The sequence below is a fragment of the Acetobacterium paludosum genome, assembly GCF_008086595.1.
Taxonomy (GTDB): Bacteria; Bacillota; Clostridia; order Eubacteriales; family Eubacteriaceae; genus Acetobacterium; species Acetobacterium paludosum.
In genome coordinates this window covers 115,344-230,686 of sequence record NZ_RXYA01000001.1, presented here as the reverse complement: position 1 = coordinate 230,686, position 115,343 = coordinate 115,344, and the positions used below count along the sequence as shown (strand labels likewise).

The 115,343-nt window shown below is 40.7% G+C and carries 111 protein-coding genes, 5 tRNA genes and 3 riboswitches (2 of these 119 cut by a window edge); of the genes, 15 read left to right on the top strand and 101 right to left on the bottom strand.

Going from position 1 to position 115,343, the window contains the following annotated elements; genetic code table 11:
* Positions 1-817, top strand: the 3' portion of a protein-coding gene (locus FZC41_RS01130; protein ID WP_148565539.1) for a linear amide C-N hydrolase. It extends 167 nt beyond the left edge of the window; the window shows 817 of its 984 coding nt (coding positions 168-984); the start codon falls outside the window, past its left edge; it ends in the stop codon at positions 815-817.
* A gap of 125 nt (positions 818-942) precedes the next feature.
* On the opposite strand, the gene FZC41_RS01125 is transcribed toward FZC41_RS01130, so the two are convergent.
* The 15 genes from FZC41_RS01125 to FZC41_RS17165 form a co-directional block, all read right to left on the bottom strand.
* Positions 943-1,443 carry a leucine-rich repeat domain-containing protein gene (locus FZC41_RS01125; RefSeq protein WP_148565538.1) on the bottom strand — a complete coding sequence of 167 codons (501 nt, stop codon included), beginning with the start codon at positions 1,441-1,443 and terminating at the stop codon, positions 943-945.
* Between the two features lie 22 nt (positions 1,444-1,465).
* Positions 1,466-2,920, bottom strand: coding sequence for an MFS transporter (locus FZC41_RS01120; protein WP_148565537.1), 1,455 nt, complete (start codon positions 2,918-2,920; stop codon positions 1,466-1,468).
* Positions 2,921-2,950: 30 nt separating this feature from the next.
* Positions 2,951-3,388: a MarR family winged helix-turn-helix transcriptional regulator gene (locus FZC41_RS01115; RefSeq protein WP_148565536.1), complete on the bottom strand. Its 438-nt coding sequence runs from the start codon at positions 3,386-3,388 to the stop codon at positions 2,951-2,953.
* 353 nt (positions 3,389-3,741) lie between these two features.
* Positions 3,742-4,269, bottom strand: coding sequence for a DUF2284 domain-containing protein (locus FZC41_RS01110; RefSeq protein WP_148565535.1), 528 nt, complete (start codon positions 4,267-4,269; stop codon positions 3,742-3,744).
* 114 nt (positions 4,270-4,383) lie between these two features.
* Positions 4,384-5,187, bottom strand: a complete 804-nt coding sequence (locus FZC41_RS01105; protein WP_148565534.1) for a dihydropteroate synthase — start codon at positions 5,185-5,187, stop codon at positions 4,384-4,386.
* A 15-nt stretch (positions 5,188-5,202) separates the two neighbouring features.
* On the bottom strand, positions 5,203-6,357 hold the full coding sequence (locus FZC41_RS01100; RefSeq protein ID WP_148565533.1) for a uroporphyrinogen decarboxylase family protein: 1,155 nt from the start codon (positions 6,355-6,357) through the stop codon (positions 5,203-5,205).
* 1 nt (position 6,358) lies between these two features.
* A complete protein-coding gene (locus FZC41_RS01095; protein ID WP_148565532.1) occupies positions 6,359-6,976 on the bottom strand; it encodes a cobalamin B12-binding domain-containing protein in 618 nt (205 codons plus the stop codon).
* Positions 6,977-7,291: 315 nt separating this feature from the next.
* The gene (locus tag FZC41_RS01090; RefSeq protein WP_148565531.1) at positions 7,292-7,774 is read right to left on the bottom strand and encodes a hypothetical protein; all 483 of its coding nucleotides are present in this window, start codon (positions 7,772-7,774) and stop codon (positions 7,292-7,294) included.
* A gap of 22 nt (positions 7,775-7,796) precedes the next feature.
* Positions 7,797-8,387 (bottom strand): CobW family GTP-binding protein, encoded by a 591-nt coding sequence (locus tag FZC41_RS01085; RefSeq protein ID WP_148565530.1) that lies wholly within the window; start codon positions 8,385-8,387, stop codon positions 7,797-7,799.
* A gap of 126 nt (positions 8,388-8,513) precedes the next feature.
* Positions 8,514-9,239 (bottom strand): GntR family transcriptional regulator, encoded by a 726-nt coding sequence (locus tag FZC41_RS01080; RefSeq protein ID WP_148565529.1) that lies wholly within the window; start codon positions 9,237-9,239, stop codon positions 8,514-8,516.
* Complete coding sequence (locus FZC41_RS01075) at positions 9,232-9,891, bottom strand: cobalamin B12-binding domain-containing protein (RefSeq protein WP_148565528.1); 660 nt, start codon at positions 9,889-9,891, stop codon at positions 9,232-9,234. The genes FZC41_RS01080 and FZC41_RS01075 overlap by 8 nt, the downstream gene beginning before the upstream one ends.
* Before the next feature lie 182 nt (positions 9,892-10,073).
* Entirely contained in the window at positions 10,074-11,084 is a 1,011-nt protein-coding gene (locus FZC41_RS01070; protein ID WP_148565527.1) for a DUF3089 domain-containing protein, read from the bottom strand.
* A 51-nt stretch (positions 11,085-11,135) separates the two neighbouring features.
* The gene (locus FZC41_RS01065; RefSeq protein WP_148565526.1) at positions 11,136-12,401 is read right to left on the bottom strand and encodes a hypothetical protein; all 1,266 of its coding nucleotides are present in this window, start codon (positions 12,399-12,401) and stop codon (positions 11,136-11,138) included.
* Positions 12,391-13,776, bottom strand: coding sequence for a sensor domain-containing diguanylate cyclase (locus FZC41_RS01060; protein WP_148565525.1), 1,386 nt, complete (start codon positions 13,774-13,776; stop codon positions 12,391-12,393). Before FZC41_RS01060 ends, FZC41_RS01065 begins: the two co-directional genes overlap by 11 nt.
* A gap of 674 nt (positions 13,777-14,450) precedes the next feature.
* Positions 14,451-14,600 carry a hypothetical protein gene (locus FZC41_RS17165; protein WP_170253793.1) on the bottom strand — a complete coding sequence of 50 codons (150 nt, stop codon included), beginning with the start codon at positions 14,598-14,600 and terminating at the stop codon, positions 14,451-14,453.
* Positions 14,601-14,999: 399 nt separating this feature from the next.
* On the opposite strand from FZC41_RS17165, the gene FZC41_RS01055 reads away from it, so the two are divergent.
* Positions 15,000-15,233 (top strand): helix-turn-helix transcriptional regulator, encoded by a 234-nt coding sequence (locus FZC41_RS01055; RefSeq protein ID WP_148565524.1) that lies wholly within the window; start codon positions 15,000-15,002, stop codon positions 15,231-15,233.
* Entirely contained in the window at positions 15,211-15,564 is a 354-nt protein-coding gene (locus FZC41_RS01050) for a hypothetical protein (protein WP_207725011.1), read from the top strand. The genes FZC41_RS01055 and FZC41_RS01050 overlap by 23 nt, the downstream gene beginning before the upstream one ends.
* Before the next feature lie 190 nt (positions 15,565-15,754).
* On the opposite strand, the gene guaA is transcribed toward FZC41_RS01050, so the two are convergent.
* The 10 genes from guaA to FZC41_RS01000 all read right to left on the bottom strand — a co-directional run bounded on the left by guaA (position 15,755) and on the right by FZC41_RS01000 (position 25,652).
* Positions 15,755-17,287 (bottom strand): glutamine-hydrolyzing GMP synthase, encoded by a 1,533-nt coding sequence (gene guaA, locus FZC41_RS01045; RefSeq protein ID WP_170253804.1) that lies wholly within the window; start codon positions 17,285-17,287, stop codon positions 15,755-15,757.
* Between the two features lie 24 nt (positions 17,288-17,311).
* Positions 17,312-18,769: an IMP dehydrogenase gene (guaB, locus tag FZC41_RS01040; protein ID WP_148565522.1), complete on the bottom strand. Its 1,458-nt coding sequence runs from the start codon at positions 18,767-18,769 to the stop codon at positions 17,312-17,314.
* 186 nt (positions 18,770-18,955) lie between these two features.
* Positions 18,956-20,281 (bottom strand): dihydrolipoamide acetyltransferase family protein, encoded by a 1,326-nt coding sequence (locus FZC41_RS01035; RefSeq protein WP_148565521.1) that lies wholly within the window; start codon positions 20,279-20,281, stop codon positions 18,956-18,958.
* A gap of 14 nt (positions 20,282-20,295) precedes the next feature.
* Positions 20,296-21,282: a pyruvate dehydrogenase complex E1 component subunit beta gene (locus FZC41_RS01030; protein ID WP_148565720.1), complete on the bottom strand. Its 987-nt coding sequence runs from the start codon at positions 21,280-21,282 to the stop codon at positions 20,296-20,298.
* Between the two features lie 25 nt (positions 21,283-21,307).
* Positions 21,308-22,270 (bottom strand): thiamine pyrophosphate-dependent dehydrogenase E1 component subunit alpha, encoded by a 963-nt coding sequence (locus tag FZC41_RS01025; RefSeq protein ID WP_243136619.1) that lies wholly within the window; start codon positions 22,268-22,270, stop codon positions 21,308-21,310.
* A 271-nt stretch (positions 22,271-22,541) separates the two neighbouring features.
* The gene (gene ispD, locus FZC41_RS01020; protein ID WP_148565519.1) at positions 22,542-23,255 is read right to left on the bottom strand and encodes a 2-C-methyl-D-erythritol 4-phosphate cytidylyltransferase; all 714 of its coding nucleotides are present in this window, start codon (positions 23,253-23,255) and stop codon (positions 22,542-22,544) included.
* Between the two features lies 1 nt (position 23,256).
* Positions 23,257-23,718, bottom strand: coding sequence for a tRNA (adenosine(37)-N6)-threonylcarbamoyltransferase complex ATPase subunit type 1 TsaE (tsaE, locus tag FZC41_RS01015; protein ID WP_148565518.1), 462 nt, complete (start codon positions 23,716-23,718; stop codon positions 23,257-23,259).
* Complete coding sequence (locus tag FZC41_RS01010; RefSeq protein ID WP_148565517.1) at positions 23,718-24,050, bottom strand: PspC domain-containing protein; 333 nt, start codon at positions 24,048-24,050, stop codon at positions 23,718-23,720. The genes tsaE and FZC41_RS01010 overlap by 1 nt, the downstream gene beginning before the upstream one ends.
* Positions 24,051-24,094: 44 nt before the next feature.
* Entirely contained in the window at positions 24,095-25,312 is a 1,218-nt protein-coding gene (locus FZC41_RS01005) for a pyridoxal phosphate-dependent aminotransferase (protein WP_148565516.1), read from the bottom strand.
* Positions 25,313-25,367: 55 nt separating this feature from the next.
* A complete protein-coding gene (locus FZC41_RS01000) occupies positions 25,368-25,652 on the bottom strand; it encodes a YerC/YecD family TrpR-related protein (protein WP_148565515.1) in 285 nt (94 codons plus the stop codon).
* Positions 25,653-25,794: 142 nt separating this feature from the next.
* On the opposite strand from FZC41_RS01000, the gene cysS reads away from it, so the two are divergent.
* A complete protein-coding gene (gene cysS, locus FZC41_RS00995) occupies positions 25,795-27,192 on the top strand; it encodes a cysteine--tRNA ligase (protein WP_148565514.1) in 1,398 nt (465 codons plus the stop codon).
* Positions 27,177-27,632, top strand: coding sequence for a Mini-ribonuclease 3 (locus FZC41_RS00990; protein ID WP_148565513.1), 456 nt, complete (start codon positions 27,177-27,179; stop codon positions 27,630-27,632). The genes cysS and FZC41_RS00990 overlap by 16 nt, the downstream gene beginning before the upstream one ends.
* Before the next feature lie 57 nt (positions 27,633-27,689).
* On the opposite strand, the gene FZC41_RS00985 is transcribed toward FZC41_RS00990, so the two are convergent.
* Positions 27,690-29,084 carry an MATE family efflux transporter gene (locus tag FZC41_RS00985; protein ID WP_243136618.1) on the bottom strand — a complete coding sequence of 465 codons (1,395 nt, stop codon included), beginning with the start codon at positions 29,082-29,084 and terminating at the stop codon, positions 27,690-27,692.
* Between the two features lie 180 nt (positions 29,085-29,264).
* Complete coding sequence (locus FZC41_RS00980; protein ID WP_148565512.1) at positions 29,265-30,947, bottom strand: DEAD/DEAH box helicase; 1,683 nt, start codon at positions 30,945-30,947, stop codon at positions 29,265-29,267.
* Between the two features lie 253 nt (positions 30,948-31,200).
* On the opposite strand from FZC41_RS00980, the gene FZC41_RS00975 reads away from it, so the two are divergent.
* Positions 31,201-31,611: a helix-turn-helix domain-containing protein gene (locus FZC41_RS00975; protein WP_148565511.1), complete on the top strand. Its 411-nt coding sequence runs from the start codon at positions 31,201-31,203 to the stop codon at positions 31,609-31,611.
* Between the two features lie 41 nt (positions 31,612-31,652).
* On the opposite strand, the gene FZC41_RS00970 is transcribed toward FZC41_RS00975, so the two are convergent.
* The 3 genes from FZC41_RS00970 to trhA all read right to left on the bottom strand — a co-directional run bounded on the left by FZC41_RS00970 (position 31,653) and on the right by trhA (position 36,393).
* Positions 31,653-33,605 (bottom strand): NAD(+) synthase, encoded by a 1,953-nt coding sequence (locus FZC41_RS00970; protein WP_148565510.1) that lies wholly within the window; start codon positions 33,603-33,605, stop codon positions 31,653-31,655.
* 355 nt (positions 33,606-33,960) lie between these two features.
* Positions 33,961-35,565: a CTP synthase gene (locus FZC41_RS00965; RefSeq protein WP_148565509.1), complete on the bottom strand. Its 1,605-nt coding sequence runs from the start codon at positions 35,563-35,565 to the stop codon at positions 33,961-33,963.
* A gap of 183 nt (positions 35,566-35,748) precedes the next feature.
* On the bottom strand, positions 35,749-36,393 hold the full coding sequence (gene trhA / locus FZC41_RS00960) for a PAQR family membrane homeostasis protein TrhA (protein ID WP_186855119.1): 645 nt from the start codon (positions 36,391-36,393) through the stop codon (positions 35,749-35,751).
* A gap of 150 nt (positions 36,394-36,543) precedes the next feature.
* On the opposite strand from trhA, the gene FZC41_RS00955 reads away from it, so the two are divergent.
* Positions 36,544-37,128: a DUF1836 domain-containing protein gene (locus tag FZC41_RS00955; protein WP_148565508.1), complete on the top strand. Its 585-nt coding sequence runs from the start codon at positions 36,544-36,546 to the stop codon at positions 37,126-37,128.
* Between the two features lie 4 nt (positions 37,129-37,132).
* On the opposite strand, the gene FZC41_RS00950 is transcribed toward FZC41_RS00955, so the two are convergent.
* On the bottom strand, positions 37,133-37,804 hold the full coding sequence (locus FZC41_RS00950; RefSeq protein ID WP_148565507.1) for a DUF1638 domain-containing protein: 672 nt from the start codon (positions 37,802-37,804) through the stop codon (positions 37,133-37,135).
* Positions 37,805-38,006: 202 nt separating this feature from the next.
* On the opposite strand from FZC41_RS00950, the gene FZC41_RS00945 reads away from it, so the two are divergent.
* Both FZC41_RS00945 and FZC41_RS00940 read left to right on the top strand, forming a co-directional pair.
* A complete protein-coding gene (locus tag FZC41_RS00945) occupies positions 38,007-38,579 on the top strand; it encodes a 5-formyltetrahydrofolate cyclo-ligase (RefSeq protein WP_148565506.1) in 573 nt (190 codons plus the stop codon).
* Between the two features lie 5 nt (positions 38,580-38,584).
* Positions 38,585-39,883, top strand: a complete 1,299-nt coding sequence (locus tag FZC41_RS00940; RefSeq protein ID WP_148565505.1) for a bifunctional folylpolyglutamate synthase/dihydrofolate synthase — start codon at positions 38,585-38,587, stop codon at positions 39,881-39,883.
* A 175-nt stretch (positions 39,884-40,058) separates the two neighbouring features.
* Here FZC41_RS00940 and dusB read toward each other — a convergent pair whose 3' ends face one another.
* From dusB to purR, 24 genes are all read right to left on the bottom strand, one after another.
* On the bottom strand, positions 40,059-41,063 hold the full coding sequence (gene dusB / locus FZC41_RS00935) for a tRNA dihydrouridine synthase DusB (RefSeq protein WP_148565504.1): 1,005 nt from the start codon (positions 41,061-41,063) through the stop codon (positions 40,059-40,061).
* Between the two features lie 9 nt (positions 41,064-41,072).
* Positions 41,073-41,843, bottom strand: a complete 771-nt coding sequence (locus tag FZC41_RS00930) for a type III pantothenate kinase (RefSeq protein ID WP_148565503.1) — start codon at positions 41,841-41,843, stop codon at positions 41,073-41,075.
* A gap of 9 nt (positions 41,844-41,852) precedes the next feature.
* Positions 41,853-42,254: a thioesterase family protein gene (locus FZC41_RS00925; protein ID WP_148565502.1), complete on the bottom strand. Its 402-nt coding sequence runs from the start codon at positions 42,252-42,254 to the stop codon at positions 41,853-41,855.
* Positions 42,255-42,456: 202 nt separating this feature from the next.
* Complete coding sequence (gene ftsH / locus FZC41_RS00920) at positions 42,457-44,301, bottom strand: ATP-dependent zinc metalloprotease FtsH (protein ID WP_420797204.1); 1,845 nt, start codon at positions 44,299-44,301, stop codon at positions 42,457-42,459.
* Positions 44,302-44,349: 48 nt separating this feature from the next.
* Positions 44,350-44,889 (bottom strand): hypoxanthine phosphoribosyltransferase, encoded by a 540-nt coding sequence (gene hpt, locus FZC41_RS00915; protein WP_243135742.1) that lies wholly within the window; start codon positions 44,887-44,889, stop codon positions 44,350-44,352.
* A 9-nt stretch (positions 44,890-44,898) separates the two neighbouring features.
* The gene (gene tilS / locus FZC41_RS00910) at positions 44,899-46,308 is read right to left on the bottom strand and encodes a tRNA lysidine(34) synthetase TilS (protein WP_148565501.1); all 1,410 of its coding nucleotides are present in this window, start codon (positions 46,306-46,308) and stop codon (positions 44,899-44,901) included.
* A 39-nt stretch (positions 46,309-46,347) separates the two neighbouring features.
* Positions 46,348-46,423: transfer RNA gene (locus FZC41_RS00905), tRNA-Val, on the bottom strand.
* 63 nt (positions 46,424-46,486) lie between these two features.
* Positions 46,487-46,561: transfer RNA gene (locus FZC41_RS00900), tRNA-Glu, on the bottom strand.
* Between the two features lie 27 nt (positions 46,562-46,588).
* Positions 46,589-46,665 (bottom strand) — tRNA-Met (locus FZC41_RS00895).
* 21 nt (positions 46,666-46,686) lie between these two features.
* Positions 46,687-46,763: transfer RNA gene (locus FZC41_RS00890), tRNA-Met, on the bottom strand.
* Between the two features lie 25 nt (positions 46,764-46,788).
* Positions 46,789-46,876 (bottom strand) — tRNA-Leu (locus FZC41_RS00885).
* 100 nt (positions 46,877-46,976) lie between these two features.
* The gene (locus FZC41_RS00880) at positions 46,977-47,942 is read right to left on the bottom strand and encodes a Ppx/GppA phosphatase family protein (protein ID WP_243136617.1); all 966 of its coding nucleotides are present in this window, start codon (positions 47,940-47,942) and stop codon (positions 46,977-46,979) included.
* A gap of 29 nt (positions 47,943-47,971) precedes the next feature.
* A complete protein-coding gene (locus tag FZC41_RS00875; RefSeq protein WP_148565500.1) occupies positions 47,972-48,265 on the bottom strand; it encodes an FtsB family cell division protein in 294 nt (97 codons plus the stop codon).
* Between the two features lie 29 nt (positions 48,266-48,294).
* Positions 48,295-48,534, bottom strand: coding sequence for an RNA-binding S4 domain-containing protein (locus FZC41_RS00870; protein ID WP_148565499.1), 240 nt, complete (start codon positions 48,532-48,534; stop codon positions 48,295-48,297).
* A 96-nt stretch (positions 48,535-48,630) separates the two neighbouring features.
* On the bottom strand, positions 48,631-48,930 hold the full coding sequence (locus FZC41_RS00865; protein ID WP_311135680.1) for an HU family DNA-binding protein: 300 nt from the start codon (positions 48,928-48,930) through the stop codon (positions 48,631-48,633).
* Between the two features lie 91 nt (positions 48,931-49,021).
* Positions 49,022-50,500 carry a bifunctional methyltransferase/pyrophosphohydrolase YabN gene (gene yabN / locus FZC41_RS00860; RefSeq protein ID WP_148565497.1) on the bottom strand — a complete coding sequence of 493 codons (1,479 nt, stop codon included), beginning with the start codon at positions 50,498-50,500 and terminating at the stop codon, positions 49,022-49,024.
* A 21-nt stretch (positions 50,501-50,521) separates the two neighbouring features.
* The gene (locus tag FZC41_RS00855) at positions 50,522-52,159 is read right to left on the bottom strand and encodes a putative polysaccharide biosynthesis protein (RefSeq protein WP_148565496.1); all 1,638 of its coding nucleotides are present in this window, start codon (positions 52,157-52,159) and stop codon (positions 50,522-50,524) included.
* A gap of 216 nt (positions 52,160-52,375) precedes the next feature.
* A complete protein-coding gene (locus FZC41_RS00850; protein ID WP_148565495.1) occupies positions 52,376-53,869 on the bottom strand; it encodes a SurA N-terminal domain-containing protein in 1,494 nt (497 codons plus the stop codon).
* A gap of 63 nt (positions 53,870-53,932) precedes the next feature.
* The gene (mfd, locus tag FZC41_RS00845; RefSeq protein WP_148565494.1) at positions 53,933-57,364 is read right to left on the bottom strand and encodes a transcription-repair coupling factor; all 3,432 of its coding nucleotides are present in this window, start codon (positions 57,362-57,364) and stop codon (positions 53,933-53,935) included.
* Between the two features lie 94 nt (positions 57,365-57,458).
* Complete coding sequence (gene pth, locus FZC41_RS00840; RefSeq protein ID WP_148565493.1) at positions 57,459-58,055, bottom strand: aminoacyl-tRNA hydrolase; 597 nt, start codon at positions 58,053-58,055, stop codon at positions 57,459-57,461.
* A 10-nt stretch (positions 58,056-58,065) separates the two neighbouring features.
* Entirely contained in the window at positions 58,066-59,025 is a 960-nt protein-coding gene (locus FZC41_RS00835; RefSeq protein ID WP_148565714.1) for a ribose-phosphate diphosphokinase, read from the bottom strand.
* A 53-nt stretch (positions 59,026-59,078) separates the two neighbouring features.
* On the bottom strand, positions 59,079-60,440 hold the full coding sequence (gene glmU, locus FZC41_RS00830) for a bifunctional UDP-N-acetylglucosamine diphosphorylase/glucosamine-1-phosphate N-acetyltransferase GlmU (RefSeq protein WP_148565492.1): 1,362 nt from the start codon (positions 60,438-60,440) through the stop codon (positions 59,079-59,081).
* Positions 60,441-60,515: 75 nt separating this feature from the next.
* Positions 60,516-60,839 carry a septation regulator SpoVG gene (gene spoVG, locus FZC41_RS00825; RefSeq protein WP_148565491.1) on the bottom strand — a complete coding sequence of 108 codons (324 nt, stop codon included), beginning with the start codon at positions 60,837-60,839 and terminating at the stop codon, positions 60,516-60,518.
* A 350-nt stretch (positions 60,840-61,189) separates the two neighbouring features.
* The gene (gene purR / locus FZC41_RS00820) at positions 61,190-61,996 is read right to left on the bottom strand and encodes a pur operon repressor (protein ID WP_148565490.1); all 807 of its coding nucleotides are present in this window, start codon (positions 61,994-61,996) and stop codon (positions 61,190-61,192) included.
* Positions 61,997-62,261: 265 nt separating this feature from the next.
* Here purR and murC point away from each other — a divergent pair, with 265 nt between their 5' ends.
* From murC to FZC41_RS00795, 5 genes are all read left to right on the top strand, one after another.
* On the top strand, positions 62,262-63,680 hold the full coding sequence (murC, locus tag FZC41_RS00815; protein WP_148565489.1) for a UDP-N-acetylmuramate--L-alanine ligase: 1,419 nt from the start codon (positions 62,262-62,264) through the stop codon (positions 63,678-63,680).
* 61 nt (positions 63,681-63,741) lie between these two features.
* Positions 63,742-64,026 (top strand): DUF4190 domain-containing protein, encoded by a 285-nt coding sequence (locus FZC41_RS00810; RefSeq protein WP_148565488.1) that lies wholly within the window; start codon positions 63,742-63,744, stop codon positions 64,024-64,026.
* Between the two features lie 84 nt (positions 64,027-64,110).
* The gene (locus FZC41_RS00805) at positions 64,111-64,881 is read left to right on the top strand and encodes a prolipoprotein diacylglyceryl transferase (protein ID WP_148565487.1); all 771 of its coding nucleotides are present in this window, start codon (positions 64,111-64,113) and stop codon (positions 64,879-64,881) included.
* 60 nt (positions 64,882-64,941) lie between these two features.
* Positions 64,942-65,805 carry a DUF4190 domain-containing protein gene (locus tag FZC41_RS00800; protein WP_148565486.1) on the top strand — a complete coding sequence of 288 codons (864 nt, stop codon included), beginning with the start codon at positions 64,942-64,944 and terminating at the stop codon, positions 65,803-65,805.
* 51 nt (positions 65,806-65,856) lie between these two features.
* Complete coding sequence (locus FZC41_RS00795; protein ID WP_148565485.1) at positions 65,857-67,182, top strand: patatin-like phospholipase family protein; 1,326 nt, start codon at positions 65,857-65,859, stop codon at positions 67,180-67,182.
* 29 nt (positions 67,183-67,211) lie between these two features.
* On the opposite strand, the gene FZC41_RS00790 is transcribed toward FZC41_RS00795, so the two are convergent.
* Positions 67,212-67,712, bottom strand: coding sequence for an SEC-C metal-binding domain-containing protein (locus tag FZC41_RS00790; RefSeq protein ID WP_148565484.1), 501 nt, complete (start codon positions 67,710-67,712; stop codon positions 67,212-67,214).
* Between the two features lie 155 nt (positions 67,713-67,867).
* Here FZC41_RS00790 and FZC41_RS00785 point away from each other — a divergent pair, with 155 nt between their 5' ends.
* A complete protein-coding gene (locus FZC41_RS00785; protein ID WP_148565483.1) occupies positions 67,868-68,926 on the top strand; it encodes a sensor histidine kinase in 1,059 nt (352 codons plus the stop codon).
* Positions 68,927-68,933: 7 nt separating this feature from the next.
* On the opposite strand, the gene FZC41_RS00780 is transcribed toward FZC41_RS00785, so the two are convergent.
* The 45 genes from FZC41_RS00780 to FZC41_RS00560 all read right to left on the bottom strand — a co-directional run.
* Positions 68,934-69,635 (bottom strand): DNA alkylation repair protein, encoded by a 702-nt coding sequence (locus tag FZC41_RS00780; RefSeq protein ID WP_148565713.1) that lies wholly within the window; start codon positions 69,633-69,635, stop codon positions 68,934-68,936.
* 34 nt (positions 69,636-69,669) lie between these two features.
* Positions 69,670-70,221 (bottom strand): bifunctional adenosylcobinamide kinase/adenosylcobinamide-phosphate guanylyltransferase, encoded by a 552-nt coding sequence (gene cobU / locus FZC41_RS00775; RefSeq protein WP_148565482.1) that lies wholly within the window; start codon positions 70,219-70,221, stop codon positions 69,670-69,672.
* 1 nt (position 70,222) lies between these two features.
* On the bottom strand, positions 70,223-71,266 hold the full coding sequence (locus FZC41_RS00770) for a pyridoxal phosphate-dependent aminotransferase (RefSeq protein WP_148565481.1): 1,044 nt from the start codon (positions 71,264-71,266) through the stop codon (positions 70,223-70,225).
* Between the two features lie 35 nt (positions 71,267-71,301).
* Positions 71,302-72,315, bottom strand: a complete 1,014-nt coding sequence (gene cbiB, locus FZC41_RS00765; protein WP_243167639.1) for an adenosylcobinamide-phosphate synthase CbiB — start codon at positions 72,313-72,315, stop codon at positions 71,302-71,304.
* A 4-nt stretch (positions 72,316-72,319) separates the two neighbouring features.
* The gene (locus tag FZC41_RS00760; protein ID WP_148565480.1) at positions 72,320-73,813 is read right to left on the bottom strand and encodes a cobyric acid synthase; all 1,494 of its coding nucleotides are present in this window, start codon (positions 73,811-73,813) and stop codon (positions 72,320-72,322) included.
* Between the two features lie 22 nt (positions 73,814-73,835).
* On the bottom strand, positions 73,836-74,612 hold the full coding sequence (gene cobK / locus FZC41_RS00755; protein WP_148565479.1) for a precorrin-6A reductase: 777 nt from the start codon (positions 74,610-74,612) through the stop codon (positions 73,836-73,838).
* Complete coding sequence (gene cobJ, locus FZC41_RS00750; protein WP_148565478.1) at positions 74,609-75,346, bottom strand: precorrin-3B C(17)-methyltransferase; 738 nt, start codon at positions 75,344-75,346, stop codon at positions 74,609-74,611. Before cobJ ends, cobK begins: the two co-directional genes overlap by 4 nt.
* 41 nt (positions 75,347-75,387) lie before the next feature.
* Complete coding sequence (locus tag FZC41_RS00745) at positions 75,388-76,458, bottom strand: cobalt-precorrin 5A hydrolase (protein ID WP_148565477.1); 1,071 nt, start codon at positions 76,456-76,458, stop codon at positions 75,388-75,390.
* Positions 76,459-76,462: 4 nt separating this feature from the next.
* Positions 76,463-77,221 (bottom strand): precorrin-4 C(11)-methyltransferase, encoded by a 759-nt coding sequence (cobM, locus tag FZC41_RS00740; protein WP_148565476.1) that lies wholly within the window; start codon positions 77,219-77,221, stop codon positions 76,463-76,465.
* Positions 77,222-77,251: 30 nt separating this feature from the next.
* A complete protein-coding gene (locus FZC41_RS00735; RefSeq protein WP_148565475.1) occupies positions 77,252-78,043 on the bottom strand; it encodes a sirohydrochlorin cobaltochelatase in 792 nt (263 codons plus the stop codon).
* Between the two features lie 26 nt (positions 78,044-78,069).
* On the bottom strand, positions 78,070-79,359 hold the full coding sequence (hemL, locus tag FZC41_RS00730) for a glutamate-1-semialdehyde 2,1-aminomutase (RefSeq protein WP_148565474.1): 1,290 nt from the start codon (positions 79,357-79,359) through the stop codon (positions 78,070-78,072).
* A 147-nt stretch (positions 79,360-79,506) separates the two neighbouring features.
* Positions 79,507-80,472, bottom strand: a complete 966-nt coding sequence (gene hemB / locus FZC41_RS00725) for a porphobilinogen synthase (RefSeq protein ID WP_148565473.1) — start codon at positions 80,470-80,472, stop codon at positions 79,507-79,509.
* An 18-nt stretch (positions 80,473-80,490) separates the two neighbouring features.
* Entirely contained in the window at positions 80,491-82,908 is a 2,418-nt protein-coding gene (gene hemC, locus FZC41_RS00720) for a hydroxymethylbilane synthase (RefSeq protein ID WP_148565472.1), read from the bottom strand.
* Positions 82,908-83,546, bottom strand: a complete 639-nt coding sequence (locus tag FZC41_RS00715) for a precorrin-2 dehydrogenase/sirohydrochlorin ferrochelatase family protein (protein ID WP_148565471.1) — start codon at positions 83,544-83,546, stop codon at positions 82,908-82,910. Before FZC41_RS00715 ends, hemC begins: the two co-directional genes overlap by 1 nt.
* The gene (hemA, locus tag FZC41_RS00710) at positions 83,543-84,811 is read right to left on the bottom strand and encodes a glutamyl-tRNA reductase (RefSeq protein WP_148565470.1); all 1,269 of its coding nucleotides are present in this window, start codon (positions 84,809-84,811) and stop codon (positions 83,543-83,545) included. The genes FZC41_RS00715 and hemA overlap by 4 nt, the downstream gene beginning before the upstream one ends.
* Before the next feature lie 38 nt (positions 84,812-84,849).
* Entirely contained in the window at positions 84,850-85,743 is an 894-nt protein-coding gene (gene cbiQ, locus FZC41_RS00705; RefSeq protein WP_420797203.1) for a cobalt ECF transporter T component CbiQ, read from the bottom strand.
* Between the two features lie 44 nt (positions 85,744-85,787).
* Positions 85,788-86,621 carry an energy-coupling factor ABC transporter ATP-binding protein gene (locus FZC41_RS00700; protein ID WP_148565469.1) on the bottom strand — a complete coding sequence of 278 codons (834 nt, stop codon included), beginning with the start codon at positions 86,619-86,621 and terminating at the stop codon, positions 85,788-85,790.
* A gap of 250 nt (positions 86,622-86,871) precedes the next feature.
* Complete coding sequence (locus tag FZC41_RS00695; RefSeq protein WP_148565468.1) at positions 86,872-87,222, bottom strand: energy-coupling factor ABC transporter substrate-binding protein; 351 nt, start codon at positions 87,220-87,222, stop codon at positions 86,872-86,874.
* Positions 87,206-87,973 (bottom strand): energy-coupling factor ABC transporter permease, encoded by a 768-nt coding sequence (locus FZC41_RS00690; protein ID WP_148565467.1) that lies wholly within the window; start codon positions 87,971-87,973, stop codon positions 87,206-87,208. The genes FZC41_RS00695 and FZC41_RS00690 overlap by 17 nt, the downstream gene beginning before the upstream one ends.
* A 270-nt stretch (positions 87,974-88,243) precedes the next feature.
* Positions 88,244-88,424: riboswitch (cobalamin riboswitch) on the bottom strand.
* 117 nt (positions 88,425-88,541) lie between these two features.
* Positions 88,542-90,263, bottom strand: coding sequence for a bifunctional lysylphosphatidylglycerol flippase/synthetase MprF (locus FZC41_RS00685; RefSeq protein WP_148565466.1), 1,722 nt, complete (start codon positions 90,261-90,263; stop codon positions 88,542-88,544).
* Between the two features lie 212 nt (positions 90,264-90,475).
* On the bottom strand, positions 90,476-92,461 hold the full coding sequence (locus tag FZC41_RS00680) for an ABC transporter permease (protein ID WP_148565465.1): 1,986 nt from the start codon (positions 92,459-92,461) through the stop codon (positions 90,476-90,478).
* Positions 92,454-93,221, bottom strand: coding sequence for an ABC transporter ATP-binding protein (locus FZC41_RS00675; RefSeq protein WP_148565464.1), 768 nt, complete (start codon positions 93,219-93,221; stop codon positions 92,454-92,456). The genes FZC41_RS00680 and FZC41_RS00675 overlap by 8 nt, the downstream gene beginning before the upstream one ends.
* A 103-nt stretch (positions 93,222-93,324) precedes the next feature.
* On the bottom strand, positions 93,325-94,341 hold the full coding sequence (locus FZC41_RS00670; protein WP_148565463.1) for a sensor histidine kinase: 1,017 nt from the start codon (positions 94,339-94,341) through the stop codon (positions 93,325-93,327).
* Position 94,342: 1 nt separating this feature from the next.
* The gene (locus FZC41_RS00665; RefSeq protein WP_207725010.1) at positions 94,343-95,038 is read right to left on the bottom strand and encodes a response regulator transcription factor; all 696 of its coding nucleotides are present in this window, start codon (positions 95,036-95,038) and stop codon (positions 94,343-94,345) included.
* A 79-nt stretch (positions 95,039-95,117) separates the two neighbouring features.
* Positions 95,118-95,831, bottom strand: coding sequence for a type 1 glutamine amidotransferase (locus tag FZC41_RS00660; RefSeq protein WP_148565462.1), 714 nt, complete (start codon positions 95,829-95,831; stop codon positions 95,118-95,120).
* Positions 95,832-96,269: 438 nt separating this feature from the next.
* Positions 96,270-96,458: riboswitch (cobalamin riboswitch) on the bottom strand.
* A gap of 157 nt (positions 96,459-96,615) precedes the next feature.
* Positions 96,616-96,954 (bottom strand): DUF4213 domain-containing protein, encoded by a 339-nt coding sequence (locus FZC41_RS00655; RefSeq protein WP_148565461.1) that lies wholly within the window; start codon positions 96,952-96,954, stop codon positions 96,616-96,618.
* Positions 96,955-96,971: 17 nt separating this feature from the next.
* Positions 96,972-97,520: an FmdE family protein gene (locus FZC41_RS00650; RefSeq protein WP_148565460.1), complete on the bottom strand. Its 549-nt coding sequence runs from the start codon at positions 97,518-97,520 to the stop codon at positions 96,972-96,974.
* 304 nt (positions 97,521-97,824) lie between these two features.
* Complete coding sequence (cbiT, locus tag FZC41_RS00645; protein WP_148565459.1) at positions 97,825-98,415, bottom strand: precorrin-6Y C5,15-methyltransferase (decarboxylating) subunit CbiT; 591 nt, start codon at positions 98,413-98,415, stop codon at positions 97,825-97,827.
* Entirely contained in the window at positions 98,408-99,034 is a 627-nt protein-coding gene (gene cbiE, locus FZC41_RS00640; RefSeq protein WP_148565458.1) for a precorrin-6y C5,15-methyltransferase (decarboxylating) subunit CbiE, read from the bottom strand. The genes cbiT and cbiE overlap by 8 nt, the downstream gene beginning before the upstream one ends.
* Positions 99,022-100,167: a cobalt-precorrin-5B (C(1))-methyltransferase CbiD gene (gene cbiD, locus FZC41_RS00635; protein ID WP_148565457.1), complete on the bottom strand. Its 1,146-nt coding sequence runs from the start codon at positions 100,165-100,167 to the stop codon at positions 99,022-99,024. The genes cbiE and cbiD overlap by 13 nt, the downstream gene beginning before the upstream one ends.
* A 13-nt stretch (positions 100,168-100,180) precedes the next feature.
* Positions 100,181-100,909: a precorrin-2 C(20)-methyltransferase gene (cobI, locus tag FZC41_RS00630; protein WP_148565456.1), complete on the bottom strand. Its 729-nt coding sequence runs from the start codon at positions 100,907-100,909 to the stop codon at positions 100,181-100,183.
* A 4-nt stretch (positions 100,910-100,913) separates the two neighbouring features.
* On the bottom strand, positions 100,914-101,543 hold the full coding sequence (locus FZC41_RS00625) for a precorrin-8X methylmutase (RefSeq protein WP_148565455.1): 630 nt from the start codon (positions 101,541-101,543) through the stop codon (positions 100,914-100,916).
* A 35-nt stretch (positions 101,544-101,578) separates the two neighbouring features.
* Entirely contained in the window at positions 101,579-102,463 is an 885-nt protein-coding gene (locus tag FZC41_RS00620) for a GHMP family kinase ATP-binding protein (protein WP_148565454.1), read from the bottom strand.
* Positions 102,460-103,830, bottom strand: coding sequence for a cobyrinic acid a,c-diamide synthase CobB (locus FZC41_RS00615; RefSeq protein WP_243136616.1), 1,371 nt, complete (start codon positions 103,828-103,830; stop codon positions 102,460-102,462). Before FZC41_RS00615 ends, FZC41_RS00620 begins: the two co-directional genes overlap by 4 nt.
* Before the next feature lie 45 nt (positions 103,831-103,875).
* On the bottom strand, positions 103,876-105,159 hold the full coding sequence (locus tag FZC41_RS00610) for a heme ABC transporter ATP-binding protein (RefSeq protein ID WP_148565453.1): 1,284 nt from the start codon (positions 105,157-105,159) through the stop codon (positions 103,876-103,878).
* A 1-nt stretch (position 105,160) separates the two neighbouring features.
* Positions 105,161-106,192: a FecCD family ABC transporter permease gene (locus tag FZC41_RS00605; RefSeq protein ID WP_148565452.1), complete on the bottom strand. Its 1,032-nt coding sequence runs from the start codon at positions 106,190-106,192 to the stop codon at positions 105,161-105,163.
* A 99-nt stretch (positions 106,193-106,291) separates the two neighbouring features.
* Positions 106,292-107,248, bottom strand: coding sequence for an ABC transporter substrate-binding protein (locus tag FZC41_RS00600; RefSeq protein WP_243136615.1), 957 nt, complete (start codon positions 107,246-107,248; stop codon positions 106,292-106,294).
* 117 nt (positions 107,249-107,365) lie between these two features.
* Positions 107,366-107,559: riboswitch (cobalamin riboswitch) on the bottom strand.
* Positions 107,560-107,563: 4 nt separating this feature from the next.
* Positions 107,564-108,376, bottom strand: coding sequence for a sugar phosphate isomerase/epimerase family protein (locus tag FZC41_RS00595; RefSeq protein WP_243136614.1), 813 nt, complete (start codon positions 108,374-108,376; stop codon positions 107,564-107,566).
* A gap of 30 nt (positions 108,377-108,406) precedes the next feature.
* Complete coding sequence (locus tag FZC41_RS00590) at positions 108,407-109,375, bottom strand: glycosyltransferase (protein WP_148565451.1); 969 nt, start codon at positions 109,373-109,375, stop codon at positions 108,407-108,409.
* Positions 109,368-110,492 (bottom strand): FAD-dependent oxidoreductase, encoded by a 1,125-nt coding sequence (locus FZC41_RS00585; RefSeq protein ID WP_148565450.1) that lies wholly within the window; start codon positions 110,490-110,492, stop codon positions 109,368-109,370. Before FZC41_RS00585 ends, FZC41_RS00590 begins: the two co-directional genes overlap by 8 nt.
* Position 110,493: 1 nt before the next feature.
* Positions 110,494-111,606, bottom strand: a complete 1,113-nt coding sequence (locus FZC41_RS00580; protein WP_148565449.1) for a DegT/DnrJ/EryC1/StrS family aminotransferase — start codon at positions 111,604-111,606, stop codon at positions 110,494-110,496.
* Between the two features lie 17 nt (positions 111,607-111,623).
* A complete protein-coding gene (locus FZC41_RS00575; protein ID WP_148565448.1) occupies positions 111,624-112,361 on the bottom strand; it encodes a glycosyltransferase in 738 nt (245 codons plus the stop codon).
* Entirely contained in the window at positions 112,358-113,395 is a 1,038-nt protein-coding gene (mtnA, locus tag FZC41_RS00570) for an S-methyl-5-thioribose-1-phosphate isomerase (protein ID WP_148565447.1), read from the bottom strand. The genes FZC41_RS00575 and mtnA overlap by 4 nt, the downstream gene beginning before the upstream one ends.
* Positions 113,396-113,397: 2 nt before the next feature.
* Positions 113,398-114,153 (bottom strand): MTAP family purine nucleoside phosphorylase, encoded by a 756-nt coding sequence (locus FZC41_RS00565; RefSeq protein WP_148565446.1) that lies wholly within the window; start codon positions 114,151-114,153, stop codon positions 113,398-113,400.
* Positions 114,154-114,224: 71 nt separating this feature from the next.
* A protein-coding gene (locus tag FZC41_RS00560) for a DUF2284 domain-containing protein (protein WP_148565445.1) crosses the window boundary here: on the bottom strand, positions 114,225-115,343 show its 3' portion. Its footprint extends 288 nt past the window's final position; 1,119 of the gene's 1,407 nt are visible here — the last part of the coding sequence; its start codon lies beyond the right edge, outside the window; its stop codon occupies positions 114,225-114,227.

Below are 115,343 nucleotides of genomic sequence, written 5' to 3'. Positions count from 1 at the left end.
CATTGGCCAGCAACAGGAAACTTGCACTTTTACTGATGGAGTGAATGAAGTGGGACTCGCCTGTGCCACGTTGTATTTTCCCGGCTATGCCGAGTATAGTGAAGGGATTATATCTGATAAAACCAACCTTGCATCCTATGAGGTCGTGGGATGGCTTTTATCTAATTTTTCAACCATCGATGAAGTTAAAGAAGCTATTTCCCAATTAAATGTTGTCAATACGCCAGCTACACTTTTTGGAATTGTTACCCCGCTTCACTGGATTGTAACCGACAAAAACGGCAATACCATTGTCATTGAGCCCATGAAGAGTGGCCTCGTCATTCACGATAATCCTCTTGGGGTAATGTCCAATAGTCCTGATTTTAATTGGCATTTGACCAATATTCGCAATTACATTGGCATTAATCCCTGTAAAATAGAACCACTAAAATTAAATGGTCTCACCTTTTCACCATTTGGCAATGGTGCAAGGGCAATTGGTTTACCTGGTGATTATACGCCGCCATCACGATTTATGCGCGTACTTTTTGGAAAAGAGGCCATCAATAAATTAGATAATGAAGATGAAGGCGTTAAAGCAGCCTTTCATATTTTAGCATCAGTTGATATTCCAAAAGGAAGCGTCATCACCGATGAGGGTGTTGATTATACTCAATACACCGCCTGTATGGTTTGCAACACCGGTACTTATTACGTGAAAACCTACGATAATAACCAAATAACCCGGGCATGTCTTTTTGATGAAGATTTAGATGCTTCAGAACTTAAGGTTTGGAAAATTCCGCAAACACAGCAATACGGTCGTTTAGCATAAAGAGCAAAGTCATTTTTGCTGTTCCATTTTCTTTATTTCTTCAACTTTGCGTTCCCCTCCGCTCAAAAAATAAGTGGCTATGACTGTCCTTGAACCAGACTTATCTCATAACCACTTAATCTCATTTATTTTCGATGAAGCACTACATTCGGGCAGCCTTCAAACGCTTTATCACTGATTTCTTTAATCGTTGACGGCAAATATACGTCTGTTAAATTAGCACAGTCTTTAAATGCCCAAGGCAGGATTTTCCTGGTGCCTTCATTAATCCTGACCTCAGTCAGCTGATTACATTGATTAAAGGTGAAGGAAGCGATCCGTTCTACACTTCCCGGAATTTCAATTTCCTCGATGCCACAACGGGTCATCGCATATTGCCAAAAATCTTTAAGGTTCGCAGGCAGTTTCACTTCCTTCAGGTTTTCACACCCATCAAATAAGAATCCGCCGATTTCAATGATTGAATCCGGAAATTCCACCCGCACCAATTCTTTATGTCCTTTAAACAGATCATCCGCAACAATCAGAATGTCTCTATCCGTTGGAATAATGGCTTCCTCGCCCTCCCCTTCACAACTCATCAGGCACATACCAAAATCTTGGGTTTTATAATAATATTCGTACATCTCTTATTCTCCTTTTCTAACGTTACTTTTTATATTCTTTAATCACACTGGCATCTTCCAAGCGGTCTTTTTTGTTAAATAATCTGTAGGCCGTTAAAACGGCACCAATCATACAAATAACAGCGGCAACAATATAAACAATGCTCATGCCGTATACAAAAGCATCGTTTCTACCGACAACGAAATCCGTTACCGAATAGCCAATCTTATCACTCATTCGGTTGTACAACAAGGTGGTAGACAGGGCGATACCGCAGATCATTCCCAGATTTCGTATCAACGCATTGGTGCTCCCGGCAATCCCCAGTTTATCCTTTGGCACCGTAGACATGATCAGCGAATTATTGGGTGATTGAAACAAGCCATTTCCAACCGATAAAACTGCGATATAAATCACAATGATTGACAGGGAAGAATGCTCATTTAATGTTGACATGAACAGCAAAGCCAGACTTGTGATCAACAATCCAGCAAACGTCAAAATTTCCGACCCATTTTTATCAGATAAATGGCCGCTGAATGGCGCCACCACCGCCAAAACAATTGGCGATATCATTAGGATTAGCCCAGCAAAAGAGGGTGAATATACCAACACATCCTGTAAATAGAACGGCTGGATAATATTGGTACAAAAGATGGCGACAAAAGATAAAAATCCACAAAACAGACTCAATGAAAATAATTTATTCTTAAAAATTTCCAGGTCCAGCAACGGTTCAGCCTTCTTCTTTTCCACTAAAACAAAGGCAATAAAGGCAATAATAGAAATTATAAAACCAAATAAAATCATCGGCTGATTGAATCCAATTTCCTGTCCTTTACCAATGGCGGCAAACAAAGGAACGATGGCAAGCATAAACAGTAGCGCTCCCGCAATGTCCAATTTTCCAGCAGCCGTTCGGTTGCTTTTTGGAAGTAACTTAAGCGCTAAAAAAAACATGACGATACCGACTGGAACATTGATTAAAAAGATGTATTCCCAACTAAAAGCATCGACGATGAATCCTCCCAACGGCGGGCCGATTAAAGCACCTAACGCCACAAACGTACCGGTTGTTCCAAGGGCTTTTCCTCTTTCATTTGCGGGGAATACGGCTGTGATAATTCCCTGATTATTCGCCATGCAGCCGGAGGCGCCGATTGCTTGTATGGTTCTGGCTAAAACCAGAATGGGAAGTGAACTGGTGATACCACAAAATAAAGACCCCAATGTGAATAGGACGAGCCCAAACTTGAAAACGCGCACCTTGCCCAGAATATCCCCCAACCTTCCAAATACCAAAATTGTCGCTGCAATGGCAATTAAATAACTGGTTACGACCAATTGAATACCCGATGATGTGACATCTAAAACTTTTGACATGTCTGGTAATGCGACATTTACGATGCTGCTATCGAGTGTAGCCATAAACGTAACCATCACGACGACAAATAAAATAAGCCACCTGTTTTTGTAATTACTAATTTCCTGATCCATTTTTTCTCCTTGTTTTTAATTGACAATGTCTTATATGTTGAGTTCTCTCATATTAGTTAGAAGCTTTTGTAACGATTTGACGGTGTTGATCTTCTCTTCATCATTCATCCCTTTTGTCATCAATTGAACCAATTGATGAATTTCATCCAGAATATTTTCAATGACAACATTGGCTTTTTCAGTTAAATAAATATTATTGGCGCGATGATCGGTCTCATCTTTATTTCTTTCCAAATAACCAAGTTTGATCAGTTTTGTGACGGTTCGCGTTGTCATTGCCTTATCATAACCCAATTTTTCACTGATCTTATTTTGATTGATGCCGTCCTGGTGCTTTAACATGAGTAAATACGGGTACGAACCACTGCTTAATTCATATTTCTTCAGAACCTTATCCAAATACACTTGTGTGGTTCTAAAAATCTTATTATTCAGCTTAAGCAAATGCATAATTTCTTCTTGTTGCAAAATGGATCCTCCCTAAATTTCTAATTTTTTGTTACATCCGTTGAAATTGAATGGGTTCTCAATTGACTTGTCAACTAAATTATAGTCCGCTTTGATTGACAAGTCAACTAAATTGTTGATTTTTTTTCGTTTGTTTATCATTTTTTTCATAATATTTTCCGCAAAAAATAAAAACAAGTGGTTATGATTGCCCCAAAATGAGACGGTTATCATAACCACTTACTAATTTCTAGTTTCAATAATATTTCCTTTTAGATATTATATCTATTCGGTCAGCGTGTTACAACTTCATTGTAACACTGCAACCACACTAATGTTTTAGTTTTTCCTTCTCAATGCTCTTATCCTATTCTTTAATTGTTATAGATAAGCAAACCAAAGTAAGTCACGTTATTATCTCCGCTATTATAGGTCATTCCATAATCACGACTTAATCGAACCACATCGATTCCTGCCGCCTCTAGGGAAGGGATTGCATCATCTGGGAATCGACAGGGTTCATCTGTTAGAATTGCACACTTTTGACAAAGAGAACAGGTTCCGGCTGAAAAAAAGAGACAATCTATTTTTTTTGATTTTATTTCATTTCTGATTTTTTGAATTTCATTTCGAAATTCAACTCCTGACTCAACCATCCGCTGATAATCATATTTGTTTTTTAACGCATATACTTTTGAGAAAAGCAAGCCCTTTTTATATTTTCGTATTATTTTACGATATTCTTGCAAGCCTCCCACTGCAGGAGGACACATATGGTTTTTACCATAGAAACCGCAATAATTATCGGCACAGCGATCTCTGATTTCCTGGGTGATCTGAATCAAATCGACATCAATATCCATTATTTCAGAAAATTCACCTGATTCAAGTAATTCTTTCATTTATCTGCTCCCCCGATTAATCATTTTTCGATTGATTCTGCCTGAATTTCTGATCTAGACATAGCCCTCAACCTGACATTTGTCAAGAAAAGGGCTATTCTAGTCAATGCAGAATCACTTCTTTGTAAAATCTATTTTTGCAGCAACCGTATATTTCCGGCAAAACCGATCTCTGCCAAGAAGCATTTCTGTGGCTTTTAGAGATTCTATCAGAGGTACATTCTCGGGATTAACAACAGCTGAATCCATGCCGGCCTCAACAGCCAGGGTTAAAAACGTTCGATTGACTAATGCTCTGTTTGGCAAGCCAAACGAAATATTGCTTAATCCACCGGTAATATGGGCTTCCGGATAATTTTTACGAATGCTCCGGATCGATTCAAAAGCGATCAGTCCGGCTGTTTGATCCGTGGCAACCGCCATGATTAATGGATCAATAAAAACTTTACTGTCTGCGATCCCGGCATTTCTTGTCGCTTGAAAAATCCGTTTCAATACCGTCATTCGCTCATCCACTGTTTTCGGCATTCCGGATTGTGACTCATCCATTGCTAGTGCAATCACATTGCAGTCTCTTTCCTTTATGAATGGAATAAAACTTTTCAATCGTTCCGGATCTCCGTTAATTGAATTGATCATGGGTGTTGCCTTTACCGCACGAATCGCTTCTTTTATGACTTCAGGTGTTGAACTGTCAATGCAGATAGGCATATCGGTAACAGACTGCACCACCTCAAGCAACCACAGCATATCCTCTTTCTCCCGTGATGGATCGGTGCCAGCATTGATATCCAGATAATTCGCACCTGCCTGATCCTGTTCAAGAGCCGTTTTTTTAATGAAGTCAACATCCCGGTTGATGATGGCCTCCTGGATGGCTTTTCTGGTGCCATTTATTTTTTCTCCGATAAATATCATCGTATCTCCTTAGACTTATTTCCAGTCGTTGGTTGCTTTAAACATGGCAACCATATTTTCGTGTTTGGTGTTGCCCGGTGCATCGCATCCTGCTGTAACAAACAGCCCTTTGGGTCCCAAATCATCAATTAATTTTGTCACATAATCCCGTACTTCTTCGGGTGTTCCGGTTGCCAATAGCGGTGCCGGCACATCTCCCATTAAACAATAGTTTTCTCCCAGTTTTTTACGAGCTTCGCGCATATCGGTCATGCCGTCAAGATTGAGGATAATTGATTTTTCAGGGAATTCAGCAAAACGTCCAATATCACGATTCCAGCATTGATCTAAATGGAAGGTGGGATTTTTTCCGTAGGATAACATCTGATCACCAGAAGCTTTTATATATGGCCAAACCAGCCGATCCCAAATTTTCGGGGATAACATGGCCGAAGCGGTTCGCCAGCCGCCTATCCAGCCACTGACAATTGAGCGATCGTCTTTTGCAGCTTCCAGAGTTTTTTGAGCTGAAGCTTTGTTTGCCTCAAAAATAACATCTGATGCTTCAACTAATTTATCCGGTATTTTATAGCAATCCATATAAAAAGCACTCATTGAACGGACGCCGCAGAGAATTTCAAAGGGTATATTAGCCGGCAAGATATCCGGTGAATTGATACTCACAATTCCCAACTCTCGTCCTTTATCTCTGATCGCATTCACATTTCTGCCATAAACCTGCATGGTTTTGCCAAAATATTCCATATCGATGACCTTGGGAAGAAGTGAGTTAAACCAGGTTTCATATCCCTGATTGATCAGAACATCATACTCATCTTTTTCCATAATTTTGGTTTCCAAAACCTGCCATAGCGATGTATCTGACAACTCAATACCGGGTCTCTGAATTTTTGATAACCAAAGCAGAGTCAGATAGGAGACCATGTTAAATCCCATCGGATCGTTGTCAATGCATCCAATCGGACCCGCTTCTTCACTTAACCGCATGACATAATCATATTGAGCATAGGCTCCTTTAACAGGATCAGCAATATATTCAGCCAGTGTCATTTCCATTTGAATAGGGGCCGGTGCAATCCCCATATAACAAGGAACAGGTCGTTCGTTCTCACAATGAATCGTCTGATAAACAGTCTCTAAATTAGCATTAAACTTATCATAAGTGCCCATTTTATAACATCTCCTTACATATTCTTACTGCTGACTGAGCATCTTGGCCAAATGTATCCGCACCCGTATAATTTACAACTGATTCATCGGTGGGTCCCCCACCAATAACAATTTTCACCTGATCTCTTAAGCCCGCTTCACTAACCGCTTCGATGGTGTTCTTGATTGAATCATAACAAGTCGTTAATAAACAAGATAACGCCAAAATCGGAGCACCAGATTCTTTTAGCGCCTTCACAAACACTTCCGGTTTGGCATCTACGCCTACATCAATGACCTCAAACCCACCAGATTTCAGCATAACATAGACCAGATCTTTTCCGATATCGTGGATATCGCCTTCAACTGTTCCCAAAACAACTTTAGCCAGAACATCTCCGGTTTTTCCATCTAAATAGGGAACCAGCATCTCGCCGACTTCCTTGAACATTTCGCCAGACATCATTAAATCAGATACAAAGTAATCTCCGCTTGAGAATTTCTCTCCAACCATGACCATTCCCGCTTCACACTCTTTAAGAATACCAACGGGATCTGTTCCTGCCACTAGTTCTTTTTGAACAACTTCCATTAACTCATCCATTTCAAGATTCGCTAATAATTCACTAATTTTAGTCATTTCTTCATCCTCCATGTTTTTCTTTTGATTACTTTTTTATTTTATCTTCTGTTTCGCACATCTATACCGAGGAGAAAATCATCAAAACCGAGGAATATTTATATTTTTTTAAAATAAATGAAAAGGATCTTATCATTTATTCGAATTTGTGTTAAAATTTTGATGAGGTCTCCTTCAACTTTCCTTTTGTACTTTTCTGTGGCCCGTAACGCCTGTACTATTGGAATTTTCAGGAGTCTCTTTTTATGTTTTATGCATCTTTATCACCTCCAAATTTATTTTCATAATACCAATGTTTTCATTGATTACTATCGCTTAATGATTGTGTCCACATGTTTCATCATGATGATGTTCATGACAGACGAAGCATGTTTCGTTTTCATCTTCTTCTGTTTTCGGCTCACTGGGTAAAGTCTCTTTATAATCCGTCATTAACCCATACACACTGCAGGTTCTCTCTAACGCCATATGAAAGCACTGAATATTTTTATTTTTTAATAGCTCACTAATAATAGAATTAAAAGTCAAACCCGCTTCCAGACTGTTTCCTTCTGTGTTAACAATTTCGCAATTAGTTGGCCGATCCCGGCTAACACAACTTAACTTAATAAAGCTGTTATCTTCCAATTCAATCAGAACTTTAATATGGCCAATGACCGCTTTTTCTGCTTTTCCTAATTGTTCAACATAGTTCTTAATAAAAAAGCATCCTATTTCGCGCCATTTTTCATTCGAAAGCTTTTTTCGCGAAATTAATTTTGTGTTGATCGCCAGTGCTTCAAATGTATTCTGATACATACGCTCATCTCCATTCAGGCTTTTAAATAAGCTCTCTAATCTGTTTTTCTTCAAGTTCATTTACATTTATTTTTAATATCATAACTTCTTCGTTATATTTTCTAATGACCTTTTCCGATTCATCTATTTCTTCCGCAGTAGCTATATCAATTTTATTGATTACCGTAACATCAGCCAAAGGAATGGCTGATTGAAGATAGGGTTCCAGTACTTCTTCAAACATACAGATCCGGGTTGGATCCATAATAAACACATTTTTTACCTTTTCATCAGGAAAACCGCTATGTTTTATTGGCTGGTACAATGCTGACGGATCAGCGACACCTGAAGGCTCCATCAGAATATAATCGATTTCATAATTGTCCAGAAGTTGATGTATCGTATCTTCTAAACTGATGGCCAATGTGCAGCAAATACACCCCCCGAATATTTCCCAGACGTCATACCCCATTTTTTTCATCTGTAAATTATCGATACCTATTTCGCCAACCTCATTAACAATAATCGCACAGCGTTTTTTATCTTGTGATAACTTCCGGGCTATTTTTAATAGCAATGATGTCTTTCCAGACCCAAGGAATCCTGTAAAAAGCAACAATTTTGGATCATTCATTTTCTATCTCCCCTAATATTCTTCAGCATATACGTACAAGTCTGTATGGATATAATATACGCTTATGTAAACGTTTTGTCAATAGCTTAAATAAAAAAAAGACCAAGCTTTAATTTTCACTTGATCTTAAAAGATTCTCTTATCGACAGAATCTTTCGGCGTAGCTGCCTTTATTGCTAAATACTTCGGACTCACATAAAACCAGCTAACCTGTAAGATTTCATGTGACGCACCATTTTTAATCGTTTCAATTATTTCAAAGATCGGTTCATTTTGATTTATATTAAGACGTTCACTCATTTCTTTTGTTGGCATTGTTACCGAAATATTAATTGTTTTATCTAAAACAAAAGCCAGTTTTTCTTCAATTGGTTTTAGATAGTTCGCAAATTTCAACATATCTTCGATAACAGGCTGATTTTGCACATAAGGCAAATAGATTACTTCCATCGCTATTTCCTTATCATCCGAACACAAAATTCGAGTTGCTTCCACCACTTTTTGATTTTCATCCATATTTAAGATTCGATCAATCTGCTTTGTGGGAAACTTCACTTTAACCGACAGTAATTTCACCCGATCGATATGGGTATTTAAGCCATCGTATTTGTTAAATTTAAATTGAAAAATATCAACCTCTGGTTTACAAACAAAGTTTCCTTTTCCCGGCACTGAATAAATATAACCTTCGTTGGATAAGAGGGATAAGCTTTTTCGAATGGTCATTCGGCCAACTGAATATTCTTTCATAAGTGAACTTTCTGAATTAAGCATATCGCCCGGTTTAAGTCGGCCCTTGATGATTTTTTCCTTTAAACTGGCTACAATAGCGAGATATAAAACATCACTCATTTACTTCGTTTCTCCCTTTATATTTTTCCCGAAGAAACGCTTCACAGTAATTTACGCCTTCGTAAAAATTATTGGTCATAAAATCAATTTGAGGGATTCTGATATAATCATTATCCACACTGGCGCCGCCTAAAATAAATCGACGATTTTCAAGAAGATTTTCCCTTTGCAGTGCAACGCCCAATTCTTCCACATATGAAATTGAATTAACCATAACGCAGCTTACTGCAATAATATCTGGGTCATTTCGTTTGACCGCATCGATAAATTTTTCTACTCTGACATCGACTCCCAAATCAATAACCTTGATTCCCTTATTTTCAAGCGCATCTATCATTAAATCTTTTCCAATGTCATGAATATCATCATAGATTGTTCCCATGACCACCGTTCCCAATGTATTTTGAGGCTCCTGGTTTCCCTGATATAAATTGGCCTCGGCAAAAATATTCTTTGCCATCATCCCAGAGACGATAAGATCCGCTATGAAGCACTGCTCATTTTCATACTTTTTTCCTATTTCCGCCAAACCTGCCATAACTCTTTCAAACAAAACTTTATAGTCTATTCCGTTATGAATTAATTCACTGGCGAAAGCTTCCGCTTCATCCACCTTTAGGTCAGCAATGAGTTCTATCAATTTATCCTTCATTTTCCACCTCAACCCTTACGTACATATCTGTATATCTTCAGTATAGCACATTCAATTACCTAATTATAGAATATTCTTCAGATATTATTCTCAAAAAACGAAAACAAACGATTAAAAAAGCTGAGAATTCTCAGCTTTTTAATCGATGTTTCACAACCTCAAATCAGCGTCTGTAAACTATTTTACTTTGTGCCATTTATTTCAAAATACTTATTGGTGCGATTCTCCGCATTTTCCCGGAGATTAAAATAATAGAATGGATAGTCAAAGGTATGATATACGCCTTTTCCAAACGTTGCACTTCCCGGCGATAATAAATCAACATTCGCCGTGCTGCAAATCAACACCCCTTTTGCTAAATTAATCTGGGCATCCGCAAAATTCATCACCGGCTCAATTTTTCCTTCAGCATTTAAAACCGCAGAGCCATCACGATTTAGCGCAATGGAACCTAAGTTTTCAGCTGCCGTTGCCAGCGTTTCATCGCGCTTCCAATTGATTGGATTGATAACAAGAGCACCTTCCGTAACAACCGGATTACCCGGAGGTAGAACAGTTTCTGCTTCTGTATTGTAAGAAACGATAACTCCGGTATCATCGGGGCCTTCGGCAAATTTCAAATGCGGATTAGCGGTAAGATAATCATTTGTAACGGTAAAACCAATGACATAGGCTACCACCATTCGCTTGTAAACATCCGGATGATCTTTCAAATATCCTGACAATAGATTGCTCATTACATCCGCCCCTTGTGAATGACCGACTAAAATAAAAGGACGTCCATTATTATAATGTTTAATGTAGTAATCAAAAGCTGCTGTGGCATCCGTAGTGGGTATTCCGGCAATGGTTTCTTCCCGATCAACTGGTGATAAATTGTCCTGTCTGTAGTAGGGGGCATAAATATTCCCAACGGTTTCAAAAGCAGTGGCCTGTCTGCCATAGGCTATTTTTGCATTTTGAACCATCCCGGCATCATCGATTGTACTAATGCTTGGATTTGTCTGATCAGCCGGTGAATATGTTGTGGGATAAAGATAAAACACATCCACCTCTTTGTCCGTAGTGGTAGGTAAGTTCATCCAATTCTCGGTTTTCGAATAATCGGTTACATCCTTCTTATTGCCACATGCCGTTAATAACATGCTGAGGCTAAGAATGGCAACCGCCAAAGCAATCTTTTTCCTTTTCATTTCCTGTTCCTCCCCATTATTCATCATTATTCAGTTTTTACCCATGATTGATTATTTATAACATAAAGTCAGCTCTTTGTTAAGTAAAGAGAAAAAGTCTGCAATTTTATTACGATCCTCCTGGTTACCGTATAAATTACAAGTAAATGTTATTTTATCAGCAAAGCTACTCAGTGCCAATTGAAAATAGGGACGGTATTTAACTGAACCAAACATGAATGCATTATTAATTGATGCACCTTTAAAGTTCAATAAATTTGAATCCAATACGCCGATATTGGTCATACAAATCAAGGGGTTTTTAAAGCCACGTTTAGTAATTTTATAGCCGATTTTATCGCTAAAGATATTCGAAAGTAAATCAAGTTTCACAAACCCATTCAAGCCAATGTTTTTTGCTTTCTTAATACTCATCATCTGATTAATCTTTATTACCGTATCATAAAAATTTTCTCCCTGAACAAAATTTAAATCTGTAATAACAGTGGAAGATAGATTGGAAAGGGCCATAAAATCGTTGTTCTTCAAGTTTCTGCGCATATCGACCATGATTGGGATATTGAGTGGTTCAGTATTTGCAATTAACATTCTATAAAGAACTCGATAATATGCCGCAAGAACAATATCATTCACGGTAACCTTATTGATTTTACAGTATTTTCTAATTTCAGCAAATTGATTCTGTGATATTTCATGGGTAAGAAAAAACGGAGTAACATTTTTTTCTTTACTCATCGGAAATTTATAACAGCTATTTTGGTTACTGTCCTTACGTTGAAATAAAAGCGCCTTTAATCGATCCATAAAACTAAATTCAGCAATAATTTTTTTGAAGCCACGATCCCCATTAATCACAAATTCAGGAAAATAATCAAAATTTTCAAGCAGCTCAGAATAAAAATTGCTCAGCAGATATAGAATTTGCTTAAAACCGGCAGCATCGCAAATCATATGATTCATAACAATTGCAAGAGAATCTTCATTTGCTGTAAATATGCACGCTTTTATCTGAGGACCGGTCATTTCGTTTATCTTTTCTGTAATAAAGCTGTTAAAGTCGCCTTCATTATCAACGAGAATAAAATTCCCTTTGACTTGTAAATAGTCAACACTTTCCCAGTAAAAGCTTCCGTTTTCCTCTCTATATACACTAGACAAAATAGGAACAACTTTTAACAATAACCGCATTGCCTGCTCCATAGCGCGTGTATTAAGTTTATCTTCAAATCTTATTACACCATGGAGGGTATGGTCATTAAATTTATTTACCGCCGATAAATATTGAAATTTATCAAAAACTTCAGCCTTAAAATTCATGAATTTCTTCTCGATTCTTTTTTTTCAGCTTATTAGCATACATCTTTTTATCCGCTGCATTAATCACATCGTTGACACTTAATTTATTATTTTCTGTTAATTCTATTATTCCGTAGCTAAAAGCATGTTGATAAGTTTTTTCGCTTTTCTTATCATATTCTTTCAATTCATCGTTGATTCGCATGATTGCTTTTTCAACATCCAATTGAAAACAGCCCGGAAAAATGACAAGAAATTCATCGCCGCCTATCCGGCTAATTGTATCAATCTTTCGTAAAGTTGATTTAATAATTGTTGTAATACAATTAATTAAATTGTCTCCCTCTTCATGACCAAAGGTATCGTTTACCATCTTGAGGCCATCAATATCAAGAAAGCAGATAGATAAAGGTGATCCTGACCTATGTTCAAAAGCCAGTTCTTTTTCCAATATCATCAGTCCTGTTCTACGGTTTGAAACCCCTGTCATTGGATCAGTAAAAGCATAATATTCGAGCTTTTCATTCTGCCTTTTTAATATTTGGTCCATTTTTTGTCTTTCAGTTATGTCATTGAATAAAATTACTGTTCCTCTATATTTTTCGCTAACATCCAACATTTTTTTGAATTTTATCAAATATGTTTTTTGGCCCTCTTTTGTTTCAATTGTTTTTTCAAGTAAAACTTCTTTTTCATTTAAATCAGTAAATTTATTGAGTTCGTCAATTAGCCCACCCAACTCCTTTTCATTATTGATATTTCGGTAATATTTCATTCCCGAGACAACAACATCAAAGAAAACTTCCGCGGCTTTATAATTAATGTTTTCAATATTGTTATCCTCATCAACAAGAATGATCGGATCATAAATACTTTCGAAAATTGTGAGGTATTTATTTTTTTCATTTGTCATGGCTCTGTTCAATTCCTGAAGCTCTTCTAACTCATGTTTTTCTGATAATCCAGACCATTCTATTGCAAAGCCCATTTCCACTTGATCAAAATACCGTTTGATATACAGAGAACAATATCTTTTTTCTTCTGGTAAAAAGTTGCTCTCAAAAATCAAATCTTCATATGCCTGTTGATAATATTTCATAAAACCCAGAAACATGCCTAATGTAACCCCTCGTGATCGATGTTTTTGTGCTTCAATTATGCCAAATTCAGCAACTTCACTTTTTGTAAAATCATCATCCGGTCCCATCTCCGGTATATCATTCTTTTCAATGACTTTTACTAATGCTTTCGATAGACCTGCTATTGACATTCGCCATGCTTCTTTTAATGTTGACGTATATTTTGTATAATTTCTTTCTTTTCCGTATTTCAAAGCTTTTTCCATAAGAATATCTTCATTATCTAGAATAATTCTTTTGAATTTTTCCATATCCATTTCTTTAACCTCTCCTTCTTTGAAGAATCACTTAAATCATTTTCTCGCAATAAGAGAAAACAACATTGTTATAAACATTGCTGATAAAATCGAGTGTTATTCGAATTCGTTAAATACTCGGTTAAATATTATTCCTCAACGAAGAATCTGGTTGAATCAAAATTATATTTTGATACTCACATTTGAGTAATATTTAATCATTTAAATCGAGTTTTGGCAAACTGTTTTTTTGAGAACGTTCTTCTTTAAGTACCATTCTATTTTAATTAATTTTTTTGCCGTTTGCTTTCCAGCCGTTTTTCATATCATCTTCCAAAAAATAAAAAATGGTTATGATTGTCTCAATACGAGACTTGAATCATAACCTAGCAAATCTATTCCGTGTAACCTATATTTCTATAAAATTATTACAAGAAACTGTCACTCCTTATAAATAAAGAATTACAGCGTATTTCAAAATTTAAATTAACTAGAACATATTTACTAAATATATTTTAAGCCCTTTTTCGTTGCTACTCAGGACTTTCAGCTCTTCTTCATAAAATAACCTCCAAACTGATTTTACGCTACATCAGTTTGGAGGTTGACACGAATTTTGAAACGGTCTCGGTCTATCGTAATTTTCCCTTCTCTCAAATAAATAAGTAGCTATGATTGTTCAAAAATCAGGTTTTTTAAATCTCTTTGTTTTCTTTGTCTTCGATGGTTCTCAAAGATTTCCGAAGGACATCCTTCACCTGATCCTCTTTATTTGTGGGAATCGTTATGATTTCTTCTAAGTCTTCAATTATTATTCTAATTTTATCTTCTTTACTGATTTTCATTTTATCACTTCCTTTCAATCACTAAATGATATCATATCCCTAGCGAATTGTGTTATATTTGGCAACGTTGTTTTCAATTGTTAGATATTCCGGGTTTGTTTTAAAGGATTCTTGCAGAAAAGCCGAATAACAATGCCCCTCACTGCTATGTGAATATCCCATTTAAATAGTTGCGCGCTTTCCGATATTTCAAAGCACGTTTTTCCAGAACCAATTCAATATTCTTACCACCTACGTTGTTGTTTTTTACCAGTGTTATGTAAATAATCACAATAAAAGTTCTCCAACAATTAATTCAATGGACAAGCTGCAAATGGCAACTTCGCTTTGCATAATGCAAAGCACACTTGACGTCCAATTTCTTCTATGCTATGCTCAAATTAATGAAGAGGTATTTTCTTGAATGATAATATAAAGTTAAAAAATCGATTAAAAGTTTCACGTGCTGAAATTAATATCTCACAAGAACAACTTGCAAAATTGGCTGGTGTATCTAGACCAACAATAGGTTCCATTGAAACTGGTCAATACTGTCCAACAACTAAACTTTCTTTAATTCTTTCAAAATGCTTACAGAAAAAAGTTGAGGACTTATTCTATCTTAAGGAAGATGATAATAATAAAAAACAATAAACAAGGAAAAGATATCCCTATGTATGGTGTTGTTGATGAAAGAACCAAAGCTGTAGTATATCAAGGTGACGCATATACAGGACGTTTTATGTTGTTTGCAGTACTAATTGATGTTTTCATTCGAGGATTAAATCTAAATATTCCATTTTTAGATTCAAATTGGGATTTGATGCTTATCGTAATTATCGGAAGTATTATCTCTACTGTTTATCAAATCAAAAACAGAGTTATTTTCAACTCTCAATCTAAAACTAAAAGCCTTCTTTTCCTTATGGTTTTTATAAGTCTTTGTGCTCTAATTTCCTTTATGATTGCAAACGTCAAATATTGATTGTTCAGTTTCTTCCATTAGAATATTCATTATGTTGTAATTTAGTTTGAATGGTGTGACTGACTTGAATAACAGCTGCTTCCATAATAATCAAATAAATGTTTGCACCTAAACTAAACTCAATTGGCAAAAAATAAACACTTTTCTAACCATTGCAATCTAGTTAGAAAAGTGTTTTGTTGTATTTCCTTTATTCCCACTCGATCGTACTCGGTGGCTTGCTCGTAATATCATAAACAATACGATTCACATGTTTAACCTCGTTAACAATCCGGTTCGAGATGCTTTCCAGCACGTCAAAAGGGATTCTGGCCCAGTCTGAGGTCATTCCATCAACTGAGGTAACCGCTCTTAATCCAATGGTATAATCGTAGGTCCGTTCATCGCCCATAACACCAACGCTTCGGTTTCCCGGGAGTACGGCAAAGTATTGCCAGATTTTTTCGTTCAAATCGGCTTTGGCAATTTCATCCCGGAAGACATAATCGGCTTCTTTTAAAATATTCAGCTTTTCTTTGGTCACATCGCCAATGATCCGAATGGCCAGTCCCGGTCCCGGAAAAGGCTGACGCCAGACCAAATCATGATCCAGGCCCAGTTCTTCACCAACGGCTCGGACCTCGTCTTTGAATAGATTTCTCAGCGGTTCGATGAGTTCAAAATCCACATCGTCTGGCAGTCCGCCGACGTTGTGATGACTCTTGATCACAGCGGCATTTTTAGTGCCGCTTTCAATAACATCCGGATAAATGGTTCCCTGGAGCAGAAAATCAATATCATTAAGCTTACTTGATTCTTCCTCGAACACCCGGATAAATTCTTCTCCAATGATTTTTCTTTTTTTCTCCGGATCGCTGACGCCTGCCAATTTCTCAAGGAATCGATCTTCGCAATTCACGCGGATAAAGTTCATATTGAAACGATTTTTGAAAATCGTTTCGACCTGATCCCCTTCATCTTTTCTTAGCAAGCCATGATCAACAAAAATACAGGTGAGCTTATCACCAATGGCTTTGTATACCAGGGTGGCCGCAACCGATGAATCAACGCCGCCGCTGAGTGCACAGAGAACCCGTCGATCTCCCACCTGTTCTTTTATCGCTTCGATCTGTTCCTGGGCAAAGTTTTCCATAGTCCAGAGTCCCTGACATCCGCAAATATCATAAACAAAATTGTTTAAAACTTCTTTTCCGTATTGGGTATGTTCAACTTCCGGATGAAACTGAACGGCATAGAGCTTTCGTTTCTGACATTCCAAGGCTCCGGTAGGACACGTTTCGGTGGTCGCCGTAATGGTAAATCCTGCTGGAATTTCTTTGATATAATTGGTATGACTCATCCAACAGGTTGACTGATTGGGAATATCTTTAAAAAGAAGGCTGGTTTCGTTTATGGTGAGTGCTTTCTTTCCATATTCTCTTATATCTGCGCCTTCAGTATGCCCTTTTAGTTGTTCAACCATTAACTGAGCTCCGTAGCAAATTCCTAGAATCGGAATGCCGAGTTCATAAATTCTGGGATCACATTCAGGTGCACCCGGTTCGTGGACACTCGACGGTCCACCTGTGAAAATAATGCCCTTGGGATTTTTTGCCAGAATTGCTTCCGGGGTTATATCGTAAGGAACCACTTCAGAGTAAACTCTGGCTTCTCGAACTCGTCTGGCAATAAGCTGATTGTACTGTGCTCCAAAATCTACAATGAGAATAACTTCACTGTGCACTTGCTTTTTTTTCATAAATACTCCTTAAACTTGAGCGCTATTATAATTTGGTGATTCTTTAGTAATCGATATATCATGGGGATGACTTTCAATCAGTCCGGCACTGGTAATCTTAACGAATTGTGATTTTTCCCGCAAATCTTTGATGGTAGCAGCGCCGCAATATCCCATCCCGGAACGCAATCCGCCAACTAATTGAAAGACGGTATCAGCAAGACTGCCTTTATAAGGCACCTTACCTTCAACCCCTTCAGGCACCAATTTCTTTGCACCTTCCTGGAAGTATCGATCAGAACTGCCGTCTTTCATCGCCCCAAGAGACCCCATACCACGGTAGGTTTTAAAGGATCTGCCTTGATAAATGATGGTTTCTCCCGGACTTTCATCGGTACCGGCAAACAGACTGCCAATCATAACCACGTCGGCACCTGCACCAATCGCTTTTACAACATCGCCTGAATATTTTATCCCGCCATCGGCAATAACCGGAATGCCATACTCATTAGCAACCTCAACAACGTCTATAATAGCCGTAATTTGAGGCACACCAATCCCGGCAACCACACGGGTTGTACAGATGGAACCAGGTCCAATCCCGACTTTGAGAGCATCCACGCCTGCTTCAATAAGATCTTTGGCCGCTGCTCCAGTGGCAATATTTCCAACAATCAGTTGCAGATCCGGGAATTTATTTTTAATTTGTTTAACGGTTCTGACAACCCCGGCGGAATGCCCGTGAGCCGTATCAACAACAATGACATCAACTTGCGCATTGACGAGTGCCTCCACTCGTTCAAAGGTGTTACCGGTAACGCCAACCGCACCGCCAACCAGCAAGCGTCCGCGAGAATCCTTTGCGGCATCTGGATATTTAATGCTCTTTTCGATATCCTTAATGGTGATCAGACCTTTAAGATTGTTGTCTTCATCCACGATTGGAAGTTTTTCAATTTTGTATTGTTTTAAAATGGCTTCAGCTTTTTCGAGGGTCGTACCTTCTTCAGCTGTTATCAGTTTATCTTTCGTCATGGCATCTTTGATCTTCTTTGTGGGGTCATTTTCAAAGCGCAAATCCCGGTTTGTAATAATCCCGACCAGTTTACCTTCTACCGTGATGGGAACTCCGGAAATCCGATAGCGGGCCATCAGCTCCAATGCATCGCCAATGCAGTGCTCAGGCGATAGGTAAAACGGATCGACAATGACACCATTTTCTGAGCGTTTAACTTGGTCTATCTCAAACGCCTGCGCTTTAATCGTCATGTTCTTATGAATAATTCCGATTCCGCCTTCTCTGGCCATGGCTATCGCCAATCGTGCTTCTGTGACGGTGTCCATTCCTGCACTCATAATGGGAATATTTAATGAAATCTTCTTTGTAAGTCGGGTGCCGGTGTTTACATCACTTGGTAGCACTTCTGATTTTGCAGGGATCAACAGGACATCATCAAATGTGATTCCTTCTTTTAATATTTTCTCCAAACTATGTAACTCCTTTCAAATTCAAACTTTCGTTTAGATGCAAAAAAAGCAGACAATTGGCCATGCTTTTCATCTGCTTCGCGTATCTTTCAGTAATCTTATATTATGTTTTTAGTCTAACACAACTGGCTTAAATGTGACAATGATTATTTTTCTGGTAACGTTATCTTTTCTGAATTCTTCATTCTAAAACAGTAACAGTGATGGATTTTCCATATCCGCTTTAACATCCTGCAAAAATTTTGCACCCGCCATCCCGTCGGCTACGCGGCGATCAAGATTCAGGCTGATTTTCATTACCGATCGGATTACGGCCTCGCCCTGATGCACCCGCACCCGTTGAACCACCTCGCCGACACTGAGAATAGCGCCGTTGGGTTGATTGATAATGGCGCTGAACTCCAGGATGCCATACATGCCAAGATTCGAAATCGTGAACGTACTGCCTTCCAGATTTTCCGGAGTGTAATACTTATTCTTAACTGACTTTAACGTTTCGCCACGTCGCTTCACCATTTCAACAAAACTCATATCCTGAGCATTTTTAATCACCGGAATAATCATTTCGTCATCCGTATCAACAGCAAATCCCAAATTCGCGTAAGCATGAGGAATGATCTCATCATTTTCAAAACTGCTGTTAATAATTGGCTGTTTCATTAATGCCCGGGCCGTTGCCATTAACAGGAAATCGGTATAGGTACAACGAAAGTGAGCCTGCGATTCAATTTTCTTTGAGATCTTCTTTCTGAGATCTTTGACTTCCGTCATATCTATTTCGGTGGTAAGCGTAATAACGGCCGTTTCTAAATTGCTTCTAACCATTCGCTCGGCGATATCCTTCCGTTTTTCAGTAAGGATCGTTTTATTTTCCGATTGCTGTTCATTTTTTTCAGGAGCAGTTTTTTCGAAAGACGTTTTTTCAAGAGAACTCAGGGGCACCGATTTTACAATAATCTCTTCTCGTAAAGGTTCAACCTCACCTTCCACGAATGGGACAAAATCCAGTTTCGGATTTGGCATCATTTCGGATTTATTATTCCTGGCTGCTGGTTTCATAGCTACTGGTTTCTTGATTTTAGTTTCCCTCTTTTCAGATTTTTCCTCTTTTATCTCTTCCTTTATCGGATCTGAAAATACATTTTCAGGATTCCCGATGATTTCTTCCAATGCGGTGCCGATGACCGCCGTTTCCGGGGAACTGTAGCCTGAATGGCCGGGAGAGAAAACCACCATCCTTTTGACATCTTCGATTTGAATCCGCCCATTCGGTCCCGAACCCGGGATCGTTTGAATATTGATCTGATGTTCTCTTGCCACTCGTCGGGCAGCCGGCGTCGCCCTTGCTTTTTCCAATCTCGGATCCGGTTCCGGTTTTAGCTCTATTTCATCCTGGATTTCTTCCTGGGCTTTCTCCTGACTTGAATCTGGCAGTAATTCTTTTGCTGATTTTTCGGCAATAATTTCTGAACTACTTGATTTTTCAATCGGTGATATTACTTCTTTTTCCATAATATTCTTACTCCCTATTCCCGATTAAGCAGGCGATATACCCCATGAACAAAATCATTTCTTTGTGGTACCACGGCTGCCTCTAATTCTTTGTTATAGGGAATCGGAACGTCTAATCCGCCGAGTCGAATAATCGGTGCATTAAGATAGTCGAAAGCTTCACTTTCAACAACTCTAGCCACAATTTCTCCGCCAACTCCACCTGTTTTTGATGCTTCATGGGCCACGATTAAACGCCCTGTTTTGATCACCGATTCGACAATCGGCTTCATATCCATGGGATAAAGGGTGACCGGATTTATGATTTCAACTTCAATCCCTTCTTCCGCCAAAAACTCAGCAGCCTCAATGGCTTTGTGAAGTAGTGTCCCATAAGTGACAATCGTCACATCCTTGCCCGGCCGTTCAACAAACGTTTTTCCGATCTCAATTGTAAACTCATCATCCACCGGAACCAAGCCCTCCATTTTATAAAGCATCTTATGCTCGATAAAACAGACGGGGTTATTATCCCGAATAGCCGCTTTGATCAAACCTTTTGCCTGGGCCGGTGTGGACGGTGTTACCACCTTTAATCCCGGGACATGGCACAACCAGGCTTCCAGACTCTGCGAGTGCTGAGCCCCAGCCCCGCTTCCTGAACCTGCCGGTAACCGCAAAACCATGGGAACCGCTGCTTGTCCCCCAAACATATAATGCATCTTAGCGCCCTGGTTGACCAAAGCATCCATGCCCAGGGTGATGAAGTCCATAAACATCATTTCACAAACCGGTCTTAATCCGGTTGCTGCTGCCCCAACGGCAGTACCAACAATTGCGGCTTCCGTTATCGGGGTATCCATAACTCGCGCTTCTCCAAACTCATCAAGCATACCTTCGGATAAACCAAAAGCCCCGCCATAAAGACCAATATCCTCACCTAAAAAGATGACATCATCATCTCGACGCATTTCTTCGGTCATACCCAACCGGATCGCGTCGCGATAAGTCATTTTTTTCATTTCATTTATTTCCATTGCTAACCCCTCACGCATATATGTCTTCTAAAACTGTTGTAATTTCAGGTTCTGGACTTTCCATTGCAAATTCTACCGCATGTTCAATGGAGGTTTTCGCTTCATCTTCGATGGTTTGAATTTGCTTATCCGTAAAGACTCGATTTTCGTGGAGATAATTTACGAATCTGAGCAGCGGATCTTTTTTCTGCCATTTCTGAACCTCTTCTTTGTTTCGATACACCTGGGCATCACTGCTCGAATGGCCATTGTAACGATACGTTTTTGCTTCAACCAGCACCGGTCCTCGACCAGCCCTAGCATAGCGCAAAGATTTTGTCATGACATCGTAAATCTCCAGAAAATCAGTTCCATCAATTGTCAGTCCGGGAATATTATAACTTGCACTTCGATCTGAAATATTCTCAATATTCATATGTTTTGAGACCGGCATCGACATCCCGTAAAGGTTGTTTTCAATCAAAAAGACAATCGGCAGTTTCCAAACCGATGCAAGATTCAGGGCTTCGTGAAAACTGCCTTCATTTGTGGCACCGTCACCAGCAAAACACAAAACAACTTTTCCCGTTTTTTTATATTTCTGGGTCAATGCCGCACCGCACGATAAGGTGAATCCCCCTCCAACAATACCATTGGCACCAATGTTTCCGTTTTCCACATCAGCAATATGCAGAGAGCCACCCTTGCCCTTACAATAACCGGTAGCTTTTCCCAGCAGCTCTGCCATCATCATGTTAACATCCAGGCCAAAACCAATCGCCTGAGAATGTCCGCGATGGGTCAAAGATGCTAAATCTCCTTTTTCAAGCGCTAAACAGGAAACAACACCGGTTGCTTCTTCCCCTTTTGAAAGGTAGGTTGTTTCATAAATAAGTCCTTTTTCAAAAAGATCCTCAACTTTTTCTTCAAAAAATCGGGCCTGGTTCATTTTATAATACATTCTTAATAGAATCTCTTCTGATAATTCAATCATGGTTTCCTCCATATTTTCACAATCTGTTCAAAATGGTGAATCATTTTTATTTATTAGTGATTGTTGACAGGGTAAAATACAAAACCTAATCTTAACGTGTAATGCCAGCCATAAAACTTAGATTTGTCAATTTTCTGAGGTAACTAACCTAGGTTCATTATAGCTTTTTTTTTCCAATAAATAAAGAATGAAGCCAAAACTATGTCAAATAATGACTATTTTAGACTCATTCTTTTATTTGTTTAATAAACTCTTAATTTTTCCGGTCTGATCAGTCATCTTTTTGAAATCGTTTGAAGATGGCTTCTGCAATGATTAAGTCTTCCGGTGTGGTAATTTTGATATTTGTGTAATGCCCGATCACAATTTTCACCGGGCAATTAAGGTGTTCAACCAGAAAAGCATCGTCTGTTCCTTCGATGCCTAATTCAATGGCTCTTTCATGAGCTTCTTTTAACAGCGTATATTCAAAAGTCTGAGGTGTTTGTATTTCCACCAGATAATCTCTGTTTGGGGTGTATTCCACAAAGCTTTCCGCGTTAATCACTTTGATGGTGTTCTTCGCTGGAACCCCTACCACCGTTGCCTTGTATTTCATCGTGTCATGAATACTCTTAACAATAACCGACTCTTCTATCATCGGTCTGGCGCCATCATGAGTCATGACAATATCGGTTTGGGGATTGACCGCCAGCAGCCCATTATAAACCGATTTCTGTCTGGTTGTTCCGCCTTCAACCAGCTTGATTTTCGTATAATGATAGGGTTTCAAAACCTCCTGCCGGCAAATTTCAAACTCGTCTTTATTAATAACGACGATAATTTCATCAATCAGCGGACATTTCTCAAAAACATCCAAGGTGTAGGCTAAAATTGGTTTGCCATTGATTGTCAAATACGGCTTGTTCATCGTCGCGTTCATCCGGCGCCCCTGACCTGCCGCCGGAATGATGACGCTGGTAAAAAGTCTTTCCTTATTTGCCATCTCAGCAGTCACTTAAAAGTTGTTCTATTTTAACATCACTTGTCACTAAAATAATTTCTCTTTCATCTGGAGAATGAAAATCGGATTTTAAGGTAATCTCCAGCTTGTGTTCAAACGAATCATCCAGCAGCAAATCCGGCCACTCCAGAATAAGGGTTCCCTCCTGATTGAGGTAATCTTCAAAGCCCATTTCATAAAGTTCTCCGCCATCTTGAAGACGGTACAAATCGAAATGAAAAACCCGGGGCGGATCTCCATACTCATTTACAATAGTATAGGTTGGACTTGTGACTTCGTCATCGATTCCCATTCCCTTAACAAAGCCTTTGGCAAAAACCGTTTTTCCAGCGCCCATTTCACCGCGTAAAAAAATAACCAGGGGGAAGCTGAGTGCTTCCCCCAAATGTTTCCCAAAATCATAGGTTTCCTGGCTTGATTTTGTTTTAATTGTTTTGGTTAGCATTACTGTTGATCCTTTTCTGATGGTTCATCACTAAAATCCTCTGCATCCTCAACATTAGCTTCATCGTTGTCGTTGTCATCAATTATTTCGTACTCAACTTCAACCACATTCTGTTCTTCAATCCGTTGTTTATCCGGGAGCAGAATAGCAAGAAGAACATAAATAACAATACTGAAAATGCCAGCCATAAAGGTAAAAATAAACGGCAGCACCGGCAGAATAAACAGGATCCTGAATATCCATGGGGAAACATGACAATAGTCACCAATTCCCGCACAAACACCGGCGATAATTCCACTTTCTTTATTTCTCATCAAACGCTTTTTTTTCATATTTCTTCCTATCTATCAAACTTTTCTTTCTATAAAAATGATTCCTATTTCTGTTTATAAGAGGCTAGAAATCTTTCCAGTCGATCCATTGTTTCGGTTAACTGTTCCGGATGCGGTAAAAAGACAATTCTAAAATGATCCTGATTGGGCCAATTAAACCCTGATCCCTGAACCATCAGTACCCGCTCTTCTTTTAAGAAATCCACGGCAAATTGGGTATCGCTGGTAATGTTGAATTTTGCAATATCTATTTTAGGGAAGGTATAAAAGCCGGCTTCCGGCTTGGTACAGGACAAACCCGGAATGGCATTGACCCGTTCGTAGACAATCTTTCGCTGTTCATAAAGACGTCCGCCGGGCTTAAGCAGGGCTTGCATGCTTTGATACCCTCCCAGCGCGGTCTGAATCACATGCTGTCCCGGCACATTGGAACACAACCGCATATTTGAAAGCATTTTTATCCCTTCGATATAATCTTTGGCGATTTCTTTGTTCCCCGTTAATATCATCCAGCCGACTCTAAATCCAGGAATGCGGTGGGATTTTGATAGACTATTGAGGGTAACAACCAGGACTTCATCCGTCAGCGTTGCCAAGGGTATATGGACTGCTTCATCATAAAGAATGCGATCATAGACTTCATCGGCAAAGATGATCAAATCATTTTCAACTGCCAGTTTGACAATCCCTTCCAAAATTTCTTTGGGATAAAGAGCCCCGGTGGGATTGTTGGGGTTGATCACGATAATGCCTTTGGTGTTTGAGGTGATTTTGCTTTTCATATCTTCAAGATCCGGATACCATTTTGATTCTTCATCACACGTATAATAAACGGCGGTTCCTCCCGAGATGTTGACCGCAGCCGACCACAACGGATAATCCGGACAGGGCACCAATACTTCATCTCCGTTGTTCAAAAGCGCTTGCATACAAAACAGAATCAGCTCACTGGCCCCATTTCCCAAAAACACATCATCCACGGTTAAATCCATGATTCCCTTGGTCTGATAATAATGAACCACGGCCTTACGGGCAGAAAAAATCCCCTGGGAATTGGAATATCCTTCGGCATCTTTAACGTTATATTTCAAGTCATTAATAATTTCATCCGGTGCCATTAAATTAAAGGGGGCGGTATTCCCGGTATTGAGCATAATAATGTCAATGCCTGCCCGTTCCATACGGTCCGCCTCGTCAACCACCGGTCCTCTAATATCATAACAAACGTTGTCCAACTTCTTCGACTTCTTTACAGCTTTCATCACTACACTCAACTCCTTCAATATTAAATTTAAAATAAGATTACTTCAATACACACTATTTTTCAATGTTTTTCATTTTTTCAATGACATTCCGATAACCCTTTCCGTGTTTTAAACAACGGTTTACCCGGCTAATCGTGGCCGAACTTGCCCCGGTAATTTTTTCCACATCAATAAAAGTTTTTCCCTGAGACAATAAATAGGCGATCTCAAAGCGATGCGCCATATCTTCAATTTCTTTGATGGTGCAGAGATCCTCAAAGAGCAGATTGCATTCTTCTTCAGTTTCAAGAGCTAATATTGCCTGTGTCAAAACATGTCTCTTTGTCTTTTCTTCCATGGAACATCCTCTTCATTTCCTAATCATTAAAGAAATTTTCTTCCTAAAAAATTTTATCCATTGACACTTAATCTTATCTTTAGTGTATAATGTATTATCATAACACAATCAAGTTAAGAAATGAAATGAAAGGTTAAAATTTATGAAATTATATAATACCCTAACCCAGAAAAAAGAAACGTTTATTCCTATAGAGGCGGGAAAGGTGCGAATGTACGCCTGCGGCCCAACCGTATATAATTATTTTCATATTGGCAATGCCCGTCCCTTTATCGTATTTGATGTGCTTCGCCGCTTTTTAGAATATACCGGCTATGAGGTGACCTTTATTCAAAACTTTACCGATGTTGACGATAAAATTATCAATCGCAGCCATGAAGAAGGCATCACCCCTAAAGAAGTTTCAGAAAAATATATTCATGAATATTTTGTGGATGCCGATGCTCTCGGCATCCATCGAGCATCGGCCCATCCTAAAGTCAGCGAGCACATCCCTGAAATCATCGACATGATCAAAACTCTTGAAGAAAAAGGACTCGCCTACAATATTGACGGCAATGTCTACTATCATGTCGATCAGTTTAAAGAATACGGAAAACTATCAAAGCAATCCATTGATGATTTGAAATCGGGTGCCCGCATTGATATCAACGATGAAAAGAAAAGCCCCCTGGATTTTGCCCTTTGGAAGAAGAAAAAAACAGGCGAGCCGTACTGGGAAAGCCCCTGGGGCCAGGGCCGGCCGGGCTGGCATATTGAATGTTCAGCCATGTCAAAAAAACTTTTGGGTGAAACCATTGATATCCATGGAGGCGGTCAGGATCTGATTTTTCCCCACCATGAAAATGAAATTGCTCAATCAGAGGGTTCCTGTGGCAAACCATTTGCCAACTATTGGGTGCATAATGGCTATATCAATATTGACAATGAAAAAATGTCAAAATCCAAAGGTAATTTTTTCACGGTCCGGGATATTGCCAAAACCTTTGACCTGGAAGCAGTGAGAATGTTTTTATTGATGGCCCACTATCGAAGCCCCGTCAATTTCAGCGAACCTTTGTTACAACAGGCCGCTACGGCTCTTGAACGGCTCTATACCGCTAAATATCAAATGGTTTTCCTTTTGGAAAAGGCCGCCAATGACACCGCTTCTGAAAATGAAAAAGTTTGGATCGCCGCTCTGGATCAATACAAAAAAGCCTTTATCCAGGCCATGGAAGATGACATCAATACGGCCGATGCCATTTCCGTTATTTTTGAATTGGTCCGAGATCTCAACTCTTCGCTTGATGAGCATTCGTCGAAGCCAGCCCTTCTTGCCGGAAAAACGATTTTTAGGGAGCTCACCGACGTTTTGGGACTTGCGGTTAAGGATAAAGAAACAAATCTTGATACTGAAGTTGCAGCGCTGATCAAACAGCGTCAGACCGCCAGAAAAGCCAAAGATTTTAAAAGATCGGATGAAATCAGAGATGAACTTCTAGCCAGGGGAATTGTCCTGGAAGATACGCGTGAGGGTGTTAAATGGAAAAAAGCCTGACCGACCTGGAAACAATAAAATCAGCCCTGGATAAATCATTTACCAAAGCCCAGGCATCGGCCCTGAACCCTTTGGCTCTGGCTTATATTGGTGATGGTATTTATTCGGATGCGATTCGAAAATACCTAATCGGATGCGGCCACCAGAATGTGAATTTCATGACGAAAACCTCGGTAAAATATGTTCGCGCCAGTGCCCAGTCATTGGTCATTCATGCCCTTATCCCGGAACTGACTGAAGCGGAACACCGGATCGTTAAACGTGGCCGGAACACCAGCTCCCAGGTTCCGAAAAATGCCAAAGCGTCTGATTATCGTTACGCCACCGGTTTTGAGGCCCTAATCGGCTACCTTTATCTCAGCAGCGAAACCGATCGTCTCGATGCTCTGATTATCCAAAGCATTGAACTCGTTAATCAGCAGCTGGCTGCTAAAAAATAAAAGATCGCTTAAAAGAGCATGCTCTTTTAAGCGATCTTTTTATTGCTCTTTTCTTATTTATGAAATCGCAGCCACTGGATCCCAGGTACTGAATATCGTCCTTTTATAATATCGATACATATGAGACGCATAAGTCAAGCATACAATTTCTGAAATAATAAAACCATACCATACCAGATCCAACCCGCCGATACGAGCTAACAAATATGAAACCGGCAAAAGGAAAATCATTTGACGGATAAAGGATGCAATCATACTCACATGAGCCTTGCCGATGGCCTGAAAGCTGGTGCCGATCATGATGGACACACCCGCAACCGGAAACGCCAGACTGACCGTTCTGAGGCAATGAATACCAATCGTCATCATCTCTTCCGAAGGATTAAAGGCTGACATAATTTGAACCGGGAAAACCCAAAAAACCAGTGTTCCTAAACACATAAAGACCAGCGCAATGGTTGCTGCCACCTTAAGGGTTTCCCGATACCGTTTTTCATTTTTCGCTCCGAAATTAAATCCAAAAATAGGCATCGCACCTTGTGCCAACCCGAATATTGGCATAAAAACGAAGGACTGAACCTTGAAATAAATACCAAAAACAGCCACTGCCGACATCCCAAAAGTTGCCAGAATCAGATTATAACAGGTTATCATAACGGATGCCAAACCTTGCATGATAGCCGATGGCAAACCAACCTTTAAGATAACCTTGATAATGCTTCCATCATAATGAAATGATCTGAAATCCAATTTCAACAAATTGTTTTTGCCTTTAAAAACAACGAAAAGCATATAAATCATTCCAATAATCTGTCCAACTACCGTTGCAATCGCAGAACCTCTTACCCCTAAGGCTGGGAATCCAATCAAGCCAAAAACAAGAATCGGATTGAGAATAATATTTAATACCGCCCCGATGATTTGTCCAATCATCGGTTTAATCATATCGCCACAACCCTGGAGCATCGCAAAAGCAGCCTGGGTAATGATGCTTCCAAAACTTAACATCGTAACAATTAAAAGATAATCCCGCCCCTGAGAAATAATCAGTTCGTTATCCGTAAACAAACCGATAAACGTTTCTGAAATAAAAAAGCCGAGAACCACGATGACTAGTGATAAAATAATGGCAATAATAAATCCGTGTTCGGCTACATTTGCAGCTTCATCATTTTTTTTCTCACCCAAACGTCTTGAAATTGCCGAGTTGATCCCGACTCCCATTCCGACGCAACAGGAAATAATGATCATTTGGACTGGAAAGGCAAGGGAAACTGCGGTCAAGGCTTCTTCCCCCACTTGGGCGACAAAGATGCTGTCTACTACATTGTACATGGCTTGAATAAGCATGGAAATAATTGCCGGTAATGACATTAAAAAAAGCAGCCGGGGAATGGGAACGACTCCCAGCTTATTTTCTTTTTTAACTTGAGGGTCTTTCATTTGACTCATTAAGCCTCCTAAATATTTATTGAGACCACATAGAAAGTAAAAAGACAAACTTATTTAAGGAAGACATTCTTCTGTTTGTATCCCTCACAGCGAACAGGGAAACCCTGTTCGGCATGGTGGACACGCGACAATAAGAAATGAGCCTTAACTAAAGTTTGTCTGCAATCTAATTAATCTAATTTATTTCTTCTTTTTGGATATTTCTACTTTAACCTTACGGTCTTTGATTATTTTACCGTTTAATTTTTTTTCAACTTTTTTGGCCAGTTCTTCATCGACATCGACAAATGTAAATTTATCGTACATATCAATGTTGCCAACCGAAGAGGATGAAATACCGCATTCTCCACAGATAGCACCTAAGATATCACGTTTCTGAGCCTTGTCTTTTTCGCCTACGCTGATAAACAGACGCTTCGTTTTTTCAGGACCCGATCGGTGAGAACCACCTTCTCGGGATCCGCCTTCACGACGAACACGACCGTCTCTGCTGTCACGTCCATCTCTTCGTGGACTGCTATCAGAACGTCTTGGACGTCTTTCCACTGCATTAAGATCTTCGGCTTCGGATAATGGCAATTGTGACTGAAGCAATACAGCCGCAATGGTTTCTGGCGTGTAGCCTTTTTCCTTAAGGTCCTCAACTATTTTAACATAAACATCTAAGGTCCCTTTATTGCCATTGCCTTTTTCAGCGCGTATTGTAAATCGTTCATGGAAATGAGCGATCTTAATATCATTGATGACTTCGCTGGTTGGAATCAGGCCACGTTCAATGCTTTTCTTCGTGTAGTCCGTAATTTTCTTGAGTCTGAATTGGTCACGAGATCTGGCAAGAGTTAACGATATTCCGCTTTTCCCGGCCCGGCCGGTTCGACCAATACGATGCACATAATACTCTTCATTGTCCGGCACATCATAATTGAATACAATATCAACATCATCAACGTCGATTCCTCGGGCCGCCACATCAGTCGCAACCAGGATTTCAATTTGTCCTCGGCTGAACTGCTTCAAAACTGCCATACGGGACATCTGCCTCATATCACCATGGATTTTATCCACCGAGTAACCCAGTTTTTTCAAATCGTCAGTGATGTCATCGACATATTTTTTGGTGTTACAAAAAATCAGTGATCGTTTTGGTTTATACACTTCTAAAAGTCGAGTCAATGCCTCAAACTTATTATGGTCACTAATATTGAAGTATTTTTGTTCAATGCCTGGGGCAACCATGTTTTTAGGCGATATTTCAATCAGGGTTGGATTCTTTAAATATTTTTCAGCAATTTTTAAAATCGGTTTTGGCATTGTTGCTGAAAACAATGCGGTTTGGATATCATGTGCTATTTCATCAAGAATTAATTCAATATCCTCTCTGAATCCCATGTTTAACATTTCGTCTGCTTCATCCAAAATAACCATTGATATATCATTAAGTTTTAATGTTTTTCGTCGCATATGGTCCATTACACGTCCTGGTGTACCAACGACAATTTGTACTCCGGATTTAAGATCTCTAAGTTGTGCTTCAATCGAAGCTCCCCCATAAATAGGTAAAACCTTGACACCTTTTTGGAATTTTAGAACTTTTTTAAATTCGTCTGAGACCTGTACCGCCAACTCTCGGGTTGGGCAAAGAACTAAAACTTGTACTTTTTTTATAGTAGGGTCAAGCTTTGTAATGGCTGGAATAGCAAACGCAACAGTTTTTCCTGTTCCTGTCTGTGATTTTCCAATGAGGTCTCCTCCCATCATTAATTTCGGTATCGCTTGCTCTTGGATTTCGCTCATGTCTACAAAGCCCATTGCTTCGATGCCTTGCAGTAGTTGTTCATTAATCTCTAATTCTGTAAATTTCATTTAGTATCCTTTCTCGAATATATAACGTCTAATTATACATCAAATAAAACAAAAGAACAAGCAATGCTTTGTTATACTTAAGGAATAATGATTCTGATTCATATTGGATTTTAATTAGTTTCTCGTTTGGCACATTCAAATAAAAATACTATTCATCAGATAGACACATGGTGTATACTCTGCTTAAGAAACAATCTCAATAAGATTGACTTGTTTTTTATCTGAAAACTATAATTATTATTGGAGGAAGTCAATGTCAACTTTCGGAACACGATTAAAACGACTGCGTATTAACAGAGATATGACCCAGCAGGATTTTGCTGAGCATTTTGATTTAAACAAAAGTTCAATCTCTAAGTATGAGAAGGATAAAAACCTTCCTGAAAATCAATTGCTTGTTGAAATTGCAGATTATTTCGATGTATCGGTTGATTATCTTCTTTGCCGCACCGACAATCCCACATCATTAAACGATGCCAAGCTTAAATCTGAAGGCTCTTTGAATTCGACAGAGCAACTAACAAAACCGATGGAGATGAAAGATCTGCTGGGACTTTTCGGTTATGCCATGGTAAGTGCCGAAGGGAAAAAGGAAATTTTAGATTTCATCAATTTCAAACATGAAGTTCTGGTTCAGCATTATTCAAAAAAAGAAACGGAATAGACGTTTAGAAGAGACTGTTGTAAAACAGCCTCTTTTTTTTGCTAATTTTTGATTGTTGTCTCCATTTTTTTTAAACTCCCCAGCCATTGGGTTACACTGGCATCGGAAGGCATGCGCCAATCTCCTCGGGGTGAAAAGGATACTGATCCAACCTTCGGACCATCCGGCGAACACGATCGTTTAAACTGCTGGCTGAAAAAACGTTGATAAAAATTTTTCAACCATTTAAAAATAATTTTTTTCTCATAAACGTCTTCAAATGCTTTACCGGCTAAAAAATACACTTTTTCGGGTGAAAATCCATATCTCACTACTTGAAAAATGAAAAAGTCGTGCAGCTCATAGGGACCGACCGTTTCTTCCGTTTTTTGGGCAATTTTGCCGTTCTCATCCGGCGGCAACAGTTCCGGCGAAACCGGCGTATCCAATACATCATATAATATTTTTTGAATTTCATTTTCTTTAGAGTGCTCGGCTACCCATTCCACCAAATAGCGAATGAGCGTTTTAGGAACACTGGCATTCACATTGTACATTGACATGTGATCGCCATTATAGGTTGCCCAGCCAAGAGCCAACTCCGAGAGATCTCCCGTCCCAATGACAATTCCACCTAATTTGTTTGATAAATCCATCAGAATTTGAGTTCGTTCTCTGGCCTGAGCATTTTCGTAAGTAACATTGTGTAATGTTATCGGCTGTCCAATATCTTTAAAATGAGCTTTGCAAGCCTCCACAATGGAAATTTCATGAAAAGTTGCTCCCAGCCCCTTAATTAAGGCAACCGCATTATCGTAAGTTCGATCGGTGGTTCCAAAACCCGGCATGGTTACCGCATGAATTTTTTCTCTGGAAATATTAAATCGATCACAGATACTGACACATACCAGCAGTGCCATCGTGGAATCCAGGCCGCCTGATATCCCCACGATCATGGGGGCATTTCCAATATGCTTTAGACGACTGGCTAATCCCATGGTTTGGATATTAAATATTTCTTCGCATCGTTCACTGCGACGATTTGGATCTCTGGGAACAAAGGGATGAGGATTGACGTCACCCTCAAAATCATCTGTTTCTTGCGTTTCGAAGATGATGCAGCGGTAAGGTTTCGCTTTAATTAAATCCATTGAATCTAAAAGGGTATGTTGTGATTGGCGGTCGTGGATTAACGACTCAATATCAATTTCTGCCACTAAAATTTCATTTCCGAGATTGAATTTTGGCAGTTCTTTAAGTAACACGCCCTTCTCGCAAATGATGGCATTTCCGCCGAAAACCAAATCGCTTGTCGATTCTCCGAATCCAGCCGACGTATACAAATAAGCTAGATTACATCGGCCCGACTGCGAACGAATTAATTCACGTCGATAGTCACTTTTTCCGACAATTTCATTGCTGGCTGATGGATTTAATATAACTGTTGCACCTGCTAAGGCATGAAAACTTCCGGGCGGAATCGGCATCCATAAATCCTCGCAAATTTCTATTCCAATTACAAATTCTTCCATCTGCGCATTTTTAAACAGCAAGTCTGTACCAATTGGAACGGTCTGTGAACCAATGGTGATTTCCCTTTGCACGAGTGCTTTTGAAGAAGCAAACCAACGTTTTTCATAAAATTCCTGATGATTGGGAATATAGGTCTTAGGAACAATTCCCAATATTCTGCCATCATTAACGGCTGCCGAACAATTGTATAAACTGCCGGCGATGACTAATGGCAGCCCCACCACAATGAGTATTTTTTTTCCGTCTGACCACCGGCATAAATCATCCAAAGCGTTTAGCGCATTTTTTTGAAGCTCCCGTTGGAAAAACAAATCACCGCAGGTATAACCGGTGAGGCAAAGCTCGGGAAACAGCAAAACCTCAATGCCTTGATTAAAGGCCGTTGTTGCCAATGAAATTATTTCCCCAACATTATATTCACAATCTGCCAATTTTAATTTAGGAACAGCACAAGCTGTTCGGACAAAACCATATTTATGCATTTGTTTCACCTTTTATTTTTTATTTCTCATTAAATATCAATCAATGTCTTTCATTATATCCCCATTTATGATTCATGACAATCTTATTTTATTTTCCACAGCCTGTGCTTAATTCTTGTTTTTTTATACACAATTTTGTGTTCCTATATTTCGCCCATACTTTGGCTCTATTGGTTCTTTTGAAACCTTTTAAACCGATTTATCAACAGTATCCACAGGTAAAGTGCGAGTTGTCCACAATATTCCCCGCTTTTTATCAACAGAATTAAAGTTATCCACAGTTTATCTTACTTATACATCTTGTGTTTTTGGCCATAAAAAAAATCAAGATCTAGGATCTTGATTTTTTTGTTCGTTATTTTTTTGCTGCTAAGGCTGCTTTGATAAAGCTTTTGAACAGTGGATGTGGCTTATTTGGGCGTGATTTGAACTCTGGATGTGCCTGGGTTGCAACAAACCAAGGGTGATCTTTAATTTCTATCATTTCAACAAGAACCCGATCAGGTGACATTCCAGAGAAAACAAGGCCTTTTTCACTAAGAATCTCAAGATATTCATCATTCACTTCATAACGATGTCGATGTCGCTCATTGATGTTTTTCTCTCCATAGGCTTCCAAGGCCTTCGAGCCTTCCAACAGTTCACAGGGATAAGATCCCAGGCGCATAGTTCCACCCATATTGATAACCTTTTTTTGCTCTTCCATCAGATTAATCACCGGATAAGGCGTTTCTGGATCCAGTTCAATACTATGAGCCCCTTTAAGCCCTGCCACATTTCTGGCAAACTCAACAACTGCAAGTTGAAGCCCTAAACAAAGACCTAAAAAAGGAATCTTATTTTCACGGGCGTACTGGATTGCATGAATCTTACCTTCCACACCGCGATGACCGAAGCCCCCCGGCACAAGAATACCGTCTAAATCCTTTAACATTCGGGCAACATTTTCTTCATTGATGTCTTCTGAATGAATCCATTTTATGACCACCTCAGAATTATTGCCAATACCGCCGTGGCGCAATGCTTCTGCAACAGACAGGTAGGCGTCATGCAGCTCGACATATTTTCCAACTAAGCCAATGGTAACTTTATTTTCAAGGCTTTTTGCTTTTTTAACCAAATCTTTCCATTCTCTTAAATCCGGTTCACCGCACTCGATATGCAATTTTTCACAAACCAATTGTGCCAAACCTTCTTTTTCAAGGATTAATGGTACTTCGTACAGTTCAGCAGCATCAATATTGGTAACCACCGATTTTTTATCCACATTACAGAAGAGGGATATCTTTCCTTTTAAGCTGTCATCCACTTCCTTTTCAGATCGAAGAACGATAATATCCGGTTGAATCCCAATACTACGCAGTTCTTTTACCGAATGTTGGGTCGGTTTCGTTTTTAGTTCTCCAGCCATTTTGAGGTAAGGCAACAGAGTCACATGAATATACAATACATTCTCAGCTCCCAGATCTCCCTGAAACTGACGAATAGCCTCCAGGTATGGAAGACTTTCAATGTCCCCAACGGTTCCACCAATTTCAGTAATAACCACATCCGGATGGCTATACTCCGTTACGCGGAGAATGCCATCTTTAATTTCGTCCGTAATGTGTGGGATTACTTGAACCGTTCCGCCCAGATAATCACCGCGACGTTCTTTGGAAATAACATTCCAATATACTTTTCCTGTCGTTACATTGCTGAACTTGGAAAGATTTTCATCGGTAAAACGTTCATAGTGTCCCAAATCCAAATCGGTTTCAGCCCCGTCATCAGTAACGAATACTTCCCCATGCTGATAGGGACTCATAGTTCCCGGATCAAAATTCAAATAGGGATCGAATTTTTGAATGGATACCTTAAGCCCTCTTGCTTTAAGCAGTCGTCCCAATGAGGCACTTGTAATACCCTTTCCAAGAGAAGATACTACACCACCCGTGACAAAAATATACTTTGTTTGCATTAATTCCATGCTCCTTTTTCTTTTACATTTTCTTTATTCCACAATAAAAAATCACCACAAAAAATTGAGTTTTTTTTTTGCAGTGATGCAATTAATAACACTATTCTATTCTAACTTTATATAAAATCACAATAAGAATTTGCTTACATAATTAAATTACTCATTGATTATAGCATTTTTTTTCTAAAGAATAAAGAAAAAAACGCAAATAAAATGACAAAGCGATCCTAAAATTACAAAAATATGAAATAATTCATGAAATCCAAAGTCTTTTGACAAATTCGGCTTTTTCATGGCGTAGATAACCCCGCCAACCGTGTACATCACGCCACCCCCAATTAGCAGTAAAAAGCCAGCGAGAGAAAGGGCATAATAAAGAGGCACTAACACAAATAATGCAAACCATCCCAGAAAAATATATAAAGCCGTCCCTAGCCAGCGAGGCATTTGAATCCAGGCCACTTTGAGTACAATCCCAAGGATCGCCACGCCCCAAATTGCGATCATCATTACCATCCGCATGGTCCCGGTCAGACAAAGCAGACAAAATGGTGTGTAGCTGCCTGCGATGAGAATAAAAACCATGGAATGATCCAGTTTTCTTAAACGCAGGACCTTCTCCTCACTGCCAAGGGAGGCATGGTAGGTAAAACTTGTAAAATATAAACAGATCAGTCCGAGACCAAAAGCAAGAACTGAAGCCACGGTCAGCGGAGTCACATTATTTTCTGCTATAATCAGCCAAAACATGGCAATAACGCCTATCACTGATAGTATTCCCCCGATAAGATGGGTTAAAGCATTAATTGGATCACGAAATCGATTCATAATACATCCTTTCATACATAGTTTCAATAACCATGTAATATTATTTTTTAAATATATCATATATGCGCAATAACTGTCAAATGAATTTGCCTATTGTTTTTTTTGTATTATTCGTTTATTATAATAAGAAACGCTTACAAAGGAGCTCTTATGAACGAACAATCGTTAAAGACTGCAATAACAGAACTTGAACTGACAAAACATATGGAACTCAGCAGTATTCCAAACATCAGCTTATATATGGATCAGCTTACCACCCTTTTTGATCAAAACCTTTCCCATAAAAAACGTCATCCGGAAGACAAACTTCTCACCAAGACAATGATCAATAATTATACTAAAAACAAGCTTCTAAAACCTGCTGAAAAAAAGAAATATACCCGGGATCATATTATTCTCATGGTGTTGCTCTATGAACTAAAGCAAATTTCCAGCATGGATGACATCGAAGCCCTTTTCTCAATGATCCCGGCTCAGGAAGACCCGCAATATCTTGACGCCTTGTATCAAACTTATTTAGACTGTGATGATCAACTTCTCGCAGACTTTCCCGCCGAGGTGCAGTCTATTTTTTCCGCTGTCAAAGAAAAAACCACCCCTTCAATTTCTGGAGAGTGGCTAAATGAAGAAGATATTGAAAAAACGAATACCCTTCTCACGGCGCTTTTACTTTTTCAAACAGGGGTTCATTATAAACGGCTTGGCGAAAAAATAATCGATGAATTGCTCAAATAAATGCTTATGCTTTTCTTACGGCAACTCCGTCAAAATCATCTTTACTGGTTGGACGCCCTGGCGAAACCACGCAAAATTCGTCATCCCATTGTCCCAAAACGAGTTTTTCTAAAGGTGAAATATTTCCCTGACTAATGACCACCTCTAGTCCAATCAATTTTCCAATATCATTAACCCGTGGCAGAGCCTCTTTAACATCATAGGCACCGGTATCAATCAGCATCAGATTCTTGTAATTCTTAAACATAATGTTCGTAACCATTTTTGCGCGTTTTTCGCCATATTTTTTAAGGTTATGTTCGTATTCTTTATCTAAAGATTTATCACCCCGCAGCCATCCCTGAGTTAAAAAATATGTGTTCGTCCGGATCCGCTCAAGGTTACCTTTTTCACTCAAGAGAATATCAATACAATCTCCGTACCTGGGTATGATGATCGTCGCCTTTTCACTTTTTAAACCTAAAAGTCCATTGCCACAGTTGCCATAAGCGAACAAAAGCTCATCATAATACCCTTCGGCCTTGTTTATTTCTACCTGTAGCGCATCTCTTAATCGCTCTGGAGAGTCATGAAGATTATTTGGCATCCAAACGGTCTCCATCTCGATACCCTGCTTTTTCATTGCCAATTCAACCTCATCACGTATGGTTTCACAAACGATTAATAGTCTTTTCATATAAATTTTGCACCTTTTTCTGTTAGCTTTTTCGAAAGCATTAATAAAGAAATTTTTTTCTTCTATAACATCAAGTATAACCATCTTTTCTTTGTTTTCAAGACAATATTATGATAAAATTTCCTCTTGATATTTTTTTTCCATGCAGAACTTTGTGTTATAATGGCATCGTCAATAAATCTATAGTACGAGGAGAATAAAAATGGATAAAACATTATTTCGAAAAGAAATATTAACGCGGCGAAAAGAAATTTATTCCGCCGATACCGATACCAAAATCATCAATAATTTTTTAGCCAGCGATCTTTATAAAAATGCTGACTGGATCATGGCTTATGTCAGTTTTGGAACAGAAATCTATACGCATGATTTTATAAAAAAAGCCCTGGCTGATGGCAAACACATCGTGGTGCCCATTTGCAATCCTGATCACACCCTCACCTTATCAGAAATTGTTAACTTTCCCGCAGATCTGGAAGAAGGCCATTACGGCATCTTGGAAGTGCGTAAAGATTGCTTACGGATTGTCGATGCCAAACAACTTGATCTGGTTATGGTCCCGGGTTGTGCCTTCAGCCCCTGCGGACACCGGATGGGTTTTGGCGGCGGTTATTATGACCGGTTTTTAGAAACCATCAACGATGATTGTGTTACTGTTGCGCTCATTCGGGAAGATTTTATTTTCGATGAAATTCCCATGGAAGAGCATGATAAAAGCGTCAACTACATGGTTACTGAGAAATGTCAGACCTGTTGTGCCACTCAGGAGGACTAATAAAAATGAACATAACCGAAGCCATCAACTACATCGAAGGTACGCACAAGTTCGGCACCCGACTGGGACTTGAAAGCATGAAAAATCTGCTTAATGAAATGGGCAATCCTCAGGACAAACTTAAATTTATCCACGTTGCCGGTACAAACGGAAAAGGTTCCACGTCAGCCATGATTGCCGCCACATTAAAAAACGCCGGTTACAAGACTGGTCTTTTTACTTCACCTTTTCTGGAAAATTTTAACGAACGCATACAGCTGAATAATGTGCCCATCGATGACGAAAGTCTCGTTGCTGCCACCAGCTTTGTAAAAGAACGAATCGAAGTCCTGCTTACCCAGGGCGAACCCCATCCAACGGAATTTGAAATGGTCACTGCGGTCGGACTCCAGTATTTTTATGAAAAACGCGCCGACATCGTGGTGCTTGAAGTCGGCTTGGGAGGACGCCTTGATGCCACCAATATTATTAAAGATCCGGTTGCCGTCGTCATCATGAGCATCAGTTTGGATCACACCGATTATCTCGGTGAAACCGTCGCTGAAGTCGCCTTCGAAAAAGCTTCTATTATTAAGGAAGGCTCCGATGTGGTTGTTTATCCTCAGGATCCTGAAGCATTAAAGGTCATTCTTGATTTCGCCAAATCAAAAAATGCATCCGTGATACTGGCAGATCCTAAGGACATTTCCATTGAAAGTTTTGACGGCCATTCCCAAACCTTGAAATATCTGGGCGACCATTTGGATCTGGATACTTTTCAGCTAAAACTATTAGGCAGTCATCAATCCCTTAATTGCCTTACTGCTCTTGAAGTGATTGCGTTGCTGATTAAAAAGGGTTATCACATCAATTCCGATCATATTAAAACGGCATTATCCGCGGTTACTTTCCCCGGACGTTTCGAAATATTTTTAGAATCCCCGGTTGTCCTTATTGATGGTGCGCATAACAGCAATGGGATTCAAGCCTTTGTAAAAAACATGAACCGATACTTCCCCGGAAAAACAATCAACCTGTATTTCGGAATGCTGGCAGATAAGGATATTGAAGTCTCCTTGTCATTCTTGGTTCCCATTGCCACCACCATTCATACCCTGACGCCCAACAGCGATCGAGCGATGCCGGCAGAAACAATGGCGGCCCTCATTCATGATAGCTACAGAAAAACCGTTGATTTTTATGATACCATGGATGCGGCCGTCAAAAGCATCGACCTGACTAAAAAAGATGAAGTCAATGTTTTTGTCGGTTCTCTCTATATGATCGGAGAAGCCCGAACTTTGATTCGCAAGAATTTAATGTAATCAAAAAAAGACAAACCTAAATGGTTTGTCAGAGGTTGTCAACAAAATCGTCCTGGAGATAATTGCAAATCGTTGTCTGCTGCAAGCTCGTACAGGTTAGCGCCTGTTCGCCATGATGCAGACAACGGATATTATGATTCTCTCCAGGACTTGCTTTTTGTCTTTGTTGCTACGATTAGTCGCGTTCTATTGCGCCGTTTAGTAGCGCAATCACGGTATCCTTATCAGCCGCTCTAAACAGCTCATTCCTTAATACAGTCGCGTGCTTAAGCCCTTTGGTGTAGGCCGCCAGATGCTTTCGCATTTCTCGAAGACCGGCTTCTTCATTTTTCAAAAGACATAATAACTCAATATGTTTCAATGCCACTTTGATTTTTTCCTGGGGTGTCGGTTTTTCAGCTTCTTCACCGGTTTTTAAATACTGATTTATTTCTCGAAATACAAACGGATTGCCAATGGCCGCTCGGCCAATCATTAATCCATCCGCTCCGGTCATTTCAATCGCTTTTTTTGCCGCTTCTCCGCTATTGACATCGCCGTTTAAGATGATGGGTATCCCGGCATTTTTCTTCACTTCGCCGATAATATTCCAATTGGCTCTCCCGGAATAATAGGCTTCTCGAGTTCTTCCATGAATGGTCAGAGCGGCGGCACCGGCTGCTTCAATACCTTCGGCAATTTCTCGAATATTGATGGATTCATCATCCCAGCCGATCCTTGTTTTTACAATCAGCGGTTTTTGGGAAGCCACCGCCAAAGCTTTTACCACTTTAAATAATAACTCCGGTGTTTTCAGCAAAGCTGATCCCTCTCCATTTTTCGTTATTTTCGGGGCAGGACAGCCGGCATTAAAATCTAAAAAGGTATAGTCTGTTGCATTAATATAATTTTCAACTACTTCACTTAAAATATCCGGTTCAGACCCAAATATTTGTATACCGGCAGGTGTTTCCTCCTTAGCGGTGATCATCAGCTCGGCGGTCTTATGATCTTTATAATAAAGACCCTTCCCGCTGATCATCTCGGTAAAAGTTACACCGGCTCCAAATCGTTTTGAAATCAATCGAAAGGGTAGATTGGTATAGCCTGCCAAAGGTGCCAGAAAAAGAGGGTTTGTTATTGAAATATCGCCAATTTTAAATTCTGCATGCATCATTTTCGTCGAAAATTCTTCCTTCATCTTTCATCCTTAACGTATATTTTTGTCATGAATGATCTTTAATCCTTTAAGGGAAAGCTGGGGATCATAAACATCGATCATATCTGTTTCCTGATAAAACAGCCGACCATATCCGCCAGTTGCTACCACCTTCATATTTTTCAGCCCGGTTTCCTTCTTAAATTGCTTAATAATATATTCTACCTGTCCGATATATCCATAAACCAGGCCCGCCTGCATGCTGGTGACGGTATCTTTGGCCAATATTGAAGCTGGTTTTTTTATTTCAATATTTGGTAATTTTGCTGCGCTTTTCCATAAAGCGTCAATTGAAATCTGAATTCCCGGTGAAGTCACTCCAGCCGAAAAAACACCCTCGGCGGTAATATAGTCAAAGGTGGTGGCCGTTCCAAAATCAATCACGAGAACGGGGCCGCCATAAATATTATAAGCAGCCACTGCATCGACAACACGATCCGCGCCAATTTCTGATGGGTCAGCGGTATTAATCGGCATACCTGTTTTTATTCCTGGTCCCACCACCATTGATTCCAGACCAATGAATTTCTTAATGCCATTATTCAAAGAATACATTATATTGGGTACAACAGAAGCTACGATAACACTGCTTATTTTATCAAGTGAGACCCTGGAATTTGAAAAAAACGATTGAATCAAGACCCCATATTCATCGGATGTTCTGGGCGTTTTTGTAACAAAACGCCAGGAACAAAGAATTTCATCTCGCTGAAGCACTGCTAATTCTGTATTCGTATTTCCAACATCAATAGCTAAAATCATTTTTTCCTCCTAAAGGTTCACTTTAATCTTTTTCATCACTTTTTTCATAAATCGGCTCTTGTCAACTATTACGCGTTGGTGGTTCGCTTCCCCTATTTTTTCTATTTTATCCCATGCTTCAATTTCGAAATTTAACGCTCTTTTTTCCTGGCTTACCAGCGTCGCTTTAACCTTAATTTCCATTCCCACAGGAGAAGCCGCTATGTGTTTTAAATTAATCTGAACCCCAACCGTTGTATTTTCTTCGGACAGCGTCAGTCCTGATCCTTCGAATGCGGTATTCTCCATCCAGGCTACCAACCGTGGTGTGGCCAGTACTGCTTCACCACCACTGCCTAACGCTAAGGCCGTATCATCTTCATTGACAAAGAATTTTTTTTCATAGCAGGTTCCTATTTTAATTTCTTCCATATTTTGAATTCCCTCCAACTATTTTAAATTTGATGGTATCTTATTTATTATCCTAAAGAAAGCCATTATAACATAACGGCTGGGTGGGTAGACAATCAGTTTGCTCAGAAATTATACCGACAACTGATTGACAATTGTCGGTATAGCCACGCATTAACAGTCTGAAAGCCGTTATAAAATAACGGCTTTCAGATAACACTGTTTATTCGATTTGAGCATCCACTTCAATTTTCACAATTTTTTCATCATCTTTTTTTTCTTCAAACAATGCTCTGAACTCTTCGCCTGTTACTGTTTTGTCTCGTAAAAGCCGAGTTGCAATTTCCTCAAGTTTATCACGTTGTGTTTCAAGGATTGAGCAAGCACGTTCATAGGCATTTTCGACAATCGTTCGAATTTCTTTATCAATGACTGATGCAACCTCTTCACTGTAGTTACGAGAGCGTCCCAAATCACGACCTAAGAATACTTCGCCGCTATCTGGATGACCAAATGTCATCGGGCCAAGATGTTCGCTCATTCCCCATTCAGTGACCATGCTTCTGGCGATGCCGGTAGCGCGCTCAATATCATTGCTAGCTCCAGTACAAATATCATCCAGAGCAATCTTCTCAGCTGCTCGCCCGCCAAGCAGACCGCAGATCATTTCCAATAGCTTATTTTTGCTCATATGCTGACTATCATCATCCGGCAGTGACAGGGTGTAGCCTGCCGCCATACCACGAGGAATAATTGAAATTTCATGAACCGAATCACAATGTGGCAAAAGATGCATCACGATGGCATGCCCTGCTTCATGATACGCGGTAATGTGCAAATCGTCCTCGTTCACTACCTTGCTTTTCTTTTCAGGGCCGGCAATGACACGCTTGATTGCTTCTTCCAACTCCATCATGGTAATGAGTTTGTTATTGTGTCTCGCTGTTAAAATCGCTGCTTCATTCATCAGGTTTTCCAAATCTGCCCCGGTAAATCCTGGCGTCCCTTTTGCAATGACGCCTAAATCAACTTCAGGTGCCAATGGTTTATTCTTTTTATGGACATTAAGAATTTCTTCCCGTCCCTTAACATCTGGAACTCCGACTGTAATCTGTCGGTCGAAACGACCTGGACGCAGCAAGGCTGGATCGAGAATATCGGGTCGATTAGTTGCAGCAATAATAATGATTCCTTCATTGACCCCAAATCCGTCCATTTCAACAAGCAATTGGTTAAGGGTTTGCTCTCTTTCATCATGTCCGCCGCCAAGACCCGCGCCACGATGACGACCCACTGCATCAATTTCATCAATAAAAATAATACAGGGTGCATTTTTTTTTGCATTTTCAAAAAGATCTCTAACTCGGGAAGCCCCGACACCAACAAACATTTCCACAAAATCAGAACCACTAATTGTGAAAAACGGAACCGCTGCTTCTCCGGCAACTGCTCGAGCCAACAAGGTTTTCCCGGTCCCCGGAGGGCCCACTAAAAGGATTCCCTTCGGTATCCGTGCTCCCAGTTTCCGATAACGATCAGGGGCTTTTAAGAAATCGACAACTTCTTCAAGTTCCTCTTTTTCTTCATCAGCACCAGCCACATCTTTAAATGTAACCTTTGTCTCGCCTTCAACGTGAAGTTTTGCCCGACTCTTTCCAAAGGACATAACTTTACCGCCACCGCCGCCAGCCTGTTGGCTAAAGACCAGAAAAAAGACGACCATTAATACAATCAGCACCACTGAAGGTATTAACGAGATCCACCAGGAATCCTGTTGCTTTGTAATTGTTACTTTTATGTCATTTTGTAAAATATACGAGGATACTTGTTCATCAATAACATATTGCGGCACCACTGCTTCAAATTTTTCTCCACTTCGCAGGACACCCGTCACATTGGAATTGTTTATTTCAATTTCTGCTACCTGATTATTATTAAGCTCAGTCAGCAGTTCACTGTAAACAACGGTTTTAACCTCATCTTTCATGGGGTTTAAAAAGGTTACCGCGACAATAATGACTACTAAAATCACTAAATAGAATCCAATCATCTTAAGGTATTTATTCAAAACGCATCACTCCTCTCTAAATATAATAGTTGACTTCTTTTTTTGAAATTATTTTTCATATATTTCTTTTTTTAAAATCCCGATATAAGGCAAATTGCGATATTTTTGGGCATAATCCAATCCATAACCGACGACAAACTCATTGGGAATTTGAAATCCGATATAATCAGCAACAACCAGCTGCTCCCGACGGTGTGGTTTATCAAGAAGGGAACATACCTTAACATCTTTTGCCCCTAAACCTTCAAAACGGTTCAGTAGAAATTTCAATGTGTTTCCAGTATCGACAATGTCTTCAACCAATAAGATATGACGTCCCTGAACCTCCATGGAAAGATCTCCCTTTAGTTCAATTTCACCAGAACTCTGTGCCTCACAGCCATAACTGGATGCTTTTAAAAATTCAATCTCAATTGGAATGCTTATTCTACGAATTAAATCCGAGAAAAAAACTGAACTTCCTTTTAAGACACAAACAAGAATAGGATACTTTCCTTGATAATCTTTTGTAATTTGTTTACCAAGTTCACTGACGCGTTTTTCGATTGCTTTTTCATCCACCAAAATTCCCTGAATATCGGATATCACACTTTTCTCCTAACATAAGGTCACATTCACCTTTAATATATTTTTTGTATTGAAATCTGCTAAACAGCGTCCATTGATAGCATAACCAATAATCCACAGTACTTCGGAATTCATTGCTAAAAGAGGAATTCCATCTCGCAAATTTCGATCAATCTTCTTGTCGATAAAATATTTCTTGATCGTTTTTTTTCCTGAAATACCGGTTGGATAAAAAAAATCCCCAGACTTTCGACTGCGCAAATATATGTTGTCATTCATTTTATCATAATCAAAATATTTTTCACTATGATTTTCCAATTCTTTTGAAAAAAAAGACATTTTTTTTCTAAACTCATCTTGCGTCATAATTTTTGACTCCAGGATTATCCCTTCCTTGGAAAATATCCAGGTTTTACCGGGAATAATTAGCTTCGGAGATATGACGGCTTGATTCATATCTTTTTGCCTATTTGTCACCATCACGCGATCATAACGCCGCATCAGCAGAATGTCATGAGGAAAATGAATTTCCCATGTCGTTTTGTCAGTTTTTAGCAGATGATAAAACGCAGTGATGTGATTGTACTCAATTTCCTTTAAACTACCCTTAAATTCAAAAATTAAACGGCGTAATATTTCTTTTTGAACCACCGGCTCTTCGCAAAGCCACAATTCACGGTCAAGATACACCACGTCATCTTTTCGGGAAACCAACTGTTTCTGAACTCGATCAACATATTTTTCAAAAAACGCCTCATACTCATTCGCGATTTTTGTAAACTCATTAAAATGAATTTCCGCCTTGGGGTTGATCTCCAAGATCATCGGCATAATATCTAAACGTATTTTGTTACGGGTATAATCTTTTTGAAAGTTGGTTGCATCGGTACGATAGGCTAAATGATTTTTCTCGCAATACGCAACAATTTCCTTTTTCTCCAAGCATAAAAATGGACGGATATAAAAATTATTTCGGCTCGATTTAATCCCTGAAACGCCTTTTACGCCGGTTCCGCGAATAAGCCGCATGAGCATGGTTTCCGCCTGGTCGTTGATATGATGCCCCAAGGCAATACGATTGTACCCATTTTCCTGCGCCACCGTTCGAAAAAAATCATACCGTTCGTTTCTTCCGGCTTCTTCAATCGAAATTTTTTCATTCACAGCTATTTCCGGAATATTCCGTTGTCTCGAATAAAATGGAATCGCTTTCTCTTGGCAAAAATTTCTGACAAACTCTTCATCCGCATCGGCTGCTTCACCACGAAGACCATGGTGAAGATGGGCTACACCGATGGAAACATTAAATACCTCTTTGTATTTATCCAAAAAATATAATAAAGCCAGCGAATCAGCTCCACCGGATACGCCGATGAGAATATGATCGCCAGCCTCTAAAATTCCCTCTTCTTCAATATAATTATTTACTTTTTTCTCCATGGACTCACCACTTCAGTAAAATTCTCTTGAAATAAAAAATGGTGGTCGCTACAGGGCTCGAACCTGTGACCCCCTGCTTGTAAGGCAGGTGCTCTCCCAGCTGAGCTAAGCGACCACGCTAAAATGTTAAACTGGATTACTTCTTTATGATTCTAATACAAATCCACTGCAATTTTAGTGGTGACCCCTAGGGGACTCGGACCCCTGTTACCGCCGTGAAAGGGCGGTGTCTTAACCACTTGACCAAGGGGCCATTTATTTATATTTGAAAATTTTTCTATGGTAGCGGCGAACGGAGTCGAACCGCTGACACCGCGGGTATGAACCGCGTGCTCTAGCCAACTGAGCTACGCCGCCATGAAAAGTAATTTTTTTAATTGGTTGCGGGAGCAGGATTTGAACCTACGACCTCCGGGTTATGAGCCCGACGAGCTACCAAACTGCTCCATCCCGCGATGATTAAATTAAACGAAAATTAAGTGGTGCCGAGGACCGGAATCGAACCGGTACGATCGAAGGGATCGCAGGATTTTAAGTCCTGTGCGTCTGCCAGTTCCGCCACCCCGGCATATTTTTCTTTTTTTTCGCTTGTTCCCTCGTTCAAGGGACAAGTGTTATTATACTCCCACAAAAATGCAAAGTCAAGCTTTTTAAAATTATTTTTTTATTTATTTCATTTTCATGACAAAATGGCGGTATGCGGCGCCTTCAAGATTGTCATAATCACAGACTGTGAAACTGTTTTCTCCGGTGATTTTAAAAATATTTAACAATAATAATGCGCCGGCAAGAATAATGTCAGCTCTTTTCGCCTCTAGTCCTACAATATTTTGTCGTTCTTGGATGGTTTTACCGGACAAATTGTCAATCATGACTTCCAGCTCGTCTTTGGTAATCGTGCTCTTATGAACCTTCTCACTGTCATAGATCTTTAGTTCCTGCTTAATGGTTGAAAGACTTGTGGCGGTACCGCCAATGCCGATCAGTTTATATGGTTTTGTCGGCAGAAAATCTTTAGTTCTTTTTACAAATTCCGAATAAATCCGTTCATTCATTTGTTCCAATTCCTGAACAGTCGGTGGATCGGAAAATAAATATTCTTCGGTACATCGGACACAGCCTAAATTTAGACTCATCATTTTTTTTATTTCATTATTTTCTCCATAAATAAATTCTGTGCTTCCTCCGCCAATATCAAAAATAAGTATTTTGTCATCAAAACATTGGGAAACGCCGACAAATCCAAGTTCAGCTTCAGCCTCTCCTGAGATAACCTCAATATTAAGTCCCAGCTTTTCTCTTATATAGGCGGTGTAATTTTCGGTGTTTTCAGCATCCCGCATGGCGCTGGTACCGAATAGATAAAAATCTGTCACATGATAATCTTCGGCAATGGTCTTAAATTCTTCCAGCGCTTCGAAATTTCGCTTTTCCGCATCTGGATGTAATCGGCCGGTCTGGTTCACACCTTGTCCCATTCTTGTATATCGAACTGACTTATTTACGCGAATCAGTTTGCCTTCGCAATTTCTAAAAATAAGCATTCTCGTAGAATTAGTTCCAATATCAATAACTGCCAAATGTTGTTTTTCATTTATCTGTTTTTTTTTCGTATTTTTAGTATCACTATTCAACCGTTAGCCCATCACTTTCTGAAGCTTCTTTACTGTGTATCCACAATTATGATCGTTTCATCTGGATAGTATAAACCCAGATATTTGCGCGCAAAATACTCAACATAAAATTTGCTGCCCATTTGTTTAACCTGTACATCTAATTGATTGCTTCGAACTTTTTCATCTTCAATTTGTTGTGCAATTTGGGTTTTTTGTTGTTCTAGCTCATATAGCGTCGCCGCATTGCTGGCAAAAAGATATATTGTAAAACCCACTATGCATACGATGATCAGTATCCTTAGAAGACGTTTTTGAATAACTCTTTTTGTTTTTTCGTTCATATTCCATTCTCCATTTTAATTGCAGCCATTTATAATTCCCGATACATATCGGCAGCGCGTTCCTTAGGAGCATGTTCTAATATCTCCAAAACTTCCACCTTCTGCTCGCCATCTCCATAACGGATGGTAATAATATCTCCTGGCGACACCTGATCTCCCGGTTTCGCAACTTTACCGTTAATGGAAACGCGTCCGCCATCACAGGCATCTTTACCAACAGTCCTTCGTTTAATTATCCTTGCATTCTTTAAAAATTTATCAATTCTCATGCGTGCCTCTATTATTTTTCCCTAAATCAAAAAACTTCGTCGTTTTCACGAAAAAAACAAAAAGCCAGAGCAAGGCCCTGGCTTCTGTATCATTACTTACTTGTTGTTCTTATTGTTAACTTCATCTTTAAAGCCTTTGCCTGCTTTAAAGCCAGGGGCTTTAGAGGCTGCTATTTCGATGGGTTCTTTTGTTCGCGGATTAAGACCTGTGCGAGCCGCACGTTCTCTTACCTCAAAAGTTCCAAATCCAACCAATGATACCTTGTCTCCATTTTTCAAGGTTTCAACAACAGTGTCTAGAAAAGCACCTAGGGCCTTCTCTGAATCTTTTTTTGATAAACCTGACTTTTCTGCCATTTGGGCAATTAATTCTGATTTGTTCATTTTTTCCTCCATCTGATAGTTTCCAGTATTCTATGTGATATATTATAAGCTCGTTCATACGTAAAACACAAGTATTTTTTGCTTTTTTCGACTTTTTCCACTCTCAAAGCCCTTTTACCCGGTTCCAAATAGCATCCAATTGATCAAAATTATAGTTTTTTAAGGTTTTTTTCTCTTGACTTGCGATTATTTCCATTTTTTCAAAGCGATGAATAAATTTTTGCGTCGCATTTCTTAAGACAATCTCCGGCTGAATTCTAAGCAGCCGAGCTACATTTACGATAGAAAAAAGCAAATCTCCCAGTTCTTCTTCAATATTTTCTTGCTGATTTTCCTCTAGCGCTTCTCGCAATTCTTCCATTTCTTCATCAACTTTTTCCAATGCCAGGGATGCCGTTTCCCAATCGAATCCGATTTTCGCCGCTTTTTTCTGAACCTTATATGCCTCCATTAGCGCGGGGAATGTTTTCGGCATACTTTTCATTTCTGAAGAAATTTTATGGCTATCCGCTTCTCCCGAAAGATCCGTTTCTCCTTTTTCCAAGCGTTTAATGGCATCCCAGTTTGTTTCAACTTCGTCAGGATCAAATTCCATTTTATCCATAAAAACATGGGGATGTCTTCTGATCATTTTTTGATTAATTCCACTAATCACCTGATTCATCGAAAAGCGATTTTTTTCACTGGCAATTTCGGCATGAAAGACGATTTGAAATAGCACATCACCTAATTCTTCAGCTAAATTATCCCAGTCTTCATTGTCGATGGCTTCTAAAACTTCGTAACTTTCCTCAAGAAGGTAACTTTTTAAACTTTCATGTGTTTGAGCCCGATCCCAGGAACATCCTTCCTCGCTTCGCAGGGTTTTCATCATCTCAAGGGTCCCGTTAAATCCCAAATAAGCGTCTTTTTCCGCTGGTATATAAAGGCTGGTGAGATGATTGATGGCATCCATTCGATCCAGCTCATAAAGGCAGATTTTCTGGGCTATTTCCTTACCCGGAATTCCCGAATTTATTAGCAGAATCACCTTTTTTTCCGGATCATACTGTTCCATTAATCCAAGCTTCAACTCGGAAGCGATATGATTATCATACACCTGCGTCACCAAAACACCCTTCTGAGGGTCTGGAGGACTCTTGATGCAATCAAAGGCATCTAAAATTTCAATTCCCTGAATAGGATCCTCTTCAAGAGCATTCATGGTTACATCTACAAAACTAACTCCGGGATAAATACGATAATCAATTCCCTGAATTTTTGCTGTTTCAATCAGTTTTACCACTGTTTTTTCCCCAAACAGAGGATTTCCCGGAACCGCATAAACAATATTTTCACCGGTTTTCACCACTGACAAAAGTTCATTAACGATCTTATTATAAACAGCCTCAAAAGAATCTTCAGTTTCATAATAATGGTCAAAACTTTCATAAACAATTTCTTCTTCCCGAATAAAATCCATCACCGGATGAATTTCTGTTCTGAAGAAATTTCGATTTTTATTTTTTAGTAATTTTAATGTTTCCAGTGTCATATGACCTGGATTTCCGGGGCCTAAGCCCACAATATCAATTTGTGACATCTCTAAAACATCCTTTCTTAATCATCTCCGGTTATGAATATGATTGTTTTTTCTTCCCGGGATAAGCCCGTTAATACGATTGTACACAACCAGCAATTTCTGACTTCCAGGAAGGTATAAAATTTCCTCTTCTGTAATTCCATTTATTAAAATCATAATAACAGAATAAACCAGCGCCCCAACAATCAGAGCAACTAAGATCCCCATAAATCTGCCTAAAATCAATGCTACTCCCGTATAGGCCAAATGTGTTATAAATCCCATGATAACAGCCGCGAACAATGGCTTAATGAGCATATGGAAAAAGTCAATTTTTACTCCAGTAAAGCGTTTTACTGAAAGAAAGTTTGCCACGGTTAAATAACCAAAGGTTATCATACTGCTGATAACGATGCCCTGGATGTTAAACGCCGGAATAGAAAGAAATATCCACCCGGTAATAAAACGAATGATGATGGCCACGCCCAGGTTAATAAGGGGTATCCGAAAGCGATCAATGGACTGAAGGACACTCTGAAAGGTATTCGACAGCATCATGAAAATAGTTGCATAGGAAAAAGTGCTCAAAATGGCTCCGCCATAAGGAGCCCCCGGGAAAAGCAAGTCAAATATTCCATATGAAAGCACCGATAAACCAATACAGCAAGGAAATGCCAGTAATAAAATAATGCGAATAGACAACATTATCTTCTGATTCACTTCTTTACGGTCACGACGAACAAATGATTCGGAAATCGTCGGGATCATGGCCACTGCCAACGTTCCGCTTAAAATCAACGGGATGTTAATGAGCTGTTCGGCATTAGTGAAATCTCCAAACATCATGGTGGCAGTCACTTCATTAAAACCCGCTACCCCTAAACGTGAAACATAAATAAATGAGTCAATGGTTGAAAACAGTGAAACTAAAGCTGATGTTAATGTAACTGGAATAGAAATGATAACCAATCTTTTAAAAAGCCATCGATTGGAACGCTGTCGCCTTCTTGTTCGCGTTTTTAAAAGACGTTTGTTTTTTGTTGCAAAACTATGATAAAGATAGCTTAAAAAGGCGGTGGCGACAATTCCTCCTGCCGTGGCTCCAAATACGGCTCCTCCGACCCCCAGACCGATACCAAAATTGCTGACTAAAAACCAACATAAAATCACACCTAAGAAGACGCGGATAATCTGTTCGACAATTTGTGAAATAGCTGTTGGCGTCATAATTTGAAAACCTTGAAAAAAGCCTCTGTAAGCAGAGCAAATGGATATAAAGAAAGGTGATAAGGCAATCGCTACAATTGCCGGGTAACTTTCCGATGTCCAGTGTGCCGTTTTAACAATCCATTCGGCGCCAAAAAATAAGAACAATGTCGAAGCACCGCCTAATACTACCAGTGCCATCATTGAAAGTTTAAACACCCGATGAGCCGTTGCATACTCCTTCTTGGCTATATTTTCAGAAACCATTTTTGAGATTGCCAACGGAAAACCAACCGTTGATACCATTAATAATAAATTATATATATTGGTGACATTTCCATAGATTCCATTCCCATAACTTCCAACCAATTGATACAATGGAATTTTAAAAAAAAGGCCCAGCAGCCTAGATAAGATACCTGCTGCCGCTAAAATAGTAGCGCCTTTTAAATAACTTGATTTTTTCTCAGACATAAATAAACCTCTTTATTTTTTTCTGCACAACCCGATGATTGACCTTTGTCTTTGCAGATTTTTTTATTATATCCTTTTCGCTGTAACAGCGCAATGAAAAAGCACTGAATATCAGTGCTGGGATAAGTGCTTTTAGACTGTCGACAAAATGCAAAAGCAAGTCCTGGAGACAATCGTAAATCATTGTCTGCAGGACGAGTTTATCAATGTGCTTATTTAAATTCTTTTTTCATAAACTTTTACGTTTAAATCTGTTTTAAGCTGATTAACATAGGCATCTGCCGGTGATATGATGTCATAGATAGTGATTTTTGTTTTAGCAACAAGTTTATCCTTAAGTTTCGTGTATTCATCTGTGACCTTTTCACTTTTAAGTGCTGCTGTTATTTCGTCTTTTTTATCTTCCATTGATGCAACTGTACCTTGTGTTTTGCCGTAGACAAAAATAACATGGTAGCCGTAACTTGATTTTACCGGCTCACTAACTGTGTTGACATCCATATTAAAGGCAGCATTCGAAAACTCTGCTACCATCGAGCCATAAGTAAATGCGCCTAAATCTGAAGCATCCTGAACGCCATCTGTGCCCTTGTATTTTGCCATAATTGCATCAAATTCTTCTGATGTTTTGACATCTTTTGCTTCTGCATAAATCTGATCTGCCAGTGCCTGGTCGGTGGTTAAAATATGTTTTGCTGAAACCGTACTGGTATCATACGACTTCTTATTATCATCGTAATACGTTTGAATCTCCTTGTCTGTCACTTTTATGGAGTCTTTCAAACTTGCCTGGATGGCCATGACAGTCGCTGAAGCGGTGGCCTCCTGTTTTTCAAAGTCGCGGAACTGAGCGACGGTGAGATATTTTGCATCCAGAAATGACTGTAAATTGGCATCTCCTGAGAGCATATAATTCAAGAAAGCATCCTGAGTCGTGATGTAATTATCAATATCAGCTTGATTTGGAGTGATATTGTTTTCCTCTGCATATTTCATCATGGCTTTTTGTTCCGCAATCGTATTAAAAATCGTCTGGTTGGTCGTCTTCATTGTTGCCGCATCCGTTGCCAAAGCTTTCTGAGTCTGATAATAGGTTGTTAATTCTTCATTGGCCAAACGATAGTTATAAATATCTTTTTTTACATCATCATCACCAATTTTTCCAACGACAGTATTCAACTCTTTGCTGGGATCAGCTTTCAAAGCATTGGCATAATTTGTTTCCTGAGTGCTTGAATAGCTGTAATCGATCAGAAAATCCTTCATAAAAGCTTCAAAGGAAGTTGCGTCGGTGTTGTAAGCGGCCAGCTCAGAAGCATATTTATCATCGCCAAGCGATGTTTTTAAACTGCTTATCATGCTATCTGCATTGGCAGAGATCGTGGCTTCATCAATCGTGACGCCATCCTTTTTCGCCTGAGCAGTCAAGGTGTTGACCCGAACCAGATCATTCAAAATATCCGTTCTTAACGTCTTCAAGTCAGCGCCAGTCGGAAAAGTCTTGCTGCTTGCATCATAATACATTTGATAATAGGCCATATAGTTATTAAAGCTTTCTTTCAATATTGGTGTTCCATCAACTTCCGCTACCACCTGCTTTTTATCCTTTTCAGGATCCACTTTAACTAAGCTGCATCCGCTAGCCAGTATACCGATGAGGACAACCCCAATCAGCAGCAGGGATACGCTTCTAAATCTTTTCTTTTCCATGTAATTCTCCTTAATATTATTAATAATCTTGGACAGTTTAACATAAAACAACAGCTTTTTACCTTAATTCTTTGCTGCCGCAGCAATTGAAAGAAATTTGCCAAGCTCACTTAAATAGGTCTGATCCTTTTCGTGTTTTAATAAGATCTTCCAGCGTACCTGGTCCCTTTTTCCGGCATTGAATTTTATATTATATTTTTCAAAAAGCTGTTTTATTAATTCCGGATCCGGAATTGGGATATCCCGGTTATTGTTGAAAGTGAATAAAACACTATTTCCTCTTTCCCGGATTTCAGTTATTCCCAGCGATTTTCCTAAGTGTTTAATCATCGCCAGGGCCATAAGATTGTAGACTCCATCGGGAATTTCTCCAAAGCGGTCTAACAGTTCATCTTCCAAGTCCTCATAATCTTCTGCCGATTTAACATAGGATAATTTTTTATAGATATCATACTTAAGCTCTTCATCCGAAATAAAATTCTCTGGAATATAGCTGCTGACATTTAAATTGATAATGAGTTCGCTGACCGGGTACTCTGGTTCATTGCCTAAACGCTCATTGACGGCTTCATCCAGAATCCGACAATAAAGTTCATAACCAATGGTTGCAAGGTTGCCTGATTGAGCTGATCCCAAAATATTTCCAGCTCCCCTGATTTCTAAATCACGAAGAGCAATTTTAAATCCCGAACCAAAAGCCGTAAAATCCTTGATTGCTTTTAAACGCTTCTGAGACAGTTCTGAAAGCACCTTGGGTCGATGGGTCACATACGTATAGCCTTGAACATCAGACCGGCCAACCCGGCCGCGCAATTGATACAATTGTGAAAGGCCCATATAATCTCCATTATCGATAATAAGGGTGTTGGCGTTCTTAATATCCAATCCCGACTCGATAATCGTGGTTGTCACCAGGACATCATAATTATACTCGAGAAAGTCCACCATAATGTCTTCCAGTTCAGATCCCGTCATCCGTCCATGAGCCACCACAATTCGAGCTTCCGGGACTAATTTTTGAATTTTTCTGGCCACTTCAAAAATATCATGAATTCGGTTATGGACAAAGTATACCTGTCCCTTTCTCCCCAGTTCCCTTTCAATGGCATCTTTAACAATGGCCTCATTAAATTCCATCACATAGGTTAAAACCGGCCGCCGTCCGGCTGGCGGTTCATCGATGACACTCATATCCCTTACCCCGATCATTGACATGTGCAGGGTTCTGGGAATGGGTGTCGCACTCAGGGTTAGGACATCAACATTTTCTTTTAGTTGCTTAATGCGTTCTTTATGCCCCACTCCGAAACGTTGTTCCTCGTCAACCACAAGTAAGCCCAGATCCTTGAACTTCACATCTTTTGATAAAAGACGATGGGTTCCGATAACCAAATCAATTTGACCCACCGCCAATTCCTTGATGGTCTTCTCCTGTTCCGTTTTTGTTCTAAAACGACTGAGGACTCCAACATTCACCGGATACTTTTTAAATCGATCCATGACGGTTTGATAATGCTGTTGCGCCAGAATGGTTGTCGGTACTAAAAAAGCCACTTGTTTGCCTTCCATAACCGCCTTGAAAACAGCTCGAAGCGCTACCTCGGTTTTTCCGTAGCCCACGTCTCCGCAAAGCAAACGATCCATGGGACGGGTCGATTCCATATCGGCCTTGATTTCTTCCACGGCCTGAAGCTGGTCATTGGTTTCCTCATGCGGAAAAGACTCCTCAAACTCCCTTTGCCAACTGGAATCAGGGCCAAAGGCATATCCCGTCAGGCTTTGTCTTTTGGCATACAAAACAATCAATTCATCTGCCATCTCTGCGACAGCCGCCTTTACCCGGGATTTTGACTTACTCCAGTCATTGGTTCCCAGTTGATTAATCTTAGGTTTCTTCTCGCCAGTGCCCACGTAAACCTGAATAGCATCCATTTGGTCCACCGGGCAATAAAAGCGGGCATCATTGGCATATTCAATGACCATCAGATCTTTGATGGTTTCATCAATTTTCAATTGCTCAATGCCGCGGTAAATTCCAATCCCATGGGTATCATGAACCACAAAATCGCCCTGGTTCAGTTGCGTAAACGAATCTATTTTTCGGCCTTTTTTCCGTCGACGCTTCTTATCCCGGCCGGATTTCTTTATTATTTCACTTTGATTGATACAAACCAATTCCTCTTCAGGGAGTTCAAATCCACCGCTTATTTCCCCGATTGATAGCTGAATGCCGGGTAAAACATCATTGGTAAAGCGATAAATCTCTGCCTCTGCGAATAATTGTTTTAGTTTTTCCAAACCCGCTGCATCCCGAGCCCGTAAATGAATGATTGCATCCTTATCCAGCTGTTTTTTTATGAATTCAATAAACAGTGGCAGCTGCCCTAAAAATGAGTCATTGTCTTTCACCCCCATGTCCAGAGATATTCCTTTTTTCCCCCGGGATGCAAATAAATGGTATTTTAATTGGGTTTGTTTTTCCAACAATTTTTCAATTTTCGAAAACGAATAAAATTTATTCTTTTCTTCCGGAAACATCAAGTAATCCCGCATCAAAATTTCAAGATCGCTTTGTAACTTTTTTTGAAAAATTCCCTGGGCTTCTTTTATCCGGGGCGGTTCATCCCAAATAACAAGACACTCTGCCAAATAATCCAGCAGCGACGCATCGGTTTTCGCAAAAGAAAATAAGGTTTCATCATGTCCAGTTGGATCCTCGTTAATCCGTTCAATCAACCCGATATATTCAATATTTTCATGATAACTTTTTTTAATTTGTTTTAACGCCTTTTTTCGTTCATCCTCTTTAAGAATAATTTCCCGTCCCGGAAATATTGTTACTTCTTCAAGGTTATGCGTCGACAATTGCGTCTCCGGATCAAAACTTCGAATTGACTCAACGGTATCCCCAAAGAAATCAATCCGATAGGCTTGAACCCCGGTTGGCGGAAAAACATCAATAATCCCACCGCGGCGAGCAACCTGTCCCTTTGCTTCAACTTGAGAAACGGCTTCATATCCCAACTCAAAAAGACGGTTTGTTAATTCCACCGGATCACAAGTATCCTCCAAAGACAAGGAAAAGCCCAGTGCTTCAAATTCTTTCCGGGGCATCAATTTTTTCAAAAGTGTTTCGGCCCCCACTACCACGACAAATTTTTCGTCGGACAGTATTTTTTCAAACACTTTCAATCGTTGCTGACTAATCTCGCGGCTGTGAACATCAGCAAAATAATCATGGATGGGTTCCATGGGAAAATAAAGCACTTTTTGCGGCAGAATTGTTTCCAACTCCTGAGTCACTTTTTGGGCCTGATAGTCCGTTGCTGTTACATAAAGAATCCGCTCACTGGCATGGTGAAAAACCTGGCCGGTAAGAACTTCTTTAAAACCACCATTCATATTGGAAAGATTAATTATTTCTCCGTCAGACAGGTGATTGATGATTGTTTGTATTTTTTCTACCTTCATAAGGTTTTGATAAAGTAATTCCATTTGTCACTTCTCTCATTCATAAAACACGGATAGCCCAGGTTTCTCAACCCGGGCCCATGACTGTTCTATATCTTTTACGCGCTCTTCATTATTTTCAATTTTCCAAATGATCCGTTTCTTCTTTTTTTCTTCGGACGTTGACCTGATTCATTGCCAGGTCAACTCCGTCCTTTACAAAATAGTCAATCCCTTTAACCGCTTCCATCACGGCACTTTCCATTAATGGGATTTCGCTTTTTGCAAAATGCCCTAACACAAAATGAACTAAATCGGCGCCTTCTTTTGGTCTGCCGGTACCAATCCGAATTCTCGGAAAATCCTGACTTCCCAAACTCTGGATAATGGAACGCATGCCATTATGGGTTCCGGCACTGCCCCGCTGCCTTATTCGCACATCCCCAATTGCCAAATCAATATCGTCGTAAATTATAAGCAGATTTTCTAAAGGCACTTGATAGAAATTCACCAGACCGGCGATACAAAGCCCGCTGTTATTCATGAATGTCGTCGGTTTGGCCAGCAGGATCTTTTCTCCAAACTCGCGATAAACACCGGTAAGACCATTCTGTTCTTTCTTTTTTACTGATATACCTTTTTTTTCACTGAGATAATCAATGACTTCAAAACCAATATTATGTCGGGTCCCATCATATTCTTTGCCAATGTTTCCCAATCCCGCAATCAGATACATGGTTTTTATCCTAAGCGTATCTTCCCACAAAAAGCTTACTTAAAGAACGTCCAAAATGTACATAATCAATGGCACGGCCAAAAAGAGTTCCGGTGGATAGAATTTTGATTTTTTCAATCTGTTTTTCCTTTGGAATAACCAGGGTATTCAGGGTTACTAATTCTTCAATGGCTGAATCCTGGATCCGCTGAATAGCCGGGCCCGAAAACACGCCATGGCTGCAAGCGGCAAATACGGAATTAGCACCAAGTTCAACCAAGGCATTGGCCCCACTTGTTATAGTCCCTGCAGTGTCAATCATATCATCGATTAAGATACAATTTTTCCCTTTAACATCCCCGATAACATTCATAACCGCTGTTTCATTAGGACGGGGACGTTCTTTATCAATAATCGCAAATGAACAATTTAAGGATCTGGCCAATTTTCGTGAACGCTTAACACTTCCTGCATCCGGTGATACGACTACCATATTCTCCAAATTTTTGTCTCGGTAGTATTCTGTAATCAGTCCACTCCCTGACAAATGATCCAATGGAATATCGAAGAATCCCTGAATTTGGTTTGAGTGAAGATCCATGGTGATAACGCGATCGGCTCCCGCCGTTGTCAAAAGATTGGCCACTAATTTTGCCGTAATCGGATCTCTTGATTTTGCCTTGCGATCCTGTCTGGCATACCCATAATAAGGCATTACCGCATTAATTCGCCCGGCCGAAGCACGCTTCATCGAATCAATCAGAATTAGCAATTCCATTAAATTTTCGTTAACAGGGGTTCCGGTCGATTGAATAATAAAGACATCCGCACCACGAACCGATTCATTAACATTGATTGAAATTTCGCCGTCACTGAATCTGACAACCTCAGCATTACATAATTGTATCTCCAGATACTCGGCAATTTCCTTGGCCAGTGCAAGATTTGAGTTTCCGGCAATAATCTTAATTCCACTATACTTTCCATCCATACGTTTCATACCTCTTCTTAATTTTCTCTTTTTCTATATTTTTTTTATGGTGTCTACTTATTTTTTAAATAGCCAACCTTATTAACCTGTCTGGCTCTGGCGATCGCCAGGCTTTCTTCCGGGACATCATCAGTAATGGTCGATCCGGCCGCGATGTATGCCCCTTCTTTGACGGTTACGGGAGCAATGAGGTTGGTGTTGCACCCCACGAAAGCGCCCTTTTCAACAACCGTTCGGTATTTTTTCTTTCCGTCATAGTTCACAAAAACAGTTCCGCAGCCAAGGTTCACATTCTCACCCACGTCACCATCTCCAATATAGGTTAAATGCGCGGCTTTTGCGCCGTCCGCCATGGTGGAATTTTTAACTTCTACAAAATCTCCAACCTTGCAATGTTTGCCGATATGACTGCCGGGACGAATATAGGCATAAGGACCAACGTTTGTATCATCATCCACATCGCTATCCAAAATAGTGGCGTGCTGAATCGACACGCTGTTTCCGATTTTTGCATTCACCAAACGGCTGTTTGCGCCAATTGTACAATCCCTGCCAATAGCGGTCTCACCCTCAAGGATTACCCCGGGATATAGAATGGTGTCTTGACCCACTATCGATTGACTGCTGATATAGGTGGTTGCCGGATCAATCATGGTCACACCAGAATCCATCAGTTTTCGATTAATCCGCCTTCGCATAACAGCTTCAGCCTCAGCAAGTTGACTTTTCGAATTAATTGCCTGAATGTCTTCATAATCCGGAGTCGTATAAGTCCCGGCAGTTTTTCCCATTTTTCTCATAATTTCGATAATGTCAGTTAGATAATATTCACCCTGAACATTATCTGTTTGGAGCTCTTTAAGTGCAAAAATAAGCGTTTGAGCATCAAAACAATACATCCCTGAATTGATTTCCTTTACTTTTTTTTCTTCCGGCGAGGCATCCTTTTCTTCCACAATTTTAATCAGCTCAGCTGCTGAATTTTTTATCATCCGACCATAACCGGTTGGCTCATCAAATTCTGCTGTTAAAACCGTAACACTGTAGCCATTTGTTTCATGCACCAACATGAGACTTTTGATTGTTTCCGGTCTAATTAAGGGAGCGTCTCCTACCAGCACGATTAGATTCCCCTGGAATTCATCAAAAAACGGCAGTGCTTGTAAAACAGCATGTCCGGTACCCAACTGTTCTTTTTGAAGGATTGTCTCGATTTCGGAAGGCAGGCTCTCCTTGACTGTCTCGGCCTGATAACCGACAATCACTCCAATATCATTGATTCCAGACTCTTTGCTTGCCTCGACCACATAATCCAAAATATTTTTTCCGCATACCTGATGCAATACCTTTGGCTTTTGTGAGTGCATCCGTGTTCCCTGGCCGGCCGCTAAGATTATTGTTTTTGATTTGTTCATTTTTGGCCTCCAAATATAAATTAATAGTTAACAACAAAAAAAGGGAAGCACACCCTCCCTTTTTTATTTTAACTTTTATTCTTCTTCGTAATCTACTTCTAGTTCAACTTCTGCTTCTTCTTCATTGGTTTTCTGGTTATCCTCTGCTATGGCCTTTTCGTAAGCACGCAGGACGCATTCCTGCATTTCACGACGGGTACCCATATTTATGGGATGTGCAATGTCTTTAAACTCGCCATCCGGTGTTTTCCGGCTGGGCATCGCAATAAAAAATCCGCTTTGCCCCTCAATTACCTTAATATCATGAACAACGAATTGATCATCAAAAGTAACCGAGACAATCGCTCTCATTTTACCATCTGGATACGTTTTCCGTACTCTTACGTCTGTTATTTCCATCTCGTAAGCTCCCCCTTTGAAATAAAGTCACATGTCTAATTTCACACCTATATACTACCACAAATTCAACAATATTAAAACAAAAACCTTAACTTTTTTCCATATCCTACCATTCTTAAAAAGGGTTTAAAAAGAATGACGAATTTTTGCATCTTAATTTCTAAAGACGAAATACCAATTTTTGTTTTTTTATTATAAAAGCGTGATTTGATCAGGTTTGCAGACATCACATTGGAACGAATTCACTCTGTTTATTTCATAACTGCATTTATCTGGTTGTATGGCTGATCAGAAATAATTATGTTGTCATTGGCATTCAGATTTTCCGCGATTTTAATTCAAATCATTTTTCAAGATTCTGAATACAGCGAAACGCCTATTCCAGTTCCTTCGGTATCCTCATCATCCATCCAAATCAGCGGTTTAAAATGATCCACAAGTTTTTCAAAGGGAAATCGGGTGACAAATATAACACAGATTCCCATCACTTCGGCACCAACCTCTTCCATCAGATTAGCCATTCCCTTCGCCGTTCCACCGCCTTTCATGAAATCATCGATAATCAAGACTTTCTTGTGAGTCAAATCAATACGTCTGCTTAAATACATTGTTTTTATTTTATTGGATGACCCTGAAATATAATTGACACTGGTCGTTGCCCCTTCAGTCACACGGTTTGATCGTCTGATAATGCCCATTGGTACATTCAGATAATGCGCTGTTTCCAGAGCAGCTGGAATTCCCTTTGTTTCTGTTGTTATAACATATTCAATGTCCTTATCGCCATATTTGGAAGCAATAATGCGTCCAATATTTTTTGAATAGCGTGGGTTTGAAAGAATATCACTGTAATATAAAAATCCACCCTGGATTTTTCGGGAAGGTTCTTGAAGCATTTCAGCAATCTCTTTAAGAATCGCTTCTTCTTCGGTTTTCGTTACCATGGGATGGTAAACAACTCCCCCTGATGCGCCAGAATAAGTCTCAACACAGCCTGATCCCGACATCTCAATCGCACTTTTCACAATAGCGACATCCTCACAGACACTTGATTTCCCGACTTCTAATAAATCGGTAAAATAACTATAACTAAACACCTTACTGGGATGGTCTGACAATACTTTTGTAATGATACTAATTCTTTCATTTTTCTTCATTTCTCACCTATGATGATTATTTCTTAAAATCCGAACATTTTTCTCAATATTCATAATTTTATTCGTATTTCAATAAAAGCGCAAGTTTTTTTTAATCTTTACTCAAGTCAAACACCTGTGTTATAATTTTTCGTAAAGTGTTTTTCTGGCTATTGGAATGGTATTTTTGATTATTTTATACCCATTCATTGAGAATAAATGTACACTTTAAGATTTATCATTAAGAAATAATTAAGATTTTACCATAAATAAAGGAGCTGATTATTTGAAATCTCAACTTGAAAAAAAATTCAATCGACCAATTAATAAATTATTCTTTATTGGAATTGGTGGAAGCAGTATGAGCGGTCTCGCCTCTATGTCTTTATCTCAGGGTTTTTCTATTGAAGGTTCTGATATGATAACCTCGTCTTATGTTGAAAAATTAGAGAGTCTGGGCATTAAGGTACACATCGGACACAATTATGAAAACATCCCGGCTGACACAGATTGTGTTGTTTACTCTGCCGCTATCCATGAGGATAACCCGGATATGATTAAAGCTACCGATTTGAACATTCCCAAAATTGAACGCTCGAATTTTTTAGGGCTTTTTTCCCATATTTTCAACAAAACCATTGCCATTTCCGGTACCCACGGCAAGACGACCACCTCATCCATGATCGCATGCATGCTGCAATATGCTGAATTGAGACCAAGTTTAAGCATCGGTGGAAAACTTGACGAATTCGGGGGAAACGCAATCATCGACTCGAAGGAATATTTTGTCGTTGAAGCCTGTGAATATGTGGATAGCTTTCTGACAACTTCCCACTCCATTGGGGTTATTACGAATATTGAAGAGGATCATCTGGACTATTTTAAAAATGGCCTTCCTCAAATCAAGGAATCCTTTCATAAATTCGGAAGCATTTTACCCGCTGATGGTCTTATGATCGCCTATGGCGATTCTCAGGATGTATTGGATGTTGTAAAAGGTTTACGCTGTCCAGTTGTCACCTATGGTTTAAATCCCCGGAATGACTGGCATCCTGAAAATATTCAATACGACAAGGTGGGCAAACCAAACTTTGATGTTTATAAAGGTAAATCCTTTTATGGTCATTATGAACTGATGATTCCCGGCGAACACAATGTCCTGGACGCTCTGGCCGCTATTATCTGCGGTGACTTCCTGGTCATTCCCGTTGAAACGTCTATCGCTGCCATGGCTCGCTTTCATGGTGCCAAACGCCGGTTTGAATTCCGTGGTGAAGTCAATGGAATCAATGTCTTTGAAGACTATGCTCATCATCCTACTGAGTTAAAGGTCGTGATCGATGCTGCTCTGAACTATGTTCATAATAAGCTTTGGGTCGTATTTCAGCCCCACACCTACTCCCGAACCTACTCCTTCTTTGATGACTTCGTCGATGCTTTTGCAAAAGCTGATTATGTCATTCTCAATGATATTTATTCAGATCGTGAAGGCAATGATTGGAACATTCATTCAGAAGATCTTCAAAAAGCCATTGAGGAAAAATACCATATTCCAACCGTAACCATTTCGGATTTCAAGGATATCGTTGACTATCTCACCAGCCATTTGTGTGAAAATGATCTAGTCCTCGTTGCCGGTTCACAAACCATTAATCACGTTGCTTTTGACCTCGTTGACAAGTTAAAAGAAATGCATAATTCTTGACATTTTTTCCTAATTAGTGTATTCTGAAGCCAAGTTATATTATTTTTTAGGAGGCTATTTTATGGAGCAGTATAGCAACAAAGCCACAGCTTCCCTCGTACTGGGAATCATCTCTTTGGTTTGTATCTGGTTTGGCTATTCGGCACTGGTCGGTGTTGTCTGCGCGATTGTCGGTTTGGTTTTTGGAATTCAAATTCGCAAGGCATCTCAAGAAGAAGGCTTTACCCCAAGTGGTATGGCTACAGCTGGTTTAGTTCTCAATATTATCGGCCTATCATTATGCGCAGTTGCTTTTATTGCGTGTGTGGCTTGTGTTGGTTGTATAAGTACTGCCGCTTATCTATAAAACGCACCAAGGATAGACGATTTCAATCGTCTATTTTTTTTATCATCATGCCTCATATCATTGGCTGGTAATGGAAGGAGTCTTATGTATCCCATTATTCACATCTTAAACTACACTATCCCAACTTTTGGTATTTTATTTCTTATTGGCACTGGGTCCGGATTTTTAGTTGCTATTTTTACCGCTAAAAAGTATGATATTCCCACCATGGATGCGATGTTTTTTGGTCTTTTTGCAATCATTGGTGGTATTTTAGGCGCAAAAATTCTCTATCTTCTTGTCGAACTTCCCAGTTTCATTACCAACCCCGAAACAGCTTTGATTAAACTAACCACCGGGGGCGCCGTTTTCTATGGCGGGCTTATTGGCGGTATCCTGGGCGGATTTCTTTACACTCATATTTATCATCTTCATGCCATCAAATATTTTGACATAGCCGTCCCCTGTCTCGCTCTCGCCCAAGCTTTCGGACGGATTGGCTGCTTTTTCAACGGCTGCTGTTATGGCATTCCCTACGAAGGATTTGGGGCTGTATATTATCCCGTTGGATCCTATCCACCATCCGGCATCGGTCTTTTTCCCTCTCAATTAACCGAGTCGCTATTTCTTTTTATCTTAACGCCGGTTCTCATCATCTTCTTATCAAAAAGTGAAACGCCCGGCTTTACCACCGGTTTCTACCTCGTGTCTTACGGCATTTTCCGGTTTATTAACGAGTTTTTTCGTTCAGATCCCAGAGGATCAATTTTATTCCTTTCAACATCCCAGGTACTCAGCCTTTTTGTTATTACTCTCGGGTTTCTGTTTATATTTAAAATACCTCAGCGACTTTATGAATATCATCTGAAAGATTAGTTAATTTAATGGGTTTGGGGTATAATTACTGTAATTAAAATTAATTTAGGAGGTTTTGTTATGAATGATTTTGAATATCTTTTTGAAGATGCCACACCCTATGCTTCCCAATCAGATAACTTTTGGGCCATTATGCCAATTGTTATGTCTATTCTCGGTGTAATTCTGGTTATTGCCCTGATCCTAGGTATCACCTGTTATGTCTTTAATGCCATTGGTCTGTATTCTATGGCCAGAAAAAGAAACTTGGACCATGCCTGGTTGGCCTGGATTCCCATTGCCAGTAATTACCTCAAGGGTTCTCTTATTAATGATGATGTCTCCATCGGTTCATGGCATATTCCTTTCGCCAAAATATTTTTGCCATTGATCGGATTTGCGGTATCTTTGGTCATGTCAATTCTTGGGCTTATTCCATATATTGGTGTTTTCTTTGGCCTTGTTTTATCTTTGGCCGTTGGCTTTTATTATTACACTGCCCAGTTCTGGCTTTTTAGCATCTATGACAAAGACCATCGTGTGGTTTATCTGGTACTAAGCATTATTTTCCCTTTCTTAGGCCCAATTTTTACATTTGTCATTCGAAATAGGGATGCTGTGGATGAACGGCACCCTGAGGAAATTGTTGAAGTCAACTATGATTCTAAATCTATTATCGCATTGAGTCTGGGTATTTATTCTATTGTCAGTTTCTTCACACTGATGGGAACTGGTTTAATATCAGGTGCTGTTGGTATTATTTTTGGAATCATTGCCATGAAAGAGCTGAAATCACAAAACAAACCAACCGGAATGGCATTGGCTGGATTGATCTGCTCAATTGTCGGCATTGCTTTCACGATTCTTATTTTGTTCGCCTGTGTGGTTTGCATTGGTGTGGGAGCTACTGGTATATTTGGCGGTCTTCTAAACAACATCCATTAAACAAATCCAGCTCATCGTTAACATTTTTTAGCATAGCGAGGTAAATGCAACATGTCTCAATTAAAATATGGTCTGGTTCTTAGTGGCGGTGGTGCGAAAGGCGCCTTTGAAATGGGTGTATGGAAAGCGCTCAGAGAATGCGATTATTCTCTGGGAGCCGTTATTGGCACCTCAGTAGGTGCCTTGAACGCCGCCGTGATTGCGCAGGATGATTTTGATATTGCCATGGAATTTTGGTCAAATCTCACAGTTAACCAGGTTTTAGATCTTAATCAGGAAATAACCAATACCTACGTAAATGAATGGTCAAAAGGAAATTTTGATGCATTTCGAAACAGCTTTTTAAACATTCTTTTTTCTGATGGTTTGGATATTACCCCCTTGCGAAACAGCCTCAACCATTTGATCTCCGAAGATGCCATTCGAAAATCACCCATTCGTTTGGGTTTGGTTACTGTCGATCTGACCAGTCTCACACCAAAACAATTAATGATCGAAGATATCCCTGAAGGGCAGCTCATCGATTATTTACTTGCCAGTTCGGCTCTTCCGGTTTTCCAAAAACAGGAGATTGACGGAAGAACCTATCTTGATGGCGGTTTTTTTGACAATGTTCCGATAAATTTTATGATTGAGCAGAATTTCAAAAAAATCATCTCTGTTGAATTTCCAGCGATTGGAATGCGCAAATGGGTCCGGGAGAAAAATGTTGAAATCATTACTGTCAACAACTCTCAGTTATTAGGCGGAACCTTGGATTTCGATTCTGCTAGAATTCAACAAAATATTCAACTGGGTTATTTAGATGCACTGAAAGTTTTTGATGCGGTAGAGGGAAAATACTTTTATTTAAGCACTCAAAAAAACAATGCAATTTACAAAAAATTTCAAGTCCAATTAGGCCTGCCGCTTTCCAATCCCAGGCAGCATAAAAAAATGCTGTCATTACTTAATTTGCCAAAAGATTCTGATCAAACTCAAGTATTGGCTTCGTTGGAAAACTTATTGAAAAAAACTTCATATAAGAATCATCCCTTACCCCTTTCGCTGCTTGAGATTGCAGGCAAAAACTTAGGGGTGCCCCAATTAGAAAACTATCCCATTGATTATTTCTTTCAGGCTCTTTTAAAACGGCTAAACCAGCTTTTAAAGGAAAATCTCACATTGCTTGAAAATCCTGGAATTATTAAAACCTTTTTAACGCCCAACAGCAATAAATTTATTCTGTTTAACTTCATTACCTTCTATATCGTTTTTTTAAGCATCCGAGGTGATTTAAGTCATGAAAACGAATCGGCTTTTTTAAGTAAATTCACTCCTGAAGTATCACTTTCGATGATCACCATTCTTTATATTCATGAAACGCTTAACCAATAAAAAAAGAGCTTTCGCTCTTTTTTTATTGGTTAACGTCCGCAACATTTTTTATATTTTTTCCCGGAACCGCAAGGACATGGATCATTTCGACCGACCTTGATCTCGTTGACGACTGTTTTTGAACGTTTATATTCTTTTGTCAGCACGTCCCGTTCTTCTTCGCTAAAAATATTATTCCATTCTTCTAAGGTATACAGCCATTCTGCCGGAACTCCCAGCATGTTTTTGTAAAGCTTCGAGAAATCAACATCCAGCTTTATTTCAGTATCCAATTCTACAGCCTCAAGATCAATTGGCGTCACCAGGCTCTCGCTGATGCCATCGATAAAACCCATATATTGAGCCGGAACCATATTACTTTCTTTAGCAAGGTCTTCCACCTTACCTTCAATCGTTTTGGTTTTACTTCCTAATATCTTTTGATACAGGACTTTTTCATCAGAACAATATTTTTCCCAAAACACATTTTGTTCCTCTTCGTTACTGCAATTCTCTTCTATATAATTTTTCCATTCTTCATATAAGCTCATTCAATTTCTCCTCATCATAATCTATTTATCATTATATCGTAAATTCACTCAGAGTAAAACAACTTTCTTTATTTAAGGAGATTTAATCCTGCAGTTGATTTAAATATGATTCCAGTTTACAATAATTGTATTAGAATATTTTGAGAGGAATACCCATGAAAAACAACAAGCAAAGCAAAACAAATGAAACTAAAAATTTAAAAGCTGCCTCCTATAAAGGATTAAGTTCTGTCTTCCTTAAATATTTAGTCCTCGCTTTTTTGGGAGCTGTCGGATTAAATCTTATATTAACACTGATCATCATCCCATTTTTCAGTACTTCTGGTTTATGGTTAACGATTCTATTAAACCTAATCCCTAGTTTTTTTATAATCATTATTTTTACCGTGTTTTTCAGTAAAAAAATAAGTTATATCAAAGAAATCCGAAATGAAACGCAAATGCTTAAAGCAGAAATTTTTGAAGGCTCTGTTTCCATTCAGGGGAAGGATGAATTGACCGCGATCGCCGAAAACATCAACATCCTACATCAGTTATATGAAAGAAAAAGCAAAGCTGAAAATCTTGTTAAATTGGAGAACCACCATATCATCACCTCTGTTTCCAATAAAATTCATTCGCCGCTAACCGGAGTGATCGGTTACCTTGAACGGATTCAAAATGAAAAAGATCACAATTTCATGAAAAAGGAAGCTTATTTGAATACCGCCTTGAAAAAAGCCTACCTGATGAAGAATTTCATTGATGAACTTTTTGAGCATGCTTTTACTGATGATGGCAAAGGATACTATCAATTCAAAATATACAATGGAAAGCCCCTTCTCAATCGAATTATTGACACCACCACCCAAGCATTGGAAGAAGGTGGATTCAATGTCGTTCTTGAAAACTGTCTCGATCAGGATTTTTCGTTGTGGGTTGACCTGGAACAGATTCAACGCATTTTTGACAATCTGGTTTCGAACGTCATTAAATATGCCGATCCTGATAAACCGGTGGATTTTGGATTAATTCTCAATAAAAATGAATTATGTATTGTTCAGCGAAATAAAACCATCTCTGACTCTGATACTTCCGGAAAAACCGTCATTGAAACTGATGGTTCCAGCTTGGATTCCTGCAAAAAAATCATTGCGCGTCATCAAGGCCGAATCGATTATTATCAACTCAATCAAATGTTTAAGGTTGAACTAACCCTTCCGATTCACCAGTAGCAACGAATCAATTGCAATTCTTTCTTTTCAAACCGCGAATCATTGTTTTGGTATCTGAATCGATTCGTCTCGACTCGGTGATCTTCTGCAATGCCTTATTAAAGGTAAAAGCATCGAGCTTGTTGTTGTGCAAATAATCCCGAGTTTCATTGGGATAATGAATATAGAAAGTCGAAATAGCCCAGGCTACTGCCATTTTCACATAATAATCCTCGTGGTTTAAATCATCAAAAATAGCAAAGGCGGATTTTATATAACCCGGTTTGACAAAATAGGAATTGATCATAACCACCCCGAAGCGGATTTCATAAGTCCGCCTTGACTGGAAAAATGGCTGCAAAAACTGCCATACTTCTTTTTCATTCTTCTTGGTGAATTTCAGACCGGTGATAAAACTGTCACAGGTCGACCAGTTATTTATCTTCGGCATGAAATCGGCAATCAATGAAAAGCGTCTGTCTAAAGAAACATCCACTAACCCAATCACGATTCCCTGTAACATCACCTCTTCAAAATACTCATCTTCGGCCGTGTTCAAATAGTTTTCCCAGTCTTTTTTTATTATCTCTTTAGCCAGTTTTCGAAGCACTGGCAATCTCACGCCAATCACATTATCAGTGCCCGGCAGCAATGAACGCGAAAACTTCTGATACTGTTCATCGCGCAAATCTAAAAGCTCTTTTTTTACACTTGCTCCAGTTATTTCCATCATTTTGTCCTCTACTAAAGCTATCCAGATATTTCTATTTCAATTTCATGGGAATTCCGGAAACTGTGAAATAAACTTCATCGGCACGACTGGCCACCAACTGATTCATCCGCCCGGCAATATCCCTGAAATAACTTCCCAGTTTATAGGATGGCACCAAACCCAATCCAACCTCGTTGGACACCATAATCAGAGTTTTATCCTTGCATACATCCAAAAGTCTTTCTACTTCGCACTTGATGGACGCTTCAACTTCTGACACCGTATCCATGGTACAGGTATCATAGTCTACCTGAAAATCCAGCATATTATTGGTGGCCATCACGGTGAGACAATCAAAAAGCACCACATCCGTTTTTTGAAATGCCGGATTATCCTTCAGGGTTTCAAAATTATTATATTGTTCAATCGTACCCCAATTCTCCGGACGCTGAGCCTGGTGTTTGGCAATACGGTCCTTCATACCATCATCAAAGGCAATGGCGGTGGCAATATAAACCACTGGTTTTGACAACTCCTTTGCCAAATGTTCCGCATAACTGCTCTTGCCACTCCGGGCACCCCCGGTAATAAATATTAAGCTCATTCTAAGCTCTCCAATCTTTAAGAAATATCAACAGTCGGTTATTTTCTTCGCTCTTCTTAATGGCAATCCGAAAATATGACTCATCCAAACCGACAAAGTCCTCACAGGTTCGAATCGACATGCCTTCTGATTCGATCGCACTTTTCAATTCTGATGCGGTTGCCTTAAGAATGCGGCAGAGATGAAAATCCGTTCCACTTTGATAAACTTTTATCGTTCCTATTTTTTTTAGTTCCTCATAAATACGCTGCCGTTCCTGTTCAATGTACGCCTTTGTTTGTTTGGCATAGTCAATTTCATCATATACAGCGGTTGCTGCAATCAGCCCCAATCCATTAATGGTCCATGGTTCTTTAAAGCTCTCCATTTTTTTTATTACGGCTGGATTCCCGACGCCATACCCGATTCTAAGACCCGGTAACGCATAAAATTTAGTCAGGGATTTTAATATAAATACCGGATAATCCGTATTTTTAACCAATGTAAGTCCGCCACTTTCATTGGAAAAATCCATAAACGATTCATCCAAAAACCAGGTGATTGTTTGCGCCGATTTTTCAATGAGTTTTGTAATAAACTCAATTGAATAAACACGACCAGTGGGGTTGTTGGGGTTGCATAAAAAAACCGCCTGAGGTTTCGTTTTTTCGATGATCTTTTCCAATTCAACAGGATCAATCGAAAAATCATCTTCTTCCTTCAATACATAATAGTCAACGTCCCAACCGTACAGCTTTAAAGCACGCTCATATTCATTAAAAGTTGGCTGAATAATTAAAGCTTTCCCCGGTCCATTGCTTCGTGAAAATAAATAGATCAGTTCAATGGCGCCATTTCCGAGAATCACATTCTCCGGAAACACGCCCAAATCCTGAGAAATCTTCATGATTGCCGATCTTCCTGTTATTTCAGGGTATTTCACGAGCTGATCGATTCCATCAATGAGTTTTTTCTTAATTATTTCGGGAATCCCCAAAGGGTTGATGTTTACGCTAAAATCAACCATCTCGATGTTTTTTCCGATATATCCGCCATGTTTGTTCATTTTATACTCCCAATTATTATAATCAACCTGCTTTGTTAAAATGAAAATATGAGCACTGCTGCGATGATACTGATAATCATAACCACAACTTCACTCCCATACATAATTGTGATGGTTTCTCTAATATCCAGTGTTTCCAAAGGTGTTTTGGCTTCTCCAATTGTTGGTTTTTTTAAAATTTCTCCAAAATATTGATTGGTTCCACCCAATTGAATGCCTAAAAGCCCGGCCACGACTGACTCCGGGTGTGCCGAGTTGGGACTCTTATGATTTAAACGATCCCGTTTAAAGATGCGACATCCGTCTTTAAACGGATAACCTAAAAACATACCCGCAATCAGCATAAAAAAGCTTCCCATTCGGGCCGGAATAAAATTGATGATATCATCAAATTTTGCCGAAGCATAGCCAAAATCTTTATAGGGTTCCTGAATATATCCAACCATGGAATCCAGCGTATTGGTCGCTTTATACAGCATCACCAGCATTACCGGATTAAGCCAGGGAACGGGAAGCAGTGCTCCGAGCAGCAGGTAGAAAAGCGGTGCCAAAACACCATCAATCGTATTTTCTGCGGTGGTTTCCACAGTAGCGCGGATAATTTCTTTTTCTTTGAGTTCGGTGGTATCCCGCCCCACCAGGTATCCTACCTGAATACGAGAAACTTCGATATCTCCGCCTTTTAAGGCATTCATTACTTTTTCCACTTCAGTTGCCAGGGTTTTTGCTGCCAGAGAAGTAACGATAAGATATAAGTTGAAAATGATATATAGAAAGATATTGATCTTATAACATATCCATTGCAGCGTAAAAACAATGATCCCGGTTAATGCGAGCACCAAAAACAAAAGCAAAAAACCTTTTGCTTTTCGATGTTTGCCACGATTTAATTTCTTGTTTAAAAAGCTGATGGTTTTCCCCATTCCAACAATGGGATGCGGCAGCCAGGATGGATCGCCAATTAACCAATCCAGGACAACCCCAAATAGTATGAGCAAAAACCAAAAGCCGCCCCCTAAACCCAGGGGAAGTCCTTCAATTAAATTCAATTTTCTATTTCTCCAATATTTCCATTATTTTTTTCATGTTCAGATTGGTTTCCACTGTTTCCGCCAGAAGATCGTACTGTTCTTCCTTAAAAGCCTTGAAATCGAAAGCAACCGGCCCGGCTTCCAAATTCTTTTTAGCACGGATTGCCTCAATAATTTTTTCTCTGAAATCATCATTATCGAAAATACCATGAAGATAAGTCCCCATAACGGTTCCATCCTCAGCAATGACACCGTCGACAGTACCGTCTTCCAGGATTGCAAAGCTTTTTGAATTACCCAAAGCTTCACTTTCCCCCATATGAATTTCATAACCTTCCACAATCATATCAAGCAATTCCATTCCCATGAACTTTCCCTGAACTTTTCCGGTTGTCCGAACCGTACGTTTTTCTTCGCCAATGGTGGTCACGATATTTAATAATCCCAATCCTTCGATGCTTCCCTTGTTTGACTCGATGCCGAGCGGATCGCGAATTTCTTTGCCGAGCAGCTGATAACCGCCACAGATTCCGACAATGGGGACTCCACAATCGTGCATGCGGCGAATTTCATCCGCCATTTTGCTTTCAATGAGATGACCGGTATCATCAATGGTATTTTTAGTCCCGGGAATCACCAGCAAATCAGGATTCGCCAGTTGCAGCTCCCGTTGATTCCGATAATATTCCACCTTCACATCCGGATGCATTTCAAAAGCGGTGCAATCGGTAAAATTAGAAAGATGCGGCAGATAAACCACCCCAATGGTAATCAAACCTTCACTTTGATTGTCAAATCGTTCGGTGACACTGTCTTCATCATCAATAACAAAACGTTTGTAGGGAATAACCCCAAGGCAGGGAATATTAATTTTTTCTTCGATCATTTCAATCCCGGGTTTTAATAATTCGACATCTCCCCGGAATTTATTGATGACAAAACCTTTAATTCGCTTTTTCTCTTCCGGCTCCAATAGCATAATTGTACCATAAATGGATGCAAAAACACCACCCTTGTCGATATCTCCGATCAGTATCACCGGGGCATCCACAAGTTCTGCCAACCCCATATTTACAATGTCATTATCTCTTAAATTGATTTCCGCGGGACTTCCTGCCCCTTCAATGACAATAATATCTTTTCCCTCGGCCAATGAATCATAGGCCGAAACGACAATATCCACTAATTTCGGCTTATGGGCATGATAATCCATCGCATCCATATTGAATGCCGCTTTTCCCATCAGAATGACTTGAGCACCCATGTCCGAATTGGGTTTTAATAACACCGGGTTCATTTCCACCTGTGGCTCCATTCTAGCACATTCTGCCTGAACAACCTGAGCCCGTCCCATTTCTTTGCCGTCCTTGGTTATAAAAGAATTAAGGGCCATATTTTGGGATTTATAGGGTGCCACCGTATAGCCGTTATTATTTAATATTCGACATAATGCCGCCGTCAGAAGACTTTTTCCAACCGAAGAGCCAGTACCCATAAACATAATATTTTTTGCCATTGTTTCTCCTTTTCGTTTTCCATTAAACCGAAATCTTGATATCTTCCGTTGCCAAAGCCACTGCTTCGTCAGTCGACGAAACAACTTTGGGATAGGCAACCACCGGTCGACGGATAAATAAAACCTTGGCACCGACTTTTCGGGCTGCCTCAACCTTTTCACCAACACCGCCGACATCACCACTGTCCTTTGTTACCACAAAACCAATATTGTATTCTGCCATAATGGCAGCATTCAGTTCCACTGAAAACGGCCCCTGCATAGCGATAATATTACTGGTTTTATAGCCCAGATTTTGACACTTTTGCAGTACTCCTGGGGTTGGCAATACTCTTACATAGGTTCGTTCTTTAGGAAGGTCTTCAAATATTTCCAACTGCCGGCTTCCGGTGGTTAACAGAATATTGCTGTCATTATTACCCATCGCACCGTTTAAATAGTCTCTGACCTCTTCATAAGTGTCATAAGCCAGAACATCTTCCCCTTCATCAATATGCGAAGGTCTTTCCAGCCGAATGTATTTAACATTCATCGCATCACAGGCCCAAATTGCATTTTCCGATATTTCCCGGGCATAAGGATGGGTCGCATCGATGCAAAGATCAATATTGTAAATCGTCAGCGTTTCCCGCAGGGTGCTTCCGTCCAGCTGTCCGGAAATCTTTGTCAATCCAGGCTTTTCTTGAATGATCTCGGTAGCAATATTAGTAAGCGATGAATAGCAAATCTCTTTGCCTTTTTCAAGCAAAGCTTCAGTCAGTTCGCGACCATCAATCGTTCCTCCAAGTACCAGAATCACAGCTGATACCCCCTTGGTGTGATCATTTTTAATTGATCTCTTGTAACATACGTTTTTGAATTGCCGATGATGACCATTGAAAACATGTCAATCTCTGCCTCGTTCATTTTTTTCAGGGTGGTGATCACATACGATTCATCGTGGCGTTTGGCATTTCGAACAATGCCAACGGGCGTTTCCGGGGCTTTGTATTTTAATAGAATTTCCTGCGCCATTTCAATATTATGCGGTCGGCCTTTGCTTTTGGGGTTATAAAGACTGATCACAAAATCTCCTTCACCAGCACAATGGAGCCGTTTTTCAATCACTTCCCAATCAGTGAGCAGATCACTCAGACTGATAACGACGTAGTCATGCATCAGTGGGGCACCTAAAGTTGCTGCCGCCGCATTTGCGGCAGAAATCCCAGGGATAATTTCGACCTCAATATCGCTATGCTTTGATTCAACCACTTCGAGCATAATCCCGGCCATTCCAAAAACGCCGGCATCCCCGCTGCTTACCAGACAAATGTTTTTGCCCTGTTGCGCCAGTTCCAAGGCTTTTTCGCAGCGGTCAATTTCCCGACGCATCCCAGATGATAAAACTTCCTTATCGCCAATCAAATCCGCAATAATATCAATATAGGTTTTATAACCAATAATGATGTCCGCATCGGCTAAACTCGCTTTAGCCGCCTCAGTCATATGCTCATAAAGCCCAGGGCCAATACCGGTAACGTATATTTTACTCATTTTCCAACTCCTTCTTCTGATTCCATCTTTAATTTCTTACTCTATTTTTCTGCCAGCCACACCGAAAGGGTAATGCCATTCATTTTCTGTTTTTCCAAGAGACATTTTCCAAAGCTCGAAGCGATGTACCCGCAGGGTTCAGAGACACAATACAGTCCCGTTGTTTGGTAAACAAACTCTGATCCTTCAAAACGGCTTTGGACCATTTTGACCATTTCATTGGGAACAATCACTTTTCTCGCTTTAAAATAGCTGCAGGCTGCATCAATTCCTAATTCATTTTCCTTTAAACCAATCGTTGCCAAGGCTTTAATGCCTTTGTCACTCAAGTTTAGTGATGCCAGGGTCAACTGAACCGCGGCAATTATTTTTTCTCCCGGTGTATCCCGGCGACATCCAATACCCAAGACCAACTTTTGGGGGATAAGCTGCACCCAGGAAGTGTTCAATATTGGCTTTTTTGTATTCAATGAAATCAGTATCAGGCCGGCATATTTTTCGATATCGCCTTTTTCAAACTCACTCAGTGTTTTTAACAGCACTATATTTTGGGGGAGCATCACCGCATCCAATTCGCAATTTTCCTGATTGATCAGGCCGATGGGCTCATTATTTAAAATTAATGCGGTAATATCCTTAGCATCAGTAAAATTATCAATCACGCAGTTTAACTTTTCCGCCAGCACATCCACTGCCATGGTTCCCTTGACATCAGTGCCGGTGGTAATCACCGCTTGGGCGTTCAGACGTTTTGCCACCAGTCGCGCCGCATCATTGGCTCCGCCTAAATGACCGGACAATAAACTGATAACATATTCCCCTTTTGTATCCATCACCAGAATTCCCGGATCCGTTGACTTATGCCTCAGATTCGGTGCAATCGCTCTGACCACAATGCCAGTCGCCATGATACAACAGATAATATCATATTCGCCCATCATGCGCCCCATAAAGGTCGTAATATCGGACTCAAAAACCTGTATCGTTTTCTTGGCATATTTTTCCCTGGTGTAAATATTGCACGTCTTATCCTCCAGACGCTGGGCAAGCCGTTCTGCCAGAGCAACACCATCCTGAGATAAGGTGACAATGGCCCATGTTTCTTTGTTCACTTTATTATTCAACCCCTTGACGATATTCGTGGGTAAAGGAAGGATCATACAGTTTGGATAAGCTGTATTCATCCCCTAAAAAATCGCCAACTAATATTTGCGCCGTTTTTGTTATTTTTTCTTCTTTAACTTTCTGGGCAATGGTTTCCAGTGTTCCCATCACGATTTTCTGATCTTCCCAAGTTGCCCGCTGAATCACGGCAATCGGAGTCGTCGGTGAATAATGTGTCATTAATTGTTTTACCACGTCATCGATCATTTGTACAGACAAAAATATACACATGGATGCCTGATGAGATGCCAAATTCTCTAATTTTTCTTTTTCCGGAACTGGCGTTCTTCCCTCTAATCGTGTCAAAATAACGGTTTGGGATACATCCGGAAGGGTGAATTCTTTTTTAAGTGCTGCCGCGGAGGCCACGAATGAACTGACCCCGGGAACAACTTCATATGGAATGCCTAGTGTCTCTAAACGGTCCATCTGCTCCCTAATGGCGCCATAGATGGATGGGTCTCCGGTGTGTACCCGGGCAATTTTCTGGCCTTCATCGGTTCCTCTTTTAATTACGGCAATGACCTCATCCAAAGTCATAGACGCGGAGTTGAAAATCTCAGCATCTGGTTTGTGTCCGCCAATAATGGCTTTATTCACAAGCGAACCAGCGTAAATAATAATATCCGCTTCATTGACAATCCGTTGACCTTTAACCGTAATAAGCTCTGGATCTCCAGGACCTGCACCCACTAAATAAACAGTATTCATAAATAATTTCTCCTAAACTTTATAATGTCCCTACATTTCTGTAACGGGCTGTGCTTTTTTTAAATGTTCTACAAACATGTTCTGAATACCGGGATATTCCCCCAGACCTTCCAAAATGCATTCTACTTTGAATTGTTCTTCCTCTAAAACGGTTTTCCATGACGCTTCATCATCACTCGCCATATCATTACGCGCATGGTCTCCGGCAACCAACATAAAGGGTGCCAAATAAATCTTTTTATATTTTTTATCCTGCAGTAGCGGCACGATGTTTTCCAACTCCGGAAAGCCCTCGACCGTACCGACATAGACATCCTCATAGCCCTTCATCTTAAACATATAATCCAGGCATGGGTAAGTGGCATTGGCCTGATGATCGGTACCGTGTCCCATATAGACGAGGGCTTCCCCTTTTTTGAGCTTCGGCATTTTACCCATCACGACATCCACTGTTTCTTCATAATCCTCCACGGTCGTTAATAACGGTCTTCCCAATGTCAGTGATTTAAAATTATTTTCAAAAGCTTTTAGCTCTTTTAAGGTGATTTCATACTCGTGACCATTGATGATGTGGGTGGTTTGACAGCGAACATGGGTATATCCAGCTTCTTTGAGTTTTTTCAATACCTCTCGCGGCACATCCACAATTTCATTGTCCCGTTTCTTCAGTTTGTTAATAATCATCCGTGAAGTAAAGGCGCGGTAAAAGTCATGGTCCGGGAATGCTTTCTGCAAGCATTGCTCCGTAGCCGCTATGGTTTTTGCCCGGGTCTCAGCGTAAGATGTTCCAAAACTGATAACCAGCAGTGCTTTTTTTTCCATCGTGTTTCTCCTGTTTTTTGACAAATTTATTTTAATTTTTTCAATGCCTGATAATTGTCCTCAATGGTTTTTTCAATATCCTGGAGCGTGTGGGCGTCGGAAATAAAAATCGCCTCAAACTGCGCTGGAGGCAGGAAGTTTCCGGCCTCCAACATGGATTTGAAATATTGCGTATACGCCCTGGTATCTGAGGTCATGACGGCGGCATAGCTGTCAATCGGCTGATCCGTAAAGAACAGACAGGTCATTCCCTTAAAACGAACCATTTGCGCTTTTACGCCGGTTTTTTCAATGTTGGCCTTGAACCCGGCTTCCAGCCGTTTGGCCTTCTCTTCCAGTCCTTCATAAACTTCGGGATGATCCCTTAAATAGGTCAGGGTGTTTAAGCCCATTTTCATGGCAATCGGATTTCCCGACAGAGTTCCTGCCTGATAAACGCCGCCTAAAGGCGCTACCATTTCCATAATCTCCCGACGTCCGCCGAAAGCACCTACCGGCATCCCCCCACCGATAATTTTTCCCAGAGTCGTCATATCCGGTTTGATCCCCAAAACTTCCTGTGCGCCGCCGTAAGCCAAACGGAATCCGGTGATGACTTCATCGAAAATCAAAACGGTTCCTTCAGACTCCGTAATTTTCCGTAAGCCTTTCATGAAATCCAAATCCGGTGGAACGACGCCCATGTTTCCTGCTACCGGCTCGACAATTACGGCCGCAATTTCTCCGGGATTTTCGGCAAAAAGCGCTTTCACACTTTCAATATCGTTGTAAGTCGCCACCAGTGTATCCTTGGCGGTACCAGGCGTGACTCCCGAACTGGTGGGCACGCCAAAGGTCAGGGTGCCGGAACCGGATTTCACCAGAAGTCCGTCACTGTGGCCATGATAGCAGCCTTCAAATTTGATGATCTTGTCCCGACCGGTAAAGCCTCTGGCCACCCGCAGGGCGCTCATGGTTGCTTCTGTTCCGGAACTTACCATCCGGACCATTTCCATGGAAGGATAGGCTTCAGTAATCAGCTTGGCTATTTCAACTTCAATCGCTGTGGGGGCACCGAAAGTCGTTCCTTTTTCCAGCGCTTCCTGAATGCCTTCATAATAAACTGGTGAAGCATGACCTAAAATAAGCGGTCCCCAGGAACAAATATAATCCGTATATTCATTTCCATCCACATCATAAATCCGGGAGCCCTTCCCATGGTCAACAAAAACAGGCGGCATGTCCACGGACTTGAACGCCCGAACCGGGCTGTTCACCCCACCAGGAATATATTTTTCTGCCTCTATAAATAATTTTTCTGACTTTTCTCGATTCATCTCTATCTCCAATAATGATCATATTTTTCGTCTGAATTCCTGATTTTTACAAGGATGAATTCAGCCCAAAATTACGTTAGCTTTTACACCAGCCACACGCTCACGCTTAGTGACTTACCAAATTTAAAAAAAATTTGGGTAAAAGCGTCATTGATAATCCTTCAGCATGGCCTGCAGTTCTTTTGCAAAATAAGTGATGATGATATCTGCTCCCGCACGTTTGATGCTGAGCAAGCTCTCAAAAATTACGCGGGAATCCATCAGACCATTGTCGACCGCGGTTCTGATCATGGCGTATTCCCCACTGACTTGATAAGCTGCCATCGGCAGATAAGACAGTTCCTTGCCCTGGGCGATGATATCCAGATAAGGCATCGCCGGTTTAACCATGACAATGTCTGCGCCCTCGTCAATATCCAGCATGATTTCTTTCAATGCTTCCTTTGAATTGGCCGGGTCCATTTGATAGCTTTTTCGATCTCCAAAAGCCGGGGCGGAGTTGGCTGCTTCCCTGAAAGGACCGTAAAAGCTTGATGCATATTTTGCCGAATAAGCCATAATCGGAATCGACTCGTAGCCGGCGCGATCCAGGGTTTCCCGCATGTGGCCGATCCGGCCATCCATCATATCCGACGGCGCTACCATATCAGCTCCGGCCTCGGCGTGACTCAGGGCTGTTTTGCTTAAAGTTTCCAGTGTTTTTCCTCGTTTGATATCGCCATCGTCTTCAAAGAAACAACAATGACCATCGCTTTTATACTCACATAAACAGACATCCGTGATGATGTACATCCCGGGATCTGTCTTTTTAATAATCCGGATAGCTTCCTGAACCAGACCATTTTCGGCAAAAGCCGGCGTTGCTTCGCCATCTTTTTCATCCGGCACGCCGAAAAGAATCACATAGCGGATTCCCAGTTCTTTAAGCGCCAGAATTTCCGCCCCCAGCATATCCAGAGACAAATGGTACTGATCTTTCATCGCGCCAATTTCCCTGCGAATTCCCTGTCCGTCCACGACAAACAATGGATAAACCACATCATTCATGGAAAGCTGCGTTTCTCTCACTAAATTTCGAATGCCTATATTTTTTCTTAATCGTGTTGGCAACATATTGTTATTCTCCTTAATTTATTTTTCTGCATCCTTCAGAATGGCATCCACCATTCCCTGGATGGTATATTTTTCTGCTTCGATATCCACGTTGATTCCCAATTCCACACATTTTTTGGAAGTTTGAGGTCCGATGGATATGCATTTGGCGGTATTGATTGCATCGATGTGTTCCGCGCCTATTTTCTCCACGAAAAACTGAACAGTGGTGGAGCTTGTAAAGGTAATGTAGTCAATCTCTTTGTTTTCAAGCATTTCCAGCGGATTCACTGTGGCGTGATCTTCCCGAACGGTTTCGTAGGTTTGCACCTCATCAACCGAACAGACTTTGGCTAATTCCTCCACCACATAAACCCGGGCATTTTTTGACCGCGGAATCAGAATCTTCGAATCTTTATCGATGAGCGGCAGCAAGCCACTGACAAGTTCTTCGCCCACATATTTATCCGGCACAAAATCAGCCTGCAGACCCCGGTCTGACAACGCTTTTCTGGTTCCCTCACCAATGGCTGTAATATGAAGATTTCCAAAGGCTCTGGCATCCTTGCCGCATCGGTTCAATGAATCAAAGAAGATTTCAACGCCGTTGATGCTCGTAAAGATGATATGGGTATATTCTTTCAGTTTCTTCACCTTGTCATCGCAGGCCGCTCCATTGATGGGGGCAATCCGGATCGTCGGGAACTCAATGGCATTGCCGCCCAGCTCCGCGATTTTTTCAACCATTTGTGAACTCTGTTCCCGGGATCGCGTCACGATGATGTTTTTCCCAAACAATGGTTTTTCATCAAAGAAGCGAAGTTTTTCCCGTTTATTCACGACTTCACCGACCACAATCAAACTGGGGGCGGTTATTTTCGCTGCGGTGGCGATGTCATAAATTGTTTCTAAATTTCCCGTCACCACCCGCTGATAGGGAGTCGATGCCCGGTAAACAACGGCTGCCGGCATTTCCGGATTCATTCCGTTGTTGACCAGTTCTTCGCAGATTTTTTTTAAATTTTTAACCCCCATTAAAAAAACAATCGTGCCTTTGAGTTTTCCCAGCACCGGCCAGTCCAAATCTGAGGAACCGTCATAGGCGTTGGATTTCAAGTGTCCGGTGATGACATGAAAAGAGGAAACACAATCCCGATGGGTAATCGGAATGCCGGCATAGGCCAGGCCGCCGATAACCGAAGTAATTCCCGGGATGACTTCAAAGGGTACGCCGGCATCATAAAGATCCTCGCCCTCTTCGCCGCCGCGGCCAAATACATAGGGATCGCCGCCCTTGAGACGAAGAACGAGTTTTCCTTCCCGTCCTTTTCGGACCAGCAACGCATTGATTTCTTCCTGGGGCATCGCATGATTTCCTGCCCGCTTGCCGACATAGATGATTTCCGCCTCATCTTTTGCATCGTTTAAAAAGACATCATTTACCAGGGCATCATAAACGACAACATCGGCTTTTTGCAGGATCTCCTTGGCTTTAACCGTTAACAGCCCAGGATCTCCGCAGCCGCCTCCGGCCAAATAAACCTTACCCGGTTTCTTGTACAATTCTCGATAACACATTTTTGCCAATTTTTCACCCAAAATTTCTGCCTCCTCCGGTAGACCTTCAATTGTCTGCACAACTGCCTGGCTGCCGTCTTCTAAACCATAAAGCCCGTATAATTTGATGGTCTCTTCTTTTATTTCGCAATAAGCGCCAATGGGAATATGGCAGCTTCCATCAAGTGCTTTGAGGAAGCTGCGTTCCCCCTTCATTTGAACAAGGGTATTCGCATCACAGATGGCTCCCATTAAATCTTTTGCCAGCTCATTATCCGCTCGGATTTCCACTGCCAGAATCCCCTGGGCAGGTGCCGGAATAAAAGTGGTTTCAGGCAAGGTTACCGTTTGATAATCCGAATCTTCAAAACGGCCAATGCGTTTCAATCCCGCCGCGGCCAGAATAATGCCGTCCAATTTTTGTTCCTGCATTTTTCGAATACGGGTATCGATGTTTCCCCGGATGCCCACTATCTCAACATCCGGTCTGAGCTTCTGCAGCTGATAAATCCGGCGTTTGCTTCCGGTTGCCACCACCGCGTTTTTAGGCAGTTCCGCTAAGGATTTGATTTTATGCGGTGTCAGCAACACGTCCCTCGGATCTTCCCGTCCTGTCGGCACCGTCAGTAACAACCCCTCCGGCAATCTCGACGGCATATCCTTCATACTGTGGATGGCCATTTGTATTTCGCCTGATAACAAAGCTTCTTCCAATTCCTTGGTAAACAAGCCCTTATCGCCAATTTTATCCAGAGGCTTGTTTTGAATTAAGTCCCCTTTTGTTTTTATAATGACCATTTCAAAATTAATCTGGGGATGGGCCTTAGCCAATACATCTATTAGCCATTGGCTTTGAATCCTGGCCAGAGTGCTTCCCCGGGTTCCGACTTTTATATTCATTAATTTTTCTCCAATTCATCGATAGTCGCTTCATCATCCGTAACTGAGCTTTCAATTTCTGCGAGTTTTTTCCTCAGCTCCGTAACGGAGCATAACGACAATGCTTTTAGTTTTTCAGTATTTTCCTCTTTTGATGCCGTGCCAGCGAAAAGTTTTTTACGCAGCACCCGTAATAATGCGGTTCTTTCTGCATAGCTTTCGTCATACTCTGCGGCTAAATCCGCAACAATTTTTTTAGTTAAAAAAGGACTGGCCCCTTCGGTGCATACCGATAAGGTTAAATCCCCCCTCCTGATCACACTGGGAAAAATAAAATCAGAATCATCCGGATCGTCCACCCGATTACACCAAATTTTCTGGGACTGACAATCTGTTTTTATCTGCCGGTTTAACGCCCTGCTGTTTGTTGCGGCGATGACTAAATCAATGTTGGTCAGCTGTTCTTTCCCATAATTTTCATGAATCAAAGTTAACCGAGCTTCTTTTATATTGCAAAGATTCTCAGAAATGGCCGGACTGACACAGACAACCTGAGCTCCGTTTTTCAAAAGCGTTCGGATTCGTCTATGTGCCACCTGTCCGCCGCCAACCACCAGCACCATTTTATTATTTAAATTAAACAGCAGCGGTGTCATCATTTTTGATCTCCCAAAGCCGCTTCCGGTCTCCCTGAAAAAAGATAGGCAACGGTTTTTTCCATCCGGATTATTTCTTCTTCCGTATTCAGTGATTTTAATTGTTTAATCGGTGGCATTACCATTTCCCGAAATTTTGACCGGACGATCTTTGCCAGATAAGTTTCTTCTTTTTCGGTAAGACTTAACCGACCACAAAGATTTTCAATGGTCTCTTCCGCTAATTTTCGGGAGGTCTCGTTAAGATCCTGAACCATGTTATCAACCTTCGCATGGGTAACCCATAAAATAAGTCCGTCGATTTCCTCTTGAATTTCAGCGGCAATTTTTTCCGCAACTTTCATGCGATACACCATGGTCTCATCGATGATCTCTTTAAAATCATCGATGGTTAATAACTCCGCGCCCGGAATATTTCCCACGGCTTCGTCAACATCTCGGGGCAGGGCTAAATCAATAACAATAAGGGGTTTATCTAACTGCGGCATTTCTGCCGCTTTTAAAATGACATGGGGTGATGCCGTTGCCGAAATGATGACGTCCATCTCCGGTATCACTTGATAACGATTTTCATAATGAATCATTTTAACATTTTCATGAATGGCTTCACATTTATCCATGTTATGAAAGGTTCGATTCGTCATATATGGGTTTTGAAAGCCCTCTGCCTTCATATAGCGCAGTGCCAACTCCCCCATTTTCCCGGAACCGATGATGAGTATTTTTTTATCTCCATAATCTTCTGGATATTGCCGTTTTATATGCTTAATTGCCGTTGAACTTAACGACAACGGGGTTTCCGAAATCTTATATACTGTTTTAACTTTTTTGGAAAAGGTAATCGCTTCACGGAACATTTTTGTCAAATATTTTCCACAGCCCTTAATCGCCTGGGATTTTTCCAGGGCATCTTTTACCTGTCCTAATATCTGATCTTCCCCTAATATCATTGAGTCCAGACCGGTGACCACCTCATAAAGGTGCACCATGGCTGCTCTCTCTTTTTTTACAAAAAGATAGGGTTCCAACTGATCAGATTTTTCGCTGAGATAAAATCCTTTTAAAATTTCTCCAGCGGCATCGACATTCCGGGTGGCCACATAGATCTCACTTCGATTACAAGTCGAAAGAATAATCACTTCGGCAATATCATTCTCATTCAAAAGGGTTCGAATCCCCTCATTGAGGGTACGATGGATAAAAGATCCCTTTTCTCTAATTTCCAAGGGGGTATCTTTATGATTAATACCGACTACCACTAGTTTCATTCGTTAATTCCTCCTTCTTCTGTTCTTTGCTGCTTTTTCTATTTTGTTAATCCCCAGAGTAGAAATAAAACGGCAACAAATATTACGGCCATAATGATCTGGTTTATCTCAATCTTCTTTTCTTCTTCCAGAAATATCATTTCGCCATCATAACATCTGGCCTCCATGGCATCATAATATGCATTCGCCTTTTTCAGAGAGATAATCAGCATATTACCAGCAATTCCTCCGAATGTGTAACAGGAAGTCTTGAAATCACAGTATCCCTGTCGTGAATCTGCAGAATTTTTCATTTTAGAATAGACATCCAACAAAATAAAAATATAACGGTAAATAATATTCATCAGTTCAATAATCAGTTTTGGAACATGGGCTTTTCGCATCACCGAAATAATTTCTGAAGATGGCGTCGATAAGGTCATCATCTGTAACGCGCTAACGGCTGCAAATACTTTTAAAATCAAGAAAATCATTTCCTTGAGCTTCTCCTGAGACGTATAAATATAGAAAAAACCACAGTGCAAATTGAACTGTCCGATTGGATCAAAAGAAAATTCAATGGCAATTGCCAAAGTCCCCAGGAGTATAAAGGTTATCGGAATCATCAGGACCGATAGATATTCATTGACCGAAAGTCCCCCTTTTACCATCGTCAGGTATGCCATGGCAATTAAAACGGCAACGGATACGCAGGGATTATTCAGAGCGATGCATAAAATCAGCAACACCATCGCCAGCGAAACTTTGAACGTGGGATTCCATCCTCTTATTTTTGAAGCATAAGCATGCATATCAATGACAACGCCTTCTCCATGCTTATGACCAATTTTATGATGGTGCTTTCCATCTTGTGAATGGTACTGACCAACCACTGCCATCAGCAAAACTGCCACCGCAAGAAAACCCAGAACGAATAAAATAATTTCCCTCATACAAAACCTCCCTTCTTCCTATATTTTGTGGATCTTTCATACTTCTATTTTATCACTTGAATCATTTTTTGAAACACCTCAATACTTCGGGGATATATTTTTTCATCCGCGATAAGATGTTTCTCGACCAGAGATTCATAAACATTCAATAACATGGGTTGCTTCAAATTCGACCTTTTCAGCACTTCTTCATTTTGAAAGATTTCCAGTGGCGATCCATCTGCAATAATCTTCCCCTGGCAGAACACAATAATTCTTTCCGCCCAACGATAGGCAAAATCCACATCATGTGTAGAAATCAGAATTGTTTTTTCTTCCCGACTCAATTTGGATAAAACCTCCTCAAGCATCTCGGCATTTAATGGATCTAATGCCACCGTGGGCTCATCGAAAATTATAATTTCCGACTTCATCGCAATAATATCTGCAATACTGACTTTTTTCTTTTCACCGCCACTTAAATAATGGGGTGGTCGGTCTTTGAAATCCATAATATCCATATAGGTCAATGCTTCATCAACCCTTTTGATAACTTCTTCTTTTGGCAGTTTTAAATTCATTGGTCCAAATGCAACCTCGGCCCGAACGGTTGAGGCAATAATCTGATTGTCCGCATCCTGAAAAACAATTCCGATGTTTTTCCGCAGTTCTTTCAGATTTTTTTTATTAATCATTGTGCCCCGATAACTAATTTCGCCGCTTTCCGCTTTCAAGACACCGTTCACATTTAAAAAAAACGTCGATTTACCAGCTCCGTTTGAACCGATAACCGCAATCTTTTCACCTTCATTAATATCAATATCAACCCCGTCCAGTCCTATCTGTCCATTTCCATAGACATAATATAAATCACGGACCTTTAAAATTGGTTCTTTCATAACCTATCCTCTTTATATCAAGTACCAATTTGTAAGTACTTATTATTTTTCTATTTTTATTTAAATGAAACTGTTGTTCATCTCATTTCTGCCAAAAGTCGAAAGCTCTTGTACTCAACATGAAAATTCCAATCGGATAATTTCATAACGACCCGATTGGAATTCAACATTAGACTTCGATACTCGATATCGGTACGATTAACGCGGACCGTTATATCCTGATACGAAGCAAACAATAGTTCACCTTATATCAATTCAGGGAGTCAGGCGATTCCGCTTCTTTATCACACATCTTTTTTTGCCATTTATTTCTTTCTACATATCTGCCCAGGAAAAAAAACAAAACTCCTGCACCGAGGCCCGTCTGTAAGGAGAACATCAGACTTTCAATTTCTGCTGGTAATTTTCCGCCAATCCATGTTTCTAAAACGGGGGTAAACCATGGCTGGTAATCCGTTCCTGTAATTTCTGAAATTGCTTGACTTCCCGCATCATCGGAGCCACCAAACTCAGCTCCTTTTAATGTAAATAACGGGACCATTGCAATCACTACTACGATTAACAATAAAACAATTATCGTCTTTTTATTTGACTTTGACATTATTTATTTCCCCCTTCATATATCCAATATCAATCAATTCCGATGTTGCGTAAGACTCCAGCATAATCATAATCACAACCGTCAGAATCCCTTCAATAATCGCCAGGGGAATCTGAGTCGGTGCGAATACTCCCAGAAACTTCAGGAAAGACGCTGTTATTCCGCCATTATCGGATGGATAAGCGGCCGCTAACTGAAAACTGGTCACACAATATGTAAACAAATCGCCAATTGAAGCAGCCAGGAAAATACCCACTCGCTTATTCACCTTCACCTTCTTACATAAGATATATATTCCATAGGATACTAAAGGACCGGCAATGGCCATTGAAAATGTATTGGCCCCCAGGGTTGTAAGACCACCATGGGCCAACAAAATTGCTTGAAAGATAAGTACAATCAGACCTAAAATACTAACTGCAGTTGGTCCAAATAAAATTGCCCCCAATCCAGTTCCGGTCATATGCGAACAGCTTCCGGTAACAGATGGAATCTTTAATGATGATATAATGAATATATATGCTCCCACCATTGCAAATAAAGTAATGGATTTACGATTTTGCGAAACTGCTTTTTTGATGGAAAAATAACCTCTTACGAGAAATGGCAGACAGACAATACCCCATACGATACAGTATTGTACTGGAAGGTATCCTTCCATGATATGCATTGCATTGGCAACTGGATAAACTCCGAACGCCAATGCAAAGGCTGCCACTAATGTGATGATTCTTTTTTCACTTAACTTCATAATTCATACCTTTTTTCATCTTTTTCCCCCGAATGTTTTTTATCAACCTCAAAATATAGAATTCCATGTTGTCCATTTCAATATCGCGCTATGATCTATTCGATTAATCTGTTTGAACCAATTGAGTGCCACCCCGAAAAAAAACCTCTTTTTCTATATTCCTACAGAAAAAGAGGTTTGATTATCAGTTATCAATTGATTTATAAATTTAAGACATCAAAAAACCAACTTTTATTAACGTTACTAATTCCCCTTTTCCCTGGAAGGATACTTCAGCACTTCAATTTAGTAGGTTTCCTGACTTATAGCTTTTATTCTCCTTGCCTTCCCGAAGCAATACGTGCTCAGTGACATATTAAGGAGACGTAACTAATTACAGTGACCGGATCGTTCTGGATTCTAACCAGATTCCCTCAATGAAATTATTCATCCTAAATGAATTTATACATTTCTTATTCAATTATGAATATATTATAACATGATTTATTTGAATGTACAGAATTATTTTTTTCAAAACATCCCCTCAGTTACTGCTAAAATATATAAGTTTTCATCTTTTGCGCAAAACCTATTTGTTACTTTTGTCCTTCTCCTCTTTCTTCGTTTTTAGTTGATTCAATACGAGTTTAGAAATATTATCGGGATTTTGAACTTTTACAATAGCATAAGCATATTGCGGCGAAAAAGGCTTTGGCGAATAGGCAATATATCGTTCTTCCCAATAAGAAGGTGCATACTTTTCTTTTGCATGATGGAGCGCTTTAAAGTCATATGAGTCATTCATATTGTCGTAAACATAGGCGAAAAGTTTTTCATTGATCGTTATTTTATCTCCTGATGCCACATTGTAGAGAGGTGACAGCCCCATATTGACTAATTGCACCCCTTCACCTTTAAATACCATGAATGCCTCGTAATTAATTTTTTCCAAAACCCCTTGCGGCGCATCGCTTTTTCTTCTGGTCACGTCAACTAAATAAGCGGATCCATTTAAATACGGTAAGAAGACCGCAAATCCAAGCATTTTTCCTTGTGCGTCCCGGGCATAGAAATATCGTCGATCAAGGGGATCGTCAAGCCCAATGCCGCCAAGCATAAAAGTCATTTCCGAAATCTTTTTGCTCCTAAACCATTCTTCGGATATTTCAAATATTTCCTTTTCTATTTCAAGATTACGCGCTATTTTCGGTTGATATTCGGCAACCGTAATTCCCGCCTTATTAGCATGGTTTATTGCGGCCCTGACCTTTGCCACTTTTCCTCCAGCAAGACTGTATTCAGACAGATTAAAGCAGGCATCTTCTCCGTATTTTACAATGCCAAACTGTGCCGTTTTATATAAATCAAGAAAATACTCAGTCACATTAAGGAATAAAATATCGAGACCGTTTTGCCTGGCAAATGTTATCAGTTCAGTCAAAAAAACGAAGCCATCTTTTTTGTCACAGATAATATCTCCACAACACACTAAAACCTTGCCCACAATGGTATAGGAACAGACGCCTTCAACATCTTTACTGAAAAAATAACGTTTGTCATTTTCAAGAGACAGATAAGACATCGGGTTTTGTCCATGTTTAAGTACAATTTTTCGGACTCTTTCCTTATCATGTTTATCATGAATATAATCATATACCAGCGGCTTCATAAGAAGCAAGGCCGAAGCAAAAATGCAAATCCAGTTTAAAACAATCAGAGAATCTGCATAAATCTGACCGACATTATTCTTTATATCCAATACCGAAGTATCCATAAAAATCAGTAAATTCACTGAACCCAACAAAGCGTTATAAACGGTATGCACATCATTAATATGCGGTCTCATGATATACAAACCAAGAGAAGCATTGGCAATCAGTAAAACAAACGAAATCCCAACAAATACAAAAGCCCATTTCAGGGTTACTCGGTTGGGTAATCTAGAAAAGTCCTTATAAGAAAACGCCAACACAAACAGAACAAATAACTCAATAATAACAATCGGAACCGAAAATTTATGAAAATGTCCAATCTCTAAAACCAAAGCTGCAAAAATAACAATGACCTCAAGAATCCAGGCATTACGAACCCTTTTATACAAACTGTAAGCCAGCAGAAGCATCAGCGCTCCGAGTAAAAAAGACAATACTCCGTGAATTGCGGCAGCATTCGGATCGATCATATTGCCATATAAATGTTCAAACGCTTTAGCAAATTTCAAAGGCAACGCTGCAAGCAAATTTCCAAATCCAATGATTACTAAAAGAAAAATAGCAAAATTTTGAATTTGCCTTCTGATGAATGTATTCATATTTTTAATACCCCTTCAAACCTTACCGGTTAAACTAAATCGGTTAAATCCAATTCGCAAACGAAAAGTGTGGGGATTCCCCACACTTTTCGGATAAATTATTTCGGAAATAATAATACCATATAAAGTACATTTCTCGTCTTAAATCTTTTTCGGTAAAATTCAAGCTACCCTCGGCACTGTATTTTTATTCATTCTAATGATTCAATCTTCTACTTCACCAGCTTATAATAGGCTTTTGCGGTCCACCAATATACCAGAGCATAGATTAACGCGTAGATTAATGTCACAACAATCGTGCAAATTAAAATCAGTCCGGTATCGGTGAGCCTGAAGGCTGCCAGCATTTTTGCCATCACCCGGAAGGCAAAGGCGACATGAATGGTTGCTCCCGCCAGGGGCAGGAAAAACACCATCAGAATCTGCTTTCCAATCGTTTTTTTAACCTCGGCTTTATCCATTCCCACCTTCTGCATGATTTCAAAGCGATCCCGATCCTCATAGCCTTCGGAAATCTGTTTGAAATAAATAATCAGTACCGTGGCCATCATAAACAATGTTCCCAGAAAAACACCGAGGAATAAGAAGCCCCCAAAAATGGAGTACCATTCCGTTAGCGAGACATAGTAACTTGCCTTATCGATATCCGGGTTAATTCCTTCAACTTGTTGAAAAACATTTTCCGAAAAAGCGAGTTTCGCTTCATCATTCCCTTCCAGATTAAAGAATTTTCCAAATAATAAGGACTTACTATTATTATCAGGATACAGATTATTTTGAATATCCGCGATAACCCCTTCGTCTTTTACAATAATATAACAGGTTTTTCCAACCAGTTCTGCTTTCTTATTATTCAGTGGAAATGTCTGGAGATTCTCTTTTACCGAAAAACTACGGTCTCCAAAAGTCATGGTTTTCTGATTGTAATTATCGCCTACCGAAAAGATCATCACTTCATTTTCATTTAAATCCGTGGACGTGTCACTCATTTTATTATAGTCCTCTAACGGAATCAACCATACATCGGTTTTTGTGGTGTAATAATTGTTGTCCTTGTCTTCTTTAGCGACAAGATCAGGCATAAAATGATCGCCCTCTAAAAAAGCGGTCAAATTTCCAAGTCGAAGATTGATCTGGTCAGTCGGATTGACACCCCTCTGCTCCGCTGTTTTCTGGATCGACTCAGCTACCAAAGCTTCATCATTTCCGGTATTTTCACCAACAACAATCATATCAAAATGATACATATCCCGCATCATGCTTTCCTGACCAATATACAGAGATACCGTGGTGGAAATTGTCACCAACACCATGGTGGACAAGATACAGATATTGGCCAAGCCCACCGCGTTTTGCTTCATCCGGTAAATCATCCCGGAAACGGAAATAAAATTACGGGACTGATAATAGAAGTTCTTATTCTTTTTTAGAACTTTTAGCAGGGCAATGCTGCCAGACGTAAAAAGTGCATAGGTTCCGATGATTACAAAAATCACGGCCACAAAGAACAATAAAATAGCTTCAACGGGTGATTTTACCGTCAAGGCGATTCCATAACCAATGCCCAGCGAGATGATCCCGAAAAGCGTCACAATCCATGAGGATTTCGGTTCTTTTTCCCCTTGTTCTCCTCCTTTCAGAAGATTAATGGGATTGGCCATTTTAACCTGAATAAAATTAGTTAATAGGGTCAGAAAAAAGATAACCAGAAAAATTCCAGCCGTAATAAGCAGTCCCCGTCCATCAATATAAAATTGAATGGGCGTTGTAAAATGAAGCAATTTCAACAGCAGCAAATACAATAGCTTTCCAATTAAAATTCCCCCCAATAATCCCAGCGTAAGGCTGACTATCGTCACCACAACCGTTTCATAAAACAAAACCCGGGCGATATGTTTCTTTTCCATACCCAGTATACTGTACAGCCCCAGTTCTTTTTTACGCCGCTTAATTAAAAAACTGTTGGTATAAAATAGAAAAATTGTTGAAAAGATACCAATCACAATGGTTCCCAAAAATAGGATTGTCTTTAGATTAATCGAACCCGGCATCTCATCCAGCCCTTTGTTTCCATAAAAGGAAATCATGGTATAAAAAGCGATAATCGAACCGATACAGGTTAGAATATAGGGTACATAGGTATCCGCATTTTTTTTCAGATTGGTAAGGGCCAATTTGGGGTAAAATATTTTATTCACCCTTCACACCCCCTGTTGCCAATACCGTGAGGGTCATGGAGATCTTTTGATACATTTCATCATTATTCATGGAGCCCCGATAAATCTGGTTGTAGATTTCTCCGTCTTTAATAAAAAGCACCCGTTTAGCATGACTTGCCGCGGCAATACTGTGGGTTACCATTAAAATCGTCTGGCCGGCCTCATTGATTTCCGAAAAAATCTTCAAGAGATTCATTGCCGCCTTTGAATCCAGTGCACCGGTGGGTTCATCTGCCAGGATCAGCTTTGGGTTGGTTATCAGAGCCCTTGCCACCGCTGTGCGTTGTTTTTGACCGCCGGAAATCTCATAAGGGTATTTGGGAAGGATTTCGTCAATCCCCAGTTTTTTTGAAAGCGGTTTGAGTCGTTTATTCATTTCCTCATAGGGCTTTTGGGATAGGACCAGGGGCAGAAATATATTATCCTGAATTGAAAAAGTATCCAGCAGATTAAAATCCTGAAAAACAAAACCCAGATTATCCCGACGAAAAGCTGAGATTTCACTGTCCTTGATTTTTACGATATTATTTCCATCGAGAAAGACTTCACCCCCGGTGGGCTTGTCGAGAGACGCCAAAATATTCAAAAGGGTTGTTTTCCCCGAACCCGATTCTCCCATAATCGCCAGATATTCGCCATTTTCCACCGAAAAGCTGACATTACTCAAAGCCTGAACCTGATTTCCACCAAAACGGGTGGTATAAATTTTTTGCAAACTTTTTACTTCTAAAAGACTCATTGTTGGCCTCCTTCTTTTTACTATACTCAGTATAATAAAAAGGGAAATGCCCCACCATAATTCTGGCTTACATTTCCCGTTTTAACCTTACAGTTTTGTAAGCTTAAAATAATTCGATATTTTTTCTGGATAAATCGATTTCTATTTTTGTTCCAACTCCCAATTGGGATTCCACTGAGATCCCATGTGCCAACTTATCCAAAACCGATTTGGTGAGATACAGGCCAATTCCCGTCGATTTCTGATCCATTCGTCCATTGTACCCCGTGAAGCCACGATCAAAAATCCGATTGATATCTTCAGGATGAATGCCCACCCCGGTGTCCTCGATTACCAGCGTTTTTTCTTTATTTTTATTCATGTAAATCGATATTTTCCCCCTGGGTGTATATTTCAAGGCATTGGAGATGATCTGTTCAAGAACCAGCGTCAACCACTTTTTATCGGTAAGCACCGTACAATCCATTTCTTCCAATTCCAGAGATATCCGCTTATTGATAAAAATAATACTGTATTTTTTGACACTTCCCTGAATCAGGGCAAGCAAATCATATTCCTTTAAAATCAGATCCGATGACATGCTTTCCAGTCTCAGATACTGAAGAACCATTTCGACATATTCCTTGATTTTAAACAATTCCTGTCGCAGTTCAGCCGGGGGACTGGCTTTTTCCGCCTGGGTCTGCAATAGCAAATCCATTGCTGAGATTGGTGTCTTGATTTGATGGGCCCACAAAGTATAATAGTCATTCAGTTCTTTCTGGTTGTTTTTAGCCTGAACGATCAGCTCAAAGCGGCTGTCCACCAGGACCCTGATAGCTTTTTGATATTCTTCTTCAATTTCGTCTTTAGGTTTGGGCAATGGCTTCATTTCCACTAAAATGGCTTTTCTGAATTCTATCATGCGATGCAGTTTTTTATAATAACTGCTAAAATCCCACACCCCCAGAACAAAAGCCAGCGCTCCTATCAATTGAATGCTGTAAACAAGCGGTTCCAGGTTAATCTGGTATAAAAAATAGACAATTGCAAAAATAAAGATAAACAGCACAAAAGCTAAAATCACCCTAATCCGTGCTTTTAAATAAGAAACAATAACTGATCCCAATGAATCTTCCATCTCAATCCTCCACCAGATAACCGCTGCCCTTTTTCGTTGTGATAAATTCAGTCAGCCCCGCCTCATCCAGCTTTTTTCTTAGCCGGGCAATGTTCACGGTTAACGTATTATCATCCACAAAGCAGTTGTCATCCCATAAGCGGGTCATCATCTGATCCCGGGAAACCACTTTTCCTTTGTTTTCCATCAGAATCTTCAGGATCCGGAAATCATTCTTTGTCAGCTCCACCTTTTGTTCCTGAAATATCAGGCTGGCATCCGAAAGATTTAAAATGGCTCCCCGGTACTCCAATAAATCGGCCTCGCCCTGAAACGAATAGGCTCGCCGCAGAATAGCCTGAACCTTGGCCACCAAGACATTCAAATCAAAAGGCTTGGCGATAAAGTCATCTCCGCCCATATTCATGGCCATGACGATATTCATATTATCACTGTTCGATGAAATAAAGATGATCGGCACTTTGGACAGCTTTCTTATTTCAGTGCACCAATGATAGCCGTTAAATAGCGGCAGAGCGATATCCATCAGAACAAGCTGCGGTGAAAATCGGACAAACTGATCGATGATTCCATTGAAATCTTCAATCAGCTCCACGTCGTAGCCCCAGTTTTCCAGGCATTTTTTAATAGAATTGGCAATAATAGCGTCGTCTTCGACGATTAGAATTTTATACACGGTTGCACCCCAACTTTTCATATTCTGGTTTTCTTTATCTGTCATTGAAATTTATTTAAATCATCGCTTATTATCCCGAAACTAGACAAAATACAAACAGTTAGATGCTGCCTTCCTCAACCTGTCTTTTGACCTGATCAAGAAATTGATCCATCCATTGATTATCCTGCAGCATATATTTTTCCTGCGATCGAACTTCTTCCGGTAACTGGACATAGCTGCCCTTGGTCATTTCATCTCCGCAATTTTCAATAAGCGCTTCAATAATAAGCGATGTATTTTCTAAATGGAACTGAAAACCGAAGACTCGCATTTTATAAACGAAGCCCTGATTCTGACAGGCCTTGCTTTCTGCAATAATAACTGCCTCTTGCGGCAAATCGGCAAAGGTATCGCCATGCCAATGGAATACCACCGGATGGTCCGGGAAAAATGAAAACAAAGGGGATTTTCGGGCTTCCGCCGTAAAAGCAATGGGAAACCAGCCAATTTCTTTCGCTTTGTTTTTAACGACCTTTCCGCCAATAACATCGGCAATCAGTTGACTGCCCAGGCACAAGCCGATCACCACCTTTTCCATCGCTATGGCTTCTTTTATCAAGTGCTTTTCTCTGGCCAGCCAGGGGTATTTTTGATCTTCATAAATATTCATCGGGCCGCCCATTACGACCAGCCAGTCAAATTCAGAAACATCGGGCAGTTTCTCGTCGTTATACAAGTGGGTAGCGGTTACTATGCCTTTATTTTTTTCTGCCCATTCCAAAATCCTGCCGGGATTTTCAAAGGGTACATGCTGCAAATAATGAATTCTCATCCTTACATCCCCAATCTACTTCTAAATGTTATACTTTTATAAAAGTATAACATTTAGAAAGCTTTCTACAAATTCTTTTTTTAATCTCGCGTACAATAAATTGTCAGCATTAAAAAAAGCCTATCCTGTTTGGATACGCTTTTTTTAATGCTGCTCAAATTTTTGGCCAGAAAAATTTGAGCGAAGGAATAAAAACATCTATCAAAAATATAAATTAATGAAAGCAATTAAAATTCGGGGATGTCACACACCATCCCCGAAAAGGAAGGAAATTAAATACTGACTTGGAGATGTCCTTTTATTCGAAGAGATTCTATTATTTTCTATTGCCTAGGAGAAAAACAATTAAAAAAAATCCTTCTCCAAAGGAGAAGGATAAAAGAATCATACTTAAAACTTAAATATAATGCTCTCATAGTCCTCTAAATCGGAGGTTTTAATAAGAAATCACTACAAACAGGTCTTCTGGCTCAACAATCAATTTTCCATCTCCCTTCCCGCTAATTTCTTAACAGTGGTTATGAGACGGTCATCATGCATTACAGCTGCGATTACAGCAAAGGATTTACACCTTTTTCCCTTGAATATAGGACAAGTTCACTATTTAATTGTGGTTATTATATACTAATGACTGCTGGCTGTCAATAAGATTCCTGCAAATTATTTACTACCTCGGATAATTGTAATTACTGCCTACAAATCTTCTGGCTAGATAAGGAATGACTAGGCCAAACCAACCAATACTCCCCTTTATTGATGAATACACACCATTCTTCCTCCACATTTAAATATATTCATTTTTTTCCTTTCTGAGCCGCTTTCCAAACAAGTTGCTGGTCAGTGACCACAAAACCTGCGAGGGCGTATTGAATGCCGAGTTGACAGCTGCCTGGCCCATTGAAGCCTCAAGCATATTCCAGGATTTTGCATACTGGGCAAGATCCTTAAGCTTCATTCCGGCAACATTTCCTAGTTCCGCCCCTTTCTTCCCCCCTTTAATGGTCTTGGCAACACCGAGACCCTGTTCCGATCGTACCAGCGTCCAGGAGACTCCCAGCATACACTCAAGCACGGTTAAATCCTCAGGAATTGCGTTAATAAGATCATCGTATATCTGCCACATTTCTTTTTCCTCTTTCCTTAAATCGCCGTATAGTATGCGCCATTGGCACAAGCTTCACATAATACCTTTCCATCTTTGATAATGACCCTGCCATCCATAACTTTTTCATGACAAATTTCACACATTGCACTATTCGTAGGCTTTCCGGGCAAATCCTCCTTTTTTATGTTGACAGCGACTAACTCAAATTTAAATAATTGTTCGTCCGTAAACTGTCCCCAGAACGAAAGGGCATCCTGATCAGGAGAAGGATTCTTCTTGGCATTCACAACAATTCTTATCCCCTTTTGGGTATTCATATCAATAAAACAGGCCCCCATTTTGCCATAATCTATCCATTTCAACCTTCTTTTTCCAAGTGAACAGCCCGTTACCGATTGAACTGCATCAGTCAGACAACGATCGATTTCCACATATACAATAAAATCCTTGTTTTTTGAAGGATCTTCAATTCCCAGATAATTCAGACCTGCTCTAGCTATTCGCACCCCTAAAATGATACCACTGCATAAATGGCCATGGAATTTTTGAGCCTTTTTTAGATCCTCTTCTAAACTGCTAATCATAATTGCATCTCCTCTATATTATTGATTTTTTAATTAAGTTTGATTAATATAAATCTAAATCAATAAAACTTTATAAACGACATCAAGTATATCTAATAGAACGTAACATAATAAAACATAATAAAACGTTATTATACTGTTATAGAATACCATAAATTTTTTTCATGTCAATAAGCAACTGATTTCAGCTCTACTTGGTATAAACAAAAAAAGTCACCCTCTATTGAAGGTGACACATTTACTCAATTCGATTATGCGGTAAGCAGCTTGGGATTGATATAAGATTCCTGCAAATTATTTACTACTACGATTCTTTTACTGCCACGTCGCCGGTAATAATAAAAATAGGATTGGAAGCCTTCAGCATCGTCAATCCCCCAATGCCTTCACCCCGACTGATTCCAACCTGAATGAGTTCCACATTTTCAAAATACTGATTCATCAGTGTCGTCGCCTGCGCCGCATTTTCAAGCGTTACAAAATTGGCAACCACCCGTCCGCCGGCTCGAATCTTTTCCTTGCACCATTTAAACAGGCCTTCCATATTGCCGCCGGAACCGCCAATGATGACCCGATCCACCGGCTCTGTTATTTCAGCCAAAACTTGCGGCGCTTTGCCGGGAACAATCATCACATTGTCGGCTTTGAAATGTTCTTTATTTTTTTGCACCAGTTCCAGTGCCGTTTCCTTTGCTTCGACCGCATAAACCCTTCCCGGTGCTGCTGCATAAGCCGCTTCCATGGTTAAGCCGCCGGTACCGGCACCAATATCCACCACGACATTCCCAGCTTCAATGCCCAATAATGAAATTGTCAACACCCGAATTTCTCTTTTGGTCATCGGGGCTTTTCCCCGGATATAAGCTTCGTCTTTGTATCCTGCTATCTTACTCATTGATAATCACCACCACCGCCATTCCTTTCTCCTTAAAAGTCAGGGCTTCTTCAATGGTCAGCCTGGTTACTTTTTCATTAGGATAGGATAACTCTTCCCCCACATAAATAATACTGTCTTTCAGCCCTGCTAATGCCAGGGTTTTTGCTATAAAGGCGGTGTTGTTATTTTTATCTGTCAGCATTCCCAGCTTCTTATTTTCAGTAACCGCTGCGAATAAATCCTGGTCGCGGCCATGAAGACTCATGAGCCTGGCATCTTCCCATGTTTCCCCCAGTTTTCCAAAAAGATATTGCAGGGAACTGATTCCGGGAATACAGACAATGTCTTTTTCTGGAATTACTTTTTTCGCATAGGATAAAAGGCTGTAAAACCCGGTATCTCCCGACACCACCAAGGCTGTTTTCCGGGTTCGGTAGACTTGTGCAACCTCTGCCATTAATTCGCTTAAGGGAATTCCTTTTCCGATATAGAGCATTTTTTTCCCGGTGGGATCAAAGCTTTCAGCATGTCGGACCCCGCAGAGAATAACCTCAGCGGCTTCAATTTCTTTTTTAGCAATCGGCAATATATAATCCGGATGTCCCGGCCCCAATCCAATAACTTTTAATGGATACATAATCGTTCCCTCATTTTCTCCGCATCTTTACTTTGGCCCAGGCGGCCATGGATTTTAGAAAACAGGATCACCTCAATGTCGATGGTTTTATAAACCCGATCCATGACCTTTTTCTTGACAGCCTCTGCCAGATGATTAAAATAGTCCGGCCGGTTTTCTTCTAAAATAATATCGGTTGCTTCATCTGTTGTTTTACAGGCCATGATTTTTTCCATCGTTGTTTGAGAAGCTCCCAACAAACCGCAATGAGCGGCGAGTATTTCCATCCGGGCATCTGCCACACTGCTGTGAGTGTTGAAAATTCCGCCGGCAACCTTCACCAGTTTTCCCAAATGCCCGACCAGCAGAATCTTCTCAAATCCCATTCGTTCGGCTTCATCAAGCATGAATCCGATAAAATTACTGGTTTTAATAAGCACTTCCTGGTTAAGTCCCAGGGTCTCCGAAAAATCTTTTCCATAATTACCCGGGACAAAAATGATTTCTTTATACCCTCTTGCCTTGAGAACATTGAGTTCAAGCTTTAACGATGCCTTCAGGGCATCCTCGCTCATGGGTTCCACAATCCCGGAGGTGCCCAGCACCGATAATCCCCCTTCAATCCCCAGTTTAGGATTAAAGGTCCGTTTGGCCAGCGCCACTCCCTGGGGAATGGATATTTCGACAACCCAGCCTCGCGGCAACTCCATTGCAGGGCTCTGGTCATTCGCTGCCATGACAGTCGCTATAGCCCGGCTTATCATTTCCCGCGGAATCGGGTTGATTGCCGGTTCTCCGATTGGGATACTGAGCCCCACCGAAGTTACCGTGCCCACCCCGATTCCGGCGACGAACTGGATGCCGTCCTTATTTGAAGGTATTATTTTCGAAAAAACCTTAACGCCATTGGTAACATCCGGATCATCACCTGAATCTTTCACGACCGAGCAGGAAGCTTCTTTTTCAGTAAAAACCTGATCGTGAAGAATTAGCTCAAGTGGCCATCCCTTAGGGGTATCGATCTTAACGGTCGCCAATTTTTTTTGGTTTAAGTACATCAGAAGCGCCGCTTTTGTAGCCGCCGTGGCACATGATCCGGTGGTATAACCATAGCGCAGTTCTTTTCCGTTTTTTTCAATCGTTTTATTTAACATCTGCTGGCCTCAATTATTGAAGGGGATAATTCTTTTTTACTAACAAGGTTGATAAATACGGAATCTTTCCTTTAAGTACGTCAATGTCCCGGATGATCTGTTGATTTTCCATCCCGATGTTTGACACCAGCACAAAGGACTTTTCCAGACCCCGGGCTTCCAATTCCTCAGCCATCAAAACATTATTGGCGGAAATTTTCATTACCACAATATTTTGATGGGCATCTAAAATAGCTCGGATTTCTTCAATCGGCTGGGTCATCGCCACGATCCCCAGGGATTCTTCTCCCTGCGTTAACGGAATGTTAAGCTGCGCCGCTAAATTACAAAATGATGGGACGCCGGACAGGGTAACCACTTCGATATCCCGCTTCAATAAAAACTCCATGACATAAGAATAGGTGCTAAATACCATAGGGTCTCCCAAGGTAATAAAAGCCACATTCTTGCCTTCATTTAAAAGCAGTTCAATCGCATCGGCATTTTCTTTCCATTGTTTTGCCAAAACTTCTCGTTCCTGACTAAGCGAAATCATCGGAAAATTCATGTCCAAAACCTTTGAGAGGTCAGAAATATGACTTTTCACAATTTCAAAGGCAATGCTGGTTTTTCCCATCTTTTTAGTCGGGGTGATCACCACATCACAGGCATCCAAAATTCGGGCGGCTTTAACGGTGATTAAATCCGGATCTCCCGGACCGACACCGATACCGTAAAATATTCCTTTTTTTCCTGCTGTCATTTTCCTACCATTCCCTTCCCAATTGATACAACATCGCATTAAGAATGGCGGCTACCACCGGGCTTCCGCCCTTTCTTCCATTAATCCGAATAATCGGACTGTCAATTTGATCCAGGGCAACTTTCGATTCTGCCGCTCCGACAAAGCCAATCGGCGCTCCGATTATCAGATCTGGTTTGACTTCCCCCGCCTTCACTTTTTCAATAAGGGTATACAAGGCTGTGGGCGCGTTTCCGATGGCAAAAATACCGATGCTGTCATCTTTAAATGCTTTTTCCATCCCGACCGTGGAACGGGTCACGCCGCGTTCTTTGGCTTCAATCGCAACATCCGGATCGTGGACGTAATTGACAATCTTGATCCCATGATCAGCCAATGCTTTCTTATTAACAGCTACCTGAATCATCCGGGTATCCGCATAAATTTTCTTCCCCTGTTTCAGCGCTTCCATGCCGCTTTCATAACCATTATTAAGAATTTCCAGCAAATCAGCATATTCAAAATCGGCGGTAGTGTGGATGATCCGTTTTATCATTGGGGCAATCGCTTCAGGAAAAACCTTCCCCCCTAATTCCTGGGTAATAATTTCAAAACTGCGTTCTTCGATTTCTTGGGGGTTATTAATATAAGCCATATTTTCTCTCCTTCTAATATTATTCATTTTCTAATTTAAATTTCTTCCTGGGATACTGTTATTCCACCCGGGATTAAGTGATTAAAATATAGTTCGGCGTAAGCCGTTTCAGGAATATGCGTTTTTAAAGCTTTTATAAATTCAGCTTCCTGAAAGTTTTCTTTCTTGTACATGACCCCGATGACCGTTCCACTGTGGCCGATCACGGTTCCCAATCCGCCAAACCTTTTTGAAAGTGTGGTTATTTCCTCCAAGTATTGTTTTTTCAGTCTTTTCTGATTGAGAAAGGCACTTTTGGTACATGCTGCTCCGATATCTTTTAAACTTTTCGTTCTAACCCCTTTTTCAAACAGGTTTACAATTTCTGAAAAAGTTTCTAAATCTTTATCCGAATAATCATCCTGGGTTTCATTGAAGGACATCGTATCGATGCCCCCATGGAAATCAACGATTATCAAATCCGCTTCCACACAACCGTCAAAATTCTTTAAGACCGCTCCATTAAGATGATTAAAAAGATTCAGCTCAGAAAACATTAAATTATCCGATGGTTCAATCACGGCACAAAGTGCTCCGATTTCTTTCGGGGTCAGCCCCAAGCCAAAGTATTCCGAAAGTCCGGCCGCCATTCCGGCTATATCCGCGGTGCTACTGGCCATGCCTTTTTCCAGCGGTATTTCCGTATCCATTGTTATATGCAGCTTTTCTTTTTCTTCATTGGGGATTGCATAAAGGCGAAACACTTCCTCAATCAGCTTAACGGTTTTCGGCTTTAATCGATTCAGATTGCCCGGGCCTTCTTCAATGGTAATGCTTGAATAACGGTCAATAGGACAAGATACCAGACAGGGATTATCATCGAACCAGCCTTGAATAAATTCTCCGCAGGTTCCCGGTGTTTTTACCTTAACCCGCCTCATTCTCGTCCCTCTTTATGGTTGAGTGCCGATGTCAGCAGGGCCTGCAAGAATGAAGGATTGCTGTAAAAATGAATATGCGGATAGCCGGCCAGCACATTTTTTAAGCGATAGCCGCACGTCCAGGTTCGGCTATTTTTTGTGATCACATAGGCCGTTGGAATTTCTTCCGATATGGTTACCTCACTGTGATGAAATTCATGTCCGCGTATTTCAATGGGCTTTTCCCTTAAATAAGCACAGATATTCACATAACCAAATCGCTGCAGGTGTTTTGTCATATGGGATTCACCGTCAATAAAACCAACGCCTTCATTTGTTTCACCATTATTGAGGGTCATGGATTTTGTAAGATACATCAGTCCCCCGCACTCCGCATAACAGGGCAGTCCGGCTTCCAATTGTTTTTTAATATCGGTGAGCATTGTTTTATTTTCTGCCAGCTCAGCCCCAAATACTTCCGGAAACCCCCCGCCAATGTAAAGCCCATCGAGGTTTTCCGGCAGCGCTTTGTCATTCAACGGGCTAAAGAGAACGATCTCAATCCCAGCATTTTCAAGGGCCCGGAAATTGTCTTCATAATAGAAATTAAAGGCCCGATCTTTCGGAACTCCGATACGCAACCCCTGATATTTCTTATCCCAGGCACTAAATGGATCGCTGTAATGATTGGTAATATCGGCGTGATGGCTGAGTTCCAGCAATTTGTCCAAATCAATATGGGCTTCCGCCAGTTCACCGGCTTTATCAACTTTTTCTCTAAAATCCGGGATCTCTTCAACCGGAACCAAACCTAAGTGACGACTGTCCATTACAATATCCGGATTGTCAGGGAAATATCCCAGGCAGGTCACATCATTATAGGCTTCAATCATTTCCTTAAGTAACTGGTAATGAGGATTTGAAGATATTCGATTAATAATTACCCCGGCAATCTTTGTCTCGGGATCAAAATCGATATATCCTTTTACCAATGCCGCAGCACTCTTTGACATGCCCCGACCATCAATGATGAGAATTGTCGGAGCATCCACCGCTTTAGCCAGGTAGGCACTGCTGCCGACATCCGATTCCAGGCTATGTCCGTCATACAGCCCCATCACCCCTTCAATTATTCCAAGATCATTCGCTTCTTTAAGGCGGCGGTAAAACAGTCCTCGAATTGTGTCTTCATCCAACATCCAGGTATCCAAATTTATGGACCGCGCCCCGGTGACAAAGCTATGAAACATGGGGTCAATATAGTCCGGCCCGGTTTTAAAAGGCTTTACCTTAAGGCCTCTTTTTTTAAAGGCGGCCATTATTCCCATGGTAACCGTTGTTTTTCCAACATTACTACTGGCACCTGCCAGCATAAAATAATCCATCATGATCTCCTTTTCCCGAATGACACTTATTTTATTTTTATCCTCATATTAAGCTTCATGGTTTTCGATGAGGGTTAATTTTTTAATGATTTCTAAAAATTCCTGATGATCATCAATTTCCACCAGCTGCTTCTTTGCTTTGATATCCGAAAGACGTTTTGTTAATTGGCCTTCGGTAAAATCATTATTGCGACAGTTCTTGTGAAAATAGATGCTGCCGCTAAGATTTTCCAAGCCGCTAAGATTGTTGATATTCCCATGACCAAAAGGCAGATCCGAAATGAGAATGAAATCACAATCTGCCATTAAGGCCAGATTTTCTTCCTGCTTTTCCAAACTAATTGATGTAAACGGGCTTTCCTCAACCATGGGAATGCTGAGGACATCGCATATCGTCCAATCATCACTGCCCTGGTTGACCACGCCCGCGGTCACATGGTGGCCCATGGCTTCGAGCTCTTCCAAAACCTGAGAGGCCTTATTTCCACCGCAAATCACGTGAATGCGAAGGCTGCGATAGGTTTCTGTTTCTTTAATGACCCGAAGGGGAATCACTTCCGGTTTTTCAAAAAGCTTATTCTCCTGAATAAACATTTTCATATCATAAACTTTTTTCAAATTATCTTCGGTGATCACTTCTTTAGGCGTTCCATCCACAACAACCTGGCCATTTTTCATCAAAATCAGACGATTGCAATATCGGGAGGCTAGATTGATGTCATGCAGCACCGCCACCACGGTCATGGATTTTTTTAGATTGAGGTTGCGGATCAACTCCATCACTTCGATTTGATGATGAATATCCAGAGCTGATGTGGGTTCATCAAGGAAAATGATATCCGGATCCTGGGCGATTGCCCGAGCAATAATGACCCGTTGTTTTTCACCGCCGCTCAAATTATTATAATAGCGTTTCCGGAATGATAATGTCTTGGTCACCCGCATCGCTTCTGTGACCATATCATAATCCTTCCGGCTTTCTTTAATTCGGTAGCTCAGATAGGGGTTTCTGCCCATCAGGACAATATCTTCAACCGTAAAGTCATAGTCAATGTCAAAGGATTGCGGTACCACAGCCACCAGCTGCGCGCGCTCTCGTTGTGAATAAGCGGCATTGTTTTTTTCTTCCAGCATAATCTCGCCTGATTTTAGCGGCAATAGCCCCGTTAAACATTTTAACAAGGTCGATTTTCCGGTTCCATTAGGGCCGATCAGCCCCACAAATTCACCTTGACAAATTGTGGCATTAAAGCCCTGCAGCACATTTGTTTCGCCATAGGCTGCGACAACGTCCTTGAAATTCAGCATAATTTTTGGCATTAAACGTTGCATCTTAGACACCGCCCTTTTTTCTTTTTCTCAAGAGATAAACAAAGAAAGGTCCACCAAAAGCCGCCGTAATAATTCCTACCGGAATTTCCTGGGCTGTTGCCGTCCGGGCCAGCGTATCGCACAAAATGAGGAAAACGCCGCCAAACAATAGCGAAAAAGGGACTAAAACACGATGTTTCGGCCCGGTCACCATTCTGACAATATGAGGAACAACCAATCCTACAAAACCGATGATCCCGGTAACCGACACGACTGCTGCTGTAATCAGCGAGGAGGAAAACAGGATCTTCTTTTTTAATCTCTCGGTATCCACTCCCAGCTGATTGGCCGTATCTTCTCCGAGAAGCATGATATCCAGCTCTCGCACCGACGTTAGCATAATAACACAGCCTAAAATCACATAAGGCAACACCGCAATGACCTGATTCCAGCCCTTGCCATTTAAGCTCCCCATGGTCCAAAATATAATCTGGGACATTTCATTCTGGTTGAAAATCATAAATAAAGATATTAATGCACTCAAGGTTTGTCCAATCGCAATCCCGCTGAGCAATAGGGTTGCCACCGGCACCTTACGCCCCACCCGGGAAATATTATAGACAATCAAGATGGTTGAGAATGAACCGATAAAGGCTAAAATGGCTATTCCATTAAGACCCAGAAAGCTGCTTGAAAACTTCAGGATAATGCCGATGGTAGCCCCTAATGCGGCTCCCGATGAGACCCCTAAGATATAGGGATCCGCCATGGGATTTTTGAAAATCCCCTGATAAGCCGCGCCGCAAAGGGCTAACGCGCCACCCGTGACAAAGGCCAGAATAATCCTCGGTAAGCGAACATTCCAGATAATGGCGGTAGCCCCCACACTGATGTTTTCCATACCAAGATCAATATGAAAAATCTGATTCAGCAAAATCTTGTTTGCCTCCACAAAAGAGATAGACGTAACGCCCATTAAGGTACATAGATAAATAATAATCATGCAAATAATTATCGATATCAGCATGGCATGTTTTTTAAGCTTGCTTTTCATTGTGTCTCCAATTTAATTTCATTTTTGTCTGTTCACCCCTGAATTTACTCCAAATTGATGAGAAAACTCAGGGGCGAACAGCATTCGCCCCTAAAGTGATTATTTACTAAATACATTTGGATAGATGCTCTGTGCCAGTAAAGCCATTCCTTCAATAATACGCGGACCCGGTCGCTGAACCATATCGCTTTCCGGCGTTAAATATTCAAAATAAACAAGATTATTATTGGCAATGGCATTGATTTTATCAAAGCCCGGCGTTGCCTTTATCACATCCGGTTTTGTATAAAGAGAAATATACACATCGGGATTAGCGGCGATGATTGCTTCGGTGCTCAGTTGCGCCCATTGGCTGGTCGCATCGGCCGCAATGTTCTTAGCATTAAGATCCGTCAACATCGAATCCAGCATGGATCCCGGGCCGGCTGTGTAAAATTTCCCAATATCGATGAAGACCGATTTTGGTTCTTTTATGGTTTCCGCCTTGGCGATTAATTCCTGGCGTTGTTTTTCCATTCCTTCTACAACTTCTTTGGCCTTATCGTTGGCATTGCTTATTTCTCCGGCCATAACAATATTATTCATCACCCCATCGATACTGGTGGGATTAACAACAATAACCTGTGCTCCGATGGCTTTTAGTTGCTGGCTCATCTCATCCGACACAAAATCTGAAGACATCACAATATCCGGCGCCAGTTCAATGATTTTTTCAAGATTCGGCGAACTGAAACTTCCAATACTGGTTACGGCCGAAGCCTCTTCCGGATAATCACAATAATCGGTTCGTCCGACAAGCTTGCTGCCTTCGCCAATCGCAAAGATGATTTCCGTATCGGATGGCGACAAGGACACAATCTTTTGCGGCTCTTTATCAATGGTTATCGATGTTCCTGAATCATCCGTTATGGTTAATGGATAGGTTGTCGAACCGCTTTTTGTTTGAACACCCGTAGCCGTCTTAGTCGTGCTGCTCTGCTGACAACCGGTAAAAGTTACAACCAGCGTTAAAGCAACCAAAATCGCCAAAATGCTTTTCATTTTTTTCTTTTTCATTTTTTCCTCTTTTCCTTTTTCAATCCTATTTTTTCTGCATTTTTTTTGCAAAAAATAAATCCAGCTTCCTGGGGATGCTGGATACTAAACAAAAAGTTTAATATTGTTCTTCCCACCGAAGAAATTCAATGATCAATGAGTGTCCTGACTTTTGCTTCCTTCGCCATTCTTCCTTCCCATCTTTCGACAGTGGTTTACAAGAATATTGTCAACAATTACAGTAGCGGGGGCTGTAGGGGAGTCTCACCCCTTTCCTCATTACTTCTCTATTTTATTAGTCGCAGTGTATCATAAATCAGACAACATTTCAATTGATTATTTCAGCGTCACGCCCGCTGTTGCTAATTCATTTTGTTCATTAATGGTTAAACTTTTCAGCACGGTACCGGCAAACTCAATCGGTTCCCGCTCCTGCCATAATTCATTGGCAATGACTTCATAGGAAATGGTTTCAATCGTCGGCACCGAAAGAAGCTCCTGCATGACTTCATCCAGCGGGATATTTCCCTCTCGGGGAATCCAATGGCGATCTTCCTGAAAATCATTATCGGATAAATGCAGGGCTTTAATCCGGTATTTGTATTTTTTTAGAATCCGGCCGGAGTTTTCGGTTTCCAGAAAATCATGAGAGCTGTCGTAGCACATGCCAAAATGAGGGGCATCAATTTCTCCCAGCAGATAATCCAACAGATATTGCCGGGATACATTTTCAACAGCTAAATCCACCCCATATTTCTCGGCCGTGTCTGCCAGTTCAGAGAAAAAAGCTTTGCCCTTATCCAGATCCGGCTTGAAGTCATCGAGATCATTGGTATGCATCACCATTGCCGGAATATCAAAGCGCTTGCAGTCGCGAATATAATCCTTGAACACCTCGAGCTTCGGTTGTATTTCCAGCCGGGTGGCTTCCCAAATGTCATTGTAACCGATAAAAGGCGCATGAATATTCGTGATCCCCAATCCGCTGCTTCTGACAATCTCAGGAAAAGCTTCTTTTTTTAATGCCCAGGGTTCAAATTCATCCTCCCAGGAAATCATCGCTTCATCAAAACCGGCATCGGCAATAATTTTAATTCGTTCTTCAAATTTCATAAAATAACCAAACCAGGAAAACATACTATATTTCATAACTACTCCGTTTCATAAAAGGTTGTTTCTTTATTCACTCATGGTTTCAACGGATTCGATGGTGTATTTCTGTTTGCTGAAGACCAGATCAATCAGCATCGATAAATATTTTATCACCACTGCAAAAATAGCAAAGACCCCGAAGAAGCCGAATACGAGCACCAGCATCATCGACGTGTAACCGGAAATCACCTGGTCGGTTACGTAGCTGACCAAGGTATAAATTCCAATGACAAAGGTCGCCGCCATCATAAAAACAGCTGCCCAAAGAGACATTTTATAGGCAACATTTGTAAATAAAATCAAAGAATCCGCTGCCATTTCTTTCCGTTGATGTTTTGTTTCCTTATTATAAGCTTTAGTACAGGACAAATTATTGTCATACTCAATGGTGTCGATTTTCAACCCGCAGTTGGCGTAAACCGCCTTGCGGTAAGGAATGGTCTTGCTCATAGAATGCACCCGATTAATCGCTCTTCGGGACAGCACCCGAAAATTTTCCGTCCGCAGCGGATGGGGACTATGGGAATAACGATTAAATACTTTATAGAACAAGCGGGACGTTTTCCGTTCGCATTTTTTGGGCGCCGCATTCACAATATCAAAACCGGTTAAGGATTGATAATAGACTTCCATAATTAAATTGAGGTCGTAATCCATCACCATATTATCAAATTCAAAAACAAAGTCGCCAATGGAAATATCGATTCCCGCATTCATTGAAAGCTCGACGCCCTGATAAAAGCTCATTTTAACCACATTGATCACCGTTCCGGCAATGGTTTTGGCAACCGCTCTGATCACCTCAAAGCTTTTATCGTCGGAGGCGTCGTTCACGCAAATAATTTGATAGTTTTCAAAATTCTTACTTAAGACCGAATTAATCTTAAGTAAAAATTCTTGAATCCGTTCTTCATCATTATAAACATAGATGACCGCCGAAACGAAGTTTTTTTCTTTATCGTTTATCTCAACATTATTCATTTGGGTTTCAATCATTTTTTAATACCTCATCCAAATCATAAACCGTATTAATTTTCCCGGATAAAACAGAAACAAAGGTTGGCTTTTCACTGACCTTTCGGATCACCGTCGGCCGGGAATCGTCCACCTCTGAAGCTTTGAGAATGGGTTTCATGGAAAACAGCGACCCGGTATAGGCAAAACCGTAATCTTCCCTTAAATACTTTCTGGCCATACTGGACATATATGGCCAGGCTGATTCCGGTTTGGCTGGGCAATCATTGCAATTTCCCAGTTGTTGAGGGGTGCAATAACCGCCGCTTCGCTGCTGGCAATGGAAAACCGGCAGACTGTCAAAGGAAGATACATGGGGCGTAAAGGTTACCGCTGTTAAAGAATGCTGTCCGGTTTTTCCAAAGGGCATAATCGAAAAAAACGGACCATCCATCACCGTAATCCCCACATTCAAAAGCTTATTCAAGGGTTTGCATAGAATAATTTCACAAAGCTCATACTTTATTTTAAACGGTTCAAAACCTGCCATAGCTAATATCTGATTCGTTGAGCCATAGGTGGCATTAAGCAGAAAACCGGTTTGCACAGCGTCTCCATTTTCAAGCATGATTTCATAAACATCGCTCTGTTTAACAATCTCCTTAATTCGGACGCCATATTTTATTTCAACGTTGCTGCATTTTTCCAGCGAATCCATAAAAAACTGTCCCAGAATCCCGGCATCATAGGTGTATTCCCTGGTTGCAAAAGCGCCATCACAGAGACCTTTTTTAAAATATTTTTCAGGATATAATTCTTCACAGGGAATTTCAGCCGCCTCGCAAAATTGCGTGAATTGTTCCCGATTAGTCCAACTGAAGCTGTCACTGGTCGCATAAACTTGCTCAAATTCACTGTGAATACAAAAATCATAATCCTTGACAAAACGATTAAAATAGTGAGCCGATTTAATGGCGGTTGCATAGGATCGGGGATAGTGGTAGCCCATGTGTACCCGAGCCTGATTAATATAGGTGGCTCGTTTAAAAGGCGCTTCTTCCCATTCCAAAACCAAAACCCGCTCGCCACGCTCGCCGCAGGCTTTCGCCGCATAGAGACCGTAGAGACCGGCGCCTATAATTATTTTGTCCCAGGTCATCTTATTTCTCCAAGGTCTTTGGGACAAAGGCATTGATTGCCTGAATGACGGTATCCATTTCTGCTTTTGTCATGCCATAAAACAACGGCAGCGAAAGCACCTCATTAGCCAGCTTTTCGGTTATCGGCAGGCTGCCCGTCCCGATCTTCAAATACGCATAGGCTTCGGACAAATGGGGGGGAATGGGATAATGGATGATGCTGCCGATTCCCTGTTCCTCCAGGTAGGCCTTGAACTCATCCCGATAGGGGGTGGTAATGACAAATTGATGCCAGACGGTTTCTGAATCTTTTCTTCGTTTCGGCAGTTGAATCACCGGGTTCTTGATGTGCTCCAGGTAGCTATTACAAACCCGACGTCGGTCTTCGTTTAAGGCCTCTAAATAGTTCAATTTAACATTGAGCAGACCCGCCTGAAGTTCATCCAAACGCGAATTGGTCCCAACCACTTTATTATAATAACGTTTTTCGCTGCCGTAGAAACGATACATTCTAAAGGCTTTATTCAGCTCTTCGCTGTTGGTGGTAATGGCGCCGCCATCTCCGAAACCACCCAGGTTTTTAGACGGATAAAAACTAAAACAGCCGATATCTCCAAAAGAACCGGTGGTTTGCCCTTTAAAAGTGGCGCCGTGGCTTTGGGCACAATCCTCCACCAGATAAAGGCGGTGTTTTTTTGTAAGCGCAACAATTTTATCCATTTCACAGCACTCTCCGTAAAGATGCACCACTAAAACGGCTTTGGTCTTAGCGGTTATTTTTTCTTCAATTTTGTCGGCATCGATAGAATAAAATTCATCCGGTTCAACAAAAACTGGGGTCGCTCCGTTAATGGTAATCCCCATCACACTGGCAATATAGGTGTTGCCCTGAACGATGACTTCATCCCCGGGACCCACGCCTAAAATACGGAAAGAAAGCCAGAGCGCATCCAGACCGTTTCCCAGCCCTACGCAGTAGTTTGTGCCAATATATTTTGCAAAATTATTTTCAAATGTTTCCACTTCATTACCCAGAACATAGTTTCCGCTTCTGAGTATTTCCAAAGCCTTCACTTCGTACTCATCCTGGTGTTCAGTATAGTGTCTTAATAGATTATTTGCCGGTACCTTCATCTTTGTCTCCACTTCTGTCATGATTTGGAAGTCTTCCGATCTTCCCTTATAAATTCTGATTTTATCAAATGAATTTGTTTAAGATAGGATACCACAGTTTTAATAACTTTAACTTTAGTATCATAATCATCCTTCCAAATAACCGGAATATCATGAACTTCAAGTCCTCGTCGTTCTGCCCGCAGCAATAGCTCGACCGTATAAAACCAGCCATTATCCTGACTGGAATCGGCGATTAGTTGCTCGATGGTTTCCTTTCGGTAAAAATCGAAACCGCAAAGTGCATCGGTAAAATGATTCTTGAAAACAATGTGAAGCAGGGTATTCAGTCCCTGGGAGGTAAATTCCCGTGACGCTTTTCGCCCGACAACGGTGGAGTCTTTCATCAGCCGGGAGCCCTTTATAATCTGCACCTCGGGCTGGTTTTCAAAAATCTCTTGCACTTCTTTGAGATGATCGATTTTGGTGGACAAATCAATGTCCATATACCCGACAATTTCACAGGTGTTGTCCGCTACTCCGGTTCGAATGGCTACACCGACACCTTTTTCAGGCGTTTTTAAATAGCGCACCTCTTTGTGTGTCTCACAGAGGCGCTTGCTGATTTCTTCAGTTGCATCAGTTGAGCCGTTATCAATAATGGTTAATTGATAATCAAACAATTTGTTCTTCTTTAGGAAAACCAGGGTTTTTAAAATCCCTTTTTCCAGTCGTCGTTCTTCATCAAGAACAGGAAATAATATATTTACTTTCATTTTTCACCACTTAACTTTGGAATATTGATATCGTAGGGTGGATACACCACACCCTTTTCAGTAATAATAGCCGTCACATTTTGATGCGGGGTAACATCAAACGCCGGGTTTTCCATCGCCACACCATCTGGCGCCACCTGAATCCCACAGATATGACTGATTTCTCGGCAATCCCGTTCTTCGATCACAATCTCATCCCCGGATTTCATTGCAAAATCAATGGTTGAGGTGGGTGCCGCCACATACATGGGAATGCCATGGGCTTTAGCCAGAACCGATACCGAATAGGTTCCGATTTTATTAGCCACATCCCCGTTGACAGCAATCCGGTCCGCGCCAACTATTACGCCATCAATTTTCCCCTGTTTCATCATCCAGCCGGCCATGTTGTCCGTAATGAGCGTGACCGGAATTCCTTCCGCATGAAGCTCATAAGCCGTCAGCCGGGCTCCCTGTAAAAGCGGTCTTGTTTCGTCGGCATAAACCGAAATGTTCTTGCCCGCTTCATGGGCCGCCCGGATCACGCCCAGCGCCGTCCCGTAATCGGCGGTAGCCAATGCCCCGGCATTGCAATGGGTGAGGATGGTATCCCCGGCATGAATGAGTTCCGCCCCATATTTCCCCATATCCCGGCACATCTGGATATCTTCGGCGCAGATATCATCTGCTTCTTTTTTTAAAAGTTCCACAATCTGGGAACATTCTTTATTACTATTCGTTTGCAGAACGCATCCCATCCGTTTAATCGCCCAAAATAAATTAACGGCCGTTGGACGGGTTGAAGCCAGCAAGGCACAAACTTCTTTCATTTTATCATAAAAAACTTCTTTTGTTTCATTTACATATTCTAAAGCTCCAAAATAAACACCATAGCCTGCGGTCACGCCAATGGCTGGTGCCCCCCGTACAATCATCACCACGATTGCTTTTGCAATCTCCCGATAATCGGTATAGGAACGAATAATCAGCTCGGTGGGAAGCTTGGTCTGATCGATGAGTTTTAATACTCCCTCTTCATAATAAACCGGTTTCAACCCTATACCTCTAATTTTTCGACAAGCTTAAAGATCAGCGTCTTCACTTTTTCAGAATTTTCATTGAGAACCTGGATCACATCATCATTAGTTACCGGCTTAATATCCGGATGGTCTTCTAACCCAGCATCATAATCGGTTACCAGGGCAATATTCACCACCGGAATTTCCTGTTCCAGACAAAGATAGCCTTCGGGATATTGGGTCATGTTGACCACATCGGCGCCCATTATGGTGAACATCCGGCCTTCCGCCACCGTTGAAAAGCGAGGGCCGTTGATGACCACCACGGTTCCCCCAAAGTGGGCGGTAATTCCGCATTCTTTAGCTGTTTCCATTGCCAGAACTCGCAGTTTCTGGTCATAGGGATGGGCCGAGCTAAGATGATTAACCTTCGGTTTTTCGAAAAATGTATCTTTTCGACCTGAGGTCAGATTGATGAACTGATCGGTGACGACAAAATCTCCGGGCTTGATTTCAAATTTCAGGCTGCCCACGCAGCAGGGCGAAATAATGGCTTTTACTCCAAGGCTTTTCAATGCATAAATGTTTGCCCGATAATTGATTTCTGAAGGATTGAGGGTATGATCCTTGCCGTGACGCGGTAAAAATGCGATGGTTTTCGCTCCGGCTTTTACAAGGCTTATATCATCTGATGGTTTCCCGTAAGGGGTATCCACTTCAATTTTTTTCACATCTTTACTTAATTCATAAAGACCCGACCCGCCAATAACGCCAATATCTGCTGAATAATACATGCTTTCTCTCCTTCTAATTGTTTGAAAACAGAATGGGATCACAAGATCCCATTCGCACTAAAACTATTAATTTATTCGGGTATATTTAATTTTGATAAGGTGGACTTGGTTTTAACCGGTCCTTCCTCATCGTCTAATGGCGCTTTGAACCCGAGCCATTTGTATTTTGAATCATCCTCTTCTTCACTGACATCCGCCAGGCTTTCCGAGGGTTCGCTGATTGCTTCGGCAACTTCAGCGAGTTCTTCACTCCCCAGTTCTTCAATATCCGGGATATTTTCAATCGGCTGGATTGATTCGATTACTTCTTCTGCTGGTACCGGATCTTCCGCGACCGGAACAGAAACTTCGGGTTCCGTTTCTTCTTCCCCTTCAAAAACCAACTCGCTCATTTTCGGAATTGGTCGTTTGACTATTTCATCATCATCCAGATCCGCCTTAAAGCCCAGCCATTTATAATTTGACTCATCTTCTTCTGCAATCTCCGGCGCTGGTTTTGATTCAGTAGGTTCTTCCGGGGCGACTTCTTCGACACTATTTTCTTCCTTAATAATGTTGGGCGCAGTGTCTTCTTCAAAAACCGCTTCCGCCGCCAGTTCTTCAGACGTTTTTTCCGGCTCTGAGGGTTCTTCGCCCTGAACCGTCACGGTCGCTCCCATTTTTGCCGGCGGATCTTCCGGATTCCGTTCCGCTTTATACCCAACCCAACTTTTTTGTGGGCGGTAGGCCGGAATCTCATCATCAATAATTTTTGAGCTAGCCCGAACCTCATCGATACTGCCATGAATCGTTTCCGAAGGTTTAATGGTTTCCGATACACAAAAATCCGCATCCGGCTGAACTGAATTGTTCTTGACCCAGCTTTTCTTTTTATCCGGGAAATATTTTTTCAACACGTCTTTGGGAATTTCTTCATTGCATAAAATAGCCGAAACCGACGTCAGGACTTTTGGCAAACGGCAGTTCGCCGGCCACTCCAAAGTCATCCCCACCTCATATTTTACCAGCGACGCCACGTTGAACCCCAAGGATTCTAATGAATACCGCATCAGATTAGGATTTCGGCAGGGCTGATTCGATTTTCTGGCGCAAGGCATCTTTTGAATTTCACAAATAGGACAATTACCGGAAACAAGCCCTAAGGCACCTTCCACTTCGTCCTCGATTTCTAAAAGCGTTTTCCAGGTCAT

Bases quoted from the DNA above. Each gene is read 5' to 3' on its own strand.
- FZC41_RS01125 (WP_148565538.1), bottom strand. From the start codon at position 1,443: ATGTACGAATATTATTATAAAACCCAAGATTTTGGTATGTGCCTGATG.
- FZC41_RS01120 (WP_148565537.1), bottom strand. From the start codon at position 2,920: ATGGATCAGGAAATTAGTAATTACAAAAACAGGTGGCTTATTTTATTT.
- FZC41_RS01110 (WP_148565535.1), bottom strand. From the start codon at position 4,269: ATGAAAGAATTACTTGAATCAGGTGAATTTTCTGAAATAATGGATATT.
- FZC41_RS01105 (WP_148565534.1), bottom strand. From the start codon at position 5,187: ATGATATTTATCGGAGAAAAAATAAATGGCACCAGAAAAGCCATCCAG.
- FZC41_RS01100 (WP_148565533.1), bottom strand. From the start codon at position 6,357: ATGGGCACTTATGATAAGTTTAATGCTAATTTAGAGACTGTTTATCAG.
- FZC41_RS01095 (WP_148565532.1), bottom strand. From the start codon at position 6,976: ATGACTAAAATTAGTGAATTATTAGCGAATCTTGAAATGGATGAGTTA.
- FZC41_RS01090 (WP_148565531.1), bottom strand. From the start codon at position 7,774: ATGTATCAGAATACATTTGAAGCACTGGCGATCAACACAAAATTAATT.
- FZC41_RS01085 (WP_148565530.1), bottom strand. From the start codon at position 8,387: ATGAATGATCCAAAATTGTTGCTTTTTACAGGATTCCTTGGGTCTGGA.
- FZC41_RS01080 (WP_148565529.1), bottom strand. From the start codon at position 9,239: ATGAGTGATGTTTTATATCTCGCTATTGTAGCCAGTTTAAAGGAAAAA.
- FZC41_RS01075 (WP_148565528.1), bottom strand. From the start codon at position 9,891: ATGAAGGATAAATTGATAGAACTCATTGCTGACCTAAAGGTGGATGAA.
- FZC41_RS01070 (WP_148565527.1), bottom strand. From the start codon at position 11,084: ATGAAAAGGAAAAAGATTGCTTTGGCGGTTGCCATTCTTAGCCTCAGC.
- FZC41_RS01065 (WP_148565526.1), bottom strand. From the start codon at position 12,401: ATGAATTTTAAGGCTGAAGTTTTTGATAAATTTCAATATTTATCGGCG.
- FZC41_RS01060 (WP_148565525.1), bottom strand. From the start codon at position 13,776: ATGGATATGGAAAAATTCAAAAGAATTATTCTAGATAATGAAGATATT.
- FZC41_RS17165 (WP_170253793.1), bottom strand. From the start codon at position 14,600: ATGAAAATCAGTAAAGAAGATAAAATTAGAATAATAATTGAAGACTTA.
- FZC41_RS01050 (WP_207725011.1), top strand. From the start codon at position 15,211: ATGATAATAATAAAAAACAATAAACAAGGAAAAGATATCCCTATGTAT.
- FZC41_RS01035 (WP_148565521.1), bottom strand. From the start codon at position 20,281: ATGGAAAAAGAAGTAATATCACCGATTGAAAAATCAAGTAGTTCAGAA.
- FZC41_RS01030 (WP_148565720.1), bottom strand. From the start codon at position 21,282: ATGAAAAAAATGACTTATCGCGACGCGATCCGGTTGGGTATGACCGAA.
- FZC41_RS01025 (WP_243136619.1), bottom strand. From the start codon at position 22,270: ATGATTGAATTATCAGAAGAGATTCTATTAAGAATGTATTATAAAATG.
- ispD (WP_148565519.1), bottom strand. From the start codon at position 23,255: ATGGCAAATAAGGAAAGACTTTTTACCAGCGTCATCATTCCGGCGGCA.
- tsaE (WP_148565518.1), bottom strand. From the start codon at position 23,718: ATGCTAACCAAAACAATTAAAACAAAATCAAGCCAGGAAACCTATGAT.
- FZC41_RS01010 (WP_148565517.1), bottom strand. From the start codon at position 24,050: ATGAAAAAAAAGCGTTTGATGAGAAATAAAGAAAGTGGAATTATCGCC.
- FZC41_RS01005 (WP_148565516.1), bottom strand. From the start codon at position 25,312: ATGAAAGCTGTAAAGAAGTCGAAGAAGTTGGACAACGTTTGTTATGAT.
- FZC41_RS01000 (WP_148565515.1), bottom strand. From the start codon at position 25,652: ATGGAAGAAAAGACAAAGAGACATGTTTTGACACAGGCAATATTAGCT.
- cysS (WP_148565514.1), top strand. From the start codon at position 25,795: ATGAAATTATATAATACCCTAACCCAGAAAAAAGAAACGTTTATTCCT.
- FZC41_RS00990 (WP_148565513.1), top strand. From the start codon at position 27,177: ATGGAAAAAAGCCTGACCGACCTGGAAACAATAAAATCAGCCCTGGAT.
- FZC41_RS00985 (WP_243136618.1), bottom strand. From the start codon at position 29,084: ATGAGTCAAATGAAAGACCCTCAAGTTAAAAAAGAAAATAAGCTGGGA.
- FZC41_RS00980 (WP_148565512.1), bottom strand. From the start codon at position 30,947: ATGAAATTTACAGAATTAGAGATTAATGAACAACTACTGCAAGGCATC.
- FZC41_RS00975 (WP_148565511.1), top strand. From the start codon at position 31,201: ATGTCAACTTTCGGAACACGATTAAAACGACTGCGTATTAACAGAGAT.
- FZC41_RS00970 (WP_148565510.1), bottom strand. From the start codon at position 33,605: ATGCATAAATATGGTTTTGTCCGAACAGCTTGTGCTGTTCCTAAATTA.
- FZC41_RS00965 (WP_148565509.1), bottom strand. From the start codon at position 35,565: ATGCAAACAAAGTATATTTTTGTCACGGGTGGTGTAGTATCTTCTCTT.
- trhA (WP_186855119.1), bottom strand. From the start codon at position 36,393: ATGAATCGATTTCGTGATCCAATTAATGCTTTAACCCATCTTATCGGG.
- FZC41_RS00955 (WP_148565508.1), top strand. From the start codon at position 36,544: ATGAACGAACAATCGTTAAAGACTGCAATAACAGAACTTGAACTGACA.
- FZC41_RS00950 (WP_148565507.1), bottom strand. From the start codon at position 37,804: ATGAAAAGACTATTAATCGTTTGTGAAACCATACGTGATGAGGTTGAA.
- FZC41_RS00945 (WP_148565506.1), top strand. From the start codon at position 38,007: ATGGATAAAACATTATTTCGAAAAGAAATATTAACGCGGCGAAAAGAA.
- FZC41_RS00940 (WP_148565505.1), top strand. From the start codon at position 38,585: ATGAACATAACCGAAGCCATCAACTACATCGAAGGTACGCACAAGTTC.
- dusB (WP_148565504.1), bottom strand. From the start codon at position 41,063: ATGAAGGAAGAATTTTCGACGAAAATGATGCATGCAGAATTTAAAATT.
- FZC41_RS00930 (WP_148565503.1), bottom strand. From the start codon at position 41,843: ATGATTTTAGCTATTGATGTTGGAAATACGAATACAGAATTAGCAGTG.
- FZC41_RS00925 (WP_148565502.1), bottom strand. From the start codon at position 42,254: ATGGAAGAAATTAAAATAGGAACCTGCTATGAAAAAAAATTCTTTGTC.
- tilS (WP_148565501.1), bottom strand. From the start codon at position 46,308: ATGGAGAAAAAAGTAAATAATTATATTGAAGAAGAGGGAATTTTAGAG.
- FZC41_RS00875 (WP_148565500.1), bottom strand. From the start codon at position 48,265: ATGAACGAAAAAACAAAAAGAGTTATTCAAAAACGTCTTCTAAGGATA.
- FZC41_RS00870 (WP_148565499.1), bottom strand. From the start codon at position 48,534: ATGAGAATTGATAAATTTTTAAAGAATGCAAGGATAATTAAACGAAGG.
- FZC41_RS00865 (WP_311135680.1), bottom strand. From the start codon at position 48,930: ATGGAGGAAAAAATGAACAAATCAGAATTAATTGCCCAAATGGCAGAA.
- yabN (WP_148565497.1), bottom strand. From the start codon at position 50,500: ATGTCACAAATTGATATTGTGGGCTTAGGCCCCGGAAATCCAGGTCAT.
- FZC41_RS00855 (WP_148565496.1), bottom strand. From the start codon at position 52,159: ATGTCTGAGAAAAAATCAAGTTATTTAAAAGGCGCTACTATTTTAGCG.
- FZC41_RS00850 (WP_148565495.1), bottom strand. From the start codon at position 53,869: ATGGAAAAGAAAAGATTTAGAAGCGTATCCCTGCTGCTGATTGGGGTT.
- mfd (WP_148565494.1), bottom strand. From the start codon at position 57,364: ATGGAATTACTTTATCAAAACCTTATGAAGGTAGAAAAAATACAAACA.
- pth (WP_148565493.1), bottom strand. From the start codon at position 58,055: ATGTATCTGATTGCGGGATTGGGAAACATTGGCAAAGAATATGATGGG.
- FZC41_RS00835 (WP_148565714.1), bottom strand. From the start codon at position 59,025: ATGGATGGAAAGTATAGTGGAATTAAGATTATTGCCGGAAACTCAAAT.
- glmU (WP_148565492.1), bottom strand. From the start codon at position 60,440: ATGAACAAATCAAAAACAATAATCTTAGCGGCCGGCCAGGGAACACGG.
- spoVG (WP_148565491.1), bottom strand. From the start codon at position 60,839: ATGGAAATAACAGACGTAAGAGTACGGAAAACGTATCCAGATGGTAAA.
- purR (WP_148565490.1), bottom strand. From the start codon at position 61,996: ATGAAGAAAAATGAAAGAATTAGTATCATTACAAAAGTATTGTCAGAC.
- FZC41_RS00810 (WP_148565488.1), top strand. From the start codon at position 63,742: ATGGAGCAGTATAGCAACAAAGCCACAGCTTCCCTCGTACTGGGAATC.
- FZC41_RS00805 (WP_148565487.1), top strand. From the start codon at position 64,111: ATGTATCCCATTATTCACATCTTAAACTACACTATCCCAACTTTTGGT.
- FZC41_RS00800 (WP_148565486.1), top strand. From the start codon at position 64,942: ATGAATGATTTTGAATATCTTTTTGAAGATGCCACACCCTATGCTTCC.
- FZC41_RS00795 (WP_148565485.1), top strand. From the start codon at position 65,857: ATGTCTCAATTAAAATATGGTCTGGTTCTTAGTGGCGGTGGTGCGAAA.
- FZC41_RS00790 (WP_148565484.1), bottom strand. From the start codon at position 67,712: ATGAGCTTATATGAAGAATGGAAAAATTATATAGAAGAGAATTGCAGT.
- FZC41_RS00785 (WP_148565483.1), top strand. From the start codon at position 67,868: ATGAAAAACAACAAGCAAAGCAAAACAAATGAAACTAAAAATTTAAAA.
- FZC41_RS00780 (WP_148565713.1), bottom strand. From the start codon at position 69,635: ATGGAAATAACTGGAGCAAGTGTAAAAAAAGAGCTTTTAGATTTGCGC.
- cobU (WP_148565482.1), bottom strand. From the start codon at position 70,221: ATGAGCTTAATATTTATTACCGGGGGTGCCCGGAGTGGCAAGAGCAGT.
- FZC41_RS00770 (WP_148565481.1), bottom strand. From the start codon at position 71,266: ATGAACAAACATGGCGGATATATCGGAAAAAACATCGAGATGGTTGAT.
- FZC41_RS00760 (WP_148565480.1), bottom strand. From the start codon at position 73,813: ATGGCAAAAAATATTATGTTTATGGGTACTGGCTCTTCGGTTGGAAAA.
- cobJ (WP_148565478.1), bottom strand. From the start codon at position 75,346: ATGAGTAAAATATACGTTACCGGTATTGGCCCTGGGCTTTATGAGCAT.
- cobM (WP_148565476.1), bottom strand. From the start codon at position 77,221: ATGAATACTGTTTATTTAGTGGGTGCAGGTCCTGGAGATCCAGAGCTT.
- FZC41_RS00735 (WP_148565475.1), bottom strand. From the start codon at position 78,043: ATGGAAAAAAAAGCACTGCTGGTTATCAGTTTTGGAACATCTTACGCT.
- hemL (WP_148565474.1), bottom strand. From the start codon at position 79,359: ATGAATCGAGAAAAGTCAGAAAAATTATTTATAGAGGCAGAAAAATAT.
- hemB (WP_148565473.1), bottom strand. From the start codon at position 80,472: ATGTTGCCAACACGATTAAGAAAAAATATAGGCATTCGAAATTTAGTG.
- hemC (WP_148565472.1), bottom strand. From the start codon at position 82,908: ATGAATATAAAAGTCGGAACCCGGGGAAGCACTCTGGCCAGGATTCAA.
- FZC41_RS00715 (WP_148565471.1), bottom strand. From the start codon at position 83,546: ATGATGACACCGCTGCTGTTTAATTTAAATAATAAAATGGTGCTGGTG.
- hemA (WP_148565470.1), bottom strand. From the start codon at position 84,811: ATGAAACTAGTGGTAGTCGGTATTAATCATAAAGATACCCCCTTGGAA.
- cbiQ (WP_420797203.1), bottom strand. From the start codon at position 85,743: ATGAGGGAAATTATTTTATTCGTTCTGGGTTTTCTTGCGGTGGCAGTT.
- FZC41_RS00700 (WP_148565469.1), bottom strand. From the start codon at position 86,621: ATGAAAGAACCAATTTTAAAGGTCCGTGATTTATATTATGTCTATGGA.
- FZC41_RS00695 (WP_148565468.1), bottom strand. From the start codon at position 87,222: ATGTCAAAGTCAAATAAAAAGACGATAATTGTTTTATTGTTAATCGTA.
- FZC41_RS00690 (WP_148565467.1), bottom strand. From the start codon at position 87,973: ATGAAGTTAAGTGAAAAAAGAATCATCACATTAGTGGCAGCCTTTGCA.
- FZC41_RS00685 (WP_148565466.1), bottom strand. From the start codon at position 90,263: ATGAATACATTCATCAGAAGGCAAATTCAAAATTTTGCTATTTTTCTT.
- FZC41_RS00675 (WP_148565464.1), bottom strand. From the start codon at position 93,221: ATGAGTCTTTTAGAAGTAAAAAGTTTGCAAAAAATTTATACCACCCGT.
- FZC41_RS00670 (WP_148565463.1), bottom strand. From the start codon at position 94,341: ATGGAAGATTCATTGGGATCAGTTATTGTTTCTTATTTAAAAGCACGG.
- FZC41_RS00665 (WP_207725010.1), bottom strand. From the start codon at position 95,038: ATGAAAAGTTGGGGTGCAACCGTGTATAAAATTCTAATCGTCGAAGAC.
- FZC41_RS00660 (WP_148565462.1), bottom strand. From the start codon at position 95,831: ATGAGAATTCATTATTTGCAGCATGTACCCTTTGAAAATCCCGGCAGG.
- FZC41_RS00655 (WP_148565461.1), bottom strand. From the start codon at position 96,954: ATGTGGCAGATATACGATGATCTTATTAACGCAATTCCTGAGGATTTA.
- FZC41_RS00650 (WP_148565460.1), bottom strand. From the start codon at position 97,520: ATGATTAGCAGTTTAGAAGAGGATCTAAAAAAGGCTCAAAAATTCCAT.
- cbiT (WP_148565459.1), bottom strand. From the start codon at position 98,415: ATGAGTAAGATAGCAGGATACAAAGACGAAGCTTATATCCGGGGAAAA.
- cbiE (WP_148565458.1), bottom strand. From the start codon at position 99,034: ATGTATCCATTAAAAGTTATTGGATTGGGGCCGGGACATCCGGATTAT.
- cbiD (WP_148565457.1), bottom strand. From the start codon at position 100,167: ATGTTAAATAAAACGATTGAAAAAAACGGAAAAGAACTGCGCTATGGT.
- cobI (WP_148565456.1), bottom strand. From the start codon at position 100,909: ATGACAGCAGGAAAAAAAGGAATATTTTACGGTATCGGTGTCGGTCCG.
- FZC41_RS00625 (WP_148565455.1), bottom strand. From the start codon at position 101,543: ATGGCTTATATTAATAACCCCCAAGAAATCGAAGAACGCAGTTTTGAA.
- FZC41_RS00620 (WP_148565454.1), bottom strand. From the start codon at position 102,463: ATGAGGCGGGTTAAGGTAAAAACACCGGGAACCTGCGGAGAATTTATT.
- FZC41_RS00615 (WP_243136616.1), bottom strand. From the start codon at position 103,830: ATGATGGATTATTTTATGCTGGCAGGTGCCAGTAGTAATGTTGGAAAA.
- FZC41_RS00610 (WP_148565453.1), bottom strand. From the start codon at position 105,159: ATGCAACGTTTAATGCCAAAAATTATGCTGAATTTCAAGGACGTTGTC.
- FZC41_RS00605 (WP_148565452.1), bottom strand. From the start codon at position 106,192: ATGAAAAGCAAGCTTAAAAAACATGCCATGCTGATATCGATAATTATT.
- FZC41_RS00600 (WP_243136615.1), bottom strand. From the start codon at position 107,248: ATGAAAAAGAAAAAAATGAAAAGCATTTTGGCGATTTTGGTTGCTTTA.
- FZC41_RS00595 (WP_243136614.1), bottom strand. From the start codon at position 108,376: ATGAAATATAGTATGTTTTCCTGGTTTGGTTATTTTATGAAATTTGAA.
- FZC41_RS00590 (WP_148565451.1), bottom strand. From the start codon at position 109,375: ATGATTGAAACCCAAATGAATAATGTTGAGATAAACGATAAAGAAAAA.
- FZC41_RS00585 (WP_148565450.1), bottom strand. From the start codon at position 110,492: ATGACCTGGGACAAAATAATTATAGGCGCCGGTCTCTACGGTCTCTAT.
- FZC41_RS00580 (WP_148565449.1), bottom strand. From the start codon at position 111,606: ATGAAGGTACCGGCAAATAATCTATTAAGACACTATACTGAACACCAG.
- FZC41_RS00575 (WP_148565448.1), bottom strand. From the start codon at position 112,361: ATGAAAGTAAATATATTATTTCCTGTTCTTGATGAAGAACGACGACTG.
- FZC41_RS00565 (WP_148565446.1), bottom strand. From the start codon at position 114,153: ATGTATTATTCAGCAGATATTGGCGTTATTGGCGGGTCGGGTCTTTAT.